Here is an 84,698-nt window from a genome sequence, read left to right on the forward strand (position 1 = left end):
AAAAAAGGAATCTACAAGCCTTGTAAACAGAGGGCTAGAGATTCCGAGAGACTATCAAAAAGATTGGAGGAGAGAATATGGAAAAGGTTACAAGAAAACCCGGAAAGGCAGGCGCAATTATAACGAGTCTATTGCTGGTAGTATTGATTGTAGTGAATGTGGTATGTGGAATGTACTACAATGTTATCACTCAATTCTTCTCGAAAGCGCAGGTAGATGAAGAAGCAACCAAAGCAGCCTCGGCAACAGCTCGAGAGGTGGCAGAACGGATCGAAGAGGAAGGGATTGTTCTGCTTAAGAATGCAAATCAAGCTTTACCGTTAAATGAAAAAGACACAAATGTAAATGTGTTTGGCTGGGCGTCAATCAATCCGGTGTACAGTGGTGTTGGTACAGGTGGGGGAAATGAAGATAATGCAACTTCGTTTCTGGAAGGACTTGAGAATTCAGGTTTTGCGGTTAATGATAAGCTGGTTGAATTCTATGAGAACAGTGATGTGTCCAGTACTTCAAAAGATTCATATGGATCATTTTCAACGGACTATACGAAACATCAAGTGCCGGTAAGTGAATATTCAGAGGAATTGCTAAGTGATGCGCAGGAATTTTCTGATGTGGCGCTGATTATGTTTAGCCGGATTGGCGGCGAAGGTGCTTCTGATGTGCCGATGGATATGAGTGAACTGGGAGGAGCAGCTGACGAACACTATCTGGAATTAAGCCAAGAAGAGAAGGACTTAATTGATATGGTTGATGGACTTGGCTTTGAAAAGGTTGTGTTAGTGCTTAACTCTAGCTATCCAATTGAAGTGAGTGTTCTCGATGAGGATAAAGTGGATTCAGCAATCTGGATCGGTGGTCCGGGTGAAGCTGGGATGAATGCAGTTGGCAGGGTACTGGCCGGTGAAGTAAATCCATCTGGACGGCTTGTAAATACATATGCGCGCGACTTGATGTCATCACCAGCGGCAATGAGTTTTGGTGATCATTATTATACAGGTACAGAATATATGACATCAGACTGGTATGGGAACGAATATGAGACACATCAAAGTTATGTGGATTATGTGGAAGGAATTTATGTGGGGTATCGTTATTATGAGACCCGTTATGTTGATAATGAGACTTTTACCTGCGATGAAGAGGCGTATCGGCAGGCTGTACAGTATCCTTTTGGCTATGGTTTGAGTTACAGTGAGTTCAAGCAGGAAATAGATAGTTTCGAAGCAGACGATGAAATGATTGCCCTGTCGGTTAAAGTGACTAACACTGGGGATACAGCAGGAAAAGAAGTGGTTCAAGTCTATTATACGGCACCGTACATCGTCGGTGGAATCGAAAAATCACACGTTGTATTAGCGGAATTTGGCAAGACAGATATTCTTGAACCGGGTGAATCGGAACTGGTGGAAATTTCGTTTGCGGTAGAAGAGATGGCTTCGTTCGATTATGAAGATCAAGGATGCTATGTATTAGATGAAGGAAATTATCAGATCAAACTGATGAAAAATGCTCATGAAGTGATTGATTCACGGGACTATAAAGTAGCAAGCACTATTGTTTATAATGAAGACAATAAACGGGACAGTGACAATGTAGCTGCCGTCACACATTTCGAGGAAGCGGAAGGCGATGTGGAGATTACATATGTATCACGTGCCGATTGGGAAGGCACTATGCCCAAAGATGTTCCGATGGAACGGGAACCGCAGGATGGGATGATGGAGAAGATCAATGATTACTCGGCGCCGGAAGTCGAAGAGACAGAAGACATTGTGATAGCAGACCATGGAATGAAGTTGGAAGAAATGATTGGTCTTGATTATGATGATCCCAAATGGGAACAGCTTCTGGAACAGGTTTCAGTAGAAGAGATGCAGAAGTTGATCGGTTATGGCGGATTCGCAACACAGGTAATAAAATCGATTGATAAGCCCTATTCTATTGACTTGGATGGTCCGGCAGGATTGAAAGCCTTGGTTAATGAAACAGCTTATGAAGGGGTTGGTTATACCACGGGAGTAGTAGTGGCGAGTACATGGAATACAGAACTGGTTCAGGAGATGGGCGAGTGCTTTAGTGCAGAAGCTGATGCGTGGAAGGTGAATGGTATTTATGGCCCATCGATGAATATTCAAAGAATCCCGTTTGGCGGCCGGAATTATGAGTATTATTCAGAAGACAGTCTGATTAGCGGTAAGATTGCAGCGAGTCTGGTGACTGGATTTAATACCAATGACGTTTATAATTATATTAAACATTTTGCTATGTATAATCAATGTACCAATGCGGCAGGTATTGTCGTTTGGAGCAATGAACAGGCAATTCGTGAGATTTATCTTCGCCCATTTGAAATCTGTGTGAAAGAAGCGGATACTCATGCGGTGATGTCATCCTATAACCGGATTGGAAGCGACTGGTCTGGTGCCAGCAAAGCATTGTTAACGGATGTTCTGCGCGACGAATGGGGATTTGAGGGAATGGTGATCTCCGATTGGGTACTGGGTGACTATATGAATGCAGAACAAGGAATCCATGCAGGGAATGATTTAATGCTTAATACTCTCGGCAGTACAGTGGATGACACCAGTAATGCCGGAAAACAGGCAATGCGTAAAGCTACTCACAACATCCTTTACACAGTTGTCAATTCCAATGCTATGGAAATTGCATATTATGGTCCGACACTATATTGGCTGTATATGCTCATCGGTGTTGATGTGGCTGCTGTAATTGGTGCAATTGCTTTCTTCATCAGAAGAAATAAGAAAATGAAAGCATATAAAGAAGCAAATCGCTAGCAAAGGAGGGGGAAGCATGCTGCAATACGAAGACATTATCAAACAAATGTCGCTGGAAGAGAAGGCGATATTCTTGACCGGCAAAAGTGTCTGGGAAAGCCGTGACTTTCCTCAGTATGGAATTCCCAGCTGTTTCTTTGCCGATGGTCCTCATGGCTTGCGTAAGCAAGCCGGGGCTGCGGACCATCTGGGTCTCAATGCCAGTGAAGAAGCAACCTGCTTCCCCACTGCGGCAGCCATTGCGAACAGCTGGGATATAAAGCTAGGTGAGGAAATTGGTATGGCACTGGGACGGGAAGCCCGGAGCCAAGGCGTTGATGTAGTGCTGGGCCCAGGGCTTAATATTAAACGGAATCCATTATGCGGGCGGAATTTTGAATACTTTTCAGAGGATCCTTACTTAAGTGGAAAGATGGCTGCGGGCTATATTAAAGGGATTCAAAGCCAGGGAGTGGCTGCTTGTCCAAAACATTTTGCAGTCAACAATCAGGAACGCCGGCGGATGGCAAGTGACAGTATTATCGATGAACGGACATTGAGAGAAATCTATTTGACCGGATTTGAGATTGCTGTAACTGAAGCGAAGCCAAGAACGATTATGTCTTCTTACAATCGGATCAACGGCGAATATGCCCATGAAAATACGCATTTACTTCAAGAAATCTTACGGCAGGAATGGGGATTTGAAGGGGCTGTGGTTACAGATTGGGGCGGTGGGAATGATTGCGTTAAGGCGGTTAAAAACGGAGGCACATTAGAGATGCCTTCGGCTGGCGGCGATTCCTGCAGGCAGTTAATAGATGCGGTTAGAAAAGGTGAGCTGGATGAAGCTGATATTGATACCCGTGTGGATGAATTGATTCGTGTGGTGATGGAGATTTCAGATCATCATGAAGCTGGGCCTGAGATGGAAGAATTACGGGAAAGGCATCATCAACTGGCGAAAGAAGCAGCATGCGCCGCAGCTGTACTATTGAAAAATGAGGGACAGATTCTGCCCCTGCAGCCACAAACAAAGGTAGGGGTGATTGGAGATTTTGCAGAGACACCCCGTTATCAAGGGGCTGGATCCAGTATTGTTAACACTAGCATGGTGGATAAAGCAGCGGCGGCATTCTCCCAATCCCAGTTAGAACTTATTGGGGTCGAAAAAGGCTTTGAAAGAAATGGCGGTCAATATACATATTTAAAAGAGCGGGCAGTTCATCTGGCTCAGGAAGCGGAAGTAGTCATTTTATATCTCGGCTTACCGGAGACGAGCGAGACAGAAGGAGTCGACCGCAGTCATATGAGACTGCCGGACAATCAAATCGAATTACTTGAAGAGCTGGCGGAAGTCAATCCAAATATCGTTGTGGTATTAAGTGCCGGATCTGCTGTAGAGGTAGAGTGGCAAGGAAGGTGTAAGGCTTTGTTATATGCGGGGCTGTGCGGTGAAGCTGGCGCCGGGGCGATGGTGGAGATTATTACTGGCAAGGCAGATCCGGCCGGCCGGCTTTCTGAAACCTATCCGCATAAGCTGGAAGATGTATCTTCCTATCACTATTTCTCAAAAGAAGGTGGTAATGCAGAATATCGGGAAGGTATTTATGTTGGCTACCGGTATTTTGAAACCGCCGGAGTGCCGGTGGCATTTCCATTTGGTTACGGTCTTTCTTATACCCGCTTCGAGTATTGTGACCTGCAGCTGGATCAAAAGGGAGTTTCCTTTACAATAGCTAATATTGGTGATAGAGATGGCTGGGAAGTACCGCAGTTATATGTTGCCTGCAGAGAACGGCGGATATTCCGGGCGGCCAAGGAATTGAAAGGGTTTGAGAAGATATTTGTAAAATCCGGGGAGAAGAAAAGAGTTACCATTCCTTTTGATGACAAAACCTTCCGTTACTTTAATGCCGATACAGATCAATGGGAAGTCGAAGCGGGTGTGTATGAAATATTGATTGGTGCCAATGTAAGAGATATCAAATTGTCTGCGGCTATTGAGTGTGAAGGAAGCGAAGGAATTGTAAAATGCGGGAAGAAAGAGCTGCCGCAGTATTATACTGGCAAAGTTCAGGATATCAATGACCAGGAGTTCTTACAGCTTCTGGGAAGAACATGTGAAGAGGAAAGGGGCCGGAGGGTTCTGGCAGAAAACAACACAGTTGGTGATATGAGGTATGCAAAGAGCGGAATTGCCAGGTGGGTGTGCCGCCGACTGGAACATTTGATGGAGAAGAAGATGAAGGCGGGTAAGCCGGACTTGAACCTCATATTTGTATCCAGCATGCCGTTTCGGGCCATCGCAAAAATGACAGAAGGACAAGTCAATATGAAGATGGTGGGACATATCTTAGAAATGGTAAACGGACATGTGCTAAAAGGCGTTGTTAAGATTGTGCCGGAATACTTTCGGAACCGCCGGGAAAACAGAGCGTTAGAGCGCCGTCTGGCAGAAGATCATAATAGAAGGAGCTAGTTGATGGAGAAAATTCAAAAGCGATGGGAGACATTTCAAAATAAATATCCGGGAATTTCGCGATTATTACTTTTTTTTGTACTTTCAAACGGGGTTACCCTCATGCAGCTTCTTCTGATGCCGTTGGTTAAATCATTGTTTGGTCTGACCAGCCTGATAGATATTAATTTTCAGGTTGGAGCTGTTGGCAAGGGGCATCCGCAATATTATGTGTTTGATTATGCAAAAGGGGCATTAGCGGCTGGCGGTGGCGGCGGCCTGGCTTATTTTCTGGCTGTTCAGATGACTCTTGCAGCAGCGCAGGTGATAAATTTCTTTCTACAACGGAATATCACTTTTAAAGCAACAAATAGTGTCAAGAAAGCAGCAATGTGGTATATCATTGCCTATCTCTTTATCACATTGGGTGCTGCAGTTTTACAAGGCTTTTATAAGCAGCCGATCTATGAATATTTTATCAGCAGCATCGGTTCCGGGGGTGAGATTATAGCGGATATTATCACCATGTTGATTAACAGTGTTATCTCGTTCTGGGTATTCTATCCGATTATGAAAATAATATTTAAAAGTAAGTAAACATATCTTCAGTAAAAAGTAAGAAAACTGTAAAAAAGCACCACTTTGTGATAAGATTTTATGAACAAAGGACGGTGCTTTTTATATATAAAAGTTTAAAGAGTGAAGATACTGACTGGTTTTATAAGGTGCAGAAAAAATAAATTTATAGGGAGGTAGTGTGAAAGAAAGTAGAGGACAGCCCAAAAGTGGCGCACTTACTTAAGCTGTCAGTAAATGACAACTTTTTAGTGGCGTAAATATTATTAGCAATTACTTTAAGAAGCTATTGGTTTTGGTGGAGGATATAATCCCTCGCGTTGCAATAGTTTCATGGCTTGCTTGATAGCTTTTGCTTTTTGTTTTTCCAGTAAAGCTTCAGGCATATCGATTTTATATAAATCGCTTGGATTCCATGTTTCACCAGTTGATAACATCTGATAGATAGCAGTCAGAATCATCCGAGCGATTGCAATAATGGCTCTTTTCTTGCCACGACGTTTCATAAGAGATTCATATTTCTTTTTGTAGTAAGGAGATTTTTCGGATTTGACGGCTGCATGAGCGCACTGTACTAATGCAGGTTTGAGGTAGACTCCGGCACGTGTAACCCGAACTGATTTCTTCTTACCACCAGATTCATTGCTGCCAGGAGTTAATCCTGCCCAGCAACATAAACGTTTGGAACTTGAAAACTGGGTCATATCAATACCTATTTCGGAGATGATAGTGATTGCACTATCACGTTTCACACCCGGAATAGTCATTAGAAACTGGATAGCATTTTCATAATCAGGATCAGAAGAAATCAAATGTTCAATTTCACGGTCTATATCATTGATTTCAGCTGTGATATAATCCACTATTTTATATATAGGTGGTGAAAACATGAAAAGGCTTACTGAAACATTTGATTTTAGGGCATTAGGACGTGCAATTAAAAAGGCACGTGAAGCAAATGGAATTACGAGAGAACAACTAGCCGAAACTCTGGACCTTGCTCCAAGGCATATACAGTCCATTGAAAATGAAGGACAGCACCCCAGTTTTCAATTATTCATCAGACTTATTACCATGTTTGATATATCAGCAGACCAGTACATATACCCAAATAAAAAGGGAAGCAAGTCAACAATACATCGACAAATCGAAACCGCTCTTGATAATCTTAGCGAAAAAGAGCTTATTATAATCGCCGCTACAATTAGAGGGATACGTGATGCTAAAGAGCAAACGGAAGAATAGAAGTCTTCGTTTGCTCTTTAGCTTTATAACGAACCCTTTTCTATAAAATATGGTTTTTTAATGCTAAAATATTCTTTTCAATTTCTATAATCACTTCTTTAAAAAAAGCATCGCTTTTTCCAGTTGGGTCTGGCAGATTCCAATTATCATCAAAAGTTTTGCCGATATATGGGCAACCAACGTCACACCCCATAGATATAGCAATATTAGGAGCAGGTATATCTGCAATGGTTTTACTATACTGTGTTTGTTCCATGTCAATCCCATAAAGTTGTTTTATCAACCGAACAGCATCTTGATTAATTTGCGGTTTTGTTTCCGTTCCTGCCGAATAGAAATCAAATATGTCACCTGCAAAGTGTTTACCAAGAGCTTCGGCAATTTGACTTCGACACGAATTATGAACACAAATAAAAGCTATTTTCTTTTTATTCATTTACAAACCAACCTTTCGTATTATTTGCAATTTTCACCAGTAATAGCATCACAGGTACTTCTGTAAGAACTCCTACTGTGGTTGCTAATGCAGCAGGTGATGTTGTTCCAAATAAAGCAATCGCTACTGCAACAGCAAGCTCAAAAAAGTTTGATGCTCCTATCATCCCTGCTGGGGCTGCGATATTATATGGCAATTTCAAAATACGGCAGGCTATATATGCGATTGCAAATATCAAAAAGGTTTGCAAAATTAACGGAACGGCAATCAGAACAATATGAAGCGGATTTTCCAGAATAACATTCCCTTGAAAAGAAAAAATCATAATCAGTGTTAGCAAAAGTCCTATGCTTGTGGCATTGTCGAACTTATGAATGAAGATGTTTTCCAAGTAATCCTTGCCTTTTTTCTTAACTACAAGATAGCGTGTCGCTAATCCGCCAATAAGCGGTATTACTACAAATAATACAACAGATATTATAAGAGTGTCCCATGGTACTGAAACATTAGAAACACCAAGCAGGAATTTTACAATTGGCACGAATGCCAAAAGAATGATAAGGTCATTAGTTGCGACCTGCACTACGGTATAAGCTGGATTCCCTTTTGTTAAAGAACTCCAAACAAACACCATTGCTGTGCAGGGAGCAGCTCCAAGTAAAACTGCTCCTGCAAGATACTCTGTTGCAAGTTCTGGCATGATAAATGCTTTGAAAATCACAAAGAAAAATAGACTTGCAATTCCATACATTGTAAAAGGCTTGATAAACCAATTGGTTATCCATGTAACAAATAGTCCTTTTGGGTTTTTCCCAACGTTTTTTATGCTTTGAAAATCAACCTTTATCATCATGGGGTATATCATTAGCCAAATAAGTATCGCCATAGGTATAGATACCTTTGCATATTCAAACTGATTGAGAAAGGTTGGGATACCCGGCAAATACTTTCCAATAGCTACCCCCACAATCATACAGATAATAACCCAGAGGGATAGATATTTTTGAAAAACACTAATACTACTTTTTTCTCTGTTCATTGATTATCGCTCCTTAGAAGCCTAGCTTTTGAAATAACTTTTCGACATCGGCAGGTTTCAAAACCTTTCCCATAGAGACAACCTTCTCGTTAACAACAAGTGCAGGCATACTCATAGCTCCATATTCCATAACTTTTTGCATATCGGTAACATATTCAACTTCTACGCTAAATCCCATTGTTGCCACAGCTTTTTTTGTGTTTTCAAGTAAGTCGTGACAATTTTTACACCCTGAACCTAGTACTTTAATACAGCAGATTCCATCCTTTGCCTCATCACAGCAATCGTTTACGATTTCATCAACCTCACTTGTAGGACATTCTCCATTGCATGAACAAGCAGGTACCTTTTCTTCTTTTTTCTTTCCAAAATTAAATAATGCCATAATATTTTCCTCCTATTTTTTGTTTGATTAAAATGCAAGATAGAACATATAAAAACCAATTAGCAGAATTGCAATACCCATTATGATTTTCAATATATTAGCAGTGTTCCTATATTTTTCACTGCTTTTGATTCTTTGAACAAAACCAACTGATGTTCCAGCCACCATTACAAGAGAACTGTGACCGATAGAATAAAGTAACATCAATAGAATACCCCAGAAGATATTTCCTTTCCCAGCAACAATAGCAAGCAAGGCAATCAGAACAGGAGTTGAGCATGGCGAAGAGAAAATCCCTGCGAGAATTCCCGCTAAAAATGCGCCAATAAAACCTCGCTTTTTGTTTTTTGATAGTAAGTTTGTTGACGGAATGATATTAATAATTCCAAAGGTTTGAAGTGCCATCAATACCATGAGTGTGCCAAGGATGCCATACCATATTGGGGATGATGTTCCCATTAATTTCCCCGCTGAGGTGGCAATAATACCAAGTGTTACAAATGTAATCGCTGAACCAATAGAAAACACGACCGAATACGCAAAGGCTTTTTTCGTGTTTTTTTCGCCAATACCACCGACATATCCAATAATTAGGGGAATGCTGGAGAGAGAGCAAGGGGTGACTGAAGTCAACACTCCTGCAATCAAAGCAAGTATTGGTGCTAACCAGAGGTTACCCCCAATGGTTTCAGCAATCTGAGAGAGGCAAGCATCAATCATACTATTCTACCCCCATCTCAGCAAATATTATTCGCAGTTGCTCTTCTGTTAATCCGCCTTGATGTACAGTAAACACATGGTCTTTGCTTTCTTTATCAGAATACATGTCAAATTGGATTTCTTTCTGTAAATCCTCACTTGGTATAAAAGGTGAGCCATCTGCGTTGAAGAAAACTTGCGTAGGGATAACCTGCACAGGAAAATCTGAAACGCCATCTGTGTATTTCCAAACATCTATAAACTGAACTGCGGCTTTTTCTTGCCACTCAGCATTAAGTTTTTCCAGTGTAGGAGCCATTTCCTTACAAGGAATACAAGAGTCAGAACCAAAGTCGATTACGGTTGGTATTCCATAAGCTTTGATTGTTTCGATATTAACTGCGGTCAATTTCAATGGATATGTTTCATCGGCATCGGAGTGTTCTGTTGTTTGTGAACCGTCATCCGTGAGTGCAGCAGTATCTTTTTTTGCAGTATTTTTTATTAAAAAAATAATTCCAATCACTGCTACAATGGCAACGATAACGCTAATACGTATCCATAACTGCTTTTTATATTCATTTTTAGTGGTCTGATTATCAACCATAGCAATCACCTCCAAACATTTCATACGTAATATAATTGAGAATAGTAACAACAATATGCCTTTTTTTATCCATACTAATTCCCACCATTAAACAAGTAAGGGTTGAATTACATTAAACAAATAGCCTACGGCAATAATACCAAGTGTACATATTGCAATAAAGATGCCAAGCAGCTTCGGTTTAACTGCCTTACGTAACATAATTATCGAAGGAAGAGAGAGAGTAGTAACACCCATCATAAAGGAAAGCACGACACCAAGTAATGCTCCCTTAGCAAGCAGAGCTTCTGCAATCGGAATTGTGCCGAAAATGTCAGCATACATTGGAACACCTGCCAGTGTAGCTAAAATAACACCGAAGGGATTATTGTCACCAAGAACTTTCACAATAAAATCTTGAGGTATCCAATTGTGAATTAAGGCTCCAATGCCGACACCTATAAGAACATATGGAAAGACCTTCTTTGCAGTGGAAACAACCTGCTCCCAAGCATATTTTATCCTATCTTTAAAATGAAGTTCTTCTTGTGGAACATCTATAGAATTTCCGTTTCTAATGTAGTCTTCAATTTGACTTTCGAGATGTAAATTTTCAATTAATGTGCCGCCTGCAACAGCAATGATTAGACCAAATATTACGTATACAATAGCAACTTTCCAACCGAAAATACTCATAAGTAGAACAAGAGAACCTAGGTCAACCATCGGCGATGAAATAAGGAACGAGAATGTTACACCAAGTGGCAATCCCGCACTTGTAAAGCCAATAAATAGCGGAATGGAAGAGCAAGAGCAAAATGGTGTTACCGTGCCAAGAAGAGCTGCAATAATGTTTGCGCCAATACCGTGAAATTTACCTAGTATTTTTTGGTTCGTTCAGGCGGGAAGTAACTTTGAATATACGAGATAATCAAAATTAGAACACCTAGTAAAACCATAATTTTAATTATGTCATAAATAAAAAATTGTACACTTCCCCCAATTCTACCCGTGGTATCTAAGCCGCAAGCTTCAAGTGCCGAACCAATTAAGCTGTTCAGCCATTTCATACCGAGGACTTGATTTTGAAAAAAGTCCCAAGCCGTTTTAAACATTTCCATATCGTAACCTCCTAAGTTATATTGTTATATTTAAATATGTCTATATGCATGCTTGAATGGAAGCCGTGTAGAGAAGATGATACCTCTTATTCTTCACAACACGACTTATCTTCGCAAGTAAAATTAACTTTTGTTAATATGTGCAAGCACTCCATAGCATATTCTGCACCTTTTGCAGAAATTGAATAGTGCATCCACTTTCCTTCTTTTCGTCCTACAACAATTCCAGAGTCACAGAGTATTTTCATATGGTGAGATAGTGTAGGTTGCGTAACATTCACTTCCTCAAGCAACTTACATGCACATTTTTCACCTGTACTTAAAAGCTTTAGTATACGGATACGATTTTCATCGCAATAAGCCTTGAATACTATAGCCATCTTTTTTTCATCAACGTTCAAAATTTCACCTCCCAGAACGAATAGATAATCATCTATATATCATTATATGCACTAGATTGATAATTGTCAATATATCTTTAAGAAAACTTTTAAACACCCTATATATGTACGGAGAGCGTTGCTCCCCGTGCTTAGTAGGAAGGAGTACCATATCCATAAATACTACTATTTCCAACGGCATAATTTCTTTGTTTACATGCATCGCCAGAATTACCTTCCACGGTATATACAATGCCGTCCTCACATTTTTCGACAATACCTACATGGTCGGTAACGCCATCTCCTTCCCAGTCAAAAAAGATGATATGACCTGCTGACGGCTCGAAGTTTCTATCCTGCCATTGTCCTTGTTCCTTAAACCAGTTAGAGCCTTGAACACAGCCAGCAAATTTCGGTATAATTCCTACTTCAATATAGCCACATTGCTCGGCACACCACGACACAAAGCACGCACACCATTCTACACGTCCGCCGAAACCATACCACGACCAATAAGGTTGACCGCCCACATTTCCGAGCTGCGACAAAGCAACTTCAACAATTGCTTGATTCCCGCCGCTTGTAAAAGTACGACCATATGGATAATAGCGCAGAACATGAGACACATACTGTGTATCGCCGTAGTTGCTCCAACCCAACTTCGCTGCCTGAGTGGTGGAAAACTCCACCGCATTTGCATAGGTGTAGCCGCCATAGTTGCTCCTTGCCCATGAAATATATCCATTGCCATAATTGTAGCCTTGCAGAGCCAGTTTAATATTATCCATATCAATCGGATTTCTGACCCCTGCGGCATTTAAGCAGGCAGCTAAATTCTGTATGCCCACATTGACTGAATACTCTGGGTCTGTAATTCCGTTTGGTGAATTGGGATACTTTTTGTTGTATCCGCATTCGGATGCCTGCATCGGGTCATTACCACGACCGCCAGACTCTTGCATCATAACTGCCTTGATAAGTTCCGCATATTCGGGAATGCCGTGCTGTTTTGCATATTTTTGTATCATCGGTGTGTAGGCTTCCACCTCCGCACTGACAGGAGTGTAAGATGAATTTTCACTACCACCGCCAAAAATAGAAATTGCACTGCCGAGTAAAACCACAATTAGTGCCAAAGAACATACATTCGAATGAGTGATTGTATCTCTGAAAACCATATGATACACTGTAACTATGGAATTGGAGGATTAACTATGGACTATATTAAAAAAATAACTTCGCCTCTTGGTGGGATCACTATTGCCAGTGATGGCAAGGCGCTTACTGGCTTGTGGTTTGACGGACAAAAGTATTTTGGTGAGGCTCTGTCGAAAGAATATGTTGAGAAAGATCTGCCGGTTTTTCAGCAGACCGAAGAGTGGCTAGCAATTTACTTTAGTGGCAAAGCGCCAGATTTTACACCGCCTCTTTCTCTGAAAACCACTCCGTTTCGCAAGAATGTGTGGGAGATAATGCTGAAGATTCCCTTTGGACGCACCATGACCTATGGAGAGATAGCAAGGCAGGTGGTACAGCAAAAAGGGCTTTCTCATATGTCAGCTCAAGCAGTTGGTGGAGCGGTAGGACACAATTCAATTTCTTTAATCATACCTTGTCACAGAGTGGTGGGAGGAAACGGAAGCTTAACGGGATATGCTGGGGGAATTGATAAAAAGGTTAAGCTTCTTACAATGGAAAAAATAGATATGTCATCGTTTCATGTTCCTGAGAAGGGGACAGCTTTGTAAAGCGAAAAAAAAGAATTGACAATCACCCCATAAATTGTATAGGCTTTATCTAAACTAGAAGGAGAGAGAACATGAAAAAGCTGAGAATCTTAAGAGATTTATTTTTAATATTTGCCATTGCCTTTATAGCCATTATTGTTCTTACTATGTTTGCCGGGGTTGCTCATACGAATCAAACAATTAAACAAGCGCTACTTGTAGCTGGCTGCTACGCGGCAATGTCTCTTCTTTTCTTCTGGGATAGTCTAATTGAGAGAATAGGATATTTACCGATAGAAATTTTCTATGTAGTTATGTTAAATATTACGTATGTACTTTTGTCACGAGTTTTTTCCTGGAACTTCTCACCACGTGGTTATTTCATTAATATTTCAGCTACAATTGTGGGGTATGTATTTATAAAGCTGATTATTTTTAGTATTGATACCCACCAAGCCGATGAAATCAATGACATAATTAAGAAACGTCATGAGGAGGGGGATCAAGAGTGAAAGTAAATGTAGAAATAATTGGTAGGGAGAGGGAGGAGAGCGCCACTTTAGCGGTCCATCAAGTAACCGAGGAATTAGAAAGCATAATTAATAAATTAGAGAAAAATAACGAGGAAATAACGGGGCAATTAGAAGGGGTTACTTATCGAATTTCTTTAGGTGAAATATATTATATCGAAGGGGTCGAACACAGAACTTTCGTCTATACGAAGGATAAAGTATACGAGATCAAAGAAAAGTTGTACCAACTGGAAGAAAAGTACCATAAGGTTGACTTTATGCGCATTTCCAAATCGGTAATTGTAAATATCGATAAAATAGTATCTATTGCCGCGGTTATAAATTCTCGGTTTGAACTTAAGCTAGAGAATAGTGAAAAAGTACTTGTTTCAAGATCCTATATTAAAGAACTGAAAAGAAGATTGCAGATATAGCGATAATTCCTAGTAGCAAAGGGTTATCGCTATTTTTCTATTAAGAAAAGAGTGAAATCGTCGATAATCAATAATCACTCTGTGTGATTTATGCATTTTATGTCTTGAATAGTGCAACCTATGAATGGGGATAAAGACAAAAGAAATTCGCTAGGATATAATCGGAACATACTAAAGAAAATGGAGGAAGATATGAGTAGAGGGAAACGTGTTATTTCAATCATTCTTTGTTTAGCACTCCTAGTATGTAATATGGCATACGTTAATGTGAATGTACAAGCAGAAGAAATCTATGAAAATCAGGATGGCGAGGCGGAGCAAGAAGGAGTTGGGGAAAAGCAGATTGAGATTGAGGATGAGGATATTGAAGATACCGAGCATGAGCTAGCTGAGGTTATACCAGAGAATCCCGAGCCAGTAAACCCAGATTTACAAGTGTTTAATAATCTACTCCGTTCTGGTGGGAGTGATTGTAGTAAATATTTTAAAATTGATGATTTAATGATTAAGATAGATGATTTCCAGGTCTATTATTTCGATGGGCAAGGAGCAAGTGTTTCGGAAAAGGTATATACGTCTTATGGAACTCAGAGAATTACCTTTACCATTAGTTGGTCCGCGAAGGATAGTGATCAAGATACGTTTAAAGCAGATGATTATTTAATGTTTGAGATTTGTAAAGTATCTGGTGACCTAGCGACAATCTTAAAGGATGCGACGAAATCAAAAATTTTATATGACAAAAATGACAAAACGCTGGCACTTGGTACCGGAGAGTTTGTTATTGAAAAAGTGGAAGATGGCGTTTATAGATTGTTATATAAAGTAATCTTTAATGATAATATTGTCGGTAAGCAAAACATATCAGGAACAATGGACGGTGGTGCTACCATCGCCGGTACAGGTGACGGGGAGAAGGTCAAGGTAAACCGCGGCGAGGAGTCACTTGCCGAGATAACAAAGAAGACCAACGATTCAGGAACGAAGCCAGTAGGACCGGGATATCAGCAACCGATACCAGAGGTAAATAAATACGTTAAAAACGTGAATGATACGAAAGATACAATTACTTGGGCAGTTGACTTGACGGAATTTGCAGAGCAACAATTTATTGACTATAAAGCAGAAAACACCCCCAATTATAGTCACTTTATCTTTGAGGACATCTTAGATAGCCATCAGACCTTTAGCCTTGAAGACTACTATAATGGTGGAGCCTACGCACTGGTTAATGTGCCTTTATACGTATACGATAGTGAAGGTCTAGATGATGGGGAATATATCAGCTTTGGAAAGGAATTTTTCAATCTGGGGACCATGTCAGAGACGATTATGAAGTACGTTGATTCAGCGGAGAATTCCAATGCAGAGACGTATGTAAAAGAGACGGCAAAAACATGGACAATTATTAAAGAGCAGGATGGGCAAGGCAACCCTAGAGAGCGAATGATCGTTAATTTTGGTGGTCCAGGAAATGGTGGGTTAAAGTATAGCGACTTAAAAGACTATACCTTATACTTAGATAAAATGAAGAAATCAAGAGATTATGCTGAGGCTGTATTAAAGGCGAATGCAGATAAGGGTGATAGTTATCTTTTAGAAGAGGAACACGGTTTTGGAGCGGCAAAGGCAACCTGGAAGAAATGGTATCGGCTTATTAGTGACACCTATGAATATTATTTAGGTGACCCCTATGTGTATGCCGTTAACTTGGAAATTATTACAAAAGTCTTAACTAAGCAGCTAGAGACAGCTACGGCGTCTTCGGTGAAAAATAGTTATCGCCTAAGCGGGGAATACACTGCTAAAGAGGATGAAGCTACGCAGGCAAATTTCTGGAGCGGTACGATTAATGCGGAAGTTGTCTTTGGGGATGTGGTGGTCTATAAGGCGGATTCTCTATATCAAAATAGTGCCAGTGAGTTAGAGTCTTACGAGGTTCTTGGTACGCAAGCAGGGGTAGAATTTCAGGTATTTAAAGAGAATGAAATCATCCCCCTTAGGTTCGATTATCTCAATGGCAAATATGCTTATAATGAGAATGGTAATCTGCAAGAAGTTGAAAGCGATGAGGAGGGAAGGTTAATCCTTGGGGATTTATTAGCTGGTGATTATTATTTAAAGGAAGTTAGTAATCCGGACGGGTATTATCAGTATCAAAATCAAAGGTTTTCATTTAGTGTTAATAAGAGTCAAGTAAATTACGAGTTGGTAGAAAATGTTCGCCGGGGAATTCGACTTTTGAAAATAGATGAGGAAAACCCAGAGACAACCCTTACAGGCGCTGAGTTTAAACTTTTTAAATATACAGAAGAAGATTTTGCGGATGCAGAGGAAGTGGTGGGCTTTAGTAAAGAAACAATTTCCGGTATAGATTACCTTGTACATAAGGAGGGCGCAGCGGAGCCCTTGATTACGGATGAAGATGGGAAATTAGAAATTCTTGGTCTTTCGGCCGGAAAATATTATCTACAAGAAGTGGTTGCGCCAGTAGGATATGTGCTAAGTGATGAGAAGTATTTATTTGAGCTGGATGAAGAACTAGATACAAATAAAGAACATTTGGAAGAGGGAATCCTTAATATTGGAAAAATTGGCAATAAGAAAGAAGAACCGGATCCGAAGACAGATATTCCCGATCCTTTAGACCCAGCGGATCCCCAAGAAGGAAAGAGCATTTCCCAAAGCCCAAGAACAGGTGATTATGAGCCAGTCGTAGGATATGGCCTACTGGTGGTAATGGCAGCAGCTATTATTGCCACAGTAACAGGATATAAAAGAAAGAGAAGATAAAATAAGGATAAAAGAAAGTCTCACCCTAGAGTCACATTTGATTCTAGAGTGAGATTTTTTAACGTTTAGAGGTACTATTCTGCTAGTAATTGCCGCCGGTATTCTCTAGGAGTGGTTCCTAGCACCTTTTTAAAAGTGGTAATGTAGTAGCTTTGACTAGAAAATCCATACAATGAGGCAATTTGCGAAGTAGAGTAGTTGGTATGTCTAACAAAATAACTAGATTCTTGGATTTTGCGGGCAGCCACATAGTTGGCGAAGGCAAAGCCAGTCTCCTTTTTAAAACGGGCGGATAGATAGACTGGATGAACGCCAGCATAAGCAGCGGCCTGAGACAGACTTATCTTAGCATCTAAGTGATTTTCTACGTAGTGCACAACTTTAAGGATGGGGGGCGAGTAGGATTCCTCTAGGCGCCGATGGACGAGACCGATAAACTGGAGCAAGATATGTTCTTCAAAGTCTAGTACCGTACGTCGCTCGTTCATTTCTTCCACTCGCTGAGTTAAGGCGTCGCTAAGGGCAAAGGCATCATTGGCGCCAACTCCGGCTTGAATAGAAGCTCGGGCTAAAAAAGCAATGGAACCGATGAGGGAATTCTTTACGGAGCGTAGAGGGTTTTTAGCCAGCACGGCTTTTTCGCCATGAGCATTTATTTCGTGTAGAGTAGCCAGTGCTAAGGCCTCATTTCCTTTGGCAACGGCCTTCGAAAGCTTTTCCTCGAGGGCATAAGGGCTGTGGTGAAACAGGGATTCCCGGTCAGCATAAATGCTATCGTAATATTCCCTAGGCTTTTCCGGCTGTTCACCAAGACCAAGCAACTGCCGGTGTTGGTCTGCGAAATAGTAAGCGGCTACCAGAACTCTTATAACTGGATCGGCTAGCGAGAGTGGGGAAGCGTTTTCGCCCCCTTCTAATACACCTTCGTACAAATACTGCCATTTTTTACACAGGCTTATTATTGTGGCCTGTGGTTGCCCGTTTATGTGGGCGGTCTGGCTGATAAACATAGCCCCGCCGGCATAGGCAGTTTGGATAAGACCAGCCTCACCGCGGTAGCGTATACCAAGCCCCAGGGCCAGGCGCTCGGGACTGCTAACCACGCCAAATAGCTCCAGTAAAACTTGGTGGATCGCCGCAGCACAAGGTCCGTCGTAGGTATTTATGGCTGTCTCCCAAAGAGGTGTTATGGTCGCCACAAGAGCGACTTCATCGGAATACGTTCTCATTATTCTCCTTTACAAAAACAGACTTGGTTGTGCAAAACAACCAAATCAATACGGTTACTAATTGTTGAAAACGACAAAAAAGAGGACACATTAAAATAATAACATAAACATTAAAATATTGAAAGACAGTGTCTATAAGGGCGGATATAATATACCTATAAATAGGCAAGAAAGTTGCTCTTTGGAAGGAGTTATAAATATGAGAGACAATCGCTACACCGTTTACCCTATCACCGAAACAACCTTTGCCATTGAAGAGAAAACCCGGATTAGTCAAGGACTCTGCTATTTGCTTTGTGGAAAGGAAAAGGCCTTGTTGATTGATACGGGTCTTGGCTTTAAAGGTCTTAGGGAGACCGTCAAAGGTCTTACGTCTTTACCTGTTATCGTGGCGAATACTCACGCTCATATTGATCATATTAGAGGCAATCACTTCTTTGAGGAAATCTGGTTTCACCAAAAGGATAAAGGGGTGTTTGCGCTACATACCGACAGAAGGTATACCCGGAAGCTCTTAGGCGAGGGGATGCCGGCACCGGTGCAAGTTGTGCTAGGCTGGGTGGCTAAGGGGTTATTGAGTGTGAATACAAGTGGACAATACCACTATTTTGGCGACGAATACATCTTCCATTTAGGTGAGCGAGAGGTGGCGGTAGTGCCTACACCTGGACACACCCCTGGTTCGGTATGCTTTTTAGATAGGAGTGAGCGTCTACTCTTTAGTGGCGATACTCTTTGCGAATGGGGAGTCTTATTACACCTTACTAAGGAAAGCTGCTCATCCCAGGTGTTTGGAGAATCTATGCAGAGATTACAAAGCTTAGAAGCTGACTTTGACACAATCTGGCCAGGGCACCATAGCTTTCCGGTGGATAAAAGCTATATTGACGATTATTTGACCTGTGCTAGGAAAATAGTCCAGGGAAAGGCGCAGTATGGCATAACAAAAGGAAGACGCTGCGCTAAATATAACCGGGTCCTGATTACGGTGCCCGCTAAGGAGGATGTAAATGGATAAGCGAAAATGGTGGAAGGAAAGTGTTGTTTACCAGATTTATCCTCAGAGTTTTTGTGATGATAACGGAGACGGCATAGGGGATATTTTAGGAATTATAAAGAAATTAGATTATTTGAAGTGGCTAGGTGTGGACGTGCTTTGGCTGTCACCTTTTTACCCTAGCCCTGGTTATGATAATGGCTATGATATTAGTGATTATGAAGGCGTTGATCCCCGTTACGGAACCATGGAAGATTTTGAACGATTGTTGGCGGAAGCACATAGTCGGGACTTAAAGGTTATCATCGATTTGGTGGTGAATCATACTTCGGATGAGCATCCTTGGTTTACAGCGGCTAACGTAGATAAAACGGCGCCTACAAGGGACTATTATATATGGCGCGAGCCTGGGAGTGATGGTCAGTTACCCAATAACTGGGGAGCCTTATTTGGGGGACCTGCTTGGAGTTTAGATAGGGACAGTGAAGAATACTACTTGCACCTTTTTTCGCCTAAGCAACCAGATCTTAACTGGGAGAATCCTAAGCTGCGAGCAGACGTTTATGCCATGATGGATCGTTGGTTAGCTAGAGGTGTGGACGGCTTTCGCATGGACGTCATTAGTCTGATTGCCAAGCCGGCTGATTTGTCGGACGGACCAGTAGGACCAAGCGGATACTTTGATCCGCGAGGCCGCATTGCGGCAAATCCCCGGGTACACGAACATCTACGGGAAATGCGCCAAAAAGCTTTGGCAGGACACGATATTATGACGGTAGGGGAAGCCGCTGCTACGACGCTAGAGGAGGCTCGTCGCTTTACCAATCCGGATGGCAGTGAATTAGATATGGTATTTCAGTTTGAGCACATGGACTTGGACGGCGGCGAAACCTTTAAATGGAACGACCAAGTGATTCCTCTACCGGAACTAAAAAAAGTAATGGCAAAGTGGCAGCAGGGACTTGAGCAGAGGGGCTGGAATGCCTTATTCTGGAATAATCATGACCAACCGCGAATGCTTTCTCGTCTAGGAGACGAAGGAGAATTGCGGGAGACCTCGGCGAAGATGCTGGCAGTGTGCCTCCATATGCTAAAAGGGACGCCCTTTATCTATCAGGGCGAGGAGCTGGGAATGACCAATATGTGCTTCGCGAGTTCCGATCAGTTACGTGACAGCGAAAGTCGCAATGCGTATCAGCGCTATACAGAGGATGGGAGCATCTCTAAGGAGGATATGCTGCGGTATATCAGTCTTAAAAGTCGAGACAACGCCCGTACACCGATGCAGTGGAGCGGGAACATCGGGGCAGGATTCACCACCGGGAAACCCTGGATGGATATTAACGCGAACTACACAGTTATCAATGCCCAGGAGCAAAAGAGTCGCGGGGATTCGGTACTCGCCTTTTACCGGGAGCTTATCCGCCTGCGACGTAACTACGCAGTCATCGTCTACGGGGAATTTGTACCTGATGATTTAGACAATCCGGATGTTTTTGCGTACCAACGCTGTCTTTTGCACCAACGCTTGTATGTATGCTGCAATTTTACCTCACAAAGACAGCAATGGGTCCCGCCAGAGGCATTTGCCGGAGATGACGTAGAGTTACTTTTGACCAATATAGAAGCTAGTACTTATCTTGAAAATCATCAGCTAGCCCCTTATGAGGCCGTGGTTTTATTGAAGGAGGAATAGTTATGGCACCACCGATTAGAAAAACAAAATTTGTACCAGAATGGATTGATATGGGTCCGAAAATTCCTGTACCCAGAATAGACTGGATTAAAGATAAACAATTAGACATCGCTTATGGTGACGATTCCCTGCAGCGCTATGATCTCTATTATCCCGAAAAAAGGCCGGAAGGGCTTCTACCGGTGGTAGTTATTGTTCATGGGGGCGGCTTTATGCACATGGATAAGCGGGATTGGCACATGTACCCAGGCTTCTTTGCCCTAAAAGAGGGCTTTGCTTTAATTTCTGTTAATTATAGGTTGGCGCCAAAGAACAAGTATCCGGCAGGGGTAAACGACCTTATAAGGGCGATCCTTCATATTAAGGAACATGCTTTAGAGTGGGGGTTAGATGCAGAGCGTTTATGCTTATATGGCACCTCTGCTGGCGGAAACCTAGTGTCACTTGTAGGGCTTAAGGGACATAAAGAGAAGACAGCCTATCAGGTGCGAGCGGTGGCGGCCCTGTGCCCGCTGGTAAGTTTTGTATGGACTTACGATGATGTGCGCAAGAAACAGACGTCCCTTTACACCCGCTTAATGGCGCCTTACTTGTGCCGTTCGTATTTTGGCGATTGGCCGTCTAAGATAGCTGAAAAGATGCGTCTTGCCAGTGCAGAAACGTATCTGGAAAAAACGATACCACCTTTTTATCTGCAAATGGGAACCAAGGACAAGGATATCGACTGTCATAACGTAGTCCGCTTCTATGACCTGCTGGCCAAGGTGGAAAATGCTACGGATGACAATCTCGTTCTCGATCTTCTTGAAGGTGCACCCCATGCCGGCGCTGGACCAGAGTACTTGGAACCTCAGAACATTTTACCTATTTTGGAATTTTTCAAACGACAGTTTTAGAGAGGAGGAATCGAGATGGCAAGAATAGATATGGTGGCTCGCAGTGATGATCTAGGTAGCAGTATTAGCGCCAATCAGGCTATTGACAGAGTGACACGAGCAGGATTTATAAAAAATGTTTCGGTTATGGCACCAGGCCCTCATGTGGAGGCGGCAGCGAAGCTGCTAGCAGGGCGTCAGGATCTTTGCTTTGGGATGCACACCACTTTAAACGCAGAGTGGGATAAGGTAAAGTGGGGACCGGTAATACCCCTTGATGAGACCAGCGGATTAGTAGATGCCAAAGGCTATTTCTTAAGCAATCCTTCGATGTTTGCAAGCACCAAACCAGCGGTGGAGGCTATTATGCGGGAGGTGGCAGCGCAACTGGAAAAGCTGCATACGCTAGGGTTTGCTATTCAGTATCTGGACTCCCATATGTTTCCCGAAATGGTGATTCCAGGGCTTGATGAGGCCATGGAGGACTTTGCGAAGAAGAAAGGTCTTATCGACCATATGTATTTTTATAATCTGCCGCCAGGGTTTCAGGACTTTTCAGGAGGACTACCGGCCATGACAGAAGCTCTTAAAACCCTGCCGAATGGTCAGTACTTTTTCGTCACCCATCCTTCGCTAGATACGGAGGAAATGCGTATGACTGGCAATGCAGAGGTGCGCGGGGAAGAGGTGGCAAAAGCCCGTGCATATGAAACAGAGGTATTCTCTACCCCTGAACTGGTCCCGATGTTAGCAGCTATGGATTGCCAGGGATTGAGGTATGACCAGGCGCTACCCCAGCAGCGGGCAAAGGTAGAAGCATTTAAGCACATGAGTGATTATGAGCAAGAAAGTTAGAGGGAGATTATGGATAACAAACTATTTCGTACCAGCGGTATTGAACGCTGGGGATTCGGTCTTTTTATGGCTGGCCAAAGCGTTATAAATACTTTTGCCGGCAGTTTTTTACCGCTGTTTCTTACTAATATTGGCATTACCGCCTATGCGGTGGGGGTCTTGTTTTTATTTGCCCGAGTATGGGATGCAGTGAACGACCCGATTTTTGGTGCTATTTTGGACAGGACCAATTTAAAGTCAGGTAAGTTCTTGCCCTTTTTGCGTGCGGCGAACGTGATGCTTCCGGTTACGGTGGTGTTAATGTTTGCCATTCCTAGTGGAATTGCCACTGGATGGAAGATTCTGTGGGCCTTTGTGTCTTATCTGCTATTTGATATCGCATATACGATGTGCGATGTGCCAATCTTTGCCATGACTAGTGCGGTCACCGACCAGGTACATGAGCGAATCAATATTATGTCTCGCAATACGGTGCTTTCTACCCTTACGGCAATCGTGGTAGCGGTAGCTGGACCGGGGCTCTACAGTTCCCTTGGGCCTTTGCCGACAGCCGTTATCTTAAGTATCGTTGCCGCCTTTTTGATGTTCTTTATGAGCCGCTATGCGAAGGAGCGCTACGTCAACAAGGATGAGGAGGAAGTGACACTAAAAAGCATGCTAAATTATGTGAAGAGCAACAAATATCTGCGTATCGGTTTCCTAGGGATTATGATCCTTAGTGTCACTAGTATGACAAATGCAGTGATTACCTACTTTGCGGTAAACTGTCTCGGAAATTTAGGTATGGTAAGCGTCCTTTCGCTATTTATCGCCTTACCATCGTTAGTGATGGGAGTATTGATGCCGGTACTCACTCGCAAGTTCGACAAGTTCCATTTGCTGATGGTGGGGATTATCGGTCAAACAGTAATGAGTGTGGTCTGCTTTTTGGCAGGATATGAAAATCAGGTGTTGTTCTTTATCCTACTAGGCGTGCGGGGCATTTTCTTTGGTATCCAGCTGATTTTACAGTTGCAATTCACCGGTGATTTCGTTGAGTATGGCGAGTTTGTTACCGGAAAGCGCTTGCAGGGAACGGCCTATTCCATTCAGACTTTTGTCTTTAAGTTTATGAACGCGGTGCCGGGTGCGGTGGCGATGTTTATTTTAGGAGCATTCGGCTTTGTTTCAGGAGAAGGTGCCGTGCAGCCGCCTTCGGCTATCAACGCTATTTGGGTGCTATTTATCCTTTCGCCGGTAATCGGCGCACTTATTTCTTTACCGATTTTTGCCAAATATAAGCTTCGGGATAAGATGGTGCAGATTATGGCAGCCGCTAACTCGGGCGATATTACAAGGGAAGAAGCACAGGAGCAACTGGCCGGAAAGCTTTAAAGTAGTTTTTTCCTTGACAAAATCCCGGCAAAGGAATAAGATAACATTGTTATATTAAGAGGAGGGCAGTCAGTGTATGCGGTTGCTGAATGAAAAAACAAAGTCTGCCATTCTTGAAGCAGGGAAAAAAGAGTTTTTAGAATACGGTTTTGAGAAAGCTTCCCTGCGAAGAATTGCCGCTATAGCCCAAGTGACTACAGGAGCAATTTATACGTATTTTCCAGATAAAGGGGCACTGTTTGAAGCGCTAGTGAGAGAGCCGGCCGAAGAGCTAAAGGGACATTTTCTAAAGGCTACGAAGACGATGGATGAAACCTTAAGCGAAGATATCAGCTCTTGGCGTAAATGGCTAGATGTAGATCCGCGGTCTTTGGTCGATTTTTTGTATCAGCACTTTGAGGCGTTTCACCTTCTTTGTTGCAAGGCTAGTGGAACCAGTTATGAAGGTTATATGAATGGTCTTGCGGAAATGGAGACAGCGGCGACTACGCATCTGATTAAGCATCTACAGCAAAGCAAGGTGCTTAAGCGAGAATTAGAAGAAGAGTTAATTCATATTATTACCAGCACGTATTATGCAGGCATCTTTGAGCCTATCGCTCATGAGATGCCAAAAGAAAAGGCATTGCAGTATGTGGAAGTATTAGGAGAATTTTATACAGCCGGGTGGCAGAAAATATTGGGGTTTTAACCCTGATATTTTTTAACCAATAGTTAGTGAAAACTAACCAGATTTTATGAGGAGGAAAGGAAATGCAAAAATTAAACGAGTTACAACCAGGGCAGCAGGGCACCATTGCGGGAGTACAAGGCGATACCCGATTTTTGACCAGAGTAATCTCTATTGGTCTAACGGTGGGGAGCCGGGTGGAAGTACTAAGAAATGAAAAGAAGATGCCTTTATTACTTTACGGGCGAGACAGCGTGGTTGCCCTTAACCGAGAAGAAAGTGACAATATTTTGGTGGAGGTGAGAGCATGAGTACTATGGCAGCAACAAAAACGCCGGTTATTGCGTTACTAGGAGAACCAAACTCCGGTAAATCTACGTTATTTAATGCACTTACCGGTTCCCATCAACACGTAGGTAACTGGCCAGGAAAGACGGTAGAAAAAAAGGAAGGGTATTTTACGAAAGATGGCGGACGCTATACGGTGACGGATTTACCAGGGAGCTACAGTCTTTCAGCAAACTCAGATGAAGAGGTGATTACGAGAGATTATATCGCCAGTGGCAAAGCGGATGTGGTGCGTATCTTAGCAGATGCGGCTCAGCTTGAGCGAAGCATGTTTATGCTAGCCGACTATGCGGGGATGGATTGCCCGGCGGTACTGCTCCTTAATTTGATGGCTATTCACCAGTATGGTTAGCAGCCAAAGCTCTAGAAGGAGATATGGTGGTTATTGCTAAAGTACGGGAAGGCTTACCAGCAGAAAGTAAAAAGGCGTTTGAAGAAACGTTAGCGCAGATAAAAAACGGCGCCCTTTTAACGGGAGATTGTAAGTTTAAGCGGATTGACGAAACGCTACAAGGGGCAATCACCGGGAAAAAGCAAGGTGTGGCACTCTCAAAGTTTGATAAAAAGGCAACTAGTAAGCGCTTGGTAAAAGAGGAAGACCGAACAGGTCTGATTATGGAATTACCACCTTACCACAAGCCAAAGTGGGGAGCACTACTTCGCTCGATTCTTGTACAAACTAGGGAGATTTTGTGGAAAGCCATTAAAGTGATCTTCATTGTGTCTTTGGTCTTTTGGCTACTAACGTATACGAGTACCGGAAATCCAGAAACGACGATTTTATATCGTTTTGGTCGGATGATTGAACCAGTGACAAGTATTTTTGGTTTTACCTGGCAGACGTTTTTAGCATTTGTTTCCTCAGCGATTAGTAAAGAAGCAGCCTTAGGTGTGCTTTCTACCTTATATGTAGGTGGTGGAAGTCTCTTCTCAGCTACTTTTGGAGGAAGCGGCACGGCCGCCAATTTAAGTGAGGTGCTTGCTACTTCCATTACGCAGGCGCAGGCGTTAGCGTTTATCTTTGCGGTTACCTTTAATGTACCTTGTCTAATGGCCATTAGCTCTACGTATCAGGAGACACGTTCCCTTAAGTGGACGCTTAGAATAGCTCTTTACTATTTCTGTGCGGCTTTAGTATTAGCCTTTCTGGTTTATCATATCGGGATGCTTATTTTCTAAAGATAGTTACATTTTTCAAAAAGGAGGCGGGGCAAATGTTAATCAAGCTTTTGACCTTACTAGATGAGGGACGGGCGTATTCTCAACTAGAATTAGCCGAGAGTCTTGGCACCGGAGAAGAAGGTGTCAAGGCTCAGGTGGAATACTTGGAACGAATGGGACTCTTGCGGCGAGTAGAGCGCGGCGGTGGCTGTGAAAGTTGCGGTGGCAAATGTGGCAATGGCTCCTGCGATTGCCAAAACGTGGCTCCGCGAGGCCCCGTTATGTGGGAAAAGGTTTAAAGATGACGACGTATATGATTGCTGGTCTTTTATTTGTTTTTTGCGGCTACGTTCTTTATAATTATGTGCGTAAGTTGCGCCGTGGTGATAGCTGCTGCACTGAAGGCGAGGCGCCGATTAAGAAAGTACGGGTGGCTGACCGAAATAAAGCAAATTATCCATACCAGGTTACGCTACGTATTGAGGGTATGACTTGTGCCAACTGTGCTTTGCGGGTTGAGAATGGACTGAATAGCTTGCCGGGAGCTTATGCCCAGGTGGACCTAGGGCAGCACCTAGCTAAGGTTCTTTGTAAAGAAGCGCCGGATATTATGACTTTAAAAAAGGCTGTTAGAGATGCTGGATATATTGTTGTAGAGGTGAAAGATACTGAGAAGTAAAAAAATGAGGGACTATCGGGAAATAAGACAGTCCCTTTATTGTGCAAAAAAGGTATTAAGAGGTGTGAGTATACATGTTGATTTTTTGTATGATTTGCAGCAAAAAGTTATACTCTACTAGCCGTGAAGGATTGTAGAGTTTACCTAACTCGTAACGGACAGGGCCAGTGTGCTATTGTAGATATAAAGGAATTAGACGAGGACTGGACGTTGAAGATTTTGGTCTTTCGTTAGAAATAACGGCTTTTTGTGATAATAAGAAATTTAAAATTTACCCAATATCCAAAAAATCTACCATAGGGTTGGATTTGAGACTATGCTAAAGTAAAGTTAGGAACCCGTTATAGATATTAAGTTAAATGTACAAAATGTATATATTTAAAGGAGAATATTTATGGTGGATGTATTACTGGAAGCAATTCGAGATTTTCAAGAAAACAGGGCGACCTATCAAAACGAAATTATACCAAATAAGAAATGGGCAAAACAGGTACACGAACAAGGATTTTACACAATAGATAAAATTATAGGTATGCCACAGATAGATATCTGTCTTCATTTTTGTCCGGCTTCTTCTTTAAAGCAGATTCCTTTACACAATCATGATTTTTATGAACTTGTTTATGTCTATAAAGGTCAGGCATTACAGATGATGAGAGACCAGCACATATCGCTGCATCAAGGTGATATCGTTTTGATGGATCCAAATACCGTTCATGCGATTCATGTAGAAAATGAAACGGATTGTGTGATTAATCTTTTAATCAAAAAAGAGGTGTTAAATGAATCCGTTCTACTTTTTTTAAAACAGAATCCGCTGGTCTCACGTTTCATGGTAGATTATATCTATGGCTTGAAGAAAGACGATAATTATATCTTTTTCCCCAGTTGTGAAGAGAAAGCTATCAATAGATTATTAGTGAAGTTGATAGAGGAGTTGAGCATGCAGGATGCTCATTTTGAATCTATGATTTCAACCTGTTTGATTGCACTTTTTAACGAATTATCAAGAAATGCGAAAGAGATGAATGCATTGAAAAACCGAAATGAAGTCGATACAGTAATGAACTCAGTGATTGCGTATATTCGTGACAATCTGAATACAGTAACCTTAAAGAAGGTGGCAAATGAATTTCATTACTCGACCAGCTATATTTCGCGATTGGTGTATCTATATACAGGAAAAAGATATGTAGAGGTTGTTCACGAAATGAAACTTGAAAGAGCGAAGCAATATATTGAGATAGGAGAATTATCCATCGGACGTGTTGCAGAAATGGTCGGATTTAATGATGCCAGTTATTTGCACCGAGTTTTCAAAAAAAGATATGGTTTATCACCAGCAACGTATAAGAAAAGGAACGGATAAGAGTTTTCTTTCACTACTCTCATAGATGATTATGTGCAGATAATCACAAGAAATCACATCGTTTTTTACAATGTAATTCGCTTAATATCGCGATAGAATTGTAAGGGTTAAAGGAAGTGGGATTTCGTAAAAGAAGAGGGTATGAACATGAAAAAAAGAAGTAATGTAATTGCGGGAATTCTTAGTGTTAGCATGATTTTATCTGTGCTAGGTGGAAATTTAAACGATGTTGGTCTTACTCGTGCTGCCGAAACGGAGTTATCAGCTTTTGAACAAGAATTCAAATCACCAAACAACGATGCGAAGCCATTTATGCGCTACTGGATTGCACCGGGACGGATGAATGAAGAACAAGTGCGTAGGGAAATGGAAGCATTTGCGTTAGGAGGCTTTGGCGGAGTCGAATTGCAGAGTCTTGAATTGGCCAAGGGGTCTGTAATCAATGATCAGACGTGGAATGAGACGATGAAGTGGATTCTCCGGGCTGGAAGAGACTTTGGTATTCAAGTGGATTTTACCATTGGACAACTTTGGCCCATTGCGACACCGGCTATAAACGATATTGATGATGATCGAACTGAGCAGAGAATATACAGTACGACTGTAGATTTTAGTGCGACGGCTCAGAATATGGAGTATGCGGCAACAGAGTATGTTTTTCCAGATGCGGGCTCAGGTTTTGCAAGTGGACGTAAACACGAATTGATAGCGATTACAGCGGCTATGAAATTAGAAGATGGTACTTATGATCCAACCACGGCTGTCAGTTTGTTAGGAGAAGAAAGCAATTTTGATGAGGCTAGTGGCGCTATTTCTTGGAGTGCTCCGCAAGAAGGGGAGTGGAGTATCTTTTACTTTTACCGGCAGTCATCTGGAGCAACTACCATGATAGTTGGACAATATGTTATCGACCATATGAGTGCAGCTGCGACCAAAGCAGTGACAGATAACTGGGATGAAGCGATGAATTGTGACTCAGAGTTAAAAAGTCTGTATGAGCAAAATGGTGGGAGTATTTTTGGAGATTCCTTTGAGTTAAGATCTAATTTGTGGACAGTAGATATGTTGCAAGAATTTGCACAGCGTCGCGGATATGACCTTACTCCGTGGCTACCGGCCATTCATTATGAGATGAATTCAATTGGTAATGATGTCCGTGAAGACCTTTATAAAACAATGACTGAATTATTAGCAAATAATCATATGCACCAATTCAGTGATTGGGCAAAGGGTCATAATATGACCTTGAGATATCAAGCGTATAGTAGTGCAGGTAGCAGCGTATTTGAACTTACGGAACCAGCGTTTGCTTCTGATATTATAGAAGCAGAGTCTTACGCTATGAGTGGAAGTGCTCCTGATGCCTATAGGCAGTTAAGTGGTGTTGTAAATATGCGCGGAGATAATCTTTACACAGTCGAAGGCGTCGAAATAGGGCAGGATGCGTGGAGAAATACTTGGTTAGAGACAAAGAGAAAAAATGGCGAAAGTCATCACCGAGGATACATGTATTACGCAAATCGCTTTTATGCTGCTGGCGTTAATAAAGCGATTTTTCATGGCACCACCTATAAAATGACTGATACGGAAGGGCTGGGTATGCCACCATGGATGCCAGCGGATACGAGTTGGCCGGGCTATTCGGCGATGTCGCTCATGAGCTATGGAAATGAATGGGATGATAAGACTCCTATGTGGGATAATGTTGATATAATGACGGATTCTATCTCACGTACCCAGATGGTGCTGCAACAGGGTCAAGGAGATGTTGACTTAGCGGTATATAGAAATCTACACGGAAAAGGAAATGTGCGTAATGATATTACAGCAGTGGAGCAGAATGGCTATACATATGACTATGTTACTCCTTTTTTACTCGATTTAGATAATGCTGTGGTAGGAATGGAAGATAATAGAGCCGTGTTAGCTGCCGATGGTCCATCGTATAAAGCGTTAATCATTGAACCAATGAATGATGGGACAGTTCCCAAAATGTCATTGCATATGGCAGAGAAGATTTTAGACTATGCTCACAATGGATTGCCGGTCGTAATTATCGGTGAAGCTCCAAGCCAAGTAGATGGCTACATTGCCAAAGAAGGGATAGATCCGGTAAATGGTCAGGCGGAGGAAAATACGCAGCTTGCGGATTACATGAATCAGCTAAAAACCTTGGATAATGTAAAGTCAATTGGCAGCAGAGAAGAACTGGCGGCTAATTTGGCTCAGCTGGGTGTAACGCCTGATATGCAACCAGAGGCACCCCAGAATATTTATAGTAATCACCGCCACACCGCAGATGCAGAACTTTATTTTCTATATAATGACGGAAGTGAAGATAGTACACAAAAACTCACCTTAAAAGGGTATGGGAAACCATATTTATTAGATCCTTGGAGTGGAGATATCACTCCCATAGTCTCTTATGTAGATAATAATGGCACGATAACTATGGATGCTCAGATAGAGGCGATGAGCACCATGATGGTGGCGATTGCTCAAGAGGGTTGGAGTAGCCATAGTATTTCCAACCAACTAATTTCTACGAATGCTGATGAAGTGATTTATGATAGGATGGCATCGACGGTCGCGTTACGGTCGTATACGGGTGGCGAAATTTCAGCAGAAATGAGCGATGGTACAAAGATTTCAGCGACAACAGAATTAGCGGATGAAGCTAGGAACTTAAACAACTGGCAAATGATACTAGAACAATGGAAGCCAGGAGAAACAGCACATGATACAATCGTTGAAGATACAAATAGCTATGATTTAAGTGAAATTGGACTTGTTCCTTGGTATGATATCGATGCACAGAACTTAACGAAGGCAGCAGGAGTTGCAAAGTATACGACTTCCTTTGAATTGAATAAGGGCTGGGAAGAAGGGCAAGGTGCAATCCTGTCTTTTGATAATGCTGCAGATGTTATGCGACTATTTGTAAATGATATCGAGGTTCCTCTTAATCAGTTGACGCTTAAAGCAGACATAGGACCATATCTTAAAGCCGGAAATAATACCATAGTTGCCAGAGTTTCTAGTAATGTTTCAAACGTCAAATATGCAAATAATGATAATGATACGTATGCCTTCGGTATCGTAGGTGAGGTAAAGTTAGAGCCATATGTACATGTCCGAGCTTTGGGAGAAGTGTTACCAGAAATTTCAATTCAGGGGCCTGAAGCGCTTCCAGAAGGTAAAATCGGCCAAGATTATTCAGCCACCATCTCGGCTTTAGGTGACAATATAGAGTGGTCTGTAGATGGAAAGCTTCCAAAGGGCTTAAGCTTTACAGAAGGGTCAATCAATGCAGAATATGTTTTAAAGGGAGTGCCTACGGAAGCGGGGATTTTCAAATTTACTGTTTCGATAAAAAATAGCAGTAGTAGTGCCTCTAAAGAATATACGCTTACGGTTGTGGGAGATAAACAGCAGGCCCCAAAAGGCGATGAAAATGCGAAAACGAGCCAGTTAGCAAAAACCAATAAGACAAAAACGGGAGATACAAATCGTATCTGGATAGCGCTTGGTTTGCTTATCCTCTCCAGTATTTGTTTAGTAATTGTGATCTTAAGAAGGCGTAAAAGAAGGTTATATAAGGACTTATAGAAATAATTGAAATAGGTTTAGAGGCTTAGGGTATCCTAAGCCTCTTTACTTATCTTGGGTTTTGTGGTGAACTGTAATATAATGGGAACAATTTTGGAAGAGGTGATGAGGATGAATATTATAACAGTTAGTAGAGAGTTTGGCAGTGGCGGCAGAGAATTAGGAAAGAGTCTGGCAGAGCATTTGGGTATTGCCTATTATGATAAAGAAATTTTGCATACGATAGCGGAAGAGTTAAAGATGGATGAAGGGTATATCAGCCGCAAGATGAATAGTGGCTACTCACGCTCGGTTCCTGTTTCTTTTGGAAAGACGTTCGCTGGCCTTAATCAGGTCGAAGATACGGTGAAAATATTGGTAGAGCAGCAGAAGATTTTAAAAGAGCTTGCGGCTAAGGGTGAGGACTTTGTCATCATTGGCAGAAATGCCGATGTGATTTTACAGGAGTATGAGCCTTTTAAGATATTTGTCTATGCGGAGATGGAAAGTAAGATTAGAAGGTGTCAAAAGCTAGGCAAGGATATGAACGAGCTTACTGATAAAGAAATGAAAAAGCAAATTCTGCGGGTAGATAAGGGAAGAAAGAAAAATAGAGAAATTATCACCTCTGCGGTATGGGGAGATAAGGAGAACTATCAATTGTGTATTAATACCTCGGATGTACAGATAAAAACGATTGTTCCGGCAACAGCGGAATATATTAAGGGTTGGAGGGGGAATTGATGAGAATCCAGTTATCGGATCATTTTAATTATCGGCGCCTCTTTCGCTTTGTATGGCCGTCGATTATGATGATGATTTTCACGTCGATCTATGGTGTGGTAGATGGAATCTTCGTATCGAATTATGTGGGAAAAACCGCCTTTGCGGCGGTAAATATCATCTATCCCGTCACAATGATATTAAGCGCCGTCGGGTTTATGATTGGTACCGGTGGCAGCGCCATTGTGTCACAGGCCTTAGGTGAGAAGAGCGAGGAACGGGCGCGGCAGTACTTTTCAATGTTAATTTACGTTGCGATTGGTGTTGGCATCGTCCTGGCAGTCCTAGGGGTAGCGTTCTTACGCCCGATAGCGATTTTATTAGGGGCAGAAGGAGAGATGATTGAACAATGCGTTACCTATGGCAGGATTCTTCTCGTGGTGTTGCCCTTTGCCATGCTACAATACGCGTTTCAAAGTTTTCTCGTGACGGCAGAAAGGCCCAATTTGGGTCTTGTTGTCACAATTGGTGCAGGCCTTACCAACATCGTGTTTGACTTTTTATTTGTTGCAGTATTTTCTATGGGGCTTGTGGGGGCAGCAGTAGCAACCGCTATGAGTCAAGTAATTGGTGGTGTTATTCCGCTAGTATTCTTTGCCAGGAAAAATAGTAGCACCTTACATTTAACGAAAGCAAAGCTTGATACGAAAGTATTGCTTAAAACGTGTTCTAACGGAGCTTCTGAGCTCGTTACCAATATGTCTACCAATATTGTCAACATTCTATTTAACATACAGCTGATGCGGATGATTGGCGAAGACGGGGTAGTAGCTTACGGCGTTATTATGTACGCAAACTTTATTTTTATCGCTATCTTCTTTGGATATGCTATTGGAAGTGCTCCGATTATCAGTTATCACTACGGGGCAAAAAATACTGGTGAACTGAAAAACCTGCTCAGGAAAAGCTTGGTGATGGTAGCTGGTTTTGCCATTATTATGCTACTGATGTCTCAGATTCTTGCCCCTTTTGTGGCGAAGATATTTGTTAGCTACGACGCTGAGCTTCTAGAGTTAACGACCCATGCGTTTCGTATCTATGCTATCTCTTTCTTATTTATGGGATTTGGTATTTTTGGCTCGGCATTCTTTACGGCGTTGGGAAACGGGGAGTATCAGCAGCGATATCTTTTCTGAGAACTCTGCTTTTTCAAATCGCTTGTATTTTGATATTGCCTTCTATTCTTGGCCTAGATGGCGTCTGGTTTTCGGTGGTGGTAGCAGAACTATTAGCAGTGATCGTAACCTTTGTTTTTTTAAGGGCGAATAATAAGAAGTATCAATATTATTAGGAATTATGAAAGCTTTTCTTTAGTTGCTCTAGCCATAATTTCCGCTACTACCTCAGACTTAGCGTCCGCGTAGTGCTGGATATGTGTCCAAGATTTCTTAGCGAGCTCTTGCTTTGTTTTAGCATAGAGTTCGCGGTCTTCTGGATGCTCCCGTAACCAGTCACGAAAGAGTAGCATTCTTTTGGCCTCTTCACAACCTTCTGTAAAGACATGAAGGTTGATTTTGTTTTCAGGACCTTTTAGCAACCGATGCCCGTACCAATCCGGTTCTCGAATGCGTAACGTATAGCCTAGCGCTTCTAGCGGTACAACGTAATCCTCCTCCTTGGCGGCATCGGGGACCAGTAGTAGCAGATCAAGAAGAGGTTTGGCAACGAGATTAGGTACGGAGGTGGAGCCAACGTGATGAATCTGGAGAGCCTTATCCCCGAGAGCCTTTTCTATTTTTTCCTTTTCACTAGCAAACCAAAGTGGCCAATCAGGGCTATAATCAGCCAGAAAGACATCGCCCTCTAAGGGATCTCTTTCACCGATGGTCACACTATCTACGTATTCATCCCAAGTCATTTCTCTGGCAGTAGCTTCTGCAAGAGCCAAGTCTAGCAGCTTGTAAGCCTGATGAAGGGCTTCAAGGTTATCTATAAGCATCTTCTGCTGCCAACTTCCATCCTTTAATTTAGTTAGCGATTTTTCTGATTTGCTGATAAGAGAAGCAAGAGGGGCTTGTGCGCGTTCCAATTCTTCCCGGCTTAAATCAGAGACAAAAGTTCCTCCATCTTTTTCAATCAAAGCTTTCGCAACTTCTAAGGCGTGAAGGCGATTTACCTGTAGAGTATATTGAGCTGTTCCCGGCGCAAATTTGGCCTGGGCAGCTTTGCTGCGAGAATGCATATCAGCGAGAGTTTGTAAGTTGTTTTCTGTATTCATAAGCATGGGTCTCCACTTCATATAGTAATAAAAAAAGACAAAAGAAACAGTTCTTTTGTCTGTATATATAATACCACAAAAACCCCGAAAATTCAAGACTTGTAAGGCTTGCTAAAGAGGCTTATACTGTCTAGACCTACTAAGGAGGTGTGTGGATGGAGATTAAAGATTTAAACGGTTTGTCATTAGTCACGAAGAAAAAGGAAGTCAAGGGGTTGATGGCGCGAAACGAGGCATCTGCTACGTTTCAGCTGTCGTTATCGGAAGAAGAAGCTACGCAGCTGGTGGAGAGCAAGAACCAAACCCTTAGGAAGTATAAACGCTTAGAGCTAGGCGAGAGCATCCTGGGAAAACTAGTAGATGCCTTTCAAGATTCTCAGTATCTTAGTCAAGGAAACTATTTAGAGACGTTAATAGATTTACAAGACTTATTTTATCAGTACAAAAATGAATGTATGGACTTAGTAAGCGATGATGAATTAATCGAATTTATGCGAGAGCAGTTTGAAGAGATTTGTTATGGTGACTTAGACTATCTTGGAGGAACGTGCCTAGAGCGCTTTAAAGAAGCGGTGAAGGCCGGATGGCGCAATAATGAGGAAAGAAGAAAAGAACGATACGATGAGCTCACGACCGAAAAAAGATGGGATAAGGATGTATATTTGGATGTGTTAAAGGAATTATTTTGGTAGAGAATACTGAAAAAATGGGCACTTGCAAGGGTTTAAAAAATTCGATATACTAAGGAAATAGATATAATCTTATTTGGGATGGTAGATAGTTACCATCCCTTTTTTCGGGATTTTATGTGAATTGAGTAAAAGAGGTGGGAACCATGCAAAAAAAGATTTACAAGAAGTGGCAGATTAAAAAGCTGGTCACTTGGTTTTTGGGAATTATTTTATGTGGAGGAATCTTTCTACAATATACTACATGGACGTTGTATCAAGATAAGGTGGCTGAAGATAAATATTGGCGCGGAGCGCTCCTAGAAAGTCCAGTGGACGAGGAGAAGGCAATTGCCCTTAGCCAATCCGCAACCAAGGTTACCGTGGGAACGTGTGTGGAAAGTTTGAAAGAAATTAATATGAAGAATAGCTACTACCGGGTAGCTTTCAAGGTTTGGTTTAAATGGCGTGGCGATAAAAGCCTTGATCTTGCCAATAATTTTCATGTGTATAACGGGACGATTAGCAAGATGGAGATTATTACGGATGAGACAGTTAACGGAGTAAATTACCAGCTCTGTAGCGTAGATGTAAATGTGTTCAAAAACTTTTGGACGAAGCGTTTTCCGCTAGAATCGCATCAGCTGCGTTTCTATATTGAGCCTTCTTATACCATCGATGAAGTGGTCTTTGAAGGAGATATAGAGAATTGTGAGATTAACTCTTCGGTAAGTATCGCCGGTTATGAACTAAAGCGCTTTGCTAATGGGGTACATACGAATGAATACGAATCCACTTATGGTATGCCAGATCAAGAAAAGGGCTCTTATACGTCGGAATTCATGACCCAAATGGAGCTGAACCGGAGTGGCTTCGGGCTGTATTTAAAATGCTTTATTGCCTTATTTGGCACGTCACTATGGGTCTTTATTATGGTAATCCTGTGTACGTATCACCGGATTGATCCTCTTTCGATGATTCCCGCAGCTTTATTTGGTACGGTTTCTAATATTATGATTGGGGCTAATTTGCTACCGGATGCGCTTGAGATAGGACTCTTAGAGTATGTGAATGCTTGGGGGATTTTGACCATTCTTTGTGGTGCTTTAATTATTATCAATATCAATCGTATTCGGACAAAATATAACGACAATAAATTTGCCGCTTTGTTTGGAAGGATTCTGTCGATGCTGTTAATTTTTATCGTTATCTTAGGTCATATTGTGATGCCAATTGCGGCGTATTTATAGAGGGGAGGAACAGTGCATGAAAGAATATAATACAGGTCTAGCGACGACGGTTTGGAACCCAGGTAGAATTAGGCTCTTAGTTGTCCTGACGATTTTGACGGTTATAGCTACACTCTTTTTTGATGATGTATTTTCGTTTCTTCCGTACGTCAATTTGCTTCCTATCTTGTTTGGTACTTGCGTTGGCGGACCAGTTTACGGAACGATTATCGCGATTGTGGTCTTTGTTTTTAATTTTCTAACGGGAGCGGAGCCAATCATTATCGTATTCGCCATCGAAGCGATCTCACTCTCGATTTTCTTTGGCGCCTATGTTCGTCTCGGCTTTTTTGCTACGATTAAAGGCGTCTGGGTAGGCGTCGTAGCCTGTACGTTAATGGATACGCTCTTTAAGATTCCTATTCACTTTGCTTTTAATGGAGGGCGTATACCCTACGATTCAAAGCTATTATTTTTACATGGCATATTAGAGCGGTTTGGTGAGAGAACTATGATCGCTAGCGTATTTTGCTTCCTGGTGGTAACCTTTATCGATATGGCGGTATTCTTATTCGTTATCTATTTCCTCATTAAGAAATTACCGAATTCAGTTATGGAGTTCTTCTCTATCCCCAGGGAATTTCCGACCATGCAAGTGGTTAAAGATGAAAAGGAAGAAGAGTTTCTAAGCGAAACGGATAAGCTAAAGGCGAAAGCTATGGAAAAAATTGAAAAAGCAAAAGAGACGGCTGGGGAAGGGCAAGCAGATGAGAAGACGGATATTTGAGCTAATTAGAAAAGCTGGTCCTGGCGATAAAGCCAGTCGGATCTACGACTGGTTTATCATGGTGGTGGCGATTATCAGTATTGTTCCCATGATGTTTCGGAATCCGCCTGAGGGGATAACTGGTATTCTGGAAACCGTATCCATTTATTTTTTGTTTTTGGATTATATCTTGCGCTGGATTACCTGCGATTATCATACGGGAAAGAGCGGTATACAGTCCTTCTTAATTTATCCCTTTACCCCCTTTGCAGTTATGGATATTCTCAGTATTTTGCCATCTCTTGGTCTGTTACCGCCTGCCTTTCGGGTATTGCGCTTGCTAAGACTTGGTAAACTATTACATTACTCTCGCAGTTTTGTACGGATTACCAACGTATTTAAAAAGCAAGGGAAAACCCTTTTAGCGGTGCTTAACCTAGCCATTGCTTACGTTGTTATCTCAGCGCTTATTATGTTCGTTTCGGAACCGGAGCAGAATTTCCCTCAGTTTTTTGATGCTCTATACTGGGCAACGACGGCTTTGACCACAGTAGGTTATGGAGATATCTACCCTAGTACTGACGTAGGTAAGTTTATCAGTATGCTGTCATCACTTTTTGGGGTGGCGGTTATCGCGATGCCAGCGGGTATTGTGACCGCCGGCTTTCTCGATGAGCTGAAAATAGATTTGAGTAAGACGGAGAAAAAACTAGAGAAGGTAAGCAAACTAAGTGGTGCATTTTTAAAGCGAAGCTTGCTGATTATGGGTGTTGGAGTAGGACTTGATATTGGACTTTATTATCTAGGGCACGTCTTTCATCTGCCGGCATGGCTAGATTCCCTAGGTACGGTATTGGCAGCAGTTATGATTGAACCGACAGCAGGGTTACTAGTGGCTTTTGCCTCCACCTTCTTTCAATCGGCCTTTGTCTACGGCGTTAACTCGTTGCTCTTTTACCTAATTGGGGGAATAGCAGCTCTAAGCTTTGGTCTGCTACTGAATAGGGATAGCATAAAGATAAAACGCCTGCTTTTGGCAATGCTAATCTATTTCGCAGCGGGAACGGTGATTGCCGGCTTGTTGACGCTCTGGAAGAATGGCGGTATTCCCGACAGTGGCTGGGAATATCGGTTCTATACTTGGAGCTTAAATAGAGGCTACGGCAACGCGCTCTCCTGCTTCTTCGGAACAGCCGTACTTAAGCTCGTGGATACCCTTGTGATTGGTATCACCCTACCAGTGCTAATTAAGATATCACGCAGGTTAGAAAAGTAAACTTTGTAGTTTCAAAAAAGAGCTCTTCTAGGTTCAAAACGAATCTAGAGGAGCTTTTTACTTAACTATATATTACCACAAAAACCGCGAAAATTCAAGACTTGTAAGGGGGTCCAAAGGGGCGTATACTGTCTAGACTTAGGAGGAGGTAGGCGATGGTATATAACGAAGAGGAATTGTTGCGGCTATTAGATCAGGTAATTAAGAAATCGGTATCTTATGAAAGCTCGTCGGTAACCTATGAGCGGGCTCAGGAGCTAATGGATGGAATCATGTATCACATAGAAGCATGTGGGGCAGAAGAGGGGAGTCTAAGGGATGAGAACACACCTTTAGAAGTTCTGTATCAGCAAGGACTTGAGATAACCAAGAAAAAGGTGTACCGAGCGAAGGCGGTTTATACGAAGATTATTGAAGACTTTCGAGACTATGGTGTAGAGAATTACCGGGAGACGATTTTAAAGGGAATGCCAGCTTTCTTCTTGAATTACGATCCCATCTATCTTCCCCAGAACCATATTTTGACCTTAGACTACCCACCTCTACACCAGGTAGTGGACAAAAGGGGTGCTGATTTGATCCTTGAGTATTTAGAAGATATTCGAGCTGAACAGCACTTCTTGAATAGGTTCTCAGAGAATGCCATTATTCAAGTCCTTGAAGAAGTGAGCTCTGACTATCGGCAGGATTATATGGATAATATTGTGTATTGCATCTTGCGGCAGGCACTTTTCTGTATGATTGCAGGGAAAAGAATGGAGAGTTTAGAGGTGGATGCAGAGGATAAAGAAGAGATAGAAGCCTTCTTTGCTGGGGATACAAAGGAAAAGGCGCTAGCAAAGATAAAAAGGCTAATCGAGATGCTAGAAGAGAGGCTTGATTTAAGAGAAGGTTATTTTCAAAGTTACGCTTTGGAGTTTTATGCACGCTTATGAGGTTAAACGTATAAGATATCCTTGACAACCGCCCGAAAACTTGCGTTAATTATCTTATACTACGAAAAGCAAACGGGGGAAGAAGCGATGACTACCATTAAAGAACTGGCGAAGGCTTGCGGGGTCTCGGTTGCCACAGTCTCTAATATTCTAAATAACAAGGGCGGTGCCAGTGAGGAAACGAAGCAAAAGGTTCTAAAGGCTGCCAAAGAGATGAACTACACACCGAATATCGTGGCGAAGAACTTGAAGATGAGAAATACTAGAAGTATTGGGGTAATTGCGGAAGACATGACGATTTTTAGTATTCCAGATATTATTGATGGGATTACTCAGCAATGCGAGGAGGCGGACTATCATATCCTATTAACGAATCTGCGGCTATTTAAGAAGCATGAAGACACCTATTACCATAAGCAAGATTATTATGAAGACGTTCATAAGGAGATTCGTAAGCTCCAGTCAAAACAGGTGGAGGGGATTATCTATATCTCTGCCCATGAGCGGGTGATTAAATGTATTCCGGAGGATATCCGAATTCCTGCGGTAATGGCTTATGGATATTCAGATACAGCGAAGATTCCGAGTATCGTTGTAGATGATGAAGAGGGGGCTTATCAGCTGGTCTCTCATTTGGCGGCGATGGGGCACAAGCAGATTGGCGTCATTACCGGAAAGAAGGACAGCTTGCATATGCAGGCCAGATTAGAAGGATTTCAAAGAGCTTTATTTGACAATAGCATTTTATTTAACCCGAAGTTTTGTATGACGGGGGATTGGAACCGGGAGAGCGGGTATAGCAATACCGATGCCCTAATCGATCAAGGAGTAACAGCTATCTTTTGTATGAATGACGTGATGGCAGGAGGGGTGTATGACCGGCTGGAAGAAAGAGGCTTAAAGGTGGGAGAGGATATTTCTATCGTTGGCTTCGATAACCGGGAGGTGTCGTCTTATTATAAGCCACCGCTGACAACGACGACGCTACCGCTACACGATATCGGTTATAAGGCGAGTGAAGTGATGATGGGTCTTCTCGCTCATGAAGAGTTGCCAGAAAAAGAGGGAATCTACAAGGTTCCTTGTGAGTTTTTATTGAGAAAATCAGTAGGTGAGGTTAACGAATAGTAAGGGGAAAAGAAGAGGTTATAATACATAACCTCTTCTTTTTTGTGCAATTTGCACATAATTAAACGTTTAATTTCTACTTGATTTTATAAAAGCATAGTGATATAACGATGATATAAATAAAAGCGCGCAAAATAAGGGTTAAATCGGAAATTAAAACTTTAAAATAATAATTTTTAGTAAAATGATTATTTATTTTACTAAAACGATTAACAATAATTAAAGTTTAGTTGTTGAAAAAAGAGGTGTTATTCAGCAAATTAATTTTCCGAAAGAAACAAAAGGGGAGAAAAACTAAGGAGTAGTAACTAAAACGATTAACAAAAAGGAGGAAACTTATGAAAAAGAGATTAATCGCAGTAATGTTGTGTGTAGCTATGATGGCTAGCTTATTGGTGGGATGCAAATCGGGATCGGAAGGTTCTGGTGATGACAAGGATAGCAGTGGTTCGGCAGGATCGAATACCATGGAAGTTGAAGGAGATTATACAGAGCTAGAAGTATGGACCTTTATTGAGTTACATCAAGAATTTTACACGAATATGGCAGAGAAATGGAATGAAGCGAATCCGGATAAGCAAGTGAAGCTTACCTTAAGCAATATGCAGTATGATGATATGCACAACAAGCTTTCCCTTGCCTTAGAGTCAGGCGAAGGGGCACCAGATGTAGTGGATATTGAGCTTGGTAAGTTCCCAGCTTTTATGGTTGGTGATGTAGAGCTTATGGATTTGACTGAAAGCATCGCGCCATACAAAGATACCACAGTTGAATCAAGACTTGACATCTATTCGAAAGATGGAAGCAGATACGGCCTACCTACTCACGTAGGGGCAACAGTGGCTTTCTATAACACAGAGTTATTAGAAGGAGCTGGTATTGACTATACTCAGATTAAGACCTGGGATGAATTTAAAGCAGCAGGAGTTAAATACTACGAAGCAACTGGTAAGTATTTTGCTTGTGTAGAGACCTTCGCTAACTGGATGATTAACCTTATGTTAGTACAAAAGGGTGGAGATTACCTAGATGGCGACGGTAATTTGGATTTGACTAACGACACCTTAGTGGAAGTACTTCAGTACATTAAAGATATGCAAGATACCGGCGCGTTCGCAACCGTACCAGGCGGACAACCGGATAACGAAGAAGCGTATCCTTCTTACAATAGCGGTGACTACGCAGTACAGATTATGCCTTTCTGGCAAACATCTAGATTTACCAGTTACATGACAGACCTTGAAGGCGATGTAGCCATTGCTCCTGCACCAGTATGGAAAGACGGAGATGTTAAATCTATCGGTGGTGGCGGAACGGGAACAGCCGTTGTGAAGACTAGCGAAAATGCTGATTTGGCAGCTGAAGTATTTGCATTCATCAAGCTTTCTGAAGAAGCAAATAAGGAAGTATGGAATGTCTTAGGATTTGATCCAGTTAATACAGCCGTATGGGAAGATGAAGAGTTAACGAAGAACCCGGACAACAAGTTCGTACAGTTCTTCAATACCTATCCATTTGATACCTTAAATGAAATCAAAGACAGTATTGCGGCCCTAGATACGCTTTCTAATGAAAAATGGCCATCTATCAACAACGAACTGGTAACCACCACGCTTAATAATATTTATGAAAATGGTATGCCAGTAAAAGAAGCGTTAGAGGAGTCACAACAAACATTGGAAAACGAATTTAATTAAGCCAAGTCGATAAAAAGGAAGTGAGTGTTAATGAAGAAGTTATTATATTCAAAGAAAGTTGCTCCTTACGTATTCGTTCTGCCTTTTGTGATCACGGTCCTGTTATTTTGGATTTATCCGATTGCCAATGGTGTGCTCTTAAGCTTTCAGGACGTATTAAAAAAGGAGTGGGTGGGGTTTAAGAATTACGAAAGACTGATGACGGACAAAATCTTCTTAAAGTCAGTCTACAACAGCGTTCGTTATATGGTTGGGACCTTGGTGTTATTAATCCCGTTTCCCATGCTTTTTGCCAGTCTTTTAAACAGCAAGCTGATGAAAAAACCAGGATTTTTTAAGTCCATCTATTTCTTACCGGCACTTACTTCCGTTGTCGTTGCAGGTACCATCTTCCGCTTAATCTTTGGGGAGATGGGAACCTCCTTGGCAAATCAAGTTATCGGGATTTTTGGCATGGAGCCAATCAAATGGCTAAAAAATGAATGGACAGGGTATTTTGCCTTGCTCTGTATCGCTTGTTGGCGCTGGACGGGAGTGAATATTCTGTACTTCTTAGCCGGACTTCAGAGCATTCCTGGTGATATCTACGAGGCGGCTTCCATTGACGGTGCTAGTAAATGGCAGCAGTTTACGAAGATTTCTTTTCCGCTACTAAAGCCAACGACGGTGTACGTACTCACAATCAGTATCTATGCAGGACTGTCTATGTTCCTTGAGAGCTTTATGCTTTGGAAAGGAAATAACTCACCTCAGAACATTGGTTTGACAATTGTCGGTTATTTATATCGACAGGGAATTGAAAAACGAGCGCTTGGTTACGCTTGTGCCGTCGGCTTAGTACTCCTTGTGGTAGTTATGGTCATTAATCTGATTCAGCTAAAAGCTACCGGAACATTTGATAAGGAGGAGCGTTAGATGAGCAGAGGAAAGAAGAAAGATAGAATTACAAGCATTTTTTTGGTAATTATGTTTTCCATTTTGGCAATCCTAATTATCATACCCGTGTATACCATTTTTATTGCTAGCTTTAAGCCGGGCGGAGATTTGCTCCAATACGGCCTTAACTTAGGGATTGACTGGAGTCGGATGAGTCTGGATAATTACAAGCTCCTCTTTACCGGTCAGCACGATTATTGGCAATGGTTTTTTAACAGTATTATTCTAACGGTGATTACGGTGGTTCTAACCTTACTTGTCAGTGCCTTTGTCGGGTATGGGTTTGCTGCCTACGAATTTAAAGGCAGGAATGTGCTCTTTGTCATCGTTTTAATTATCCTTTCCGTTCCCTTTGAAGTGGTGATGCTGCCTTTATATAAGCAGATGTCTTCTTGGGGCTTAATGGATAGCTATGTGGCGGTGGTATTGCCGTTTTTGGCGCACGCGTCCACCATCTTTTTCTTCCGTCAGTATCTTTTAGGGATTCCCAAATCCTTACTTGAGGCCGGCAGAATTGATGGGGCTACAGAATACGGAATATTTTTACGCCTGGTGGTGCCGATTATGAAACCGGCATTTGCAGCCATGGCGATCTTAAACGGAATGAACGCATGGAATAATTATTTATGGCCGCTACTAGTGGTTCGCTCTTCTGATAAGTATACTCTGACCTTAGGTCTTAATACGCTTATCAATCCTTATGGAGACAACTATAGCCTATTAGTGGTTGGTGCCTTCTTCTCCATCGTCCCGATTTTTATTCTCTTTGTGTGTTTCCAGAAGTATTTTATTGAAGGCATGACTGCAGGTGCGGTTAAAGAATAGCAAAAGGAGTTTATAGTTATGAGTAAACAAGCAAAAATGATTATCGATAAAGACTTTGTAATCGCCCCTGTGGATAAGCGAATCTATGGCTCGTTTATCGAGCATCTAGGCCGTGCGGTTTATGACGGCATCTATCAGCCGAACCATCCCCTAGCAAATAGCGACGGTTTCCGTAGCGATGTGACCGAGATGGTTAAGGAATTAGATGTACCGATTATCCGTTATCCAGGCGGTAACTTTGTCTCTAACTTTTTCTGGGAAGATAGTGTGGGACCGGTGGATGAAAGGCCGGCAAGATTAGATCTAGCATGGCGAAGTATGGAAAAGAACGAGGTTGGCGTCAACGAATTTACCAAGTGGGCTAAAGAGGCGAACTCAGAGGTAATGATGGCCGTTAACCTTGGGACTAGAGGGGTGGCTGATGCCTGCAACCTTCTTGAGTACTGTAACTTTGATAAAGGGACGAAATACAGCAATATGCGAATCGCTCACGGAGTGAGTGATCCTCATAATATTAAAGTCTGGTGTCTGGGAAATGAAATGGATGGTCCTTGGCAATTAGGACAGAAGACGATGGAAGAATACGGACGTCTAGCTTACGAGACGGCCAAGGCGATGAAGTTAATCGACCCCACGATTGAGCTGGTTTCTTGTGGAAGCTCAGCCCAGGATATGCCCACCTTCCCTAAGTGGGAGTCCACAACACTGGAGCATACGTACGACTTTGTTGACTACGTGTCCCTTCATCAATACTACGGAAACCGGGATGAGGATTCCAATGACTATCTGGCCCAGTCCAATGATATGGACGATTTTATCAAGACGGTGATTGCTACCTGTGATTACGTAAAGGCCAAAAAGCGCAGTAAGAAAACTTTGAACTTAAGCTTTGATGAATGGAATGTCTGGTTTCACTCCAATGCGGCCGATGACGATATTACCGAAAACCACCCATGGCAAGTAGCGCCGCCGATGTTAGAGGATATCTATACCTTTGAAGACGCGTTGCTAGTGGGGCTAATGCTAATTACCTTGCTTCGCAATGCGGACCGGGTAAAGATGGCTTGTCTAGCCCAGTTGGTAAACGTAATTGCGCCGATTATGACGGAAGCAGGTGGTGGTATCGGTTGGAAGCAAACGATCTTTTATCCCTTTATGCAAGCGTCTAAGTATGGCCGCGGCGTGGTGCTAAATCCTCTGATTAAGTCACCCATGCACGGAACCAAAAAGCACGACGAGATTACCGATATTGAAAGCGTGGTTGTCTATAACGAAGAGTTAGAAGAAGCAACGATCTTTGTAGTAAACCGAAACCTTTCGGAAGATATTTCATTGGCGACCGATATTAGAGGGCTAGAAGGCTATCGTTTGTTGGAACACACAGTACTTCACCACGAGAATTTGAAAGAGACGAATGGACCAGGTAGAGAATCAGTGAAGCCAGTAGCGGTTGACAACTCAAAAGTTGACAGCGGAATCTTGCACAGCGAGATTAAGCATGCTTCTTGGAATGTGATTCGTCTGGGTAAATAATATGAATAGTAAAGACAATACACCTTTTATTACACAAAGAGCGGATCCATATATCTATAAAGAGGACGGGCGGTATTATTTTACCGCCTCTGTTCCTACCTATGACCGAATTGTACTTAGAGGGGCAAAGACTATAAGCGGCCTTAAGACGGCAGAAGAAAAGACCCTTTGGGTTAAGCATGAAAGCGGACCTCAGAGCGAACACGTCTGGGCGCCGGAAATACATAAGATTGAAGATGCTTGGTATATCTACTACGCTGCCGGAGATAAAGACGATGTCTGGGAAATCAGACCCTACGTCTTAAAATGCCTAGGGCCTGATCCCTTAGAAGACGAATGGGTAGAAATGGGTATGCTAAAGAGCGCCCCCGGGGATGACTTCTCTTTTAAAGCCTTCTCCTTAGACGCGACGGTGTTTTCCTATAAAGGCGAGCATTACGTGATTTGGGCAGAGAAAACAGGGGTCGGAAAGATGATTTCCAACCTTTATATTGCCAGGTTAGCAGCGCCCAATCGCTTGGCGACGGCTCAAGTGCTTCTCACCACGCCGGATTATGATTGGGAGAGAGTGGGCTTTTGGGTCAATGAAGGACCGGCTATCTTAAAGCATAACGACCGCCTGTACCTAACATTTTCTGCCAGTGAGACGGGAACGAGCTACTGTATGGGGTTACTTACCCTTGAAGAAAATGGCGACGTTCTCGATCCGAAGGCTTGGGTAAAGACGAGAGAACCAGTCCTTGTTACCGATGAGAAGAGACAGCTATACGGACCAGGTCATAATACATTTGTAAAGTCCGAAGATGATCAGGATGATTTGTGCGTGTATCACGTGCGCCAAGAGAAGGAAATCGCCGGAAATCCTCTCTACAATCCCAATCGCCACACGATGATTATGAAAGTAGTTTATGATAAAGAAGGACGACCCGTTTTTTCCTTTGATAATAATCTAGAAATATAATGAGGTAAGCGTATGAATAAAATGCAGGCGGTGAATCTAAAGGATATTCAGATTCAGGATCCTTTCTGGTCAAAACACATAGAGCTTGTGGATAAAGAAATCATTCCCTATCAATGGGAGGCGATGAATGACCGAGTTCCTGGAGCAGAGCCTTCTCGATGCTTGGAAAACTTTAAAATAGCTGCCGGCCTAAAGTCTGGTGTCTTTTATGGAGCTGTATTTCAGGATACGGATATAGCCAAGTGGCTAGAAGCGGTAGGCTTCTCTCTTATTAATAAAAGGGATGAGGACTTAGAGCAAAGAGCAGATGAGGTAATTGAGTTAATCGGTAAGGCTCAGCAGGACGACGGCTACCTAGATACGTATTATATTATCCAGGCGAAGGAGAAGCGGTGGAGCAATCTTTGCGAAGGCCATGAGCTCTATATTGCTGGTCATATGATGGAGGCAGCGGTAGCGTACTACCAAGGCACAGGTAAGAAGCGGTTCTTAGAGATTGTCTGCAAAAACGCAGATCTGATTTGCCGTACTTTCGGGACATCAGAAGGACAGATCAAAGGGTACCCTGGTCATCAAGAGGTGGAAATTGGTCTGATTAAGCTCTATCACGTAACCGGTGAAAGGAAATATCTCGATCAGGCAAAATACTTTATCGATGCCAGAGGCGTCGGCGAAAACTATTTTCTTAAAGAGATGAGTGATCCTGATTTTCAGCATTTCTTTCCCGAGTTTGCAAATTACGATCCCTCGTATTCTCAGTCTCATCTACCGGTAAGGGAGCAAACGACGGCAGAAGGTCACGCCGTTCGCGCAACTTATATGTATACAGCAATGGCAGAATTGGCCTATGAATACCAAGACGAAGAGCTCTTAAACGCTTGTCAGACGCTGTGGGACAATCTGGTTAATAAGCGGATGTATCTTACTGGGGGGATCGGTTCGTCCGGTATCTTAGAGCGCTTTACCGTAGATTATGACTTACCAAATGACTACTGCTACTGTGAATCCTGTGCCTCCATTGGCCTGGCGATGTTTGGTCAGCGAATGGCTCAGATTACACGGGAAGGGAAATACATGGATGTGGTAGAAAGAGCCCTTTATAATACCATCTTAGCGGGAGTTGCTCTCGACGGGAAATCCTTTTTCTACGTCAATCCTTTAGAAGTTTGGCCGGATAGCTGTAAGGAGCGAACCTCCAAAGAACATGTAAAACCTATGCGTCAGAAATGGTTTGGAGTCGCTTGTTGTCCACCAAATATCGCCAGAACGTTAGCTTCTTTAGGACAATATATCTACTGTGTCGATAGTGAAAGTATTTATGTAAACTTATTTATTTCTAACAAGACGAAGATAAGGCTTGAAAACAAAGAGGTGGGAATCGAACTTAACACTAGGTTTCCTAAGGAGAATAGCCTGCAAATCGCGATTTCAAATGTCCCAGTAAAGGGTGTAAACCTTGGAATCAGAATTCCCGATTACGCCCAGGATTACCAGGTGACGGAAGAGGGCAAGGTAGTAGAGGTCTGTAAGGAAAAGGGCTACGCCCTCCTAAATCTGAATGCTGACGGTGTCTTTGATATCTCTTTTAAAGCACCGGCGAGATTTATCAGAAGCAACGTGAAAGTGCGAGCTAATACTGGAAAGGTAGCCCTTGTCAGAGGCCCTCAGGTGTATTGCTTAGAGGAAGTGGATAACGGCGCCAATCTCTCAGCTCTTAAAGTGGATACGGATAGTCAGATTGAGGAAGTGCCAGCGAGAGAGTTTGGCGGTAGCATCGAGCTTCGATGTAGAGGCAAAAGAATCCTCGAAGAGGCAGAAGAGCTTCTCTATACGACCAAACCGTTACAGTATAAAGAAGTGGAGATAAAAGCCATCCCCTATTCCTACTGGAATAATCGAGGACTAGGCGAGATGAGTGTTTGGCTCAGAAGATAAGAAAGGAGGCGTCTATGACGCCTCCTTTCTTAAAAGCTAAAAGCAATTATTTATTTTTTGAAGTAGCTCATCTACATTAATCGGCTTGGAGATATGATCGTTCATACCAGCCTCTAGGCTGCGCTTAACGTCTTCAGAAAAGGCATTGGCCGTCATGGCGAGAATGGGAATCGTCTTCGCTCTAGGCTTGCCGCTTTCTCGAATCTGTCTTGTGGCTTCGTAACCGTCCATAACCGGCATTTGAATATCCATGAGAACGACGTCGTAACGATCGGGGTTCTGACAATACATCTCTAAGGCTTCGGCACCGTTGCTGGCGCAATCAATAGCGATTTCAGTAGGGTTAAGCAGGACCCGAATAATCTCCTGATTAATATCAATATCTTCAGCCATTAAGATGGTTTTGCCCTGCCAGTGGTAGCTAGGTTTTGTCTTATTGTTATTCGTAGATTTGGTCTCGCTGCCTCTCGTTAACTCGACAATGGTGTTAAAGAGAGAAGAGGGCAGCAGTGGTTTGGCTAAGTATCTAGTGATGCCAATCTCATTTGCCTGTGTCTTCATATCGCTCCAATCGGCTACCGAGATCATAATCACAATCGTCTCTGGTGGGGCGATTCTTTGTATTTCCTTAGCGGTCTGGAGGCCGTCCATACCGGGCATTTTCCAGTCGATAAAGACGATATTGTAAGGGGTATCGCTGGTTTCTACGACAGCTATCGCTTCTTTCCCGCTACTAGCGGTATCGCAGTGAATTTTAAAACCAGTAATAATCTGCTGACAGTACTCAAGGACATCGTAGCTATCATCTACCACGAGGATACGGGTGTTCTTTAAGTCTGGCAGTTCCATCGGCTCAACCACGTTGACATCGCCAAAAGCGATGGGAATCTCAAAGATAAAACAAGACCCTTCGCCGATTGTACTCTCGACCCAGATATTACCTTCCATCAAATCGATGATTTTTCGGCAGATAGAAAGTCCCAGTCCGGTGCCGCCAAATTGTCTGGTGGTGCTACCATCAGCCTGCTCAAAAGGCTGAAAAAGTCGTTCCTGTTCGGAACTGTCGATACCAATTCCCGTATCTTTCACCTCTACTCGTAAAAGCGTTGCTTGGTTGTCTCGCTGGATGAAGGACGTATGTAAAGTAATGCGGCCTTCTTCGGGAGTAAATTTCACGGCATTTGAAAGGAGATTAGTAATCACTTGATTAAGGTGGAGCTCGTCACTGATTAGATAGCGGTCACAGCTTACATCAAGGTGAAAGGTAAACTCCAAGTGCTTCTCATCTACACGTGGTTGAATCACAGTATAAATTCGCTTTAGCATTTTTTCAAAATCAAAGGGTGCAAGCACTAATTCCATCTTTCCGGATTCAATTTTGGAGAGATCGAGGATATCGTTGATTAGCCCTAGTAGCTGGTTCGAGGCCTGGCCGATTTTGGCAAGGCAGTACTTAACCCGCCCGGGGTCGGCAGCAGTCTTGGCGATTTCGGTCATACCGATAATGGCGTTCATCGGCGTGCGTATCTCGTGACTCATCCGGGATAAGAAGTCGGTCTTGGCCTGATTGGCCTGCTCGGCTTCTTTGATAGCCTCTTCAAGATCTTTTTTAGCAGAATTCTTTTCAATTGTCGCTGACATTACGCTACCGATGGTTTGGAGCATGTGAAATTCACTATCGGTCCAGTAATGAGGCCCACTTCCGTAGTCAACGCCGAGAAATCCCCAGAACGTACCGTGACAGATAATAGGAAGGTCGGCAAAAGCGTGGACGCCACTCTCGCGCTGAATGCGGTAGGCCTCGCCAGAATAGGCGAAGGTATCATCAACGGCAATATACGGTCTGGTCGTCAGCTGAATAAACCCCTCGTCATCGTCGTTGTAGGGGATGTTTTGTAACAGGGGTTTCGTGGAGGTTACGCCCTCCTGACACCACTCATACAATACGCTATAAGTCCGATTTTCTAGGTCGTGACGAAAAACCGAGCAACGATCCACCTTCATGAAGGAACCCAACTCTTTTAAGGCGTAGGCAAAAAGCTCATCCAATGAGTCAGTACTTTTAGCAAAGACGGAGGATAAGCCCGCAATTAGTTTTTGCTGTGCAAGCTGAATGGATGCGTGTTGATCAATTGTGCGGTAGGAATCTCCGTAAAGTTCTTTTCGAATAGACCCAAGGTCGTGGGCACTGATTTGCCGAATGGTAATGCAAAAGCCGGTAAAAGTCTCTACTTGATAGGGAACTCCTTTAAATTGATGGAGGCCCGTAAGCGGATCGGCGTAAACGCTCTCAGCGGTCTTTTTGCGGTCTCGGCAATTAGCCCGTAGCAGTTGGAGAATTTCGGGGCGTGCATCCGTTGGCAGAAAGTTCTCAAAGGGAAGACCAACAAGGTTGCTGGGGAGAATCTCATCAAGGGCACTTTGACACTTGTGAACATAGCATATGTCAAAAGCCTTATTCGTGATAAATACCCAGTCGCAAGCCGCTTCGATAATTGCAAGTTGATAATCAGGTAATTCTTTAAATTCTTTGATAGCAGCAGTTTTATGCATTTTCTCTCTTCCTTAACATTAACCAAATATTTCGCATAAAAAGATACGATTACACTTATTTTAGCACTTTGCGAGATGTTCAACAACCAAAAACTAGATAAGAAACAGGGCTTTTTTATATATATTTCATAATTACTTCCAGGCGGTTATGTTAGAATTAAGGTAACATAAAGCGGAGGAAAAGACATGGAGGATTTCAGTGTATTTTTGTCAGAGGTATTAAAGAGCCCGGCGCTCTTAATTACGGTGATTTTAACCCTTGCTGTTATCTTAGTAAATGGGTGGACAGATGCGCCCAATGCCATTGCTACGGCGGTTTCTACGAAAGCGATTGCCCCTAGACCGGCCATTTTAATGGCGGCCGTATTTAACTTTCTTGGTATTCTAGTGATGACGACGATTAATAAGACGGTCGCCCAGACCATCTATAATATGGTAGACTTCGGCGAACAATCACATGAAGCGCTAATTGGCCTTTGTGCCGGAATGGTGGCGATTGTCGTGTGGGCGGTGGCGGCGTGGGCCTTTGGTATTCCCACCAGTGAAAGCCACGCTTTAATTGCCGGACTTACAGGAGCCGCTATTGCTATGCATAATTCTTTAGAGGGAGTGAATGGCCGCGAGTGGATAAAGGTAATTTATGGGCTGCTACTATCTACATTCTTAGGATTTGTTATGGGCTATATCGTGGTGAAGATAGTTGCCTTCCTATTTAAAAGGGCGGATAGGCGGAAGACGAATTTCTTTTTTGGAAAAGCCCAAATTGGTAGTGCTGCAGCAATGGCTTTTATGCATGGAGCTCAGGATGGGCAGAAGTTTATGGGGGTCTTTCTCCTGGGAATCGCCCTTAGCAAAGGGCAGATGGATAAGGCTAACTTCGATATTCCATTTTGGCTCATTGTGCTATGCTCGGCAGTCATGGGACTGGGAACCTCCATTGGCGGCTATCGCATTATTAAGGCGGTGGGGATGGATATGGTGAAGCTTGAGACGTATCAGGGCTTTTCGGCGGATCTTGCCGGAGCTGGGTGTTTGCTTATATCTTCGCTAATTGGTTTGCCGGTATCGACGACGCATACGAAGACGACGGCGATTATGGGAGTAGGGGCAGCCAAAAGGATTCGCAGCGTTGACTGGAGCGTGGTTAAGGAAATGGTGATGACTTGGATTCTCACCTTCCCAGGATGTGGCTTGATTGGCTATCTTATTTCTAAGATATTTCTAATGATTTTCTGATTGCTGAAGATGAAAGGACGTAAGAATTATGGCAAAGAAGAAGGCACCGTATTTTGATGATTTTGTGGAAATGATGGAAGTTTCTATTCAAGCGGCTGGGTTTTTACAAGCGACATTATTGGATTTTGACCCAGTGGAATTAGAAGAAAAGTGCGAAGAGATGCACGAGATTGAGAATAAAGGAGACTATCTTAAACATGAGATGATGAACCGCCTTTTGAAGGAGTTTATCACACCGATTGACCGGGAAGATATTGTGGCCATGGCAGGTGGCCTTGACGATATCACCGATAAGATAGAGGATGTTTTGTTGCGGCTGCGGATGTATAATATTACGGAGATTCCGGAAGCAGCGAAGACGTATGCAGATATTATTGCTCGGGCCTGCGAGAAGCTTGGTGAGGCGATGAAGGAATTCTCGAATTTCCGTAAATCAACCACTCTTCAAGGGTTGATTATTGAGATTAATTCGATTGAAGAAGAAGGGGACCGCTTATATGTGGAGACAGTGAGTGGGCTTTTCCGGGAAGAGAAGAATCCCATTGCGATTACAGCGTGGAGTAAGCTTTTTGACTTGATGGAGGATTGCTGTGATTGCTGTGAGCATGTAGCGGATGTGATTGAAGTGACGATGATGAAGAATAGTTAGAGGGGAGAATCACTCTGAAAGAAGGCGAAAAGAATGCGTATATTTAAACAGTATACAAAGGCGAAGCTGTATTTCTCGCCCCGAATAAAAAACCTGATAACAAGAAGCAAAGAATACCCAGTGACCATTTTAGAATCTCCTACAGGCTTTGGCAAATCTACGGCGATAAAAGGCTTTATTGCCGCTAAGAAGGTGAAAAATGCTTTTTTTATGGCGACAAATGGCGGCGCCGAGGAGAACTGGCAGCGCCTTATTTGTCTTTTTAGGGAGGTTAATCCGGTATTTGCAGGGGAAGCGATTAACATCGAGGTGGCGGATAACGATAGTATCGGTGACTTGGCAGCGCTTCTCCAAAAGAGTGCTTGTAAGGAACCTACGTATTTGATAATCGATAACTTTGAGCAGATCCAAGGAGAGTTTCATGAGGACTTTGTGCGAGCGTTATCCAAGCATGAGGATGAGAATCTTCACTTCATTGTCTGTACCAGGAGTTTGGAAGGAATCCGCATATTACCGGCGGATAAGCAAAATGTCTTGATTATTTCTCACGAGGAGCTTCGGCTAAACGAAGAGGAGACGAAGTTATACTTAGAGGAAAATCATATTCACTTGACTCCGGCGGAGTTAAGTGAAGTGGTGACGTATACGAATGGGTGGTTCGAAGCGATCAATATGCAGCGTCTCCATTTTCTAAATACCCATACCTTTGGTTTGTCAGAAGATTTAAAGGAACTAATCCAGACGGTGATCTGGGAGACGATTACCCCCCCGGAGAGACGGGGCTTATTGGGACTTTCGCTACTGGACTCCTTTAGCTTAGAACAAGCAGTGAGGATTTTGGATTTTCCCTTTGATGAGACAGAGGTAGAAAAGCTCTTACGACTGAAAGAATTTATTCAAAAGGACAGTGGCACAGGTCGCTATCATTTTGATTATATTTTGGCGGACTTTTTGAGCACAACCCTACAAGCACTAAAGAGGGATGCGCGTAATTTTATCGTGAATCATGTAGCCGAAGTTTGCCGAGAGACCGGCGAAGTAGATAAGGCCTTTACCTTGTATCAGGATAATGGTAATTATGCTCAGCTATTAGAGCTTTGTCTAAATGTTCAAGACTTTTCGACTTTTCAAAGCAAAGAACTGATGGTTAGACTCGAGCGGGTTCTGCGAGAAGGCGACCACGACCTGCTTTTAAAGCATCCTCAGGCATTACTCAATATGGCTTTGCCGCTTTTCTTAGTAGGCAGAGAGAGCCTTAGCAAAGAGTGCGTAAGCCTTGTCGAGGAGGGGATTACCAAGCATCTGTACGGTCATCAGGATGACCTGTTAGGGCAGATAATGTTTATAAGAATTTTCGATAGCTTTAATGACCTGGATTTAATGACTCGCTATGCAGGAGAGGCGCAGCACTTACTTAAGGGAAAGGCGAAGATGTTTGGCGAGGGGGATTCGAAATGGTCTTGGCTCTTAGGACAAACTTCGGTTATCCATCTATACTGGACGAAGAATTATAGCCTGCTAGAAACGATTCAGAAGTTAGAATATTTTTTAAGCTTATACGTGCCACTTACGGGAAGGCGTGGAAGTAGCGCTTTGCAAGTGTTAAAAGCAGAGCGAGAGCTTGTAAGAGGGAAGCTTGAGGAAGCAGAAATCTACAGTTATGAGGCGAGGTACTTGGCGAAAAGCCACGGACAAATAGATATGTATATTTCGGCGAACACGAAACTCTTGCGTATAGCCCTGTTAAAAGGCGATGCCAAGCAGTTCTTAGAAATCAAGAAAGATATGGAAAAAGCAGGTGAAGAGACGACGCGAGTGGATATCCATCAAATGATAGAAGGGGCTGTAAATTGTGAGCCGGAGTCAGGTTTAATGGATCACCTTCCTAGATGGATGCGGTTACTTGATCAGGAGAAGAACTTACAGTCGTACGCAGCGGCCCCGTTTTATATGATTGCTCATCTGAAATGGCTACTTAGTATCGGCGAGAACCTTAAGGTAATCGGACTGGCCAACGGAGCGCTACCGCAGGTGGTTCAGCATAACTTCTTATTTGCGCAGATACATTACCTAGTATTTAAAGGTATTGCCTATAAGCGTCTCGGAAACCGTAAGGAATATGAGGCCTGCCTTAAGGAGGCGTATGCCTATGCATTGCCAGATGAGGTGTACTATCCTTTTGCGGAGATGGGAGAGGAGCTGCACCAAGACTATATACGTTTTGTAGATAGAGAGACAGCGGTAAAGCTTCAGGCTTTTTATAAACGCTTTAAAGAGAATGGGGAAATTATCGCCGAGGCAATGGGGGGCAGGGAAACGTCGCTATCGGATAGAGAAAAAGAAGTTGCCCATCTGGCAAAACAGGGGATGACGAATAAAGAGATCGCTACCCAGTTGCTTATCTCGGCAGAAACGGTTAAGGTTCTTCTTAAAAGAGGGTTTGTAAAGCTGGGAATCAATTCCAGGAAGGAACTGAAATATATAGAATCTTTATGAAAAAAATGCAATTTGTAACCCTTTGGGTAACAGACGATAATAAAATAACGAGCTATACTTGCTATGTAATCTAGTTGAGAGAAGGATTACATGGGGAGATAGTAAAATATGTTTGGTCTACTGGGGAGTATTTCAAATAAAACTTCGGGCTTTCATACGGATATTGGGGGATATCTGTTTGAACCCCGAAGACGAGTCACCCCTAAACAAATCTTGTTTTTTCATTAAAAGCAGCCTTTCTGCAGAGGTTGCTTTTTTCGTGCAACAGCACACGCCGAAGGCGCAAGAATTTGCCAAGGGCAAATTCTATTTCGTGTAACGAATTCCATTTCATAGAAAAATCATTTTCTTTATTTGTTCTTAATTTGCGGATTGTGCCAAATATGTTTATAATTAAAAGTAATCTGGAGGTTTCTGATATGTATACAGAATATAGTGAAGCTACTTTTAAGAAGATGAAGCGCAGGGAGCTACTCAGTACCATAGAGGAGCTGATTAACGATAAAAAAGCGTTAGAAATAAAACTAGAAGAACAAGAAGCAAAGTGCCTGGAACAAGAGGAGGCATACGCGAAGCTTGAGGAAACCCATAACCAACTATTAGAGCAGATAGAAAAGATGGGAAATGTAGAAGCTGAGGCTAGGCGCCACGACCAATTAGTCGCCGAGTCTAGACAAATCGAAGAATCTAGTCGCGAGATGCTGGCGAGGACGAAACAGGAAATCGTGGAGGTGCTAGAGAGCTTTAAGGGGGATTTAAATTATGATGCTAAAGCTTAGTGAAAAGCTTTCTAATTTTCGAGATAGGGATAAAGAACATGACGACATCGAAGCTTTAGAGGTACTGATGGCAGTGGAAGCGGAGAATAAGAAGCTTAGAGATGATAACCTTCAATATCAAAAGGAAGTAGAGAGACTGCGAGCATTAGTTAATGAAAAAGAGGAAGAATTAACGAATCTACGTCTTAATATCGACGAAACAGGGAATCTTGCCGACTTTACTTTGAAGATAAACGGTGTTTTTGAATCCGCGCAAAAGGCGGCTTTTGATTTTGAGAAGACGCGGCAGGAGGCGAAGGAAAAGTGTGAGGAGGAAGGCAAACGCATCTTGGCAGAGGCCGAGGAAAAAGCGCAGCAGATGATCGCTGAAGCGAAAGAGGAAGTGCGACGCATCCGCAAGCTGAACATGACGATTATTCAAAACCTGCAAGAAGAGACGCGGAAGATTATCGATAAAGCTATTTAGATAGCGACTGCTTTTAACTGGAGAAATTCTGGGGAAAAGGGGTCGCTATTTTTTTGTTGGTATTGTAGAATTAGTAGAAGAAAGGTGGGTGTTAGTATGTATTATAAAGAGTATGGAAATACAGGCATGAAAGTCTCGGCGGTTGGCCTTGGTACGATGCGCTATGACGAAGAGGATATTCTCGCAGGGCGCTTTGAGAAGTGTGCCCAGATCCCTCTTTATGCTTTGGAAAAGGGGATTAACTATTGGGATACGGCTCCTTTTTACTGTCATGATAAGAGTGAGATTGTTACGGGGATGGCATTATCTCAGGTGGATCGGAGCAAGGTATATGTAACTTCTAAGGTTAATTTTGGCACCTTGGATACGAAAACGCCTACAAAGGATGATTTTCGCCGGCGGTTAGAGCTCTCGCTATCGAGACTACAAACGGACTATATTGATTTTTACCATATGTGGTGTATGCTTAATCTGGATTCTTGGGAAGCGCATATGGAAGCGTTATACGGATTTTTTGAAGAGGCGAAAAGCGAAGGCTTGATTCGTAATATCGTCTTTTCTTCCCATATGCAAGGCAATGATATTGAGACGGTGGTGGATTCTGGTAAATTTAAAGGGATGCTCATCGGCTACAACGCCCTTAACTATCGTTTTCGTCAAAGTGGCATTAAGAAGGCTTACGAGAAAGGGATGGGCGTGGTAGTTATGAATCCTTTAGGTGGCGGCCTTATTCCGGAGCATCCAGATACCTTTGCGTATCTAGCAAAGGATACGGACTTAACGGTGGCCCAGGCGGCCCTTCGCTTTGTAGCTAGCCATAAGGAGATTACCGTGACACTAGCTGGCTGTACCACCGAGGCTCACGTAGATGACGCGGTCCGGGCGGTGGAAGGCCTCAAGGAAGAACCAGCTGAAGTGGTAGCGAGCAAATTAGAAAACGCAGGTGTATCCTTAAACGATCTGTGTACCGGTTGTGGCTATTGTGATAATTGTCCGGTGGGAATCCCGATTCCTAAGTACATGGACGCCTACAATATGAAGATTTTAATGGGAAAAGAAAAGGCTATAGAAGAACGCCTAGAGAATCATTGGGGCATTACGAAAGATAAGGCGGCCGAGTGTGTCGCTTGTGGTGCCTGTGAGGCAGCCTGTACCCAGCACTTACCGATTATAGAGCGCTTAGCGCAGATTGGTGGTTAGCATGCAGACAAAGAAATTAACGACAGCGGGTTTCTTGGTCGCGCTGGGAATCGTCTTGCCCCAGGTCTTTCATGTCTTTGGGAATACGGGCGGAATGATTTTTCTACCGATTCAGTATGCGGCCTTTTTAGCAGGATTTTTGCTATCGCCAGGGTATGCGCTGATGGTGGGAGTTTTAGTACCGATTCTAAGTAGCCTGATTACGGGAATGCCCCCCGTTCCCAAAGTGTACTTTATGATTCCAGAGTTAGCCACGTATGCGGTTATGACCGGTATTCTAAAGACTCGCTTTCGCTCGCGAATTACGCTTATATTAGCATCACTTAGTGGTCGGTTAGTCTATGGGATCGCGCTAATCTTTGGGGGTGTGGTGCTGGGAATGAAAGCACCTTTTATTAGTCTTAGTGCTTTCGGCTACACTTTAGGGATAGGAATACCGGGACTGGCTTTACAGTTACTTATTATTCCGGTTATTTATCAGCAGCTACAGAAGCTGTTATTGTCAGAGGAGGTAGGCTTTGAGTCGAAGTAATCTAGAAGTGGTTAAGAAGGTTCTGCAAGAGGAGAGTGAGCTTAGCTTTGTCTTGCAGGACTCTGAGAAAAAGCTATATAAGCGAACGGAAAAGGGCATTGCCCCCATGATGGTTCTTTTAGAAACAGGGGAGAAACCTTTTGCTGGTGGTGTGATCGCCGATAAGGTGGTGGGAAAAGCGGCAGCCTTTCTTGCGGTGTACGGCGGCGCCACCGCCCTTTATGCAGGCATTATCAGCACCCCAGCCCTAGAGGTCCTACGAAGCTTTGGTGTCGACTGCGAATACGATAAAGAGGTACCTTTTATCGAGAATCGCACGAAAACCGGAGGTTGCCCGATGGAGAAGGCGGTGTGGGAAGTAACCAGTGCCGAGGAAGCGTATGGTATTTTGAAGAAAAAAGTAAGCAAGTAAGTGATATGAAAATGCCAGAGCAGATGATTGTGTTGTCTGCCCTGGTATTTTTGCATTTGTAGTAAACGTTATAGCCTTTGTATTACTTCCTTATAGAAGTCCACCCCCTGAGGCAGAGCTTTCGCATCGATGTTTTCGTCGATTCCGTGGATGCTGCCGTATTGCTGATTATTGATGTACAGAGGCGCAAAGCGGATGCAGTGCTCACAGACATCTTGATAGAATTTAGCATCGGTGCCACCGGTCATCGGATAGGGGATAACGCCGACACCAGGGTAGATATCGTGGATAACATCTTCTACGAGTTTGAACTGTTCGCTGTTGTAGTCCACTACACTGACGGGGTAGTTCTTATAGATGATGTTGGTTTCTAGGTCGTATTCTTTGGCAATCTCACTGACTAAGCGAATACTCTCATCGGTGCTTTGGTGGTGAATAAAGCGCATATTCGCAGAGACACTGGCTTCTTGTGGCAAAACATTTAAGCCATCGGAGCCTTTTGCCATGGTAAAGGCCATAGTGGTCTGGAGCATGGCAGCGCCAGTGGGCGAGATGCTAGGCATAACCTTCTTAAGCAAGGGCTCAAAGAGCCACATGTTGGCGAAGATAAACTTCATCGGGAAGGTCATATTGGGGGTAAAGCGGCGGAACATCTCTTTGGCGGTAGGGTGAAAGCTCACGGTAAAAGGCGATTTCTTTTCGATTCTGGCCACAAATTTGGCCAGTCTTGGGATAGGGGTATTTTTCCCCGGAGCACTGGCGTGCCCGCCCTTTCCTTTGGCAATAAACTTAAGATCGCCGTAGCCCTTTTCTAAGACGCCCACCATGGCGTAAGTTCCTTTTACGCCGCCAATCGGATCAGAGAGAATCATTCCCCCCTCATCGATGAGGAAGCGGAGATGGACGTTCTTTTCTTTAAGGAAGCGGACGGTAGCCGGAGCGCCGTCCCCGCTAATCTCTTCGGTGCAGCTACTGGCGATATAAACGTCAGACTTTGGCACATAGCCTTCGGCGATGAGTTCTTCTACGGCATTAAAGATACAGGAGAGACTGCCTTTCGTATCTACCGTTCCTCTGCCCCAGATAATGCCATCTTTTATCTCCCCGCTAAAGGGGGGATGGGTCCAGTCGCCACCGGCTTCGACTACGTCGGTGTGACTCATTAAAAGTACCGGGTCAGCAGCGGATTTTCCTGGCCATTTTAGCAAGAGACTGCCGTCAAAGACGTGCTTTTCACAGGTGTTAAAGGTGTGCGGAAAGAGGTCTACTAACACTTGGTGAAACTCTAAGAACTTCGTTCTATCGTTATCGAAGCGACTAGAGATGGTTTCCTTTTGGACCATGGTAGCCAGCTTCTTCGCATAGGTATCGGCTCTTTCACCGGAGATAAACTCAATGGTCGCGGTGGTTGCCGAATCGGGTTTTAAAAGCAGGGTGCGAACCAAGAGGACGAGCAGTAAGAGGACGATTAGGGCGAGAATAAAGAGTAATATTTTCATAAGAATCACCTATAATTTTCCTTTCTTATGGAGTAGGTAGGCAATCCCAATTGCCAGGCCACCAGCGGGAAGAATTAAGATGCTGGTCTGGGAAATCATAGCCGGGACGAGAGTGCAAAGAAGAATCATCGCGGCTAAGGGAATCGCGGTAATCTTCGGCTCTTTAATAAAGTACTTAAGTCCGAGAGCGCCAAAAAGAGCGGGAACTACGTTGTTAAAGGCCGGTAATAAGACTGGGTTCTCAAGGACGGGCTTTAACGGGATAATTAGGATTACGCCTAGGGCGACCACCACAGTGGTAGTAATCGCTGAGGTGGCAACACTTAAGGTAGAGACGATTTCACTCTCTGGGGTGCCATCGGGAGTATCTGTGATGTCTTTGGAGTTCATCACACAGGGAATCTTCATGTTGGTGACGTTACCGGTGATAAAGGCTAGGTAACTGCCGCCTACACCCAGCATGGGCGTGTACACTAAGAACTCCACAATGGCCACGGGATAGTAAATGACCGCGACTTTGGCAAAGCCACTCCAGAAGCTTCCTAGGTCGGGGCTTGCGTGGTAGATAAAGCCGACGACAATCGGAATCAGGAGAAATAAGAGAATCGAGATCGAAACCGTAATCTTGCCAATGATATGTAGGGACTTATTAAAGTTTTCAAAAAACTGCTTTTTTTCTTGTTGATTCATCCGTCTAACCTCCAATCACTTGCCCGAAACACACAGCGGCGGCCATAGCGATTAGCATACTGCCGGCAACGCTAAAGTTATCGAGAGCTTTTATATTCTTCTTCTGGGTAAAGTATTCGAAGATAGCCATGGTAAGAGCAGCAACCCCGGCTGTTAAAAGGGGGATGACGTTTTGATTACGGATGGCATCACCGAGATAAGCACCGATATACGCAGAGCAAAGACCGATAAACATCGCGGTGGTAGCATAAGCGCCAAAGCCGGGCTTCTTGTCTTTTGCATCGGTGGCAGCAGTATCAGCTGCTTGGTTACCGCGGATTTTCTTAAGGTAACGACCGAGGAAAAAGAGGCAGCAAAGGAGACTCCCTAAGATTCCGGCGGCCATCACAAGGGCGATGGTGGTAAAAGAACCCATGCTCATCTCTGTCACCTTTAGCCCACTTAGACCGATGCTTTCGGCAGCCATAGCGGCTACGTTCAGCTCGTACTGTAAGGCTCCAATTACGGAAAGACGAAGCCAGGAATAAGGAATTCCTAAGGTACCGCTTAGAGCGATCACTCCTAAGAGAATACTGATACTGGGAAGTACGGTAAAGGTAGCGCTACTGATGATGACCTTTCTTAAGACCTTCTTTTCCATGCCGATTTTGATGCCGGCCCGGTAGCTTTTTACCAGAAAGATGAGACACATGATGGTGATAAAGAGCAGAGCGACTCCGACCAAGAGAAATAAGAGGCCGGAGTTGACACTGCTGCGATAAGATTCTACACTATTTGACATATTTTTACCCTCCTATATTCCTCCTATTATACCCTAAATAACCGATAATTGTTAGCAAAATGGCAACACCGGTAAGGGCGAGGAGCAAAGGAAAGTTCCAGTCGTCCACAGGATACTGAGGAGTGAGTCCAAAGGGCGTGAATTTCTTCACCCACTCAGGCAGATTCATCAAGGCACCCATATACACGACGATAAAAGAAAAGCCTAGGTAGAGGTAAGCCAGGCTCGTGCGTTTTGGCAGCACCCCTACTAGTAAGGTACCGACCCCTTGAAAAACCCACATAGCTGGTAAAAAGGAAAGGAACCCGATGAGAAAGGTCTCTAAGCTGGGAGGTGTATCCATAACGGCGCTTCCGATACCCCAAAAAGTCAGAGCCATCAGGACTTGAGTCAGCAGACTTATCAGAAGCCCTGGCACTAAGTAAGTAGTTAGGTACTTCGTCCGGGAGATGGCTTTTGATAAGATATTTTCGGCTCGTCCTCTGACCTCTTCGGCGGCTGGCCTGAAGGTGAAGCTAAGTACGGGAATGGTACCAATCATGGACATAATGACGATAATTAGGCCCACGAATTGCTCGGTGGGAGAGTGATCGGGATTTTGTCCAAAAACCAATTTTAGCATTTCGTTGCTATCCATAAAGCTTTCCAGGTCGCCGAAGACGGAAGCGTACATGGCGGCGAGGATAACCATTACTAGGGTCCAGATGATAAAAGGTGTTCGCAGAAGGCGCATTGCTAGGCCGCCAGGACCGCATAATAAGGCGGAAGCGTGGGCATGCCCTTTTCGCTCCGGTAAAAGTCCGCTGCCAAGGTCGCGAATGCGGGCCAGTATAAAAGCCAGAGCAGCCACGGTGCAAGTGATTAAAAAGAGAATGACAATTGGCCACCAATCGTTGTCGACGAAAACCTTGGTCCTTAAGACCAAGCCTAAAGGAGAAATGAGGGAAAGGGTTTCGTTACTGACATCTCCCACACCACGGAGGCAGTAAAGGAACAGGAGGAGGGCGAACGACCAGCTGATAACGGAGCGATTATTCGTGAAAACTTGTGCCAATACCGCTGTGGTAGCAGCAAAAAACAGTCCGCTTACCAGAAGCCCAGCATTAAAAAGGAGGCAACCGGTAAGGGTCATGCCGTCTTCCATAAAGAAATACATAAAGCCGGTACCCGCTAAAAAGACCAGGAGATTAGTGAGCAAGGTAGCGATGAAAGTTGCCCCGAGACCAGCGAGTCTGCCAACAGGTAGTGACCGGATCATCTCTAAGCGTCCCCGCTCTTCGTCTTGCCTGGTGTGTCTAGCGACCATAAAGATATCCATAATGGCGACGGTAACAGCCATAAAAAGTAGCATCATATTGCCGTAGGCGGCCCCGGTGTGATAATTGCTAGCTCCGTAGACCGGTCCAACGATAGCGACCATGGCAGGATTTTCCAGCATCTGGGCGGAGACGGCGTTATCGGCGCCAGAAGTAAAGTACTCTTTTAGTAAGGGGATTAAAGCCCCGAGAAAACCACCAATAGACACGGTCCAAATAAGGATTCGCAGCCGATCCCGGCGCAAAATCAAAGACACCAGTGGGCGGATGCTAGCAAAGAAGCGATTGTTCATCTTAATGACCTCCTTCGGCGTAGTGACTCATAAAGAGTTCTTCTAAAGATGGGGGCAGGCATTTTAGATCCAGAATGTCCTTGCCGTTTAAGTAGGCAATGGCTTCACCTAGGTGTTCGGTGTCGACGCTAAAGTTGGTACCGTCGCCTTTGGTGCTGATATCAAAGACGTAAGGGAGCTGGGCTAATCCTAGGAGAGGCTCTTTGGTAGTGACGGTGATTGAGGTCCTCGTTAAATGACGTAACTCGGTTAGGGTACCGGTTTCGATAATCTTCCCTTGACGAATAATGCTAACTTGGTTACACAACTCTTCTACTTCCGAAAGAATGTGACTAGAGAGGAGGATACTTTTTCCTTCTCTCGTAACTTTTTGAACATGTTCCTTGAAGACGCTTTCCATTAATGGGTCTAAGCCGCTAGTGGGCTCGTCGAAGATATATAGATCGGCATCGCTAGCAAAAGCAGCCACTAAAGCCACCTTTTGCCGATTTCCTTTGGAGTAAGTCCGGCATTTCTTGCGGGGATCAAAGTCAAATTGTTCAATTAAGTCTTTGGGATATTTGGCGTTTTTATCTCCTCGGAGACGCAGGAATAAATCGATGACTTCACCGCCGGTTAGATTTGACCAAAGGTTTACATCACCAGGGACGTAGGCGATGCGCTTGTGGATCTCCACGCTGTCCTTCCAGACATCTTTCCCAAAGATGGTGGCTGTACCAGAGGTGGCTTTAAGTATTCCCATCAGCACCCGAATAGTGGTCGTCTTACCAGCGCCATTGGGTCCGATAAAGCCGTGGATTTCTCCTTCGCCTACGCTTAGATTTACGCCATCAAGGGCGGTGAAAGACCCGAATTTCTTAGTGATATCTTGCATTTCAATCATGTTCATTATACATCCTCCTTAGGTTCGTAAAATAGAGTTTCTAAATCCGTGAGCATAGTAAAGTATTCCTTCCAGTAAGGGGCAAAATCAGTCTCACCAAAAGGCGTCTCTTTTATTTTGGCAATGAGTGAAGACGTGTAGCCTTCAAAGAGCCAAGAGATGTAATTCTTGAGCTGGTCCTCTGGCAAATCTTTTCGAAAAGGGGTATGGGAATTCTTTTTATATACAAGGGAGTAGACGCTTTGCTGAAACTGGATTAGCTCTTCGTAGAGGGCGACGCATTTGGCAGAGACTTGGCGATTCTCTTCGCGTAGATAAAACATGGCGAAGAATTCGAAGAGCTCAGGTAGCTCTTTCATCGCCTTTAGCTTAATCTCCGAGAGCAGTTGATATTGTTTGATAAAGTCTTTGCCTTCTAATTGTTCGTGAACATTACCGTAAGTATTTTTGATGAGAGTAGTACCACTTTCAAAGAGATATTCAAAAAGTCCAATTTTGCTCCTAAAATAATGAAAAACCATGGCTTTCGATATTCCAGCAGCGATGGCGATCTGCTCGGTGGAAGTCTTTTTATAGCCGTTTTTGCCGAACTCTCTAAAAGCAGCATTGCGGATTCGCTGCTGTTTTTCTTCTGGTAAGGCGTAGAAATATTGATACATGAAAGCCTCCTTTCGACCGAATCGGTTTATAAGCATAGTATAGATCTGTTGACCGAACCGGTCAAGAATAGATCAGCGAAAAAAATAAGAAAATACCAAAAAAACAACGATTATTGAGAGCATACAGTCGCTGGGTAATGAGAATGTGGTAAGGTTATTTTAGATAAGTGGCTATATTTTTTGCTGGGGAGCGAAAGTAAGGGGGGATTTTAATGAGAGAGAGTACGGAAATATTTGCGGAGTTTATTAATCTGAAGGAGCAGCCAACGTGTTTGATGGATTTAGAGACAGGAGAGTTCCTGCTAGCTAATGAAGCCTGTAAAAGAAAGATAATGGAACATTTTCCGCAAAAAATCAAAAAGCAAATGAAAGCGGAAAAAAACCAGAAGAAATCTTATACGTGGGAAGTCTGTTTACCCTATGAGAGTGTTTGGTACTCTTGCACGAGCCGAGGGTTTTCTTGGTTTGATGAGCGGACGGTGGTATTGACGACCTGTGAGGATGTAACGGCGGCAAAAATTGCCGAGGAACGAATCCACTACTTGGCATATCACGATAAGCGTCTTGATCTTCCAAACGGGGTTAAGCTTTATGAGGATTCGCGGGAGCTGACAGGGGTGGGAAACTTCTATCTTTGTTTTAATATTCAAGATTTGCGTAAAATAAATAATCTCTATGATAGAAAATTAGGGGATCGGTTACTTAAACAGATTCTTGCCTGGGTGAACGCTAATAAGGATACAGGAAAGCAAATTTATCGTGTGGAAAGTAGTGATTTTGTCATTCTTTTTGAGAACTGCGAACGGGGAGAAGTGATGCGAGCGGCGATGCGGATTTATAACCGCTTTGAAAGGCCTTGGGAGATAGAACTTGCCTCGGGAGTAAGGAAGGAATTATATGTTGGAATTCATATGGGCGTTTTAGGCGTAGGATATCCTGCCACGAGCTATGAAGCTGTACAGACATCGGTGGAAAAAGTGATGAGTTACGCTCGCCATGAGAACTACTTGATTTTATTTGATGAAGAAATCGATACGAAATTAAGCGAGCGCCTTAAATTTGAGGCTGATCTGCGCCGCTGTATTTTAAATGATATGGAAGGCTTTTCCTTAATCTATCAACCAATTGTGGAGGCTGCTTCTGAACGCTGGATTGGCATAGAAGCTCTTTGCCACTGGGAGCGACCGGGCTACGGCCCTGTGCCTTCGGCGATGTTTGTTCAAGAGGCGGAAAGTCTAGGACTGATTAGTCTTTTAACGGAATGGGTGCTTCACGAGGCAATCCGTCAGGTACAGGAATGGGGCTTAGACAAAAAAAGACGGTTTATCTTAAATATAAATATCTCGCCAATTCAGCTACAGGAGCGTGACTTATCCATTAAAATTGGAAGGGTGTTAAACCGCTATAATTTTCCATCTCGGAAGCTTCGTTTGGGAATTAGTGAAAACCAGGAAGTACCGATTGATCCACCGGTTGATATTATTAAAACAGAGCGCTCCTTGATGAAAGGGGTCTATTTTTCAAAACCAGTTCAAGCAGAGGTAATGGGAGAAAGTTTGGAAAAATTTGCATAAGCTTATTTTAAGATGTCAACGAGGGGAAAAAGTGGTACAATATACCCTATGAATGAGCAAATCCAGTTACTTACAGAAACACTAGATGAGAACCTAGTAGAAATGATATTTAGCAATCCTCGTCGGAGCGAGGAAGAGATAAAAAAAATAAAGGTGCGTCCCCTAATCATCCGGGAAGCACTTTTATTTCAGATTGAGAGCTTCCGCGGAAATCAGGTTTTTCATGAGAATCTGGAACGCACAGAAGCAATCGAGAACCTCACTTTAAAGAGTGAGGTCTTTCGGCAAGTCCAAATTACCACTACGACCGCATTTATCAGCGTCCTAATCAGCAAGAAGGGTAAAGTCACAATTAAGCGAAAAGCTCAGGAAAGCGCGCCGGCCATCACTAGCCATAATCGGCAAAAGCGTTACCTATTACCGGAAGGCGTGCCGGTACCCTTTCTTGTGGACCTAGGGGTTATGACGAAAGAGGGCCAGGTGGTAAAGAGTCACTTTCATAAGTATCGACAGATTAATCGCTTTTTAGAGTTTATTGAAGATATTTTGCCAGAGCTTGTGAGAAAAGATAATCAGCCGATCCGGATTATCGACTTTGGTTGTGGCAAATCGTATTTAACGTTTGCAATGTACTATTTCTTAAAAATCATGAATGGTTATGAAGTGGAGATGACGGGGCTTGATTTAAAGCAAGACGTAATAAAGCACTGTAATGAGCTGGCGAAGAAGTACGGATACGATCAACTTTCTTTTAGCATCGGCGATATCAAAGACTATCAGGAAGCGGAAAGCGTAGATTTGGTAGTCTCTCTTCACGCTTGCGACAAAGCCACGGATTATGCGTTAGAAAAAGCGGTCAACTGGCAGGCAAGGGTGATTCTCTCGGTGCCTTGTTGTCAACACGAGTTAAATGAGCAGATTAAGAACGAGACGCTGGCGCCAATTCTCAAATACGGATTACTAAAGGAGCGTCTAGCGGCACTCGTAACCGACGGGTTACGAGCTGAATACTTGGAAAGTGTGGGGTATAAGTGCCAACTCTTAGAATTTATCGATCTCGAGCACACTCCGAAAAATATTCTGATTCGTGCCATCCGAAACGGTAAGAAAAAATCACGAGCGCCCCTTAAAGAGTTGGAACAATTTCTTAATACCGACAGTACGATAGGAAATCTTATATGAAAAATGTAAAGAAGAAACTAATAAATGGCGGCATCATCATGGCAACCTTTATCCTTGCAGTCATTGTCTTCTCAGCCATTATCAATCGTGGAAGCGATAAACAGGTCTCGGATATGAGTGAGCCTAGTCTTCCTCAGATTGCCTTTGCGACGAAAGAGTATCAGGTAAACCAAATCAGTGGCTATACAAAAGCGATGGATCTGCAGGCGATGCGAGATGTGATGACACCTGTCTATGCAGGCAAATTGCGGGTGAAGTTACTGCCTTATGAAAATACCTTAACAAAATTGAAATACAGTATCTATACCAGAAATGGCGAGGAAGAGCTTGAAAGCGCGGAAATCAAAAATCCTGGCGAAGAGGAAAGTCTTGATCTCTCCAGTGAAGGGCTGTTAGAGGAGGAGCGAATTATGAAAATTCAGCTCTTCACTCAGGCAGATGAGCCAATCAACTTTTACACAAGGCTTGTAGACGGTGAGAGTAACCGAGCCGAAGAGTGCATCGCTTATGCCCAGAGCTTTCATGAAGCTGCCATTACCGGAGAGAACTCGGAGATTGTAACGGCGACCATTAGCCCGGACTACCGGGTAGATAACAGCTCTTTTGCTCACGTAACCGCAGCTAATAGCTATGAAAATGTGAGCTGGGGTGACCTAGCGCCTCAAGTAGAGGGCAAGGTAAACTGCGTAGTAACAGAGATTCGGGCGAATTATACTTGTGTGCGCCTAGAATACCGAGTGATTACGGCTGGTGAAGAAGCGGAAACTGACCTTTATAACGTAGAAGAGTTTATGAAGGTTCGCTATAGTGACACGGGTGGTCAGTTGGTGTATTATGACCGAACAATGACCCAGGTGTTTGACATTACCGAGCCTGTGCTTAACGCCAAGGGTATTCTCTTAGGAATTACCCCAGGTGATATTCCTTATCTGGCGACGAAAGATGGGGAGGAAGCAACTTTTGTTCAGGCGGGGACGGTGTGGAGCTATAGCCGGGAGCGGGACGAGATTGCCCGGGTCTTTAGCTTTAGTGATAGTACGAACTACGATCCTCGGAGCAGCCGAGGCAACCACCAGATAAAGCTACTGAATATTGATACGAAAGGAAACACTACCTTTGGTGTTTACGGTTATATGAATAGGGGGCCTCACGAAGGCGAAGTGGGGGCGGCTATCTACTATTATAATGTGGCTAAGAACGCCGTAGAGGAGAAGATCTTTATCACCTCAGATCAATCCTACGGTAACGTGGCCTTAGAGCTTGATCAGCTAGTCTATTATAGTGAGACGAGTAATGCCTTTTACGTAATCGTCGGTGGGAGCCTTTACCAAGTGGATTTGGAGAAGTCGGAGAAGGCCAAAAAGGTCTTGGTGTCCGGCTTAACAGAGGGAAGTTATGTGACGGCTCCTGCTAGCAAGCGAATTGCCTATCGTAACCCGAAAGATGAAAGTGAGTTAATTATTCTGAATCTGGAAAGTGGCGAAGAGCAGCGTCTTAAAAGCGAGGGTGAAGAATGCCAGATTCCTTTAGGCTTTGTCAACAATGATTTTGTAGTGGGCTATGCTAGAGAAGCGGACCGAGGAAAAACAACCTTAGGCGAAGAAATAGAGCCGATGTATCAAGTTAAAATTGTGGATGCCAAAGGTAAGGAAATAAAAGAATACACCCAGGAGAATATTTATATCACCGAAGCTTTGATCGAGAATAACATGATTACCCTTAAGCGCGTGTCCCAAACAGATGGCAGCTTTCAAAGTATTGGCGAGGATTATATCGTCAACAATGAAGAGCAAGAAGAGGCGAAAATCATCCCGGAATACTATGTCACCAAGTATAAGGGCTTACAGTGGCGCTTGACCTATACCGGTGGGATTGCTAGGAAAGAGCCTGAGCTTTTGACACCAAAGCAGTTAACACAGGGCAAACCCTTTGTGGTTAGCTTTGCGAAGGAGAAGTCAGAGAAAGCGGAGCAATCTTCTTATTATGTCTACGGCAATGGACGTCTTAAGGGCAAGTATAAAGAAGTTGGTGCCGCGATTGTGGCCGCGGAAGGTTATTCGGGTCTCGTGATAAATGACCGTTTGCAGTACGTCTGGGAGCGGGGAAATCGTTATTTAATCTATACGATTACCAGTGAGCCGGAGCTTTTGAAAAAAATGAGGAGCCAACTGAGTACCGATCAATCCCCTCTAGAAGCGCTGGATGAGTTAGAAGGATATGGGGCGATTAACTATACAGGCGCGAAGCTTTCTCAGCTTCTTTATTGTATCAACAGAGACCGGGCGATTGTGGCGATTACCGCGGATAATAGTAAGCTAATTATCTATGGCTATGATGAAGAAAATGCCCAATATATCGAGGTTAGCAGTGGAGAAACAAAAACATTGCCACAAGCGGCGATAGACCAAATGACAATTGCATACTTAGGGATAATCTGATAAACTAAAAACAGTGTAAACAAGAATGTTGAGGTGAAGACTTTGGATAAATACGAGTACAAAGTAAAAACGGAACAAATGCTAGAGTATATGGAGAAGAAGCAGGATGTTAAGGCTGCGGAAATCGCCGATACAATTGATTGGAAACGAGTGAAGAACGTCGCCATGTTAAATAACGTGAGCGAGATATATGAAAATGCTGGCGAGCTTGCAAAAAGCCGTGAGGTTCTCTACATTGCTTTTGATAGAGCGCCAGGAAGCAAGAAAATTATGTATCGTTTGGCCGTTCTCGCTATTCGTGTAGGCGATTTGGCCGAAGCGGTGGATTGCTATGAGTCTTTTGTTAATCTGGCTCCGAAAGACCCTAATCGATATGTATTAAAGTATCGGATTCAAAAAGCGCAAAATGCTAGTTTGGCTGACCAGATAAGTACCCTAGAGGACTTAAAAAAGGCCGAATACGTGGAGAAGTGGGCGTATGAATTAGCGACCCTCTACGATCAGGCGGGGATGGCTTCTAAGTGTATAGAAGAATGCGATGATTTGATTCTGTGGTTTAGTGAAGGTAAGTATGTCTATAAGGCGATGGAGCTTAAGCAGACTCATAAGCCTTTAACGCCATTACAGCAAGAAAAGTACAATCAAAGACCGGGAGTGAAGGTCGCCACTGAAGAGACGCCGACCCGGGAAAAAGAAGCTACTGTACCAGCAGAAACGATTGTCATGCCAAGTATCGGCAGTGAGTCAAAAGTCGCGGATGAACCCGAAGAAGCTGGGGAAACGGCGGAAGAGGCAGCCACTGTCTTTACGGAAGCAGACGTAGCGGAAGAAGCACAAGCTCCTAGTTCTGGGGTGACAAAAACCGTATTTACAGGTGAGAACCTCCAGGATGCGCTTAAAAAAGGCGTGATGCATGCCAGTGGCGCTTCCGTAAAGGAAGAAGAACCCGAAGAACCAGAAGAGCAGAAGACTGATGAAGAGTTGCTGCTATCAGGCAAAATGAAAATTGATGAGCTTTTAGCGGATTGGGAAAACAAACAAAAAGAAGTTGAAAAGCAGATTCAAGCCCAGAAAGAGATAGACGAGGTGCGCATTGAGAAAGAGCGCCAAGAGTCAGAAGCCAGAGTAGCCGCTGAGCGAACAAGACTTCAAGAAGAGGCGGAGGCCGAAAAGCAAAGACAGTTAGAAGCCCAGCGTCTTGCCAAGGAGCAGGAAGAGCGAGAAACCGTAGCGGCAATTATGGCCGATGAGGAAGACGACGAGTTTGCCGATATTGAGTTTGCGGCCACTGATGAAGAGGGCGATGAAGAAGAATTTACCGTCTCTGACGAGGAAGATGACTTTACGGTTACGGCTGATGATGAGTTTGACGATGATGAAGATTTTGATGAAGACGAAGATTACGGCGAGTTTGAAGTAGTTGGGGAAGAGGATGAGGAAGTCGCCGACGAGGATGAAGACTTCGACTTTGATGAAGACAATGATTTTGACGACGACGATTTTGATGTGTCTATTGACCCAGATGACTTTGCTGAAGACTTTGACGAGATTGATGACGATTTCGGTCTTGAGCCGGCAGAAGACGTGGCAGAGGTAGAGGATGACTTCGACGATGATTTTGACGACGAAGACGAGTTTGATGAGGAATTTACCGAAGAGTTTGATGAAGACGAAGCATTTGCCGAAGATGACGAGGATGACTTCGATGAGGATGAGCTAGAGGCAGAAGAGTTTGAAGAAGCGGATGAGGAAGAAGACGACGAGGAATTCGATCTCCATAAAGCCTTAGAAGAGACCATCGAACCGACTGAGGAAGAAATCCAGAGACGAATCAAGAAATCTAAGGGCGGTGTGCCATTTGATACTGGCTTTGTAGTGACTGGCCGGTATGACTTAAGCGCCACTAGCGAAATCGGCCTTAAGGCAGGTCTTACGGAAGAACAGAAGAAATTATTTTCTTACTTTGTACCTGTTCGCGGCATGAGTGAGCAGATTGTTGAAGTGTTAGACAATGATAGACGTACGCAAAAAGAAGGCACTTCTAAAGTGGGTAATATCTTAGTTATTGGTCGCAAGGGTTCAGGAAAGACTGTACTAGCCGTTGATATCGTGAAAGCCATTCAGAAGCAGCGGAACTTAAAGCAAGGTAAGATCGCTATTGTTACAGGTGAGTCTCTAAATAAGAAAGAGTTAACGACAATCTTTAAAAAGCTTAGAGGCGGGGCCATCATTATTGAGAAGGCTGGAAAGCTTAATTCGCGGACGATAAAAGAGCTGAATATGCTGATGGATAAGCAAACGGGCGAAATTCTTTTTGTCCTTGAAGATCAGCGTAAACCGCTAGAGCGAATCTTCACGGCTCACCCAGACTTTAAGAAGAAGTTTAGTTCGAAGCTGGAGTTACCGGTGTTCATTAATGATGAGCTAGTTACCTTTGGACAAACGTATGCGAAGGAAAATGGCTACAAACTAGATGAGATGAGTATCTTAGCTCTTTATAGCCGGATCGATGCCATGCAACGAGACGACCACTCCGTAACGGTTGCTGAGGTTAAGGAGATTATGGACGAAGCGATTGCTCATTCACAGAAGGCAAATGTAAAGCATCTAGCTCGTCGAGTATTTGGTAAGAGCACCGATGCCTCTGACCGAGTAATCCTTAAAGAAGAGGATTTTAGAGTATAAAATAGAACTAAAAAAAAGAGGATTGCTAGTAGAATTAGCAATCCTCTTTCACACTAAGAGCGAAGGGACGGAGCGAGAATGGACGGAAAAAAAACCTATCAAGAAATCGGTGAACTGGATTCCTATCTATTAGGTCAGGGAACCCATTACGACATTTATCAGAAATTAGGCGCTCACTTAGGAGAAAAGGACGGCGAAGAGGGGGTCTTTTTTGCTACCTGGGCTCCCAGGGCAAAGAGGGTCTCAGTGGTGGGAGAATTTAACGGCTGGGATGAACATGCGGCGGTTATGACGCCGGACACCGGCGCCGGGATTCACAGTGTGTTTGTACCGGGAGCGAAAGAAGGCCAGCTGTACAAGTTTTGCTTGCAAACACCTACTGGTGAACTCCTCTATAAAGCGGATCCGTACGCCAATTACGCGGAACTGAGACCGGGAACGGCATCTCGTATATTTGATCTGGATAAAATCAAATGGAGTGATAGCGCCTGGTTAAAGAAGCGGCAGCGCTTTCAGTGCACAAAGGATCCAGTGTCTATCTATGAGATGCACCTGGGCTCTTGGCGGCGTCATCCTGGCAGAGAGGACGAGGGCTTCTATAACTACCGGGAATTTGCCGAAAGCATTGCCCAGTACGTAACCGAGATGGGGTATACTCATGTGGAACTGATGGGCATTGCCGAGCATCCCTTTGATGGTTCCTGGGGGTATCAGGTGACGGGCTACTTTGCACCTACCTCTAGATACGGAACGCCAGAGGATTTTGCCTGGATGGTTAATTATCTGCACAAGCAAGGGATTGGTGTTATCCTTGACTGGGTGCCGGCCCACTTCCCTAAAGATGCCCACGGCCTCGCTAATTTTGACGGAACACCGACGTATGAATACGCGGATCCCAAGATGGGTGAGCATCCCGATTGGGGGACGAAGATTTTTGACTTTGGCCGAAGTGAAGTGCAGAATTTTCTGATCGCTAACGCCCTCTTTTGGATTGAAAACTTCCATGTGGATGGCCTTAGAGTGGATGCGGTGGCTTCGATTCTTTACTTGGATTACGGTAAGGAAGATGGTCAGTGGGTAGCTAATAAATACGGGGGCAATAAGAACTTAGAGGCAGTCGGCTTCTTTAAGCATCTAAACTCCGTTGTCCTAGGAAGAAATCAAGGAGCTATGATGATTGCCGAAGAATCCACGGCTTGGCCGAAGGTGACGGCGCCAGCAGAAGACGATGGCTTGGGATTTTCTCTTAAATGGAACATGGGCTGGATGCATGATTTTACCGAATATATGAAACTGGATCCGTATTTCCGCAAGGAACATCACCACCAGATGACGTTTGCCATGAGCTACGCTTATAGCGAGAACTATATCCTGGTACTTTCCCACGACGAAGTGGTGCATATGAAAGGCTCGATGATCAATAAGATGCCGGGGCTTGGCTTTGACAAGTACGCCAACTTAAAAGTAGGTTACGCCTTTATGTTTGGCCACAGCGGGAAAAAGCTCTTATTTATGGGACAGGAGTTTGCTCAACTTAGGGAGTGGAGTGAAGAACGAGAACTTGACTGGTTCCTGCTTCAAGAGCCAGAACACCAGGCTTTGCAGGCTTGGGTGAAGGAGCTTCTCCATCTCTATAAGGAGTATCCGGCGCTTTATGAATTAGATAACGATCCGGCCGGCTTTGAGTGGGTCAATGCCGATGATGGGTATCGCAGCATCTATAGCTTTATGAGAAAGAGTAAGTCAGGAAAGAAAAGCCTACTGTTCGTCTGCAACTTCACGCCTATTGCGAGAGAGGATTACCGCGTAGGTGTACCCTCTGGGAAGGATTACACCTTAGTTCTTAATAGCGATGCCAAGAAGTACGGCGGTGAGGGGACTAGACGTAAGAAAGTCTACCCTGCTAAAAAAGGTGAGTGCGATGGTCTCCCCTATAGCATAGGTTATAAATTGCCACCTTTTGGAGTCGCGGTTTTTGAGTTTTAAGGGGAACAATTCAGGATATAAAAAAGATTAGCCAATTAAGGCTAATCTTTTTTAGTGTGCATCTTTTTAATTACTTTCAGTCTGGTAAATTCTTCCCGTTCCTTTTCCTCTAGGGCGTTGGTGATGTTGTGTACTAACGCTGCGTACATAGGAATGGTGATATTCTTAAGGGCATTCGCTCTCTTTTGGGTTTTCTTAATGTTAGTCGCTAGCCGATAGGCAGCGTTTTCCACCATGGAAAGCTTTACAGTTAAGTCCTTAACGGCTCGGAACGCATCTCTGGCAATATCGATGGATTCATGAGTACTCTCGAAAGAATAGGTAAGCTTATTGCCGGTAGCATCGTACTTAACGTGAGGTATCTCCGTACCCATAATACTTCGGGTCTGAATCTGAATGGAGTCCTCAATCGGTACGGTAAAGGCAATCTCTTGCACCTTGCTAATTCCGTGTTCGATATTCGTTCGCTGTAGACAAGCATAGGCTCTTGTAAAGGTCGAATCGATTTCTTCCTGAATATCCTTGGCTTCATCGATGAGACTCATTAACTCTTTTAAGAGAATATTTCTTTTTTTATCCATCAAATCATAACCTTGGTGAGCCAAGGCCAAAGAGTTCTTTGCGATAATTAAATTACCCTTCGTTGGAAATTCAATTGGATTCATAAGTCATTACTCCTTGTAATACTTGTCAATAATCTTCGTATCGATGCGGTCTAATTCCTCTTTTGGCAAGAGTCGTAGAAGCTCCCAGCCTAGGTCTAGGGTTTCGATTACGGTACGGTTCTCTGCCGGTCCCTGGCCGATGTAGCGATTTTCGAATTCTTTACCGAACTCTAAGTACTTTTTATCGATGGGTGACAGTTCATCCTCACCGATAACGGACGCTAGATTTCGCGCTTCTCCTACCTTCGCATAAGAAGAGAAAAGCTGGTTGGCAAGATCCTGGTGATCTTCTCTTGTATACCCTTCACCGATTCCGTCCTTCATCAGTCGCGATAGGGACGGTAGAATACTGATTGGTGGGTAGATGGATTGTCCGTATAAGCTACGATCGAGAACGATTTGCCCTTCGGTAATATACCCCGTTAAATCAGGAATCGGATGAGTAATATCATCATTTGGCATCGTCAGAATTGGTAGCTGGGTTACTGAGCCATTTGCTTCTTCGATAATACCTGCCCGTTCGTAAATCGTTGCTAGTTCGCTGTAGAGATAACCAGGATAACCCTTTCTTGAAGGAATCTCACCCTTAGAAGAGGAGACTTCCCGGAGCGCTTCTGCAAATGAGGTCATATCCGTTAAGATAACTAGGATGTGCATGTTTTGCTCAAAGGCTAAGTATTCCGCCACGGTTAAAGCCACCCGAGGCGTGATTAGACGCTCTACTACAGGGTCGTTGGCGAGGTTGAGAAACATACATACGTGGTCGGCTACGCCGCTTTCGTCAAAGGTCTTTTGGAAAAATTCAGCCACATCGTGCTTGACACCCATAGCGCCAAAGACGATGGCGAAATCCTCATCGGAGTCACCGCCGAGAGAAGCCTGCTTAACGATTTGGGCCGCTAGCTGATCGTGAGGCAGACCGTTTCCTGAAAAAATAGGAAGCTTCTGGCCACGGATCAGGGTCGTTAGCCCGTCGATTGCAGAGATACCAGTGTTAATATAGTTTCTTGGATATTCTCGTTTTACCGGGTTAAGGGGAAGTCCGTTAACGTTCTTTCGATATTCGGTGTTCACCGGACCAAGCCCGTCGATAGGTTGGCCGATTCCGTTAAAGGTACGACCTAGCATTTCCGGAGAAACAGCGACTTCCATCGGGTGTCCGGAAAGCTTGGTGTGGGTGTTAACTAGTGACATATTCTCCGTACCTTCAAATACTTGAATTACGGCTTTATCTTCATAAAGCTCGACAATACGTCCCATCTTGCGAGTATTGCCGTCTACTACAAATTCTACGATCTCGTCAAAAAAGGCGTCCTGTACCCCTTCGAGGATAACGAGAGGGCCATTTATGCTGCTAAGACCAAGATATTCTATTGCCATTTCTATGCCCTCCTTTAAGCGTTTTTGGCGATAACGTTATTGTAAAAGTCATCAATGTCTTTTTTGTACATATCCAGTAATTGCAGGTTGTCATTGGGCACATCGTATTTGATAGCAATTACCCTTTCGAAGATGCCTTCCGACTTTAAGACAGACATCGGCATGCCCATAGCGATTAATTTTCTGGATACTTTGTATAAGTAGAGAATCACGTCCATCATCCGGAACTGCTTTTCGAGAGACACACAAGTGTCGTCTTTGTGGAAAGCGTTCTGCTGGAGAAAACCAAGACGAATAACTTTCGCAATCTCAAGGGTTAGCTTCTGGTCATCGGGAAGGACGTCGCCGCCGATAAGCTTAACGATTTCCATCAGCGAACTCTCTTGGTTTAGAAGAGTCATTAAGCGATTTCGATAGTCCACAAACTTAGGTGAAACATTATCGGTAAACCATCCACTTAGGTCGCCTACGTATTCGCTATAACTAGTTAGCCAGTTAATGGCTGGGAAGTGTCTGGCATAGGCTAGGGACTTATCTAGGCCCCAGAAGCAGCGAACAAAGCGCTTGGTGTTCTGGGTAACCGGTTCGGAGAAGTCACCACCTTGAGGGGAGACGGCACCGATAATCGACACGCTACCGGTGGCTCCGTTTAAGGTTTGCATCATCCCGGCTCGCTCGTAAAAGGCAGAAAGTCTTGAAGCTAAGTAGGCCGGGAAGCCTTCTTCCGCAGGCATTTCTTCCAAACGTCCGGAAAGCTCTCTAAGAGCTTCCGCCCACCGTGAGGTAGAATCGGCCATAATCGCCACGTCATAGCCCATATCCCGGTAATATTCAGCGAGGGTAAGGCCAGTATAGATAGAAGCCTCACGAGCGGCTACGGGCATATTAGAGGTGTTAGCAATGAGGACCGTCCGGTCCATCAAAGGATTGCCGGTCTTAGGGTCTTCTAGTTCGCCAAACTCTTCTAGGACCTGAGTCATCTCGTTGCCACGCTCGCCACAACCGATGTAGACGATAATATCCGCATCAGACCACTTAGCAATCTGGTGTTGGGTCATCGTCTTTCCCGTGCCGAAGCCGCCAGGAATGGCAGCAGTACCGCCTTTAGCGATGGGAAACATAGTATCGATAATCCGCTGTCCCGTAACTAGCGGTACACTGGCTGAATAGCGGTGGTGCACCGGTCTTGGTACTCGGATAGGCCATTGCTGGGTCATAGTCAATTCTTTTTTACTACCGTCTCGCAGTTCGATTACGACTAAGGTCTCGTCGATGGTATATTCGCCATCAGGAACCACGCTTACCACTTGTCCGTAGACATCAGGTGGCACCATACATTTATGAAGGATAGCTCTGGTTTCAGGCACCTCAGCGATAATTGTGCCGGGGGTTAAGCGGTCTCCTACTTTCACCGTTAGGTGGGTTTCCCACTTCCGGGTCTTGTCTAGTGAATCTACAGAGACCCCGCGACTAATAAAGGCACCGCCTTCTTGGGCGATCATTTCGAGTGGTCGTTCAATGCCATCGAAGATATTATTTAAGATTCCCGGGGCTAGGGTAACAGAGACCGCAGCGCCGGTGGATTCAACGGTTTCTCCCGGCCTAAGACCGCCGGTTTCCTCGTAAACCTGAATCGTGGTTGTTTGACTATCGAGAGAAATAACCTCGCCCACTAGCTTCTCGTCGCCTACGTGGACCATTTCTGACATCTTCAGAGCGGTCTCCCCTTTTAAGTAGATTACGGGACCGTTAATACCGTAAATAGTTCCGGAGTTATTCAATTCCCGCACCTCCCTTTAAAGTGAAATTGTGGAACTCTGTCGCCAACGCTTCTTTAAAAGCGTGGTCAACTAAAATGTTTCTTTTGTGAATTACACAGCGAACGCCGCCGATAAAATCTTCTTTACTAATGGTTAAAGTCATACCGGTTCGTTCTTCTAAGGAGGCTTTTTTGCCTTCATCGGAGGGGTTGATGTAGATTACCATCTCGTCTCCCTTAGCAAAACGCACGGCACTGCGGATATAGCTGATGAGCAGTTCCTCATACTCAGGAGTTTTCATGTATTCATCGAGCAATTCGCGTACTTCGGCGAATAGCTTTTTCTTTAATTCCGTCTGAGTTTCACCGAGACTCTTTTTAAGCTCTAAGCCAGCTTTAGAAGAGGCCATATTTAGCTGTTGCTTAGCAGAAATGCGCTCCGCTTTAATGCGGGTGTCCATTTGGTGCATCGCTTCGCTACGGTGCTGCTCGAATACCCGGTTTAAGGCGTCTTCGTGTTGTTTAATGATGGCGTTACCCTTAGCCCGCGCTTCTTCCATGGCCGAGTCCCTGAGAAACTCTAGTTTTTTTTCTATATTCAAAGATGGTCACCTTCTTTACAGTTTTAGTCCGATGGCTTCGTTTACATACGAAGTGATAAAATCTTTTTTACGGCCGGTCCCGTGTCTATCAGGAATTTCGATCAATAAAGGCATGGTCCTGGCGAGTTTAATCTCGTCAATCAAGTCAGGGAATTCCCGCCCGAACTTTTCCGTTAGGAGAATAATACCAATGCTTTTATCGTTCATGGCGTCTTCGAGGGCGGTTCTTAATTCGTTCTTTTCGTGAACGATCACCCCATCGACGCCGGCAAGACGCATTCCTGTCAGAGTATCGATGTTATCACTGATCAGGTACATCTTCATCTTACAATTTACCGATGATCATGAAGGAGATGATAAGTCCGTAGAGACATACACCTTCTGCAAGACCAACGAAGATAAGTGATTTACCAAGAGCGCTGGGATCTTCGCTAATAGCGCCAAGAGCGGCACTAGCGGCTGAAGCAACAGCGATACCACCACCAACACAGGAAAGACCGGTTGCCAGTGCAGCGGCGAGGTAACCAAGGCCAGTAGACATGCCAGCGGCACCAGCGGCATTAGCTGCTTCGGCAGCTTCGGCAGGGGTGCCACTAAAAAGCATAATTCCGGCGATTAAAAAGGCGCCAAAATAGAAAAATACATTTGCGCCAAGCGCTTTTTTGTAACGGTTCTTACTTCTTTCGCCCAATAGGAAATATCCGAAAGGAACGATGATGCCTAAGATAATGGCGGTAATTAATAATAATTTTACTGCTAGTGTCATAATTCAAATCCTCCTTGAATGTGTGTGATCTATTTTACTTTATTTTTTTTGTTAAACGGTTTGAACTCGCGGCCGGTGCCTCTGTAGAACCGGCTGAACATTTCGTAATACTCAAGTCTTAGTACCTGAATACCGACGATTAAGCCTTCGATTCCGATGACGATAAGGTTACCGATGATGATAACGGGCCAACTAATCTGGCCTTTATCAGCGCCAGCTAGCATGAGCACGACTTCCATAATGGCAGCGTGGCTGACGGCAAAAGCGCCGATACGCACGTAAGAAAGGGTGTTCGAAAAGTAACTGAGCATGGTTTCAAAGATTTCGAAAAATGCTTGGACGAAGAACATCACCTTTCCTTCTTCAATCTTTTTGTGGTTACGCTCCACTAAGTTGGTCAGTGGCTCCTTAAAGATGAAGACGAGAATGGGAATTCCTAGGAAAATGGCTAATAATACATTCCCCGGGGTCTTATGACCGGTAAAGAAAAGTACTACCGTGACAATAATCATTCCGTAAAAGATGAAACCAGCGATGCCATTAGGTGAGAACCAAATATTCTCAGTATCCTTGGCCCGAATGGAGTTGATGATTTGGAAAACCATCACTAAAAGGTTAAGTGCCATACCAAAGGCGATGGCGATGATAAAAATCGTATTAAGCTGTCCTACAAAGGGGAGCTTGGTCATGGCTTCCACGGGGCGCATCCACTTGGCGTGAATAATATTCTCAAAACCGAAGACGCTACCGAACATAAAGCCGAAGAACATGGAAAACAACCCAGCGATGGAGATGATGCCAGCCAGATTCATTTTTTTCGTCAGGTAGAGGATGCCGCCGATAATGAAGAGTAGCGCTCCTTGACCCACGTCACCAAACATGGCCCCGAAGATTAAGGTGTAAGTAAGGGCCACGAAAATGGTGGGGTCCATCTCCTTTTCATCGGGCATACCGTACATTTTTATAAACATCTCGAAGGGCTTAAACAGCTTCGGGTTCTTTAGTTTAGTTGGTGGCTTTCCGTAGAATTTCTCTCGGTCCTCTTCAACTACAGCAAAGACCCGGTCATCGTTTTCGATATCTTTAAGGAAGTGCTCCACATCTTTTTCGCCCATCCAGCCACAGATAATGTAGTGGTCTTCTTCGTTATTCTTGACCCGAGCGGCCATTTTACGAACATCGAAGTTGTTGGATAATTCTTCTAAGCGGTTCTGAGTGGCCAGGAGTTCCTCCCGGTGATTATCCACCAGACCTTGCATTTGATTATCCAGTTCATCGATTTTTGTTTCGGCGGCCTGAATCTCATCATCCAACTTTTTGTAGGATTCGGTAGGAGTGTCGTCGTAGTGATCATCCAAACCAATCTTCTCAAAATGGAGTGAACTGAAGACGGAGTCAACCTTTCCCACCTCGCTATTAGAGACAAAGTAGCAGCCGTAAACGTAGCTGTCGTTTCGCATACCCTCTAAAAAGATGGCGTGGAGGTCGTTATATAGATACTTTTCCAGCTTCTGATAATAATCGATAGCAATACGACCGAAACGGACTTTGAAATACTCCAGATTAAGTACTTGGTGCAAATTCATGTCCAAAGATTTAAAGGGTTCGAGGACGTCTCGCTTCTCTTTTAGAGAATCTCGGTCTTTTTTCAAAAGTTCCTGCTTTTCCTGAAGTTCTAAGCTGTCGTGATTAATTTCGCGAATCAAGTCTAACATTTCATCCACGGTAAGCTCAGTCTTGATGGTTTCATCCTCGGTCCCAGGGACGCTTAGGTGTTCCACCAGTTTTTCCGCTTTCTGGAGGGCGTCACGGTAAGGGTTGACATCCACGAAAGGCATTAAGTTATCCGTGGTCCGTAGTTCCGTCACGGCATTTTCTAGTTGCATCTCATACTTGGAGAGATACGTATCGCTGACCCTGTCAATATCGGTCCGTGGTCCGCTAATACTTAAAAACTTCATTTTAACAATCAATGAATTACACCTCCTATGTAATTTAAGGTCTCACCTTTTGATAGATCATAACGTATACATTCTAAGGCGGCGGTCAACTTATCAATCTCATTTTCCTTTTGGAAAAAGTAGGTGTTGATGCTTGCCACCGAGTAGGGGTTGTTTCGTCTATCGGACATATACAGTTTGATCATACACTCTTTATATAGCTGTTCCAGGGTCTTAGTGCCGTCTAAGTTATAGCGCTTCGCGTAGTAAGTACCACTGAGAACGTTTAGAAATTCCGTTACGGAAGGTGCTTCCACCAGAGCCTTAAAGTTCTCGATCTTTAGTCGGTAATGAATAGGCAATACAATGGCGTAGATATCAGGGGGAAGCATATTGTAATACTTCTTCGCCCGGTAGATCCACTGCAGATTCATTAAATCAATAGCCGTTCCCACATCTTTAGTAAAGAGCTCAAGTTCTTTACCTGCTAAGGTGCGCTTTCGGGATTTCCAAATACTGGAAAAGGAGTAAAGGTCAAGGGCTAAGTCATAGTCGAATAGGGTAGGGTTCTCCGTATTCTTTATGCGGGAGAGGGGCTCGTAGTATTCTGTATCTTTTAAATTTTCCACCAACTCTTCCGGAGAGTTAGAGGTAATTAGCTTGTCAATCTTCAGTTGAGAATAACGGTCGAAGAAATCCCTCTTATAGTCTAGATCAAAAGGCCAGTCGTAGTGATTAAACACAATCCGCAAACAGTAATTGACCAAATCTACTTCGTATCTCTTGATATAGAACTTCATAAATTTCTTTTGCTCTATGCCGGCAAAGCGAAAGACCTTGGTGTAGTCATCATACAAGGACTGAATTAACACCTTTTCAATATGCCGCCGGTGATGCAAAGAAGCATCGAGAGGCCCAATGTAGGGTTCATAGGAAGGCGTCTCTTTTAAATATTCGATTACTTCCGGTACGGTGTGCATGCCGGCGATGGTTTCGAAATCCTCATCGGTGAGAAGTTTTGCCTGCATCGCTTTAAGCTTGGCCACGATACCGCTGTACGACATCACTTTATCCATGCTTATACCTCAGTTATTTTCTTTAGTATTTCCTGCGCATACTTTGCGTGGTTTTCATTATAATCTTGAATCAAGGTATCAATGGTGCTTTGGTTCGAGTCTTTTTGCTCATCAATTAGGCCGTTCATGGTACTTTCGGTTTCGCTACGAATCTTGTCAACCTTTGCTTTCGTCTCGGCTTCTAACTCTTTGTCAAATTGATCTCGCTTCCCCTGTAACTCTTTTTCTACCGTGTACTTTTGGTCCTCTGCACTCTTAACAATGGCCTTTCCCGTTGCCTCGATTTCAATAATCTTCTTCACTACTTCATCCATTGCGATTTTCCTTTCTTCCTATTAACATGTAACTTAACTAATTTAAGTCGACAAATTATATCATACTCCGAAAAAAATAAATTACTATCGTTATTATACACCGTTTTAGAGGGCTTTCTATAGAAAGTTTTGGTAAAGTTTCATATTATTTGGTACACTGAATAAGGTAATTACCCTTTTATATTAAATATGTATAATAAATGTATAAAGTTTAGGTGAAAAAGGAGATAAGTAATGCGTTTACGAAATATTCCGAGAGCGACGAAAGTATTAGCCCAGAGCTCTCTGGTAATCAAAGAGGAAAAGGAAAAGAAGGGAAAATGGCAGATGGTTTTTGCCAGGGAGGCACCTCTCTATATCGAGATCGGGATGGGGAAGGGAAAGTATATCGAAGCCCAAGCCCTTGCCAATCCCGAGATAAACTTTATCGGGATTGAGCGCTATCCAAGCGTACTCCTGCGAGCCGTCGAGCGCCTTCAGGAGGCCGAAGCGGCGCCACCGGAGAATCTACGGTTCTTGTGTATCGATGCGAATGAATTGCCAGAGGTGTTTGCCCCAGGAGAAGTGTCCCGGATATATTTAAATTTTTCCGATCCTTGGCCCAAAGCGAAGCACGCGAGAAGACGTTTGACCTCAAGCGAATTCTTAGCTAGGTATGACCAGTTCTTAGAAGAGGAGGGACTGCTAGAGTTCAAAACCGATAACGAAAAGCTCTTCGATTTTTCCCTGGAAGAAGTGGAAAATAGCGACCGATTCACATTGCTCGCTCATACCTATGATCTGCATAACGACAAAGAGATGTGTGTCGGTAACATTATGACAGAGTACGAAGAGAAGTTTTCTGGTATGGGTTACCCTATTCACAAATTAATCGCGAAACGAAAGAAAGCTTCTAGTCCCGCTTAGGACTGGAAGCTTTCTTTGGCTGTGCGCCTGGCGGCGCACGTTTCTAACCGGTGTAAGTCCGCAATCCGCCCGGTAG

Annotated in this window: 72 protein-coding genes and 4 pseudogenes; 49 read left to right on the forward strand and 27 right to left on the reverse strand. The window is 43.7% G+C overall.

Annotated features, from left to right (window positions below):
* The first annotated feature begins 77 nt into the window (after positions 1-77).
* From NHH16_RS09155 to NHH16_RS09165, 3 genes are read left to right on the forward strand one after another with little or no spacing between them, the layout of a single operon-like run.
* The gene (locus tag NHH16_RS09155; RefSeq protein WP_262069298.1) at positions 78-2,801 is read left to right on the forward strand and encodes a glycoside hydrolase family 3 protein; all 2,724 of its coding nucleotides are present in this window, start codon (positions 78-80) and stop codon (positions 2,799-2,801) included.
* 16 nt (positions 2,802-2,817) lie between these two features.
* Positions 2,818-5,262, forward strand: coding sequence for a glycoside hydrolase family 3 C-terminal domain-containing protein (locus NHH16_RS09160; RefSeq protein WP_262069299.1), 2,445 nt, complete (start codon positions 2,818-2,820; stop codon positions 5,260-5,262).
* 3 nt (positions 5,263-5,265) lie between these two features.
* Complete coding sequence (locus NHH16_RS09165) at positions 5,266-5,838, forward strand: hypothetical protein (protein ID WP_262069300.1); 573 nt, start codon at positions 5,266-5,268, stop codon at positions 5,836-5,838.
* A 257-nt stretch (positions 5,839-6,095) separates the two neighbouring features.
* Here the strand turns inward: NHH16_RS09165 and NHH16_RS09170 are convergent.
* Positions 6,096-6,680: pseudogene (locus tag NHH16_RS09170) on the reverse strand (transposase); the annotation flags it as partial.
* 25 nt (positions 6,681-6,705) lie between these two features.
* Between NHH16_RS09170 and NHH16_RS09175 the strand changes: the two are divergent.
* Positions 6,706-7,062 carry a helix-turn-helix transcriptional regulator gene (locus NHH16_RS09175; RefSeq protein WP_262069301.1) on the forward strand — a complete coding sequence of 119 codons (357 nt, stop codon included), beginning with the start codon at positions 6,706-6,708 and terminating at the stop codon, positions 7,060-7,062.
* A gap of 40 nt (positions 7,063-7,102) precedes the next feature.
* Here the strand turns inward: NHH16_RS09175 and NHH16_RS09180 are convergent, their stop codons facing one another.
* The 8 genes and pseudogenes from NHH16_RS09180 to NHH16_RS09215 form a co-directional block, all read right to left on the reverse strand.
* The gene (locus NHH16_RS09180) at positions 7,103-7,498 is read right to left on the reverse strand and encodes an arsenate reductase/protein-tyrosine-phosphatase family protein (protein ID WP_262069302.1); all 396 of its coding nucleotides are present in this window, start codon (positions 7,496-7,498) and stop codon (positions 7,103-7,105) included.
* Positions 7,491-8,537, reverse strand: coding sequence for an ACR3 family arsenite efflux transporter (gene arsB / locus NHH16_RS09185; RefSeq protein ID WP_262069303.1), 1,047 nt, complete (start codon positions 8,535-8,537; stop codon positions 7,491-7,493). The genes NHH16_RS09180 and arsB overlap by 8 nt, the downstream gene beginning before the upstream one ends.
* Before the next feature lie 13 nt (positions 8,538-8,550).
* The gene (locus NHH16_RS09190; RefSeq protein ID WP_262069304.1) at positions 8,551-8,922 is read right to left on the reverse strand and encodes a thioredoxin family protein; all 372 of its coding nucleotides are present in this window, start codon (positions 8,920-8,922) and stop codon (positions 8,551-8,553) included.
* A 27-nt stretch (positions 8,923-8,949) separates the two neighbouring features.
* A complete protein-coding gene (locus NHH16_RS09195; protein WP_262069305.1) occupies positions 8,950-9,642 on the reverse strand; it encodes a cytochrome c biogenesis CcdA family protein in 693 nt (230 codons plus the stop codon).
* Between the two features lies 1 nt (position 9,643).
* Positions 9,644-10,228: a thioredoxin family protein gene (locus tag NHH16_RS09200; protein ID WP_262069306.1), complete on the reverse strand. Its 585-nt coding sequence runs from the start codon at positions 10,226-10,228 to the stop codon at positions 9,644-9,646.
* Positions 10,229-10,315: 87 nt separating this feature from the next.
* Positions 10,316-11,328, reverse strand: a pseudogene (locus NHH16_RS09205) (permease).
* Positions 11,329-11,414: 86 nt separating this feature from the next.
* Positions 11,415-11,708 carry an ArsR/SmtB family transcription factor gene (locus NHH16_RS09210; protein WP_262069366.1) on the reverse strand — a complete coding sequence of 98 codons (294 nt, stop codon included), beginning with the start codon at positions 11,706-11,708 and terminating at the stop codon, positions 11,415-11,417.
* Between the two features lie 152 nt (positions 11,709-11,860).
* A pseudogene (locus tag NHH16_RS09215) lies at positions 11,861-12,844 on the reverse strand (lysozyme family protein); the annotation flags it as partial.
* Positions 12,845-12,922: 78 nt separating this feature from the next.
* Here NHH16_RS09215 and NHH16_RS09220 point away from each other — a divergent pair.
* From NHH16_RS09220 to NHH16_RS09235, 4 genes are all read left to right on the forward strand, one after another.
* Entirely contained in the window at positions 12,923-13,456 is a 534-nt protein-coding gene (locus NHH16_RS09220) for a methylated-DNA--[protein]-cysteine S-methyltransferase (RefSeq protein ID WP_262069307.1), read from the forward strand.
* 71 nt (positions 13,457-13,527) lie between these two features.
* Entirely contained in the window at positions 13,528-13,947 is a 420-nt protein-coding gene (locus NHH16_RS09225) for a hypothetical protein (protein ID WP_262069308.1), read from the forward strand.
* Positions 13,944-14,381: a LytTR family DNA-binding domain-containing protein gene (locus tag NHH16_RS15640; protein ID WP_262069309.1), complete on the forward strand. Its 438-nt coding sequence runs from the start codon at positions 13,944-13,946 to the stop codon at positions 14,379-14,381. Before NHH16_RS09225 ends, NHH16_RS15640 begins: the two co-directional genes overlap by 4 nt.
* Positions 14,382-14,573: 192 nt before the next feature.
* Positions 14,574-17,174 carry an MSCRAMM family protein gene (locus NHH16_RS09235; RefSeq protein ID WP_262069310.1) on the forward strand — a complete coding sequence of 867 codons (2,601 nt, stop codon included), beginning with the start codon at positions 14,574-14,576 and terminating at the stop codon, positions 17,172-17,174.
* Positions 17,175-17,248: 74 nt separating this feature from the next.
* Here NHH16_RS09235 and NHH16_RS09240 read toward each other — a convergent pair whose 3' ends face one another.
* A complete protein-coding gene (locus tag NHH16_RS09240; protein WP_262069311.1) occupies positions 17,249-18,403 on the reverse strand; it encodes a helix-turn-helix transcriptional regulator in 1,155 nt (384 codons plus the stop codon).
* A 199-nt stretch (positions 18,404-18,602) separates the two neighbouring features.
* On the opposite strand from NHH16_RS09240, the gene NHH16_RS09245 reads away from it, so the two are divergent.
* From NHH16_RS09245 to NHH16_RS09310, 15 genes and pseudogenes are all read left to right on the forward strand, one after another.
* Positions 18,603-19,421: an MBL fold metallo-hydrolase gene (locus NHH16_RS09245; RefSeq protein WP_262069312.1), complete on the forward strand. Its 819-nt coding sequence runs from the start codon at positions 18,603-18,605 to the stop codon at positions 19,419-19,421.
* Positions 19,414-21,096, forward strand: a complete 1,683-nt coding sequence (locus NHH16_RS09250; RefSeq protein WP_262069313.1) for a glycoside hydrolase family 13 protein — start codon at positions 19,414-19,416, stop codon at positions 21,094-21,096. Before NHH16_RS09245 ends, NHH16_RS09250 begins: the two co-directional genes overlap by 8 nt.
* Before the next feature lie 2 nt (positions 21,097-21,098).
* Positions 21,099-21,992, forward strand: coding sequence for an alpha/beta hydrolase (locus tag NHH16_RS09255; RefSeq protein ID WP_262069314.1), 894 nt, complete (start codon positions 21,099-21,101; stop codon positions 21,990-21,992).
* Between the two features lie 15 nt (positions 21,993-22,007).
* The gene (locus tag NHH16_RS09260; protein ID WP_262069315.1) at positions 22,008-22,826 is read left to right on the forward strand and encodes a ChbG/HpnK family deacetylase; all 819 of its coding nucleotides are present in this window, start codon (positions 22,008-22,010) and stop codon (positions 22,824-22,826) included.
* A 9-nt stretch (positions 22,827-22,835) separates the two neighbouring features.
* Positions 22,836-24,200: an MFS transporter gene (locus NHH16_RS09265; protein WP_262069316.1), complete on the forward strand. Its 1,365-nt coding sequence runs from the start codon at positions 22,836-22,838 to the stop codon at positions 24,198-24,200.
* Positions 24,201-24,276: 76 nt separating this feature from the next.
* Entirely contained in the window at positions 24,277-24,891 is a 615-nt protein-coding gene (locus tag NHH16_RS09270; protein ID WP_262069317.1) for a TetR/AcrR family transcriptional regulator, read from the forward strand.
* Between the two features lie 62 nt (positions 24,892-24,953).
* Positions 24,954-25,181 carry a FeoA family protein gene (locus NHH16_RS09275; protein WP_262069318.1) on the forward strand — a complete coding sequence of 76 codons (228 nt, stop codon included), beginning with the start codon at positions 24,954-24,956 and terminating at the stop codon, positions 25,179-25,181.
* Positions 25,178-25,570 carry a FeoB small GTPase domain-containing protein gene (locus tag NHH16_RS15645; protein ID WP_316043931.1) on the forward strand — a complete coding sequence of 131 codons (393 nt, stop codon included), beginning with the start codon at positions 25,178-25,180 and terminating at the stop codon, positions 25,568-25,570. The genes NHH16_RS09275 and NHH16_RS15645 overlap by 4 nt, the downstream gene beginning before the upstream one ends.
* Positions 25,571-25,593: 23 nt before the next feature.
* Complete coding sequence (locus NHH16_RS09280) at positions 25,594-26,397, forward strand: nucleoside recognition domain-containing protein (protein ID WP_316043932.1); 804 nt, start codon at positions 25,594-25,596, stop codon at positions 26,395-26,397.
* A gap of 35 nt (positions 26,398-26,432) precedes the next feature.
* Complete coding sequence (locus NHH16_RS09285; RefSeq protein WP_262069319.1) at positions 26,433-26,678, forward strand: FeoC-like transcriptional regulator; 246 nt, start codon at positions 26,433-26,435, stop codon at positions 26,676-26,678.
* Entirely contained in the window at positions 26,663-27,058 is a 396-nt protein-coding gene (locus NHH16_RS09290) for a heavy-metal-associated domain-containing protein (protein ID WP_262069320.1), read from the forward strand. The genes NHH16_RS09285 and NHH16_RS09290 overlap by 16 nt, the downstream gene beginning before the upstream one ends.
* A 394-nt stretch (positions 27,059-27,452) precedes the next feature.
* Positions 27,453-28,427 (forward strand): helix-turn-helix transcriptional regulator, encoded by a 975-nt coding sequence (locus tag NHH16_RS09295; RefSeq protein WP_262069321.1) that lies wholly within the window; start codon positions 27,453-27,455, stop codon positions 28,425-28,427.
* A gap of 147 nt (positions 28,428-28,574) precedes the next feature.
* On the forward strand, positions 28,575-32,036 hold the full coding sequence (locus NHH16_RS09300; protein WP_262069322.1) for a glycosyl hydrolase: 3,462 nt from the start codon (positions 28,575-28,577) through the stop codon (positions 32,034-32,036).
* 111 nt (positions 32,037-32,147) lie between these two features.
* The gene (locus NHH16_RS09305; protein WP_262069323.1) at positions 32,148-32,759 is read left to right on the forward strand and encodes a cytidylate kinase-like family protein; all 612 of its coding nucleotides are present in this window, start codon (positions 32,148-32,150) and stop codon (positions 32,757-32,759) included.
* A pseudogene (locus NHH16_RS09310) lies at positions 32,759-34,089 on the forward strand (MATE family efflux transporter). The gene NHH16_RS09305 and the pseudogene NHH16_RS09310 overlap by 1 nt, the downstream one beginning before the upstream one ends.
* A 3-nt stretch (positions 34,090-34,092) precedes the next feature.
* On the opposite strand, the gene NHH16_RS09315 reads toward NHH16_RS09310, so the two are convergent.
* Positions 34,093-35,016 (reverse strand): GrpB family protein, encoded by a 924-nt coding sequence (locus tag NHH16_RS09315; protein WP_262069324.1) that lies wholly within the window; start codon positions 35,014-35,016, stop codon positions 34,093-34,095.
* Between the two features lie 155 nt (positions 35,017-35,171).
* Here NHH16_RS09315 and NHH16_RS09320 point away from each other — a divergent pair, with 155 nt between their 5' ends.
* The 12 genes from NHH16_RS09320 (at position 35,172) to NHH16_RS09375 (ending at position 48,905) form a co-directional block, all read left to right on the forward strand.
* Positions 35,172-35,708, forward strand: coding sequence for a DUF6323 family protein (locus tag NHH16_RS09320; protein WP_262069325.1), 537 nt, complete (start codon positions 35,172-35,174; stop codon positions 35,706-35,708).
* A 143-nt stretch (positions 35,709-35,851) separates the two neighbouring features.
* On the forward strand, positions 35,852-36,934 hold the full coding sequence (locus NHH16_RS09325) for a ligand-gated ion channel (RefSeq protein WP_262069326.1): 1,083 nt from the start codon (positions 35,852-35,854) through the stop codon (positions 36,932-36,934).
* 16 nt (positions 36,935-36,950) lie between these two features.
* Positions 36,951-37,700, forward strand: coding sequence for a hypothetical protein (locus tag NHH16_RS09330; RefSeq protein ID WP_262069327.1), 750 nt, complete (start codon positions 36,951-36,953; stop codon positions 37,698-37,700).
* A complete protein-coding gene (locus tag NHH16_RS09335; protein ID WP_262069328.1) occupies positions 37,681-38,955 on the forward strand; it encodes an ion transporter in 1,275 nt (424 codons plus the stop codon). Before NHH16_RS09330 ends, NHH16_RS09335 begins: the two co-directional genes overlap by 20 nt.
* A 155-nt stretch (positions 38,956-39,110) precedes the next feature.
* Entirely contained in the window at positions 39,111-39,890 is a 780-nt protein-coding gene (locus NHH16_RS09340; RefSeq protein WP_262069329.1) for a DUF6179 domain-containing protein, read from the forward strand.
* Between the two features lie 87 nt (positions 39,891-39,977).
* Positions 39,978-41,018: a LacI family DNA-binding transcriptional regulator gene (locus NHH16_RS09345; RefSeq protein WP_262069330.1), complete on the forward strand. Its 1,041-nt coding sequence runs from the start codon at positions 39,978-39,980 to the stop codon at positions 41,016-41,018.
* 338 nt (positions 41,019-41,356) lie between these two features.
* Positions 41,357-42,715, forward strand: a complete 1,359-nt coding sequence (locus tag NHH16_RS09350; RefSeq protein ID WP_262069331.1) for an ABC transporter substrate-binding protein — start codon at positions 41,357-41,359, stop codon at positions 42,713-42,715.
* 30 nt (positions 42,716-42,745) lie between these two features.
* Positions 42,746-43,630, forward strand: a complete 885-nt coding sequence (locus NHH16_RS09355) for a carbohydrate ABC transporter permease (RefSeq protein WP_262069332.1) — start codon at positions 42,746-42,748, stop codon at positions 43,628-43,630.
* The gene (locus tag NHH16_RS09360; protein WP_262069333.1) at positions 43,631-44,476 is read left to right on the forward strand and encodes a carbohydrate ABC transporter permease; all 846 of its coding nucleotides are present in this window, start codon (positions 43,631-43,633) and stop codon (positions 44,474-44,476) included.
* Between the two features lie 18 nt (positions 44,477-44,494).
* Positions 44,495-46,009: an arabinosylfuranosidase ArfA gene (gene arfA / locus NHH16_RS09365; RefSeq protein WP_262069334.1), complete on the forward strand. Its 1,515-nt coding sequence runs from the start codon at positions 44,495-44,497 to the stop codon at positions 46,007-46,009.
* A 1-nt stretch (position 46,010) separates the two neighbouring features.
* Positions 46,011-46,970, forward strand: coding sequence for a glycoside hydrolase family 43 protein (locus tag NHH16_RS09370; protein WP_262069335.1), 960 nt, complete (start codon positions 46,011-46,013; stop codon positions 46,968-46,970).
* Between the two features lie 12 nt (positions 46,971-46,982).
* The gene (locus NHH16_RS09375) at positions 46,983-48,905 is read left to right on the forward strand and encodes a glycoside hydrolase family 127 protein (RefSeq protein WP_262069336.1); all 1,923 of its coding nucleotides are present in this window, start codon (positions 46,983-46,985) and stop codon (positions 48,903-48,905) included.
* A gap of 36 nt (positions 48,906-48,941) precedes the next feature.
* On the opposite strand, the gene NHH16_RS09380 is transcribed toward NHH16_RS09375, so the two are convergent.
* The gene (locus NHH16_RS09380; RefSeq protein ID WP_262069337.1) at positions 48,942-51,458 is read right to left on the reverse strand and encodes a hybrid sensor histidine kinase/response regulator; all 2,517 of its coding nucleotides are present in this window, start codon (positions 51,456-51,458) and stop codon (positions 48,942-48,944) included.
* A gap of 186 nt (positions 51,459-51,644) precedes the next feature.
* Between NHH16_RS09380 and NHH16_RS09385 the strand changes: the two genes are divergently transcribed.
* The 8 genes from NHH16_RS09385 (at position 51,645) to NHH16_RS09420 (ending at position 59,228) form a co-directional block, all read left to right on the forward strand.
* Complete coding sequence (locus NHH16_RS09385) at positions 51,645-52,694, forward strand: inorganic phosphate transporter (RefSeq protein WP_262069338.1); 1,050 nt, start codon at positions 51,645-51,647, stop codon at positions 52,692-52,694.
* A gap of 28 nt (positions 52,695-52,722) precedes the next feature.
* Positions 52,723-53,343, forward strand: a complete 621-nt coding sequence (locus NHH16_RS09390) for a DUF47 domain-containing protein (RefSeq protein ID WP_262069339.1) — start codon at positions 52,723-52,725, stop codon at positions 53,341-53,343.
* A gap of 33 nt (positions 53,344-53,376) precedes the next feature.
* Positions 53,377-55,839 (forward strand): helix-turn-helix domain-containing protein, encoded by a 2,463-nt coding sequence (locus NHH16_RS09395; RefSeq protein WP_262069340.1) that lies wholly within the window; start codon positions 53,377-53,379, stop codon positions 55,837-55,839.
* A 419-nt stretch (positions 55,840-56,258) separates the two neighbouring features.
* Entirely contained in the window at positions 56,259-56,618 is a 360-nt protein-coding gene (locus NHH16_RS09400) for a hypothetical protein (RefSeq protein WP_262069341.1), read from the forward strand.
* Positions 56,602-57,084 (forward strand): hypothetical protein, encoded by a 483-nt coding sequence (locus NHH16_RS09405; RefSeq protein WP_262069342.1) that lies wholly within the window; start codon positions 56,602-56,604, stop codon positions 57,082-57,084. The genes NHH16_RS09400 and NHH16_RS09405 overlap by 17 nt, the downstream gene beginning before the upstream one ends.
* Positions 57,085-57,180: 96 nt before the next feature.
* Positions 57,181-58,284: an aldo/keto reductase gene (locus NHH16_RS09410; protein WP_262069343.1), complete on the forward strand. Its 1,104-nt coding sequence runs from the start codon at positions 57,181-57,183 to the stop codon at positions 58,282-58,284.
* A gap of 1 nt (position 58,285) precedes the next feature.
* A complete protein-coding gene (locus NHH16_RS09415) occupies positions 58,286-58,816 on the forward strand; it encodes an ECF transporter S component (protein WP_262069344.1) in 531 nt (176 codons plus the stop codon).
* Positions 58,803-59,228, forward strand: a complete 426-nt coding sequence (locus NHH16_RS09420; RefSeq protein WP_262069345.1) for a DUF1893 domain-containing protein — start codon at positions 58,803-58,805, stop codon at positions 59,226-59,228. The genes NHH16_RS09415 and NHH16_RS09420 overlap by 14 nt, the downstream gene beginning before the upstream one ends.
* A 68-nt stretch (positions 59,229-59,296) precedes the next feature.
* On the opposite strand, the gene NHH16_RS09425 is transcribed toward NHH16_RS09420, so the two are convergent.
* Genes NHH16_RS09425 through NHH16_RS09450 form a run of 6 tightly spaced genes read right to left on the reverse strand, consistent with a single transcriptional unit; the run spans position 59,297 to position 65,349 of the window.
* The gene (locus NHH16_RS09425; RefSeq protein WP_262069346.1) at positions 59,297-60,727 is read right to left on the reverse strand and encodes a M20/M25/M40 family metallo-hydrolase; all 1,431 of its coding nucleotides are present in this window, start codon (positions 60,725-60,727) and stop codon (positions 59,297-59,299) included.
* Between the two features lie 9 nt (positions 60,728-60,736).
* Complete coding sequence (locus NHH16_RS09430) at positions 60,737-61,417, reverse strand: hypothetical protein (protein WP_262069347.1); 681 nt, start codon at positions 61,415-61,417, stop codon at positions 60,737-60,739.
* A 4-nt stretch (positions 61,418-61,421) separates the two neighbouring features.
* On the reverse strand, positions 61,422-62,198 hold the full coding sequence (locus NHH16_RS09435; RefSeq protein ID WP_262069348.1) for a DUF5058 family protein: 777 nt from the start codon (positions 62,196-62,198) through the stop codon (positions 61,422-61,424).
* Between the two features lie 4 nt (positions 62,199-62,202).
* Positions 62,203-63,807, reverse strand: coding sequence for an ABC transporter permease (locus tag NHH16_RS09440; protein ID WP_262069349.1), 1,605 nt, complete (start codon positions 63,805-63,807; stop codon positions 62,203-62,205).
* A 1-nt stretch (position 63,808) separates the two neighbouring features.
* On the reverse strand, positions 63,809-64,696 hold the full coding sequence (locus tag NHH16_RS09445) for an ABC transporter ATP-binding protein (RefSeq protein WP_262069350.1): 888 nt from the start codon (positions 64,694-64,696) through the stop codon (positions 63,809-63,811).
* On the reverse strand, positions 64,696-65,349 hold the full coding sequence (locus NHH16_RS09450) for a TetR/AcrR family transcriptional regulator (RefSeq protein WP_262069351.1): 654 nt from the start codon (positions 65,347-65,349) through the stop codon (positions 64,696-64,698). The genes NHH16_RS09445 and NHH16_RS09450 overlap by 1 nt, the downstream gene beginning before the upstream one ends.
* Before the next feature lie 212 nt (positions 65,350-65,561).
* On the opposite strand from NHH16_RS09450, the gene NHH16_RS09455 reads away from it, so the two are divergent.
* The 5 genes from NHH16_RS09455 (at position 65,562) to glgB (ending at position 75,214) form a co-directional block, all read left to right on the forward strand.
* Positions 65,562-66,923, forward strand: coding sequence for an EAL domain-containing protein (locus NHH16_RS09455; RefSeq protein WP_262069352.1), 1,362 nt, complete (start codon positions 65,562-65,564; stop codon positions 66,921-66,923).
* A 48-nt stretch (positions 66,924-66,971) separates the two neighbouring features.
* Positions 66,972-68,105 carry a class I SAM-dependent methyltransferase gene (locus NHH16_RS09460; protein ID WP_262069353.1) on the forward strand — a complete coding sequence of 378 codons (1,134 nt, stop codon included), beginning with the start codon at positions 66,972-66,974 and terminating at the stop codon, positions 68,103-68,105.
* On the forward strand, positions 68,102-70,543 hold the full coding sequence (locus tag NHH16_RS09465) for a hypothetical protein (protein ID WP_262069354.1): 2,442 nt from the start codon (positions 68,102-68,104) through the stop codon (positions 70,541-70,543). The genes NHH16_RS09460 and NHH16_RS09465 overlap by 4 nt, the downstream gene beginning before the upstream one ends.
* 42 nt (positions 70,544-70,585) lie before the next feature.
* Positions 70,586-73,228 (forward strand): hypothetical protein, encoded by a 2,643-nt coding sequence (locus NHH16_RS09470; RefSeq protein ID WP_330643510.1) that lies wholly within the window; start codon positions 70,586-70,588, stop codon positions 73,226-73,228.
* Between the two features lie 78 nt (positions 73,229-73,306).
* Complete coding sequence (gene glgB, locus NHH16_RS09475) at positions 73,307-75,214, forward strand: 1,4-alpha-glucan branching protein GlgB (protein WP_262069355.1); 1,908 nt, start codon at positions 73,307-73,309, stop codon at positions 75,212-75,214.
* Between the two features lie 41 nt (positions 75,215-75,255).
* Here glgB and NHH16_RS09480 read toward each other — a convergent pair whose 3' ends face one another.
* Genes NHH16_RS09480 through NHH16_RS09520 form a run of 9 tightly spaced genes read right to left on the reverse strand, consistent with a single transcriptional unit; the run spans position 75,256 to position 83,716 of the window.
* Positions 75,256-75,879 (reverse strand): V-type ATP synthase subunit D, encoded by a 624-nt coding sequence (locus NHH16_RS09480; protein ID WP_262069356.1) that lies wholly within the window; start codon positions 75,877-75,879, stop codon positions 75,256-75,258.
* 6 nt (positions 75,880-75,885) lie between these two features.
* Complete coding sequence (locus tag NHH16_RS09485; RefSeq protein WP_262069357.1) at positions 75,886-77,259, reverse strand: V-type ATP synthase subunit B; 1,374 nt, start codon at positions 77,257-77,259, stop codon at positions 75,886-75,888.
* Between the two features lie 14 nt (positions 77,260-77,273).
* Positions 77,274-79,040 carry a V-type ATP synthase subunit A gene (locus NHH16_RS09490; protein ID WP_262069358.1) on the reverse strand — a complete coding sequence of 589 codons (1,767 nt, stop codon included), beginning with the start codon at positions 79,038-79,040 and terminating at the stop codon, positions 77,274-77,276.
* A complete protein-coding gene (locus NHH16_RS09495; protein ID WP_262069359.1) occupies positions 79,033-79,620 on the reverse strand; it encodes a V-type ATP synthase subunit E in 588 nt (195 codons plus the stop codon). The genes NHH16_RS09490 and NHH16_RS09495 overlap by 8 nt, the downstream gene beginning before the upstream one ends.
* A 15-nt stretch (positions 79,621-79,635) precedes the next feature.
* Positions 79,636-79,944: a V-type ATP synthase subunit F gene (locus NHH16_RS09500; RefSeq protein ID WP_262069360.1), complete on the reverse strand. Its 309-nt coding sequence runs from the start codon at positions 79,942-79,944 to the stop codon at positions 79,636-79,638.
* A 1-nt stretch (position 79,945) separates the two neighbouring features.
* A complete protein-coding gene (locus tag NHH16_RS09505) occupies positions 79,946-80,386 on the reverse strand; it encodes an ATP synthase subunit C (protein ID WP_262069361.1) in 441 nt (146 codons plus the stop codon).
* 29 nt (positions 80,387-80,415) lie between these two features.
* Positions 80,416-82,359 carry a V-type ATP synthase subunit I gene (locus tag NHH16_RS09510; RefSeq protein WP_262069362.1) on the reverse strand — a complete coding sequence of 648 codons (1,944 nt, stop codon included), beginning with the start codon at positions 82,357-82,359 and terminating at the stop codon, positions 80,416-80,418.
* Positions 82,356-83,402, reverse strand: coding sequence for a V0D/AC39 family V-type ATPase subunit (locus NHH16_RS09515; RefSeq protein WP_262069363.1), 1,047 nt, complete (start codon positions 83,400-83,402; stop codon positions 82,356-82,358). Before NHH16_RS09515 ends, NHH16_RS09510 begins: the two co-directional genes overlap by 4 nt.
* Positions 83,403-83,404: 2 nt before the next feature.
* Entirely contained in the window at positions 83,405-83,716 is a 312-nt protein-coding gene (locus NHH16_RS09520; RefSeq protein ID WP_262069364.1) for a hypothetical protein, read from the reverse strand.
* Between the two features lie 234 nt (positions 83,717-83,950).
* On the opposite strand from NHH16_RS09520, the gene trmB reads away from it, so the two are divergent.
* The gene (gene trmB / locus NHH16_RS09525) at positions 83,951-84,622 is read left to right on the forward strand and encodes a tRNA (guanosine(46)-N7)-methyltransferase TrmB (protein WP_262069365.1); all 672 of its coding nucleotides are present in this window, start codon (positions 83,951-83,953) and stop codon (positions 84,620-84,622) included.
* The last annotated feature ends 76 nt before the right edge of the window (positions 84,623-84,698 follow it).

The organism is Ohessyouella blattaphilus (genome assembly GCF_024721265.1).
Taxonomy (GTDB): Bacteria; Bacillota; Clostridia; order Lachnospirales; family Lachnospiraceae; genus Aequitasia; species Aequitasia blattaphilus_A.

Coding starts and splice junctions, on each gene's coding strand:
- NHH16_RS09165 (WP_262069300.1), top strand. CDS start 5,266: ATGGAGAAAATTCAAAAGCGATGGGAGACATTTCAAAATAAATATCCG.
- NHH16_RS09320 (WP_262069325.1), top strand. CDS start 35,172: ATGGAGATTAAAGATTTAAACGGTTTGTCATTAGTCACGAAGAAAAAG.
- NHH16_RS09380 (WP_262069337.1), bottom strand. CDS start 51,458: ATGCATAAAACTGCTGCTATCAAAGAATTTAAAGAATTACCTGATTAT.
- NHH16_RS09300 (WP_262069322.1), top strand. CDS start 28,575: ATGAAAAAAAGAAGTAATGTAATTGCGGGAATTCTTAGTGTTAGCATG.
- NHH16_RS09505 (WP_262069361.1), bottom strand. CDS start 80,386: ATGACACTAGCAGTAAAATTATTATTAATTACCGCCATTATCTTAGGC.
- NHH16_RS09440 (WP_262069349.1), bottom strand. CDS start 63,807: ATGAACAATCGCTTCTTTGCTAGCATCCGCCCACTGGTGTCTTTGATT.
- NHH16_RS09225 (WP_262069308.1), top strand. CDS start 13,528: ATGAAAAAGCTGAGAATCTTAAGAGATTTATTTTTAATATTTGCCATT.
- NHH16_RS09355 (WP_262069332.1), top strand. CDS start 42,746: ATGAAGAAGTTATTATATTCAAAGAAAGTTGCTCCTTACGTATTCGTT.
- NHH16_RS09520 (WP_262069364.1), bottom strand. CDS start 83,716: ATGGATGAAGTAGTGAAGAAGATTATTGAAATCGAGGCAACGGGAAAG.
- NHH16_RS09250 (WP_262069313.1), top strand. CDS start 19,414: ATGGATAAGCGAAAATGGTGGAAGGAAAGTGTTGTTTACCAGATTTAT.
- NHH16_RS09190 (WP_262069304.1), bottom strand. CDS start 8,922: ATGGCATTATTTAATTTTGGAAAGAAAAAAGAAGAAAAGGTACCTGCT.
- NHH16_RS09485 (WP_262069357.1), bottom strand. CDS start 77,259: ATGGCAATAGAATATCTTGGTCTTAGCAGCATAAATGGCCCTCTCGTT.
- NHH16_RS09340 (WP_262069329.1), top strand. CDS start 39,111: ATGGTATATAACGAAGAGGAATTGTTGCGGCTATTAGATCAGGTAATT.
- NHH16_RS09175 (WP_262069301.1), top strand. CDS start 6,706: ATGAAAAGGCTTACTGAAACATTTGATTTTAGGGCATTAGGACGTGCA.
- arsB (WP_262069303.1), bottom strand. CDS start 8,537: ATGAACAGAGAAAAAAGTAGTATTAGTGTTTTTCAAAAATATCTATCC.
- NHH16_RS15645 (WP_316043931.1), top strand. CDS start 25,178: ATGAGTACTATGGCAGCAACAAAAACGCCGGTTATTGCGTTACTAGGA.
- NHH16_RS09235 (WP_262069310.1), top strand. CDS start 14,574: ATGAGTAGAGGGAAACGTGTTATTTCAATCATTCTTTGTTTAGCACTC.
- NHH16_RS09465 (WP_262069354.1), top strand. CDS start 68,102: ATGAAAAATGTAAAGAAGAAACTAATAAATGGCGGCATCATCATGGCA.
- arfA (WP_262069334.1), top strand. CDS start 44,495: ATGAGTAAACAAGCAAAAATGATTATCGATAAAGACTTTGTAATCGCC.
- NHH16_RS09315 (WP_262069324.1), bottom strand. CDS start 35,016: ATGAATACAGAAAACAACTTACAAACTCTCGCTGATATGCATTCTCGC.
- NHH16_RS09430 (WP_262069347.1), bottom strand. CDS start 61,417: ATGAATCAACAAGAAAAAAAGCAGTTTTTTGAAAACTTTAATAAGTCC.
- NHH16_RS09370 (WP_262069335.1), top strand. CDS start 46,011: ATGAATAGTAAAGACAATACACCTTTTATTACACAAAGAGCGGATCCA.
- NHH16_RS09445 (WP_262069350.1), bottom strand. CDS start 64,696: ATGAACATGATTGAAATGCAAGATATCACTAAGAAATTCGGGTCTTTC.
- NHH16_RS09220 (WP_262069307.1), top strand. CDS start 12,923: ATGGACTATATTAAAAAAATAACTTCGCCTCTTGGTGGGATCACTATT.
- NHH16_RS09345 (WP_262069330.1), top strand. CDS start 39,978: ATGACTACCATTAAAGAACTGGCGAAGGCTTGCGGGGTCTCGGTTGCC.
- NHH16_RS09400 (WP_262069341.1), top strand. CDS start 56,259: ATGTATACAGAATATAGTGAAGCTACTTTTAAGAAGATGAAGCGCAGG.
- NHH16_RS09395 (WP_262069340.1), top strand. CDS start 53,377: ATGCGTATATTTAAACAGTATACAAAGGCGAAGCTGTATTTCTCGCCC.
- NHH16_RS09195 (WP_262069305.1), bottom strand. CDS start 9,642: ATGATTGATGCTTGCCTCTCTCAGATTGCTGAAACCATTGGGGGTAAC.
- NHH16_RS09305 (WP_262069323.1), top strand. CDS start 32,148: ATGAATATTATAACAGTTAGTAGAGAGTTTGGCAGTGGCGGCAGAGAA.
- NHH16_RS09350 (WP_262069331.1), top strand. CDS start 41,357: ATGAAAAAGAGATTAATCGCAGTAATGTTGTGTGTAGCTATGATGGCT.
- NHH16_RS09515 (WP_262069363.1), bottom strand. CDS start 83,402: ATGGATAAAGTGATGTCGTACAGCGGTATCGTGGCCAAGCTTAAAGCG.
- NHH16_RS09265 (WP_262069316.1), top strand. CDS start 22,836: ATGGATAACAAACTATTTCGTACCAGCGGTATTGAACGCTGGGGATTC.
- NHH16_RS09335 (WP_262069328.1), top strand. CDS start 37,681: ATGAGAAGACGGATATTTGAGCTAATTAGAAAAGCTGGTCCTGGCGAT.
- NHH16_RS09360 (WP_262069333.1), top strand. CDS start 43,631: ATGAGCAGAGGAAAGAAGAAAGATAGAATTACAAGCATTTTTTTGGTA.
- NHH16_RS09375 (WP_262069336.1), top strand. CDS start 46,983: ATGAATAAAATGCAGGCGGTGAATCTAAAGGATATTCAGATTCAGGAT.
- NHH16_RS09155 (WP_262069298.1), top strand. CDS start 78: ATGGAAAAGGTTACAAGAAAACCCGGAAAGGCAGGCGCAATTATAACG.
- NHH16_RS09295 (WP_262069321.1), top strand. CDS start 27,453: ATGGTGGATGTATTACTGGAAGCAATTCGAGATTTTCAAGAAAACAGG.
- NHH16_RS09415 (WP_262069344.1), top strand. CDS start 58,286: ATGCAGACAAAGAAATTAACGACAGCGGGTTTCTTGGTCGCGCTGGGA.
- NHH16_RS09160 (WP_262069299.1), top strand. CDS start 2,818: ATGCTGCAATACGAAGACATTATCAAACAAATGTCGCTGGAAGAGAAG.
- NHH16_RS09425 (WP_262069346.1), bottom strand. CDS start 60,727: ATGAAAATATTACTCTTTATTCTCGCCCTAATCGTCCTCTTACTGCTC.
- NHH16_RS09275 (WP_262069318.1), top strand. CDS start 24,954: ATGCAAAAATTAAACGAGTTACAACCAGGGCAGCAGGGCACCATTGCG.
- trmB (WP_262069365.1), top strand. CDS start 83,951: ATGCGTTTACGAAATATTCCGAGAGCGACGAAAGTATTAGCCCAGAGC.
- NHH16_RS09260 (WP_262069315.1), top strand. CDS start 22,008: ATGGCAAGAATAGATATGGTGGCTCGCAGTGATGATCTAGGTAGCAGT.
- NHH16_RS09500 (WP_262069360.1), bottom strand. CDS start 79,944: ATGAAGATGTACCTGATCAGTGATAACATCGATACTCTGACAGGAATG.
- NHH16_RS09255 (WP_262069314.1), top strand. CDS start 21,099: ATGGCACCACCGATTAGAAAAACAAAATTTGTACCAGAATGGATTGAT.
- NHH16_RS09285 (WP_262069319.1), top strand. CDS start 26,433: ATGTTAATCAAGCTTTTGACCTTACTAGATGAGGGACGGGCGTATTCT.
- NHH16_RS09410 (WP_262069343.1), top strand. CDS start 57,181: ATGTATTATAAAGAGTATGGAAATACAGGCATGAAAGTCTCGGCGGTT.
- NHH16_RS09405 (WP_262069342.1), top strand. CDS start 56,602: ATGATGCTAAAGCTTAGTGAAAAGCTTTCTAATTTTCGAGATAGGGAT.
- NHH16_RS09280 (WP_316043932.1), top strand. CDS start 25,594: ATGGTGGTTATTGCTAAAGTACGGGAAGGCTTACCAGCAGAAAGTAAA.
- NHH16_RS09210 (WP_262069366.1), bottom strand. CDS start 11,708: ATGGCTATAGTATTCAAGGCTTATTGCGATGAAAATCGTATCCGTATA.
- NHH16_RS09480 (WP_262069356.1), bottom strand. CDS start 75,879: ATGAATCCAATTGAATTTCCAACGAAGGGTAATTTAATTATCGCAAAG.
- NHH16_RS09180 (WP_262069302.1), bottom strand. CDS start 7,498: ATGAATAAAAAGAAAATAGCTTTTATTTGTGTTCATAATTCGTGTCGA.
- NHH16_RS09455 (WP_262069352.1), top strand. CDS start 65,562: ATGAGAGAGAGTACGGAAATATTTGCGGAGTTTATTAATCTGAAGGAG.
- NHH16_RS09435 (WP_262069348.1), bottom strand. CDS start 62,198: ATGTCAAATAGTGTAGAATCTTATCGCAGCAGTGTCAACTCCGGCCTC.
- NHH16_RS09325 (WP_262069326.1), top strand. CDS start 35,852: ATGCAAAAAAAGATTTACAAGAAGTGGCAGATTAAAAAGCTGGTCACT.
- NHH16_RS09390 (WP_262069339.1), top strand. CDS start 52,723: ATGGCAAAGAAGAAGGCACCGTATTTTGATGATTTTGTGGAAATGATG.
- NHH16_RS09460 (WP_262069353.1), top strand. CDS start 66,972: ATGAATGAGCAAATCCAGTTACTTACAGAAACACTAGATGAGAACCTA.
- NHH16_RS09330 (WP_262069327.1), top strand. CDS start 36,951: ATGAAAGAATATAATACAGGTCTAGCGACGACGGTTTGGAACCCAGGT.
- NHH16_RS09385 (WP_262069338.1), top strand. CDS start 51,645: ATGGAGGATTTCAGTGTATTTTTGTCAGAGGTATTAAAGAGCCCGGCG.
- NHH16_RS09200 (WP_262069306.1), bottom strand. CDS start 10,228: ATGGTTGATAATCAGACCACTAAAAATGAATATAAAAAGCAGTTATGG.
- NHH16_RS09270 (WP_262069317.1), top strand. CDS start 24,277: ATGCGGTTGCTGAATGAAAAAACAAAGTCTGCCATTCTTGAAGCAGGG.
- NHH16_RS09245 (WP_262069312.1), top strand. CDS start 18,603: ATGAGAGACAATCGCTACACCGTTTACCCTATCACCGAAACAACCTTT.
- glgB (WP_262069355.1), top strand. CDS start 73,307: ATGGACGGAAAAAAAACCTATCAAGAAATCGGTGAACTGGATTCCTAT.
- NHH16_RS09240 (WP_262069311.1), bottom strand. CDS start 18,403: ATGAGAACGTATTCCGATGAAGTCGCTCTTGTGGCGACCATAACACCT.
- NHH16_RS09450 (WP_262069351.1), bottom strand. CDS start 65,349: ATGTATCAATATTTCTACGCCTTACCAGAAGAAAAACAGCAGCGAATC.